This is a genomic window from Paenibacillus sp. HW567 (assembly GCF_000374185.1).
GTDB lineage: Bacteria > Bacillota > Bacilli > Paenibacillales > Paenibacillaceae > Paenibacillus_AQ.
This window is the reverse complement of sequence record NZ_KB910518.1, coordinates 5644976-5760318: the sequence shown is the minus strand read 5'-3', so window position 1 is coordinate 5760318 and position 115343 is coordinate 5644976. Positions and strand designations below refer to the sequence as shown.

Sequence of the window (115343 nt, the reverse complement as noted above, 5' to 3'; positions counted from 1 at the left end):
ATTTTATGACGGAGCACTTCAAGTACCTGGACAAGCTTTCATGGAGGTATCCGCTCAAGGAACGTACGGATCTGGACGACAGCGCGATCTATTCCTCACTAATTCGTTATTCGACTGCTTGGGACTATAACCATGATGGAGAAATCGAATCAGGTACTTTTTTGAGATTCTGCATTCTCCTGCCGCTGCTGAAAAAGATGGGAATCAATATCCTGTACATGCTTCCGGTTAACCAGTACAGCAAATTGAACCTGAAGGGGGATATCGGATCACCTTACGCCGTGCAATCGTTATTCCACCTGGACCCGAACCTGCACGACAGCCTATTGGACGGCATGAAGCAGTTCACAATTCACGATGAGCTAGGCGCTCTGGTCGAAGCCTGCCATTTGCTTGATATTAAGACCGTCCTGGATTTCATTCCCCGGGTAACAGCAAAAAACAGTGCGTTCATTACCGAACACCCGGATTGGGTGTATTGGATCACAACTGAGGCAGTGGAGGGATTCACGCCGCCCCTGATTCCTGAGCTTGGATTTTTTGAGGAGTGTACGCCTGACAAACTGGAGACGGTCTACCGCAGCCAGGAGACTGCAGCGTTCCTTCGGAAGTTCTCACCGCCGCCAAATGAACTTCATCCGGTCCTTTGGCAGCAATTAAAGAGAAAGGCTGCTAAAACCGGAGAAGAGCTATTAACCTTGGTGGAGCAAGAAATGGGGATTACGACGGCCCCGGCGCATTCGGATTGGATTAATGATGTGCAGCCGATTTGGACAGATATTACGTTCTTGCGCCTCTATAAGGATGTTTCTCCTCAAGTGAGACAGCTTATAAGTCCGGATCAGGCACCTTATGTCCTGTTTGATACGATCAAATGCAACTATTATCCGGGAGATGAGCCCAATCTTGAGCTGTGGGACGTTCTGGAGCAGGCAGTGCGGTTCAATCTCGAAAGGTACGGAATTGACGGCTTCCGCATCGACATCGGACATGTGCTTCCTACGCCGCTCTTGACCCGAATTTTTGACACGATCAAAGAGATCAATCCGAATGCGATCCTGATCAGCGAAGACTTGTTCAACCGCAACCATAAGAAGGCGGCGGGCACCGGCTATAACATTATGCTTGGCAGCGGATGGAACGTCATGACGCAAATTACCAAGGAGAATCTCGTTGCATTCCTAGACGAGCTGCCTGAGCTGTGTATTCATGTGTTTGCCTGTGCAGAAACGGCCGATACTCCCCGGATTACGAGCCGTGGCGGTGTCGGGGTTGCCCGAATGATGGCGGTATTTAATCAATTTCTTCCGAACGCGATTCCATACGTCACGACCGGCTATGAAATGAATGAGGAGCAGCCTCTCAACTGCGGTCTTGGAGACAATACGAACGGAGAGGATATCGCGCGCGCTTTTTTTAATGTCATGCAGATTAATTGGACCAATCCTGCGCCAATGCTGCCGCTGCTGGCTGAGTTATATGAATTCAAGAAGGGCTGGCCTCAACTGGTCAAGCCGGAGAACTTTTTTGTCGCTCAATCTCCGGAAGGTACTGTCCTATACGGGTATCTGCAGGGAGATCAGACGCTGCTGTGCTGCTTTAACTTGAGTTCGGATGCTTCCTGCCACGTCGATCTGAAGGCTGCCGTACCTGGCCGATGCCCAATGACCGTGACACTGGATAGCTCCTTAACAGGCAGCAGTGTGGGGCAGACGCTCGACAGCCTGCTGCTTGCGCCGAATCAAGCTCTAGTTCTCGTTAACAATATTAGACACGCCAGTTAAGTTGAACTTGAAAAAGAATAAAAAGGGCGGAGTGCGGAGGGGAAGTTTGGAACTGGAGGAGCGTTAGCGTCCGCCTTTGTCTGCGGATTTCTACCGCGAAGAGCGGTAATAATCAAGAAATCTGCAGACAACAGCGGCCGGAAGTCCAAACATTCCCCGTAGTTACGACCAGACCCTAATATAAAAATCTAAAGTTCAACTTATACAGTTAAGGGAGAGAAGCTGCGATGGCAAAAAACAAAAAAGAAATCGTGTTATGGCATGAGTTTGACGGTCCGGGAGATACCTCGATAGAGGTGCTGGAGGGAATTTGCAAGCTGTATACGGAACGCTGTGGCGTACAAATTACGCCACAGGTGATGAATATTTCGGAGCTGACTGCGGGATTGAACCGGATTAAGGATACCGGTAAGGGTCCGCATCTGGCGATGGTTCCAGCGGATATGTCCTCCTACGTCCAGAATGGCCTTTACTCCGAAGTGCCGGTAGGGTTGTTAGACGATGTGCTGAGTGAAGGCGCCCTTTCAACGATGCAAATGGATGGCGTTCAGTATGGTACCCCGGTGCTTCGGGGCAACCATCTGGTCGTGTATTACAATCAGGAGATTTATGCCAGTGCGCCGACGGCCTGGGATATGTTCGAGGAGGCAGCGGAGAAGCTGTCCGCTCAAGGCATTGTGCCGCTCGGGGCAGATTTGCAGCAGGGCTATTGGTTTATTCCGTTCCTCACGGCTTTTGGCGGTTGGCCTGTACAGAACGGAAAGCCGAATATCATCACCCCTGAAATGAAGCAGGCGCTTCAGTTCATCCGCGGCAAGATGGATCAAGGCGTGCTCGTCAGTCTCGACGGCTCCACCGAACTGCTGGAGCAGTTCATTGACGGTAAGATCGGCTCCATTATTTGCGGGGAGTGGATATATAACCACCTCGACAAGCATATGGGGAACAAGCTTGCCGTTTGCCAGCTTCCGGTCATAGAAGGCCGGCAATCGCTATCCATGTCTTCTTCCATCGGCCTGATTTACCCGAACCATTCGTTAACTTCCGCGGAGCGGGAGGATATCCTGGCGTTCACGCGTTTTATGCTGAGTGATGAATGCCAAACCATGTGGACGCTCGATGTGCAGCGGATTCCGGCTCAGGAAGAGGTGCTGAACCGCTTGGCTGCCTCTGCTGCGCCTAACAAAAAAACGATTTTGTCCCTATTGGATCATGCACGCCCAATGCCCACCAACCCCTTCATGATCCATGTATGGGAAGCGATGAATGCGGGTCTGACCGAGCTGTCTTTGAGTAATCCCGACCAAGCGTTGACAACAATGGAACAGACCATCCATGAGGCTTGGGGCACATTTCAAAGCTAATAAGAGACGGGGGAAGAGAAATGAAAACAACGATATTCAGCCAAATTTCGATTGACGGAAAGCTAACTATGGGAGCCGGTAATTCGAGTAAAGAGCTTTTTTCTTTGTTTTCCAGTGAAGATATCGAGTTCATCCATCTGTTCCGGGGAAATGTGCAGGGGATTATGGTGGGTAAAAATACGATTCTGACGGACAACCCGTTTCTTACGAACCGGTATGAAGAGAACAAGAATCCAATCCGCATCATTCCGACGACGACCCTCAACATTCCGCTGGATAGCAATGTGCTCTCGGATGAAGGGCAGACGATCATCGTCACCACCGAGAAAGGGCGGGATGAGGGCAAAATTAAGCAGATCCGGGAAAGAGGGAAGGAGTGCCTTATCTGCGGCGAGGATAAAGTAGATTTCGTGGAGCTTGAGCGGCAATTAGAGGACAACTATGGGATTACCAGCCTGATGGTAGAAGGCGGCGGTTTTTTGAACTGGCATATTTTTAATCAGGATATCGTTGATGAAATTATTCTGATGCAGCTCCCCATCATCATCGGAGGCGCTTCGAATATTACTTTGGTGGATGGAGACGGGTATCAGCAATTGTGCTTTACCAAAAAGTTCAAGCTCGTAGAGATCCAGCCCAAGGATAATTACACGCTCATGCGCTACAACAAAGTGATATGACAGTTGCTCAGGGCATAGACTGCGAATGGTTATGGAAGCTGTAAAATCAAGAATATGGGGGTTGTCAAAAATTCATGTCAGAGAAGGATAATTTCTATAAAAGTGTATATAAAATTGCGGTGCCGGTTACGCTTCAAAGCCTGCTGATGGCACTCCTCAATTTGACGGATCAAATGATGGTCGGACAGCTTGGAGACGTGGCGATTGCCTCGGTCGGGATGTCTACAAAAATCTACGGGATCATCGCAGTGGTACTGGCCGGTCTATCAACGGGTGTATCCATATATGCTGCCCAGTTTTGGGGGAACAAGGATGCCAAAAGTGTATCCCATGTGCTGGGTCTCGGTCTGATCACCGGCTTTGTGTTTTCGTTCCTGTTCTCCGCGGCTGTCTTCATGGACTCACCGCTTTTTCTGAGCATGTTCACCACCGATGCGAATGTAATAGACGATGGGCACATTTTCTTGAGATTCATGTCGCTTGGCTTCGTGCCTGTTATGTTTACGATGATGTATTCCGCGATTTTACGCAGTACCGGACATGCCAAATGGCCGATGTATGTAAGCTTAATTACGGTTGGTTTGAATGTCATCCTGAATTACGTGCTTATTTTCGGCCACTTCGGCTCTCCTGAGCTTGGTCTGAAGGGCTCGGCCATAGCTACGCTTATTTCCAGGGTGGTCGAATGTTTGCTGATCATCGGTGCCGTGTACCGGTATCGTCTCCCGGGGGCTGCCCAGTTGAAGAACTTGTTCATTATTCCTAAACCGCTCATCCGCAAGTTTTTTGGAACGACCTATCCGCTGCTGTTGACTGAATTGATCTGGGTACTCGGCGAAACGGCATATGCGATCATCTACAGCCGCATGGGAACAATGGAGATGACCGCGATGACCATTACATTCCCGCTGCAGGGGCTGTGCATCGGTTTGCTGTCAGGTCTGGCCAGTGCCGCCGGAGTGCTGGTTGGCAACCGTTTAGGCGCGAATGAAACCGACATCGCACTCGATCATGCGAAAAAATTCATCCGTCTGGGCATCGTAATCTCTCTGATCGTCGGGGGCATTATTGCGGCCGGCTCGAAGCTGTATGTCTCTGCATTCAATATCTCTGAGGATGCAAAACAAATGGGTGTATATATTGTAATTGTGTTCGCTGGATTTCTGTGGGTCAAAGTATCCAATATGATTATGGCCGGCGGCATTCTGAACAGCGGGGGAGACAGCAAGTTCGTGTTCGTTATGGAATCTACCGCAACATGGCTGATCGGCGTCCCATCCGGGCTGTTGCTGTCGTACGTCTGGAAGCAGCCTGTGTACCTTGTGTATCTCGTCATTTCGCTTGAGGAGGTTGTCCGCTTTGGCTTCGGCTACGCCCGGATTTACTCCCGCAAGTGGATACGAAATTTAGTCAGCGACTTGACTGAAAAAGCGATGTGAGAGGTGAGGGAGGCTGGCGGGAAATTGATCTGCAATGAATAAGTGAAAGTGATAAATTACTGAAAAACAATAAATAATAATATTGATTATCATATTTACGGATAAAACCATTGATTTTATTGTTTTTTTTACTGAAAATCTGTATTTCCTTTCTTTTTGGCATATAATAATTATAAGGAGGGTGATGACCTATGATGACACGTGATCAAGACATTTTGAATCGGATCAATTATTACTTGGACAATGAGGGACTTCGTAAGGAACGCTTGGCCAAGAGGATGGGAAAGTCAACTTCAGCACTTTATGCCAACCTGAGTGGAAAGAATCAAAAAACGGTTCAATTTGCTGCTGAATTGGCTGATGTTTTGGGGCTTTCCCCCACATTTTTCATTAGTGATGATTTTTTATATAAGCGAGTTTCAGCATTGCAGACCGGTCTGGAAAATAAAGTAGCTTTCTCAGCAGGAAAACTGTCGGAAGAAGGACGAGATGGTCTGGAACAAATTCGCAAAATTTGTGATTTAGTCAATATTTATGAGTAAGGGGCCTTATCATGCCTGAACTAACATCAGAACATCTACCTGTGCTGTTAAAACAAAATAAAGAGGTCTACTACGAAGTAGATCATTACATTAAGACGTACTTAAAAAATGAGCACCCAAGCGGATGGACTATTGTGGACGGGGCCATGCGATGGATTGAAGAGAACCATCACTTTATTCAAGCCCCTATAAAGGATGATTCTCTTGGCGGGTTTATATTATTTAAATCACCAAAAGTAATATGTTACTTAAACAGTTGGCAGCCTCGCATTTATCAAAATTTCATACTATTGCATGAGCTATTTCATACCTTGTCTAGGACAAAACACGTAAATGATGAGCTTCATTTAGTTGAGTCTGATCTTGACAGAGACTTAGATGAACGAAAGGCAGATTATTTTGCTTCTCTCCTGCTTTTGGATGCGGCGGAGGTGGTTACATTCTATCAAAATCTTGGAGAAGATGATTTACTTGATAAGATCATACTTACTATGTTTCGTTTTTCTGCGCCGTATAAGGCTGTTCTAATTCGATTATTTGAGCTCGAGTTAATCAATGGAGAAGAGTTAAAGAACAGGTTTGATGTAAAGTATAACTTAGAGGCAGAATTTACGCGGCTAGGGAAGGACCCTTCTCCCGTGCAAAGAAGCCTAATCATTAATTTTCAGGATGTTGTTAAAGTGATGGAATCAGGTAAGGGAAGGTTACCTGATGTAGCCAATGACAACAACTGGAGTACCTTGAAGAATGTAATGCAATATTTTGAAGCCAGAAGAAGGACCCAGTAAGTATGATTATTACGGATTTCGAAGAAATAACGGATATCCTGGATTCATCACCGAGAGCCTTCCTATACGATACCGTAGCTATATCTCGGCATGAACTGGCGTATTTCCGCCATGGTGTTAGTATGTCTCAATCATTTATCAATAATGATGTGGTAATTCTAACACAGACGATCCTTGACGAGCTAAAGTTCAGTGAAGATACGGGACGGTATACTAATTTTCTACAGCAATTTCCTAAAATCATATTAATAGATGAAACATCCCTTATTGATTATTTTCATGAAATGTATGTACCGAAGCAACGTGCACTCAGTCAATATAAAAATTGTGCAATTCGTTCCTTCCAGTCTATTCAATCGTTGGTTGACTCTATTAAACATATAGAGACGGATGAGATAGAAAGGAGGGTAATGGATTTATTTCTCACTTATTTTTCCAGCGGAAAAAATAAAGGAGAGTACTCCTTGCTATGGCTGTCAAATATGTTATGTGAGATTTTCCCGAAAATTTCTATTTTCTTCATAGGGCTTGATAGGGATTTATATAACATTGTTAACCATTGTTATCATCGCTTTAAAGATATCGGATCAGAAATTAGGAGTCCGTATGACGTGCGGGTATTGAGTGACGAATTGATGCTTCAGGCTTTGCTACGTAGAGGTGAATCAATTGATTCATTAGTTGGTTGTTATAGAGATGAAGTGAGGAAGGTGCTTTATAAAGAAATCAGTGGGGGGATTACGGCACCAAAAACTATAGAAGGCGCAATGGACAACCCTCTTTTTTTGGAACGATTAAAGCAAGGAACGATTGAGGTTATCTACTAGAGCGAGACTTGAAAATCGCCAGCTCATCAAGGGGGGCGATTTTCTTTTGTACAAGCAGAACGGTATCACATTATAAATACATACTTGACAGGTAGGAATAAAAGGGTATATGATTACGGCAATCCTTCACTGCTAATTAAATGAACAGTGAAATAATTACCGTGAAACTAATAACTGAGCTGATTGGACCGCCAAAGGCTCCCGTGTTTATCCCGCATAAGGGGATGTTCCGGGGGTCTTTTTGCGGTTCCAGGATATTATGTCTTGTTGTATGGAGTATCTGATTACTGGAAAGCAGGGGAACTGAATGCACGATAAGCAGTGGGAGCAACTGGAGGAAGCGGATGATCTGTTCCGCAGAATGGTGCGGAGATTTGTGAAGGAGCGCGACCGGGTAAGCGTGGAGGGGATTGCTCTACCGGGCATGCTGATTCTGCAAAAAATTATCCGTGACGGAGAACAGCGTCTCGGCGATCTTGCGGAGCAACTGGATTTCACCTCAGGCGCCATAACGGCGCTGAGCGATAAGCTGGAGTCGGGCGGATACACGGTACGCAGACGCAAGGAGAATGACCGGCGCACCGTGCTGCTCGACATTACGGATAAAGGGCGGGAGATGGTTGCGCGCAACGGCAACATCGGGGCCCGATGTATTACGCTTCTGTTCGATGGCTTTACGGCGGAGGAACTGGAGCAGCAGGCCCGCTTCTATGAGCGGATCATCGCCAATCTGGAGGGCTTCTCGGAGACACTGCTCAAGCTGGCGGAGCAAAATGTCGAGCCACCCCGTTCGCAGACCCTTGAACAGAAGCCGCGCGTAGGCGTGAAGAAGAACTATCTCAGCTACTGAGATGAGAATGGAAGCTTATGCTTACAAAACTTATGCGTAGCTTCCGAAGCGAGTTTTGTACGAAGTGAAATCAAGGAAGCGTATGCTTACAAAACTTTAAGGAGGATGAATCATGGGACATTCAACCGTATATCCAACAGGAGCAACAGTCTATAATCCCGGCAAAGCGTGGAGCGGCTACACCGTATTCCAGGCGGGTGATGAGGGGGTTGTGCTGATTGATATGAGCGGGAAGGAGGTGCATTTATGGCAGGGGCTAATCGGGTTTCCGGCCAAAATCCTTCCCGGCGGCTATGTGCTTGGCAGCACGGGACGAAGAGATCCGAAGTTCGGAATTCAGGATAATGTTGATCTGGTGCAGGTTGATTGGGACGGCAACGTGGTCTGGAAATATAACAGCTACGAGCATATCGAGGACCCCGGCTATGAGCCGCTATGGTATGCCCGCCAGCATCATGATTATCAGCGGGAGGGTAATCCTGTCGGCTACTATGCTCCCGGCCTTGAACCTTCAGCTAACAGCGGTAAAACATTGATTCTGGCTCATAAGAATTTGCATAATCACCAGATCTCCGACAAGCAACTGCTGGATGACACGATCATTGAAGTGGACTGGGAGGGCAATATTGTCTGGGAGTGGGCGGCCAGTGACCATTTTGATGAGCTGGGTTTTGACGAGGCGGCGCGCAATGTCCTGTTCCGTGATCCGAACACCCGCTCCTTCGGTGATCTGGGCGGCGGCGTAGGCGACTGGCTGCATATCAATTCGGCTTCGTATGTGGGACCGAACAAATTCTATGATCAGGGCGATGAGCGTTTCCACCCCGACAACATTATCTGGGATGCCCGGGAGGCGAATATTATCGCCATTACCGACAAGGTGACCGGGGCTATTGTCTGGCGGCTGGGACCGGACTACTCGCTGCCTGAAGTGAAGCATATCGACTGGATTATCGGCCAGCATCACGCGCACATTATTCCGAAGGGGCTGCCGGGCGAAGGCAATCTGCTGGTGTTCGACAACGGCGGCTGGGGCGGATATGGCCTGCCGAATCCTTCTTCACCTTTTGGGCAAAAGAATGCGCTGCGCGACCACTCCCGGGTGCTGGAGATCAATCCGGTAACGCTGGATATTGAATGGCAGTATACCTCGGCAGAGGCGGGTTTCTCTGTTCCTACCGATTCCTATAAATTCTACAGCCCGTATATCAGCTCGGCCCAGCGGCTCCCGAACGGCAATACGCTGATTACCGAAGGCTCGAATGGCCGCTTGTTCGAAGTGACGGCAGAGCATGAGCTGGTGTGGGAGTATATCTCTCCTTACACCGACCGCAGAAATACGAATATGGTCTACCGATCCTACCGTGTGCCTTATGCCTGGGTTCCGCAACTGGAGAAGCCGCAGGAAAATGCCATTGAGCCGATAGAGGTATCCACCTTCAGAGTGCCTGGCGCTGCGCCGAAAGGCTCGGATTCTGTGGTTAGTGTAGCAACAACGCTGCCGTTCATGGAGGGGGCCGCTTGTGTGGCTACTGCGGATGAGGGCGGCAGCCGGAGAAACAGCTAGCGAAATTCATAAACGAAGAGGTGCATCATTTTGAAAAAATCATGGTATGGCTCAGTAGTTCTGCTCTTATCCTTGTCTATAGTGCTGGTGCTGTCCGGCTGCAGCTCCAAAGGGGATGCGGCGGCATCCGGCTTGAAGATTAAAATTGCCGACATCAATACGAACCCGACCTTCCGGGTGGCTGTGGATAAAGGGATCTTTGCCAAACACGGCATTGAGGCGGAAATCGTCAACTTCGGGACTCCGGCGGAGGGCGTAAATGCGCTCTTCATCAAGCAGGTGGACGTAGCCTTCGGCGCCGACTTCCCGGTGCTTAATGCCGTTGCCAAAGGGGAGTACTCCATTATTGCTTCCGCCGGTCAGGCCACAGATCAGGCTGCGGCGGTCTGGAAGCTGTACGTGAAGGATGATATCAAGTCCGCGGCTGATTTGAAGGGGAAGAAACTAAGCTTCATGCGCGGCACTTTTCTGCCGTATCTGTGGGATGAATACTTGAAGGAGCAGGGCCTTGCGTTAAGCGATGTAACGTTGACGGGACAGGGTGCTTTTGACGAAGCCTTCATTGCACTGAAGCAAGGCGATGTGGATGCCGCCTGGTTCAGCGGCTCAGCGCTAACTGACAAGCTTGCCGCGCTTGAAGGCGTGCATGAGCTGACGGACATGTCGAAGACCCCAGTTCGGCTGGGAATGGGACTGGTAGCGGGGAATGCGTTCGTGCAGGCTAACCCTGATGGAATCGGGGAATTCCTGGCAGCGGTGGATGAAGCATCGGCTTATGCCCAGGAGCATCCTGAGGAAGTGGCTGACCTGATGTTCAAGGATGTGAAGCAGCCAAAGGAAGCTACGCTGAAGGATCTGCCGACCAACCCTTGGAAGGTTGGATTTACACAGGCTGCGTATGACAGTCTCGCGGGACAGAAGAAATACATGGTCGATACGGGGATCATTAAGCAGGACTTTGACCTGAACAGCAAGCTGAATCTGGAGCCGCTTAAAAAGGCGCTGCCAGATAAGGTGACTTATTCGAAATAACCAAATTTACAGGAGGTGACTCATGTCCTTGACTGCCAAGCACCATGCCATTTATATCGAGCAGCTCCGCAAAAGCTACAGCGAGCCTGCCGGGGGAGACGTGCATTACATTATCAAAGATGTGAATCTGGTGATTAAAGGCGGTGAATTCTTCGTGCTGCTTGGGCCGAGCGGCTGCGGGAAATCGACACTCCTGAACATGATTGCCGGGTTTGTCTCCAAGTCAGGCGGCAATCTGAGAGTAGACAATGTAGAGGTGAATAAGCCGGGCAGAGACCGGGCGGTTGTGTTCCAGCAGGCGGACTCGTCCCTGTTCCCTTGGCTGACTGTCCGGGAGAATGTGGAATTCGGACTGCGGATGAAGAAGATGCCCAAATTGGAGCGCCGGGCCATCTCGGACCGCTATATCGGGCTGGTTGGACTGAACGGCCATGAGGAGAAGTTTCCGAAGGAACTGTCAGGCGGCATGAAGCAGCGGGTGCAGCTCGCCCGGGTGCTGGCCAATGATCCGGCCATTCTGCTGATGGATGAACCCTTTGGCGCGCTGGACGCGATGACCCGGCGGACGATGCAGAAGGAACTGGTCCACATCTGGCGCGAGACGCATAAAACCGTTATTTTTGTGACACATGATATTCAGGAGGCCCTGCTGCTGGGCGAGCGGATCAGTATTATGTCTGTTGGCCCCTCCTCCAATATCACGGACATTTACGATAATTCGCTGCCCTTCCCGCGGGATGTGGCTTCGCCGGAATTCTACTCGCTGTACCATCAAATTCAGAGCCATTTCGAAGAATAGGATAGGGTGTGACACATGATGAAATGGGTGGAGAAAAAATGGGTGTCCGTCTCCCTGCTGTGGATTGCGGCACTGTGCATCTGGCAGTTGGGCGCTTGGGTATATGGCCCTGATGTGATCCCCGGCCCCTGGAGCACCCTTAAAGGAGGGCGGGAGCTGATTGCGGACGGTACCTTGCTGCAGTATATCGGCATCAGCTTTTACCGGGTGCTGGTCGGCTGGGTGCTCGGAAGCCTGTTGGCTATTCCTGTGGGGCTGATAATTGGAAAAGTAAATGTCATCCGCATTTTTGCCGAGCCGTTCCTGAATTTCATCCGCTTTATTCCGCCGATTGCCTTCATCACGCTGTTCCTGGTCTGGTTCGGCATCGGGGAGCAGTCGAAGATTGCGCTGATTATGTATGCGACCTTTTTCATTGTGGTGCTGAATACCTTAACGGGTGTAATGGCGGTGGAGGAGGACAAAATCCGTTCCGCCCGCAGCATGGGGGCAAGCGAGTGGCAGATTCTGCTGCATGTCATTGTACCGGCTACGATTCCGTATATCTTCACGGGAGTGCGGCTGGCGATGGGAACCTCCTACATGGCCATCATCGGTGCGGAAATGATTGCCTCAAACGAAGGGGTTGGCTATCTCATCTGGAATTCGCGGCTGTTCTTCCGCACGGACTGGATTTTTGTCGGGCTATTCTGCCTGGGGTTCATGGGTTTTGCCACGGACCGGCTGTTTGGCTGGTTCGGCCGCAAAGTGCTTTTCCGCTACGGCGTGGTCAGTGTGGCGGCGCGGAGAAGGTAGGGAGAGGCTACGAGCATGCTGATTGCAGGTGTGCCTGCAAAAGTCCTTGACAATATAAGTTGTTGCAACTACTATAGCTGTAACAACTTGTTGAGGATGGGTGAGGCGTTGAATACGGAATACGACTATAAAGAGCTAATCGGATTTCAGATTATCAAGGGCGAGGTGTTAATCAAGCGGAAGATGCTGGGTGTTTTTATGGAGAAGGGCTACGATCTTACCTTTGAGCAATGGACCGTGCTGAATGTGCTCTATGCGGAGCCCGGAATCAATCAGAGCGAGATTGCCGCCAGAACCTTCAAGGACAAGACGAATGTTACGCGTATTCTGGATGTGCTTGCGAAGAAGGGCTACTTGGCCCGTGAAGCGCATGATCAGGACCGCCGCAGCTACCGCATTTATCTGACTCAGGCGGGTCACGAAATGTTCGCTGATCTTATTCCACATGTGAAACGGTTAAATGAACAATTTAAGACAGAGATCCCGGCGGAGGAATTGGAGCAGTTCATTCATACTTTAGAGAGAATTTGCCGGAACGCACAATAAATTTTTTTGCTTATATAGTTGCTATAGCTATTATATATATAACTACTAATAGTGAAGGAGATGGCAATCATGATAGAGTTAACGGTGAAGGAACGGTTTGCATTCCGGTTTGTTTTTAATGAAGAGAGAGTGTATCAGCGCTGGTATGGCCGGTTCTTAATGTTTGGGCTGGATTATGGAAGACTCCGCAGAGTGGTGGCGAGAGTTGGCGATTGGCGTCAGTGGTGTCAGATCTGGACCACGGAGGGCGATGAGGTGTACCGCAAAGCGGAGCGGGCACTGGCCGAAGGCAGCCTGGGTACAGCCAAGGCTTTATTCCATGAGGCGGTGGCCTGCTACCATGCGGGACAGCATATCTTTTTTATCGACAGCGGGCAGAAGGAGGCCACACAGGACAAGGCAAGAGCAAGCTATGTCCGGGCGCTCTCCTTATATAGCGAAGCAGAGAAGCCTGTAAGAGTGGATGTCCCATATCGTGGGGGCAACATCCCGGGTTATTTGAGGAAAGCGGACACTGAGGGCAGACCTTTGATTATTTTTGTGAACGGCATGGACAATATTAAGGAGGCGGAGGGGCATCATTTCGGTGATGTGTTTAGCCGGCAGGGCTTTAACTTCTTCACGTTTGACGGACCGGGCCAGGGTGAGATGTGGCGTACAATGAAATTTGATGCCCGTGATTACCATTCAGCCGTTTCAGCGGTGATAGACTGGTTTGAACAACAGCCCCCCTCCGGGATTGATCTGGAGAGAATCGGCCTCGTCGGCTTCAGCCTGGGCGGTTATCTGGCACCTGAGGCCGCAGCCCGCGATCCCCGGGTGAAATGTACGGCCGGCAATAGCGGACTGGTCTATATCGGCGGAATCCAGGGGCTCAATAAATTGAATCCGATCTGGCAGCGCGGGGTTACGTATATGACGGGAGTTAAGACGCTGGAGGAGGCACTGCCCCGGTTCAATTATGATATTAATGAGGCGCCCGCTCTGCGTTCACCGCTGCTTTTCTTCCACGCGGGACGTGACGAGGTGATGCCTGCACCCAAGACCCATGCAGATAAAATGGTGAACTGGGCCAAGGGGGAAACCACTCTGAGATACATGGAAGATGCCGAGCATTGCACGATGAATTATTTGGATGAAGTTTTCCCGGAAATTCTGGACTGGTTCAAGAAGCAACTGCGCATGTAGCCCGGCCTCGAACATACCATATAGACAAGGTAAAGAGCTGGCTGGATAATCGGGCAGTTCTTTATTCTTATATAGGGAAAGGATATTATATATATTTTTCAATACAGGTATCCTAGAATAAGCTCAAATCCCAAGAGGAGGCAGAGCGATGGAGCAGCAGCTCATTAACAATATTAGTGAATTGGTCAAGGCAGAATTTCATGGAGCTATAGGTTCAATCAAGGACATCGGAGGCGGATTTTACGGTAAGGTGTTCTTGGTAGAGATAGATGCGCCGCCGTGCCGGCTGGTTATAAAAGTATACAACCGGACTGGACTTAACACCCGTGAGCAAGCCCAATTAACTATACTTGGGAAGTATTCGAGTCTTCCAATGCCCCGGGTGTATTTTGTGCATCACAAGAGTGATACAATCCCTCTCGACGTCCTGTGCATGGAATACTTAGAAGGTATTAATGCGGGTGAGATTTACGATATGCCTGATGACAATAGAAAAAGAATCGCTGATCAAATTATTGATAACCTCATTGCCTATCACAGTGTGATCCATCCGGAGGGATTCGGCGAATTGAATTCGGACAACTACACGAAAGATTGGAACGAGTATTACAAGCCAAAGGTTGATCTCATTTTTGAAAAAGCAACGACAATGCATAAGAACAGGCAGTTGGATGATGAGGTCTATAAGACTGTAAAATCCGCCTATGAGAATTACGGGTTAATCTTTGGGGAGAAGGTGGAGCATGCGCGGTTGATCCACGGTGATTATAATATGTGGAATGTCATGCTCGAACAAGACCAGTCAGCCGCCGCAGCGGTCATTGACCCCTTTAACTGCTGCTGGGCGGATGCGGAATTGGACTTGTTCCAGCTCAGTAATGCCAACGGCAAATATTTCGGGCTGCTGGACAATTACCGGTCGAAGATTCCGCTGAGCAGAAATTTTGAAATCAAAACTAGCTTTTATGAGCTGTTTACAGAAATCATGCACTTTTACGATGCCAATGTAGATGTCTCCCACTCCAATATTAATGAGGAAGCAAAACAATTAAGCATGCAGATGAAGAAGCTCCGGGAATAGCTTTGAAGCAAGGCTCCGCTGTGCGGGGCTCTTTTTGTTTACAAATGCTGTCATTTCAATTAATGCCAGGCGAATAATGGCCCCCTATACTTCAGTTGGGCAGCGTACAGCTTGGATCAGAGAGAACGCCCGCAAATCAGAAATAGGAGTGATAGGGAAATCATGAAAAAAAGATTTACGCAAATCATGTCCACGGGTCTGCTGTTGTCCTTGCTCGTCCTGTTGCTTGCCGGTTGTGCCAACTCGGAAGCCAAAGCTGATGAAGGAAATGGAAATGCGGGAGTGAAAGAGCTGAGCCTGTCCGAAATTGAAGCAGAGGCTACCAAAGAAGGCTCTGTGGTTAGTGTGGGTATGCCGGATTCATGGGCGAACTGGAAGGATACCTGGAATGATATTACCAGCAAGTATGAAATTAAGCATACTGATACCGATATGTCGAGCGCGGAGGAAATTGCCAAGTTCGAAGCGGAGAAGGATAAGCCGACGGCAGATATTGGCGATGTGGGCATCGCTTTCGGTCCGGTTGCGGTGGATAAGGGTGTAACCCAGCCCTATAAAACCTCCTATTGGGATGAGATCCCGGATTGGGCCAAGGATAAGGACGGCAACTGGATTGTAGGCTATCAGGGCAGCATCGCCTTCCTGACCAATACAAAGCTTGTGGCTAACCCGCCAAAAAGCTGGGAGGATCTGAAGAACGGCAGCTATAAAATCATCGTTGGCGATGTCACTAAGGCGGCGCAGGCGCAGATGGCTGTGCTGGCTGCAGCGATTGCTTTTGGCGGAGATGAGTCGAATATTGAGCCGGGGATCGCGTTCTTTGAGGATCTCGCGAAGAAGGGCCGTCTCTCCAATGCCGAGGCTTCACTCGCGAACATTGAGAAGGGCGAAGTGGAAGTCACGCTGCTGTGGGATTTCAATGCGCTGAACTATAAGGATCAGATTGACAAGAGCGGATTCGACGTGGCAATTCCGAAGGAAGGCAGTGTGGTGAGCGGCTATGCGACGGTCATTAATAAATGGGCTCCGCACCCGAATGCTGCCAAGCTGACGCGTGAGTACATTCTCAGCGATGAAGGCCAGATTAATCTGGCTAAGGGGTACGCCCGTCCGATCCGCGACAGCGTGAAGCTGCCGGAGGATGTGGCTGCCAAGCTGCTGCCGAAAGAGGAATATGTCAACGCGAAGCCGGTCGGCGACTATAAAGTATGGGAAGAGACTGCAAAGAGCCTTCCGCAGCTCTGGCAGGAACGTGTGCTTGTGCATTTGAACTAGCCGTGCCCCTGCGGGTTAGCTTCATATAAGAGAGTAAGGGCGCCTTTGCTGTATGCCTGAGGCGCCCGCTTTGTATTCTACGCGAGAGGAGCAACCGGGATGAAACAGAGGAAGCGCGGTGTGATTCTGGCTTTGGCTCCGTTTGTGCTGATGGTGCTGGCGTTCCAGGTGGTGCCCGTTGTGTCGATGCTGTCGGGCAGCTTCCGGGACGCGGACGGCAAAGGCTTCACCCTGGGCAACTATCAGCATGCGCTGACCAGCGCTTATTATATGCAGGCGATCAAGAACAGCCTGCTGATCTCCGTCTTCTCCAGCCTGCTTGGGATGGCTGTGGGGCTTATATGCGCGTATTGTATTACGCGTTTTGCACCAGCCGTACGCGACCGGCTGCTGATGTTGTCCAATATGACCTCCAATTTTGCCGGAGTCCCGCTGGCCTTTGCCTACATTATTCTGCTGGGGAACAACGGGGTGTTCACACTGCTGTTCAAGCAATGGGGCTGGAGCGTGTTTGACGGCTTCAACCTGTACAGTTGGTCCGGACTGATTCTGGTCTATGTGTATTTCCAGATTCCGCTGGCCTTGTTGCTGCTGTATCCCGCGTTCTACGGCATCAGGGAGCAGTGGAGAGAAGCGGCAGCCCTGCTGGGAGCCGGGCCCTGGCAGTTCTGGAAAACCGTCGGTCTGCCGGTGTTGTCCCCGGCGATCTTCGGCACACTTGGCATTCTGTTCGCCAATGCGATGGGGGCGTATGCCACCGCTTATGCGCTGGTTGGCGGGAACTACAATCTGCTCGCTGTCCGCATCGGCTCGCTGGTCGCCGGCGATGTGGTGACCCAGCCGCAAATGGGCAGCACCTTAGCGGTTCTGCTCGCGCTTAGCACACTGCTTGCGGTATTTCTCAATCAGCGGATGGTGCGCCGCATGGAGAGCTTTGGCGGCAAGAAATCAGCCGCAAGGGAGCAGAGCAGCGGCCTGTTCAGACGCCGCTGGGCAGCAGTGCGGGAGGAGGCGGGCCAGTGAACACACGCAAGGCGGGTTTTGCCCCGCGCACCTTCATGCTTCTGCTCATGGTGTATCTGCTGCTGCCGCTGCTGGCAACGGGACTGTATGCTTTTGCCCAGGATTGGCAGAATACGCTGCTGCCCCGCACCTGGACATTGAGCTGGTTCAGTGACATGTTCAGGGATTTACGCTTTTTGGATGCGCTGTGGACTTCACTGTATCTGTGTGTAATCAGCGTTCTGCTCAGTCTTGCCGTGATGCTGCCGGCTGTGTTTGTCATAACGGTCTATTTTCCGCGCTGGGAGAGCTTTATGAAAGGGATCGTTGTTCTGCCCTACGCGGTGCCGGGTGTGGTGGCCGCCGTCGGCTTGATCCGCGCCTATTCCTCTGGTCCGTTCGACATTTCCGGGACCGCTTATTTGCTGGTCGGGGCTTACTTTGTGGTTATTCTGCCTTATATGTATCAGGGTATCCGCAATAGTCTGCTCAGCGTATCCGCCGTGGAGCTGCTGAATGCCGCCGAGCTGCTTGGGGCGCGAAGGCGGACTGCTTTTGTAAATGTCATTCTGCCGAATATTTGGCCCGGGGTGATTGTCTCCGCGCTGCTGTCGTTCTCCGTGCTGTTCGGGGAATTCGTGCTGACGAACATGCTGGTTGGCGGGCATATCCAGACGATTCAGGTCTATTTGTATCAGCGGGTCGGCGAGAGCGGGCATTTGGCCAGTGCGATTGCGATCTCCTATTTTGTGTTTATCCTGCTGCTGTCGGCGGTGCTGATGAAGCTGGGCCAGAGGATTGGCGGCCAAGCGAAGTAAGGTCTGGGAGGGATACGGAATGAAGAAGGATTATTTAAGGCTGCAGGGAGTCCGCAAAGTTTTTGATGCTGCCCCTGTATTGGCGGGAGTAGACCTGAACATCGCTGAAGGGGAGCTTGTCACTCTGCTGGGGCCGTCGGGATGCGGCAAAAGCACGCTCCTGCGCTGCATCGCAGGGCTCACCGAGCTGGACAGCGGCAGCATCCTGCTTGCGGACAAGGAGCTGACGAAGCTGCCGCCGCGCAGCAGGGATGTGGGCATGGTGTTCCAATCCTATGCGCTGTTCCCCAATCTGACCGTAAGCCAGAATGTGGAATACGGCATGCGCATGCGCGGGGTTGCCCCGGCAGCGCGGCGCAGCCGCTGCGGGGAGCTGCTCGCGATGGTCGATCTCGAGGACAAGCGCGATGTCTATCCGCAGTCGCTGTCCGGCGGACAGCAGCAGCGGGTGGCGCTGGCCCGCTCGCTGGCTGTTCAGCCCAAGCTGCTGCTGCTGGACGAACCGCTCAGCGCGCTGGATGCCAAAATCCGCAAAAATCTGCGCGCGGAAATCCGCGACATTCAGCGGCGGCTGGGCATGACGACGCTGTTCGTTACCCACGACCAGGAGGAAGCGCTGATTCTGTCGGACCGGATCTGCATCATGAACAAGGGGCGGATTGTTCAGGAAGGCTCCCCGGAGCAGCTCTACACGGCGCCGCGTACAGAATTCGCTGCCCGGTTTATGGGCAGCTACAATGTTTTGAGCCGCAGCGAGGCGCTGGCGCTGTTCAACAGAATTGACAGCAGGTCGGACAGCTTCGCCATCCGCCCCGAAGCGGTGACGCTGCTGGCCGAAGGTGAAGTCATCCAGGATGATGCGGACGGCATGATGGATGTGAGAGGCAGGGTCCAGTCCGTGTCTGTGCTGGGCAATATTATCCGCACGGTTGTTCTGGCGGAAGGGATAGAGCTGACGGTAGATCTGCTTAATGACGGCCGCTGGCTGCGGGTACGTGAGGGAGATAACGTCACTCTTCTGCTTGATCCGGCCCAGTTGCTGCATCTGGAGCAGGAAGGGGCATAAGGAGCGCGGCTTGTGCGGCAGGAGTGGGCAGGAGGGGAGAATAATCTGATTTGCAGACTCAAATCTGCCTGATCTTGTGCAGAAGCACTTTGTTAGGGCTGGTTGTTCATGGGAGGCGGGGGACTTATGACGGAAACAGCTAACAAGCTTATCGTCGTTGTGCTAGATGGACTGCGGTATGATGCAGCCCGCAAGTATATGGGTTATATGGAGCATCTGGTGGAGCAAGGACAACTGTCGTGCTATAAGGTACAATCGGAGCTGCCCAGTCTGTCGCGTCCGCTGTATGAGGTGCTGCTGACAGGCACACCGGTATCGAGAAACGGAATTACCGCCAACCATATCGTCAGGCTGAGCCGCGAGAGGAGTGTGTTCCATCTGGCTGTCGCCGCTAACCTGCGTACAGCCGCAGCCGCGTACCACTGGGTCAGCGAGCTGTACAGCTCAGCCCCCTTTGACCCTGTATCAGACCGGCACCAGCATAATGTCCTGAAGCCGATTCAGCACGGGAGCTTCTACTTCGAGGATCATTACCCGGATAGCCATGTATTCGCGGACGCCGAATATTTGCGGGTGGCCTATGACCCCCATTTTCTGTATATTCATACGATGAATATTGATGATGCCGGACACCGCTTCGGCGGCGAAAGCAAGGAATACGAGCTTGCGGTCCGCAGCGTGGACGGGTTGCTCGCCACCCTGCTGCCGCAGTGGATGGAGTTGGGCTACAGGGTGCTGGTTACAGCCGACCACGGAATGAATGCAAACGGCTGTCACGGCGGGGTCACTGCGGCGGAGCGGCATGTGCCGCTCTATACCTTTGGGGAAGAGGTGCTTTCTCCGGAAAAAGAGGTTCAGGCGCTCCCTCAGCTACGGCTCGCCCCGCTAATGTGCCACTGCCTTGGAGTTCGGCCATCGGCAGCAATGACCACGGAAGGGCTGCCGCCTTTTGTGCCGGCGCAGCCGCAGCAAGAAGAAGGGGGAGATGCGGAAATTATTAAACTAAATAGTTTGGAATAACTGCTATTTTTAATGGGATAATACAAAAAAATGCATATCTATTTACAGGATGATTTTGTATAATTTTTAGTACATTAACGTATTGGAGGGCTTATTTGTGAGTAGTTCGAGAGCTTTAAAATGGATTACGGGTTCGTTTGAAATTATTTTGGCAATTCCGCTTCTAGGTGCAGCGATTGTAATCGGGAGCGGGTACACTGTACTGGGGTTAACCTTCATTCTTCACCTCATTACGCTGGTGTTATCATCGAAGAATAAGGAGCCGTTCTACGGCTCAGTGCTCGGAATCATAACCTCGGTGCTGGCATGGATTCCATTTTTGGGCTGGGTCCTGCATCTGATCACCGGTATTCTGCTTATGGTAACTGCAGCACAGAAGCCACGCCAGACAGATCATTATAATACATACCAAGCTTAAGGAGCGGTGACAGCCCGGACCTGCTCAACCTATAACCCGATTCGGTTATTTCCCGAATCGGGTTATATTCATGTTATAATGGGAAAGCATTTTAGAAGATTTTGCTGGAAGGAGCAGTACCCGGATGGAAGCGACTGCACAAGAGGTGGCGGAATGGATGGTCAAGGAAATCCGCTTTACGGGAACCCTGTACCAGACCGCTGCGATTGAATACGTAAAGGCCAATTTCGGCGAGCAGTTTGTATTTGTAAATGAGAACGGGAATGCCTCATTGTCCAAGGATGTGAAAAAGGCTTTCCGCAAGCTGCACGCGGGAAGAATCGCCTGGGACCGCGACGGCTTTCTGTGGGCCTGGACCTGAGACTCCCCTGCACAGCTTTGGCTCAGGGGTCAGCTCAGATGTTATTCTGAGACCCCGAATGCATAAATGTGCTTATTAAAAGTGACCGCTGCTGTAATAGCTGGCGGTCACTTTTTTTGTTGCTAAGGCATGCCGTAGCTAGAGCCGCTGCGGGCTGCTGGGCGCTGAACAACGGCAGAAATGCCGTTGCCGGAGCCGCCGCGAGCTGCTGGGCGTGAAACAACGGCAGAAATGCCGTTGCCGGAGCCGCCGCGGGCTGCTGGGCGTTGAACAACGGCAGAAATGCCGTTGTTGGAGCTGCCGCGGGCTGCTGGGTCTGAAACAACGGCAGAAATGCCGTTGCCGGAGCCGCTGCGGGCTGCTGGGCGCTGAACAACGGCAGAAATGCCGTTGTTGGAGCCGCCGCGAGCTGTTGGGCGTGAACAACGGCAGAAATGCCGTTGTTGGAGCTGCCGCGGGCTGCTGGGTCTGAAACAACGGCAGAAATGCCGTTGCCGGAGCCGCTGCGGGCTGCTGGGCGCTGAACAACGGCAGAAATGCCGTTGCCGGAGCCGCTGCGGGCTGCTGGGCGCTGAACAACGGCAGAAATGCCGTTGCTGGAGCTGCCGCGAGCGGTCGATCCCTCTATTTCAGCAGCGATGAAAGGAGAGATCGACCACAAAATCATCGGAAGCTCAAGAAAGTAGGACGCCCCTTTCTTAGTACTCCAACTAACAGCCGTGCAGCTCCTGTTACAACGGAACTACACGGCTGCTTTTTTCCATAGGGGAGCTGCAGAGCGGGCAGGGCTTGGAGGATAAATGATCCTCCAAACCGCCAGCCTTCATCCGCGTCCAGCCCGGACAGCCGCTGCCGGTGCAATTCCAGACGGGAACGGTGTGTGTCCTTCCTCCCGCCGCTGCGCGGGAGGATTGGAAGCTTGCCGCCGGTGTTCTGCTTATGGCGGCCGGGGCTGTGGCCGGAGAAGCGGAGACGGCAGAGCGGAAGGCGGACAGCATGAAGCGGGAGACCTCCGCTTTCTTGCCCCGGTGTTTGGCGGGCGAGCTGATGAACAGCTCCTCCCGCGCTCTGGTCACGGCCACATAGGCCAGTCTCCGCTCCTCTTCGAGTGCGGCATGACCGGCTGCATTGCCTACGATTACCGTGCTGCTTCCGCTGCTAGGTGTCGTGGCTGTCCTCCTGTCCTTCAGCCGGTCGCCCTCCAGGGCAGAGCTGTGGGGAAGAATGCCCTCTGATGCGCCGATCAGGAAGACCACCGGGAATTCCAGCCCCTTCGACTTGTGGATGGTCATCAGCGCAATCCGGTTGCCCTGCTCCTTCAGGCCGGGCTGGCGGCTCTGCTCATTGCGCTCGGCAATATTATCAATGAACTCAAGAAACACCGGAACACTGTCGAACCGTTCCGCCGAGGCTTCTAGCTCATCGAGCATTTCTTTCAGCATCTCCCGGTGCAGAGTGGCCTGATGCCGTTCGTTGGCTTCAATGAAATAGTCATAGAAGACCGTACGGATCTGACGGATAGCCTGGACGGGGGTCAACTGAAGGAGGCCGCGGATCAGCTCCAGCCGTTCCCGCAGCTTAACGGCCTTGAAATCCTCCATGCCCGGCAGCGACAACAGATGGATCAGCGGTCCCTGCTTTGGCTGAATGGCTTCCAGCCCGCGGATGTGGTTCATCCCCTTTTCCCGGTTCAGATAGAGGGTTGGCAGGATATTCTCCATTGCGGCGAAATTGCGCCGGTTGACCGACAGCCGCAGATGGTCCAGCACCGGAGAGATCAGCCAATGCTCATAGAGCAGTTGGCCTTCGCCGTAATCAACGTAAGGGATATCCCGCAGGAGCAGCAGCTCCAGCAAAGCCCGGTTGCTGCTTGAAGCGCGGTACAGCAAGGCGAAATCGCTGTATTCCCTGGCTCCGTTCCCGACCTCGCTCATAATATGGTCCACGATTTGCCCGGCCTCCTCATCCGCCGTCTGCGGGCGCAGATAACGGGGCTGGCTGCCGCTGTCTTTGGCGGCTTGCAGCGTTTTGGATCTCCGGCGCGAATTGTGCCGGATAATTCCGTTGCCGAGCCCGACAATCGCGGGGCCGGAGCGGTAATTGATATCGAGTGTAATCACCTTGGCATTCGGATACAGCTTCTCGAACTCAAGAATGAACTCGCTGCGTGCTCCATTGAAGGAATAGATTGTCTGGTCATCATCGCCGACGACCATCAGATTATGCTGCGGATGGGCAATCATTTGGACAAGCTCATATTGCAGCGCATTGGTGTCCTGGAACTCATCGACCATCACGTACAGAAATCTCATTTGCAGCTCCTGCAGCAGCGCCGGCTTCTCCCGCAGCATCCGGTAGGCGAGCAGCAGCACGTCGTCGAAGTCGATTTTGAAATTGTCGGTCTTCCACTGCTCATAGAGCAGCAGTACTGCCTTCATCTCCTTCTCGGCTGTTGACGTTTCCGGGAGAGCATCCGGCTCGCTCAGGTTCATCTTGCAGGAGGAGAGCAGAGCGAGCAGTGTCTCCGGCGGATAAGCATCCTTAGGCAGCCCCAGCTCACGCATAATCTGCTTCAGCAGAATATGCTGGCGGCGCGTTTCATTGAAGATCTCCTGCTGGACCCCCTGGCGGCGCAGGAAATAGAGGCAAAAGGAGTGGAACGTGCGGGTCTGAAGGCGGGCAGCATCGCTCTCGCTGACTCCCGGCAGCAGGGCGATCCGTTCGCGCATTTCCGCAGCCGCTTTATTGGAGAAGGTCAGCAGCAGCAGTTGGCTAGGGGAAATCCCCCGCACTGACATCAAGTACCCGGCACGGCAGATCAGCACTGAGGTTTTGCCTGAGCCTGCTCCGGCCAGCGTCAGCAGCGGCCCCTGATAATGCCGCACGGCAGCGAGCTGCGGGAGGTTGAGCAGAATTCCGCCCTCCTCCAGCCTGCGGAAGTAGGCAGCGTCGCTATCCCCCGGCTTCACCATCTCCCGGCTTGTCCGGGCGGAGGCGATTTTTGCCTGCGGAATACGCTCGCCGGTAGCGCCCAGCGGTATGTTATGAAATAAAAGCTTGTTCATTGTAATCACCTTCGTTTATGTATGCACCCCGAGTCTTGCGGCAGGTCTGCATTTTTTTCAAATAAGATGTGGTGTCACACTCTGGATTCATTGAATAGTCTAACTATTATTGTTTAGAGGTCCAATATTCAGAAAGGTGTGATCGTGATGGGCATTATCGTCAGAAACAGGAAACCGTCAGCACAAATGAACCGTTCTGTCCCGCTTGCAGGTCCGCAGAAATCTTTCTTGTACAGCGATCCGAAGTATGGGTTCAGCATCAAGCTGCCCCGCAGATGGAAAACCTATACTGTCATTAGAAGAAGAACACGGCTGAACGATGCGGAATACGGCGTTTTTTTCCTCTTTAAGTATAAAGGCAGGGTGTACGAATCGGCGCTCACTTTTCTTGTGTACCACATGACTCTGAAGCAGTGGCGTGATCAGGGGTATGATGAATCTCCCATCACCCGGCTGGCTGCGCGCAGTGGGCGGATTTTTGCCTATACGGTTCCTGAAGAGCTTCCTGAAGAGTTTCTCGATAAAACGGGGGATGACTATGATTATAAAAAATACGGCAGACCCATTCGCATACTCTCAAGTATGGTGAATGACGATGTCCCCAAAATCGTGAAAACATTCAAACTTAAATAAGATAAGCTGCGCGCGATATATTGCATATTCATTTTTTTGACAGTTTGTTCTAAAATATTACACAAAGCATTAATTTGCATACAAATATCTGCTGATTGCGGCAGGTTACCCATCGTAAAGAGATTTGGAGGAATCACGTGTTTATTCCCATACTTGATGCCCTGACAATGGATGAAAAAGTAGCTGTCCTTGTTTGCCTGGCAGTAAATTTAGGCGGAATCTACTACATCGGACGCCGCCGTACCGGACGCCGCTGAACTGCTGAATCACTTCATCTCCAAAAGATGTCTGATCCCCACAGCCACACCATGCTCCGCATTGCTCCGCGTAACAAAGTCGGCCGTTTCCTTGAGAATCGGCGCGGCATTCTCCATGGCAATTCTGTAGCCGGCCATCCCGAACATCGGCAGATCATTGTAGCTGTCGCCCATGACCGCCACTTGCTCCGCAGGAATGCCGTAATACGCCGCCAGCATACCGACACCAGCGCCTTTATTGGCATCCTTATGGTTAATTTCAATATTATTCTCATGTGAAGCGGTAATGATCAGCCCGGGAATCGCTGCAAATCTCGTAGAGGCTTCCTTTAGCAGATCCAGGTTCAGAGAAAAAGCCAACGTTTTGTAGATCACATTCTCCTCCTTGCTCCAGACCTCCTCCATCTTCTCCACATAGGTTACCGCAGCCTGCCGGAACTGTTTGCCCACTATTGCCTTCAGCAGCCAGCGCAGGTCTTCCGGGACCTCCTCATCCTTAAGCGTTGCGAGCTTCTCCAGATACACCCGCTTGTCAAGCTCAACATAGACGGTATCCTGTGTGTATACTTCATAATACAATTCAGGAATTTCATTCATCCAGCGCATGGCGGGAATAATGTCCTCCTTGTCCAGCGGCGTGCTTCCCGCCAGGGTACGGTCCGGCAGAATAACAGCCGCGCCGTTCAGACTGACCACCGGGCATTCCAGATCCGCCAGCCGTAGCTGCCGTTCGGCGTCCATATACGAGCGTCCGGTAGCGATCATAACAATGTGGCCCAGGCTTTGGGCGTGCACGATGGCCTCGCGGTTCTCCGGGCTAATGATGCCCTCCTCATTCAGCAGCGTTCCGTCCATATCCAGTGCGATCAGCATGTTGTCGTTCTCCTTTTCCAGTACTAGAGTTGTCTGTATTTTATCATTTTATCTCTGAAAGATAAAAATCCATTTTCATGAAAGGGGTTTTTCCCGGCGGGACAAAGGCTGCGGGCGATTTTCAGAAAGGAGTTCAGTCGTGGTACAATGAGAGATAGGCTTGAAGTACTGATTATATTGGATTATGGTTTCACGCTATTAAGCAAGGGGGAACAAAAAAATGAAATCCAGGAATTTAGCCACAATCTCGCTGGCTGTGATGGCCTGCGGTTTTCTGATTACACTGTTTTTGCCGGAAAATCTGGCGGTTGAGCTGCTTAGGGGCGGCTTTGAAGCCGGGCTTGTAGGGGGGATTGCCGACTGGTTCGCAGTCACTGCGCTGTTCCGTCACCCGCTCGGCCTGCCGATTCCACATACCTCTCTGCTGCTGAAGAATCGGGATAAAATTATTCAGTCGCTGATCTCCGCAATGGAGAATGAACTGCTGAACAAGGCGAGCATCGAGAACAAGCTGCGTAAAGTCCGCATTGTATCACTGGGCGGCAAGATGCTGACCCGGCTGCTCGCCAGAAAAAAAGCACGGGCCGAAATGCTGGACCAGCTTAGCAGCTTCGTACGGAAGCTTCCGGTAGAGCAGGCTGTTCCGTATCTTCAGTCGGCTGTGGCCGACTATATCCGCGAAGCTGAGCTAGGGGTTACCGCAGATAAAATTACCACCAGGCTCATGAACGACGGCAAGGATGTCGCCGCTCTGGATTATGCGCTCGAAGGGATCTCCGGCTGGACCGCCCGTCCCGCAACACGGGCTATGCTCGGCAAGATCGCCAGTGAGAAGCTGGCCGAAGTGAAGCTCGGTGGACTTAAGGGTATGGCTTTTCAAGCCTTTGTCGGATTTGTGGATGCCGACATGCTGGGGGAAATGCTGCAGGGCATGCTCCAGTCCGGCATCCGTGACTTCCGTGAGGAGGACAGCCCGTACCGCGATGAGATAATCCGGGAGATCCGTGTTGCCATCTTCCAACTGGTAAATGACGAGGCGCGGATTGCCAGAATTAAGGACTGGGCACTGAATGAGCTTCAGGGCGAGGCCGTCACGGCATTTCTTCAGGAGCAGCTCGAGCATTTTCGCGGCAAGGCCATTGAACTGCTGGAAGAGGAGCGGGCTGCCGGCGGACGCAAGCTGTTTGGGCTGTATGCCAAGCTGGCCCGCCGTATCGCCAAAGAGGAGCAATGGATTCAAGGCTGGGAAGAGCGGATTCGCGGGTCCTTAATCGCCTTCGTAGAGGCTAACCACTATCGGCTGGGACTTCTGGTTAAGGAGAATCTCGATCAGATGGATGATGCCAGTCTCGTGAATATGCTGGAGGAGAAGGTGGGCAAGGACCTGCAGTGGATTCGGGTCAACGGCGCAGTATGCGGCTTTGTCGTGGGGCTTGTGCTTACCGTTATTCAGATGTTTTGAAGATAGATTAGAAGATGAAGAGGCAGCAAGCTGCACCGCTGGACAGGAACCCTGTATCCGGCAGGCACTTGCTGCCTTTTGCTGTGGGAGCTGATAATGATGCCCCCGTTCTACAGCGGATGGGCTGTGTAGGGGATTGCCAAGGTCCTTGCGGCATAACAGTAATACATTTACTTTATGGGAACGCTCGCATTTTGAGCATAAGCTTAACTGTCGCTGTATCCGGCGATAAGATCACAAATTCCTTGCTACAGAGTGTTACATAGCAGGGAGACGGCTGAAGGAGGATCAACAACCTCTATTGCGACTACGGTAAAAGAGAACGGTACAGCTCCTCCAGCGCCGCCGCCGTATGCTCCCACCCGAAGGTCTGCAGCGCATCGCTGCGCCCCTGCAGCCCGATCCCGGCTGCGCGCTGCGGTTCGCGCCCGAGCTGCAGCAGCCGTCTGGCGAAGGGTGCCGCCTCACGGTAACGATCCACCAAATATCCGTTGTGGCCGGATATAATGATCTCCCGGATGCCGCCAATATTAGAGGCGATGACCGGCAGACCGGAGGCCATCGCCTCCACGTTCACCAGTCCGAAGGACTCGTGTCTTTGGGACGGGCAGACGAAGCAGTCAGCGGCCTGATACAGGCGGTGAATCTCTTCGTGGGCAATGTTTCCCGTAAAAAACACGGAAACTCCCAGCCGGCGTGCCAATTGCTTAAGCCGCCGGATATACGGCGGTTTGCCTCCACCTGCAATTACCAGTTGAGCCGGTAATTTTGTGTTCAACAGGCGCACGGCTCTAATCAGCACGGGAACCCCCTTGCGGGGAATTACCCGGCCGACGAAAAGTACGGTGAACACAGGCGGAAGCTGGCACAAGCTGCGGATATGCAGCTTCTCCGAAGTCTCCAGGGGGGAGAAGCGGGTCAGGTCGGCGCCCAGCGGCACAACACGAATGACCTTGCTCAGGCCGGGGAAGCGCCGGGAGAGCCGCTGCTGCAGAGAGTGACTGTTGGCGGCGATAAGATCTGCTCTGTTCAAGCTGCGGGCGATTCTGGAGTCCGCCGGGACGAAGGTCAGGGAGTGGAGGAACAGGAGCACCGGCGTGTGCGGCTGCCGCCGCTTTACGGCGGCCATCAGCAGCGGGCGGTTATCCACCTGAATCACATCGAAGCGTTGCTCCTCCAAAAAGGCCAGAACGGAGGCAAGATACCGTTCAGGACTGCCTGAAGACAGACGGATGATGCGTACCTGCTCTACTTCTGCGGATTCAGGCAGTCCGGGTGACTTCCTGCTCAATACAGTGACCTTGTGCTGGCGGGCCAGCTTTCTGGCAATTGCCCATATGCAGATTTCCACGGAGCCGTCTCCCGGCATAGGGAACTTCTCCGGCGCAATAATACAAATATGCATGGTACAAGCCTCCTCCGTCCGCTTGATCAGCTCTTTACCTAACATATGCCGGCCGGCAGGAGGAAGACACAGCCGCCGGTGGAATCAGGCGGCGATTTGCTTAGCGGCGGCAGCGATGATCCCGGCAACCTTTTGCTCAAGCTCAATGAGCTTGAGCTTGCTGGCCGCAATTTGCCGGTGGCAGGAGACAAGTGCAGACAAGGACGGTCCCGCCAGGACAGGATTCTGCCTGCGGATGGCGGTCTTGAAGCCGCTCCAATCCGCAGACAATCGCTTGTTCAGGGCCGAGGCCACACTTTTCTGGGATTTGATTGCCGCCTGCGGACTTTCAATCCCGGCCAATGTCTTGCGTACCGCAGCCATCTTCTTAGACCGGGCCTCCTTGGCGGCCTTAAGCTGTGCCTCTTTATCGCGGATATCCTGGCGTGCGAGCTGGACGAGAAGCCTCATTGCTTCTGACTGGGTCCGCAGTACGGAATTCAGTGTCTTGTCCTTCATGCCTTTAAGCAGGGAAATACGGTTATTAAGCGCACTGTATTGATCAAAAAGCGGCTGATAGCGGCTCTTGGTGCTGGCAACCACAGCAGTAAGCTTGGTCACGGTGGCCTGATCAATAGTCTTAATTTGTTCCTTCACTACAAGGAGTGACTGTGTGTTGCCGTCATGAAGCTTGCGGAGCTGGTCTTCTCGGCTGTCATATTGCGCTGACAAGACCGTTAGAGCACTGTATTGGCTCTTCAGATTTGCTCTTGCGGAAGAATCCGCGACTGCGGCGGTCAGCTCAAAAGCGGCCTGAATAGAAGTGGTCAGCTCCGTCCCGGAAGCTCCTGCAGGAACGGCCGACAGCGGCAGCATGAACAGCAGCGACAGCAGTGTCAGCACAGCGGTCTTAAGTATATTCATTGTTCTCCTCCTGTTATCCGCAGCACTGAAGACAACAAAAAGCACCCGCAGCAAAGGCAAATAAGCCTTTATTACGGGTGCTTCCATCGTAACAGGTCACGAATAAAATATTTATTTAAACTATAGATGATCCTTCCTATATAAGTCAATATTTTCATTTTAATTTTTTTGTTGGAAAAGTCCTGTTCATTTTCTTTCCCTCCTTCACTTGTCGTATACTGTGATCACAGGACACCGGAGAGTCTGGAACAGTACCTGGGCACGCTGGAGGAGGCTTGGTTAGAACCCTCATGAGAACGATACAGTCTAAGCATCAGTTGAAGGTGGAGCCGTATACGCAGTGGGAGCCGGGAGTGTCCTCTCCAGGCTCCGCCTGCGGGCCGGCTACTATGGCTGCATTAATGGAATATTGGCATACGCATAACGGCCGTAGGTTCATCCCGGGGACAGGTCATTTTGTCTCTAAGGCAGCGCATATTAATTATATATACAGCCATCATGGCGGAGCTCCTTGGGGCATGAGTGTACGCGGCTTTACCCGGGGAGTGGAGGCTTACCTCAAGGCAGCTCTCCCGTATAAAGAACGCAGGCATAAGCCGGTTCGCGTATCCGCTTTTAACGGGATGGAGAGGTATAAAGCCGAAATTGATGCGGCACGTCCCGTAGCAGTCAAATTCGACAAATGGTTCAGCTTCCGGTGGCGGGAAAGCTATGCCTATGATTATCATTGGGTGCTGGGTATCGGTTATGATGAGACGGATATAGAGACCGGGCCGGTGCTTATTGTCCAGGACAATGGAATACGCCATAAAAGCGGGGGCTTCACTCCTGGGAAAGAACGCCGTATCCCTTATCAGCCCAATCAGGAGATTATCACGATGGTAGCATTGAATATCGCTGGAGTACCTGGAATACCACAAGTCTAGTGCAATTCAAACGTTTGCACTAATCTAGAAATAAGGTTATAATATCCAATTATTAAAGGGTAAAGGAGACCGATTGCGTTGTCCGTACAAAGGGAAATGGAAGAGACCATTTACTATGGCGATCCTGCGGCTACAAATGGCATCTCTGTATTCGAGCAGGATTTTGATGAGCTGTTCAGCTATGACGGCGATGATCTTGGCATTATTTATACACCTGTCTCATCTGCATTTTGTCTATGGGCGCCGACCGCTCTGGAGGCGGAGGTTGTGCTCTATGATTCGTGGCAGCAGGCTGAAGGACGCCGCTTGCCGATGGTCCGTGACGTCCGGGGGACCTGGAGACTGAAGATTCCCGGTGATTTGGAAGGTAAACTCTACACGTACCGCGTGCGAATTGAGGATCAGTGGAATGAGGCGGCTGATCCTTATGCGCGGGCTGTTGGAGTGAATGGGGACAGAGCGGCAATTATTGATCTGCGGAAGACCGATCCCAAGCGGTGGACCGGGGATAAGCCGCCTTTCGGCAATCCTGTGGATGCGGTTATCTACGAGCTTCATCTGCGTGATTTGTCCATGCATCCCGCCAGTGGAATTGCCCGCAAAGGCCAGTTTCTCGGCCTGGCCGAAGAAGGAACGCGTGGTCCGGGAGGAATTCTGACCGGGCTTGATCATATTGCCGATCTTGGCGTGACGCATGTCCAACTGCTGCCAATTTACGACTATGCGACAGAGAGTGTGGATGAGACCAGGCTGGACCAGCCCCAGTATAACTGGGGTTATGATCCGAAGAATTACAATGCGCCGGAAGGCTCTTATGCTACTGATCCATTCATCCCGGGAGTGCGCATTACAGAGCTGAAGACAATGATTCAGGCGCTGCATGACCACGGTCTGCGCGTGATTATGGATGTTGTCTACAATCATGTGTATGACGGTTACCGCGTAAATTTCACCAAGCTGGTTCCCGGCTATTATCTCCGCTACAAGCGGGACGGCAGCCTGTCCAACGGCTCCGGCTGCGGCAATGATGCTGCCACTGAGCGTCTGATGATGTCCCGCTTCATTGTGGATTCGGTGCTTTACTGGGCCAAGGAGTATCATATCGACGGCTTCCGCTTTGACTTAATGGGGCTTATGGATGTGGATACGATGGCGGAAGTCCGCCGCCGTCTGGATGAGCTTGACCCCTCGATTATAACCATTGGCGAGGGCTGGATTATGGAGACGGAGCTTGCACCGGAAAGGCTTGCCAATCAGAGTAACGCAGATGTGCTGCCGGGGATCGGACAGTTCAACGACGGCTTCCGCGATGCGGTGAAGGGCAACATTTTCCGCTTTGAGGAGCCGGGGTTTGTTGGCGGAGGAACAGGCCTGGAGCCGTGGGTGAAGACAGGCATTACCGGGGGAGTGGTGTACGGACAGAACAGCGGCCAATTCGCCGATGAGCCGCAGCAGTGCGTGAACTATGTAGAATGCCATGATAACCATACCTTATGGGATAAAATCGTCCTGTCCTCCCCGGGACAAACCGACGAACAACGCAGAGCGATGCACCGCTTGGCTTCGGCGATGGTGCTGACAAGCCAGGGGATTCCTTTTCTTCATGCCGGACAAGAGTTTATGCGTACTAAGAACGGTGTGGAGAACAGCTTCAAATCAAACATTGAAATCAACTGGCTCGATTGGGAGCGCTGCGCCGGGCATGCGGATGATGTAGCTTATATGAAAAGACTGATCGCCCTTCGCAAGGCGCATCCGGCCTTCCGCATGCACAGCGCGGAGGAGATCCGTGCGAACCTGATCTTCGAGAAGGCTCCGGCCGGTGTCCTCGCATATACGCTGCGCGGCCATGCCGGAGGCGATTCAGCCGAGCATCTGTACGTGGTATACAACTCTAACCCGTCTGGATCAACGCTTAAGCTGCCTCCGCTGGGAGCATGGAAGCCGCTGCTGGGTGAAGAGCTGGCGGTAATGGAAGCAGATGGACGGCTGACGGTTCAGGGCACCGGTATGGTGGTGCTGGCGGTTGAAGCTTAGCCGGATTAACGCAGAATAATGAGGGAAGTCAATAATTGGACTGTCTTGCGGGTAGAGCCTTCTGCCGGCAGGACGGTCTTTTTTTACATGAAAAAAATACTACACCTATCGTAGTAATCATGCTACAATACAAATTACTACGACAGAAGTAGTACGACAGATGAAGTAAGGAGGAATATTATTGATCAGCAGTGATGTGATTCGCGGATACAACGATACTTTTATTCTATATATGCTTCTGAACGGCGAGTCCTACGGCTACGAAATCTCGAAGAATATCAGAAGGCTGTCGGATGAGAAATATATTATGAAAGAGACCACCCTCTACTCCGCGTTCGCCCGGCTGGAGAAGAATGGGTATATCTGCTCTTTTTATAAAGATGAGACTCAGGGGAAACGCCGTACATACTACCGTATTACTCTGGAGGGGCTGGCCTACTACCATGAGAAATGTGCGGAGTGGCTTATTACACAAGAAGTTGTAAACAAATTTATTAAGGAGCTGGGGTAAGATGGATACAATCATTGGTTATCTAAACAATATGTTTGCTGCTCTCCCTAAGACTGCACAAATGCAGGGACTTAAGCAGGATCTGCTGGCGAACATGGAAGAGAAATATTATGAGCTGAAGCAGGAAGGCAAGACCGAAAATGAAGCCGTAGGCATTGTGATCTCCGAGTTCGGCAATATTGATGAATTGATTGCTGAGCTGGATATTCAGGTGGAGAACGCAGAAAGCCCGCTTCCTCCGTATCCTCCACTTCCCCTGCTTGCTCCCGAGGATACCTGGGGCTATATGGCCGCCAAAAAGAAATCAGGCTTCCTGGTGGGGCTTGGCGTAACGCTGTGCATCGGCGGCGCCGCATTGCTGATCTTGCTCAACTCTCTGGCGGAGTCCGGTTTTCTCAGAGGGGGAATTGTTGCTGATGCTGCTTCGATCCTTAGTGTGGTCATATTGCTTATACTGGTGGCTTTGGCAGTTGGAATGTTCATTTTCAGCGGCACGATGCTGGAGAAATATAAATATTTGCGCAACGGCTTCGACCTGCCGTATGAGCTGCGGACCGAAATCCAGCATCGCAGCAGCGCCTATGCCTCTACGTATACCCTGTCTCTCGTGATGGGGGTATGCTTGTGTGTGCTTAGCCCGGTTCCAGTTATTGTATGGTCTGTGTTCAATGACAGCGATACGGCTTATGGCGTGGTTCTCTTGCTTGCGTTAATTGCTTTGGCAGTCTTCCTGTTCATCTACTACGGGAGTATCAAAGAAAGCTTCAAATTCCTGCTAGGGGAAGGCGAGTTCTCTAAGGAAAAGAAGGAAGAGAACCGTGTTATGGGCTCTGTCGCAGCCATTATCTGGCCGGTGGCCGTCTGCATCTTCCTGATCAGCGGCTTTGTCTATGATCGCTGGGATATGAACTGGGTGGTGTTTCCGGTTACCGGAATTCTGCTGGGGGTATCCAATTCTGTATATAATGCCGGTAAGGCAAAATAATGCTTCAGACCGGCTCTGCCCATCCCCGAAATTTTATTTAAAAAATGTGACATTGCTCATTTAGGCTATAGAGTATAGATGATAATATAAAGGCATTTCAGGCGGAAATCCGCCTTTTTATAGCCTTTTGCTTTGCTGCTTTACAGTGACAAATAATCAGTCGGTGACAGAGAGTAACTGTCTTTTTGGAGCCGAATGGGGCAAGAATGCCGCCCTTGACGTTACGGCGGCCAATCAGAGAGACTCGGAGGATGACAGGTATGGGTAAAGCAACAGGATTTCTGGAATATCAGCGGCAGACCCCTGCAGAATGTGAGCCGCTAGAACGGATCAAGAACTGGAATGAATTTTCACAGCCAATGGATGAGGAGAAGCTGCGGGAGCAAGGGGCGCGCTGCATGGATTGCGGAACGCCGTTCTGCCACGTAGGCCGTCTGCTCTCCGGGATGGCCTCGGGCTGTCCGCTGCACAATCTGATTCCCGAATGGAACGATATGGTATACCGCGGCAACTGGGAGGTTGCTCTGAAGCGGCTCCACAAAACTAATAATTTTCCGGAGTTTACCGGACGGGTCTGCCCTGCGCCTTGCGAAGGCTCTTGTACGGTGGGAATGAACGGTAAGCCGGTAACGATTAAATCTATTGAGAAGGCTATTGTGGACAGAGGCTTTGCCGAAGGCTGGATTGTTCCCGAGCCGCCGCTTAGCCGGACAGGCAAGAAGGTTGCCGTAGTCGGCTCCGGTCCTGCGGGACTCGCCTGTGCCGCCCAGCTTAACAAAGCCGGACACAGTGTAACTGTCTATGAACGGGCCGACCGGATCGGCGGTCTGCTGACATACGGAATTCCGAACATGAAGCTGGACAAAAAGACCGTGCAGCGCCGCGTGGATCTGCTGGCGGCGGAAGGGGTCAGCTTTGTTACCCGGACCGAGATCGGCAAAGATATTACCGCGCCGCAACTGAAGGATGACCATGATGCGGTAGTGCTCTGCGGCGGCTCAACGCAGGCGCGCGATCTTACAATAGAAGGCCGCGAGCTTCGCGGCATTCATCAGGCGATGGAATTCCTGACGCTGAATACGAAGAGCCTGCTGGATTCCGGCCTTGACGACGGGGAATACCTCACTGCGGCCGGCAAGGATGTCGTTGTAATCGGCGGCGGGGATACAGGAACCGACTGTGTAGCTACCTCGATCCGCCACGGCTGCCGCAGCGTGGTCCAATTAGAGATAATGCCGCAGTCACCGCTTACCCGCCAGACGGGCAACCCTTGGCCGGAATGGCCGAAGGTGCTGAAGGTCGATTACGGCCAGCAGGAAGCGGCGGCGTTATACAAGGAAGATCCGCGCCGTTACCTTGTGAATACAAAGCGCTTTGTCGGGGATGATGGCGGGCATGTGCAGGAGCTGCACACTGTACGCATTGAATGGACCCGGAATGAGCAGGGCCACATGGTTCCGGTTGAAGTTCCGGGCAGTGAAGAAGTGATTAAGGCGCAGCTTGTACTGCTGGCTCTGGGCTTCACCGGACCGGAAGAAACCGTGCTGAACCAGCTTGGAGTAGAGCGTGACGAGCGCTCCAATGCCAAGGCGGAATTCGGAGCACAGGTGACCAATGTCGAAGGTGTTTTCGCCGCCGGAGATATGCGGCGCGGACAGAGCCTTGTAGTATGGGCGATCAACGAAGGCCGGCAGGCAGCCCGCGAGGTGGACCGGTTCCTGATGGGTTCATCGAATCTGCCATAAGTCATATTGTCTCCGGGAAGCAACCGGTGTGGACGTCCAAAGGGACGTCCATTTTTCTATCCTTACAGAAGGGTTTATTGCTTTTCTGATTTACATTAATTAGGGAGTTTGTTGTTAGTGAAGCAGAATCATATTATTATTGACGTAGAATAAGCATTTGTTTGAAAGAAGGTTTAGCTATGGATACAAACAATATGATTCTTAATCGTTTTTTTTCTCAAAATACAATCAGTGATTTGACGAACGATGAGTACAATCACGCGTATATCACAACAATAAATAGATATTTAGGCGATGTTGGAACACAATATAACAAGGAATTAATAAGTGATGTATATCAAATTATAACCAAGAGTTATAGAAACGAGTATTTTTATAAAAATACACTCTTAAATAAGCTATTGCTTGGCAGACACAGCCTGAAAACAACAACCGCATTAACAGAAATTTTGATTAACAAATCAAAAGCTGACTTAGTTCTAATTAATGGTAAAGCAGTAGTGTATGAAATTAAAACGGAGTTGGATAATCTTGACCGGCTTGAGAATCAAGTCTCCGACTACTATAAAGGTTTTAATAATGTTTGTGTGGTAACTTATGAATCCAATTATGAATCTGTGTTAAGACTTTTGGGGCATACACCTGTCGGAATTTATATTCTGACAAATAAAAACACTCTTAGCCTTCGTAAGCCACCACTTGCTGATAATACTAAATTGGACTATCGTACGATGTTTAACATGTTAAGAAAACAAGAATTCGAGAGTATTCTATTGAAACATTTTAATAAGCTGCCGGTTACAGAGCAAGTGCGCTATTACAAGGCATGCTTTGAACATTTTCAATCAATACCAATTGAACAAGCATATCGATACATGCTTATTGAGTTGAAGAAAAGAATTACGGTGGACGATGAGGTTTTTCAACGTTTTGTGCCTTATGAACTAAAATTTTTGATATATTTTTCAAAATTCAGAAGGGAGGATTACTACAAACTTAATTATTTTCTGGAAAAAAAATTCGGGGGTTGATAAAAAATGTACTTTCCATATCTAAGAGGAAGACAGAATGAATTGCTGGCTATCAGGGAATTGTTGGATCGTGAGTGTATTCGTAACGGAATTATTCCAGTAATTGAACCGGTTAAATTATCATCAACATTAATTAAGACAATGGAGTATTTTATTGACAGAGGCCAACCGCTAACAATTATTCACAACCCTAAAGTAGGTACATTTACTGACGACTTAAAACAACTAGTGGAATCTCCTCTTAAAGATAGTTACACGAAGCTTATGACGAATGATAAAATAATCAAAGGCCATATTCTGAATCGAAATTCATCTGGTGAATTAACCAATCTGCAGGCTGAAGGAATCAAAAGGGCAGATGTATTAATGATCTGCGAGGATAGGGATATGTTGGATAGTTATGGGCAAGAGATAAATGACAATCCTGCAAAATATCATTTTATACCAGATGAGAGTGCTTTTAAACGCAAGCTTAGAACGAACAGAGTACTCTTAGATGACAAGTTTACAAAGCAGATTCGCAATGTGGATTACATCAAATCTGATGATGAATTTTTTTCTGAGGATCATCTCTACTATAGAGAAGAAGGATATGTAGGATTCTCGGATTACTCCATCGTTGGAAAGCCCTACTCTGAATCTGGCTTTGCTCCATTTGCTATTGCGATACATATCGTTTATTTTGACTCGTCTTATAATCTACGAATAAAACATTTCGTTTCGGACTCAAACGAAGATTTGAATGACCCGGCGGGAAAGTTTTATGAAGCAATTACCAAACTGTATAAATGGTATGAAATGTCGAATATAAAAACCTATGGGTTGGATCGGTTGGTGAGGCATTTCGAAGCAGGGACCTACCCGGGACTGGGAATTGTGAAAAAACTATCCATTATGCATCATCTCGAACTGGTATCCCAATATTTGGATGGGGTGCGATAAATATGATTTGTTGTACAGAGTGCTTTCAAGATGTTGAAGTGAAATCCCATATCAAGGATCTTAAGAATAAAGGCAATTGTTATACTTGTGGCTGTAAGAATGTATTTATTTATGACACAGAGACCAATCACCTTTTAACTACCTGGTTTGAAGAATTTATAAGCATATTTACTCCGGTAGATGCATTACCTCTGAATTTCCCACGGGCGGACCTGAGCCTGCTCAAAGATGAGCTTCACGATAACTGGAACATCTTTAATCTTGAAAAAGAAATAATATACAAATTGATTACAGTGATCTGCGAAGAAAGGTATCGTTCTAATCCTGAATTGTTTGATGCACCAATTGGCATTCCAAAATCGCAACAGGCTAGCTATCTCCAGAGCAATTCTCTTCTGAAAACATATAATTGGGAAGATTTTGTCGAAGCGATTAAAACCCAAAACAGGTTTCACACGGATCATTTAAATGAAGAGGTATTGCAATTGTTCTGTTCCTACGTAAAGAAAACATATAAAGCCGGGAGCATTTTTTATAGGGCGAGAGTATCGGATAAAGAGGGCTGGAGCGTCGATAAAATGTCTGCTCCTCCTCCTGCCTTGGCAAGTGCAGGTAGAGCAAATCCTGAAGGAATAAGCCATTTGTATCTCTCTAATGATGTGACGACCACACTGAAAGAAGTGAGAGCAGGCGCACACGACTATGTAACTGTTGGAAAGTTTGAATTAATTCAGGATATGGATATTGTTGATTTGACGGCTATAGATCGAATTAGCGCTTTTTCCGATCTTGACAATACCCAACATGCTACAAACAAAAGGCATTTGCAAAAAATAAATAGAGAAATTGCAAAGCCCCTAAGAAGACAAGATAGCGCTCTCGACTATTTGCCAACCCAATATATTGTCGATTTTATTAAGAGTATTAAGACTACGGAAGGTACCAGAGAATACGATGGAATTGAATACGACAGTACGATGAATAAGAGTGAGGGCGGTTTTAACATTACAGTCTTTGATGAGAAATTGTTTAAATGTACTGAATTATCTGTTATTCAAATTATAGAATTGACATATAGGCCAAGCAGAATAGTATGGGATTCTGTTCAATGAATAAAAAGAAAGGTGGAGTTTATCTATGAAACTGATGTTCATTTCTGATATTCACGGGTCACTGCATTGGCTGGAGCAGGTTTTGACTAGAGCGGAGGAAGAGCAGCCGCATACGCTTGTTGTGCTGGGAGACTTTTTGTACCACGGCCCCAGAAATCCGCTGCCTGACGGTTACAACCCGCAGGGAGTTGCCGACAGGCTGAATGCCTATGGCAAATCGCTGGCGGCTGTACGCGGGAATTGCGATGCCGAGGTAGACCAGATGCTGCTGCAATTCCCAATGATGGGCGATTATGTGCTGATTCTTCATGAAGGCCGGAAGATTTATGCTACTCATGGACATGGCTTCAGCATCGACAACCTGCCACCGCTCGCGCCGGGCGATGTCTTTATCCAGGGCCATACGCACCTTCCGGTGGCTGAGGTCAAAGACGGCATTACCGTGCTGAATCCGGGCTCGATCTCGCTGCCGAAAGAGAATAATCCCAATTCCTATGGAATCCTCGACAACGGAGAGTTTATTATTAAGGATTTTGCCGGAAACGTAGTGAAACAGATCAAGCTGTAGACTATAGCTGTATCCATGATCCCCCTGGATTTTGCCAGGGGGATTTTCAGCGTGCGGCAATTGAGCGCATCCCTATATTATTGTATGATGGGTAAGGAGCTTGGAGGGTTGTGACAAGCTCCAAATTTAAGAGCAGAGGTAGCTAACGAATGTATCCTACAGATTTGAACTATACAATGCCGGCGGAGTGGGACGCGCATGAGCGTACTTTTATTTCCTGGCCGGTCCAGGCTTCTATGGTTTTCCCGGAGAATTATGAAGCTGTAAGCGCAGGTTATGCTGAGATTATCCGGGCTATTGCCGAGTTTGAGCCGGTAAGCGTGGTGGTGAATCCCGAAGAGCTGGAGCAAGTGCAGGCACTCGCTCTCGGGGATAATGTTACGCTGCTGTCCATCCGGCATAATGATGCCTGGCTGCGCGATAACGGTCCGACCTTTGTTAAGGGTAAGGATGGAGCACTTGCGGGTGTGAACTGGAAGTTCAATGCCTGGGGCGGCAAATACTCGCCGTGGGATCTCGACGATGAGGTAGCACCGCAGATTCTGGAGCAGGTGCAGATTCAGCGCTTCGATGCCCCCCTTGTCATGGAAGGCGGTTCGATTCATACGGATGGGGAAGGCACGCTCCTGACCACGGAGGAATGCCTGCTGAACAAGAACCGCAATCCGGAGCTGGGCCGGGAAGCAATTGAAGAATACGTGCGTAAATATACTGGTACAGAAGCTATCATTTGGCTGAAGCGCGGCCTCAGCGGAGATGAAACCGATGGCCATGTGGACAATATCGCCTGCTTCGCCGCACCGGGCAAGGTGATCATTCAGGTCTGCGACGACCCGCAGGATGAGAACTACGGAATTACCCAGGAGAATCTGCGGATTCTGGAGAACGCCGTGGATGCCAAAGGACGGAAGCTGGAAATTGTCCAAATTCAGCAGCCCCCGCACAGGGATGGGGAGGACGGCCGTCTGACGCTCAGCTATTTGAACTTTTATTTCGTGAACGGCGGCATTATTCTGCCGGTGTTCGGCGGTACGGCCACAGAGACAGACCTGCTTGCCGGGCAGAAGCTTGCCGAGCTGTTCCCGGACCGCAGAATCCGTACGGTGAACGGGATGGCCGTCATTGGCGAAGGCGGCAACGTGCATTGCACCACGCAGCAGATGCCTGCGGGGGAAATCAGCTAGTTCTTGAAGGAGGACAGAATTTTGAGAAAAGTAAAAGTAGCCGCGACGCAAATGAGCTGCTCCGGCGACATTGATGAGAATATCCGCAAGGCCGATACTCTGGTGAGAGAGGCTGCAGCCCAGGGCGCGCAGATTATTCTGCTGCAGGAGCTGTTCGAGACTCCTTATTTCTGCCAGAAGGAGAAATCCGATTATTACGTCTATGCCACCGAGCTTGAGCATAACAAGGCGGTGAATCATTTCAAGGCGGTAGCCAAAGAGCTGCAGGTGGTGCTGCCGATCAGCTTTTATGAGAAAAAAAACTACGCCCGTTACAACTCGCTGGCTGTAATTGATGCCGATGGAACGGTGCTGGGCAAATACCGCAAAAGCCACATTCCCGACGGCCCGGGCTACGAGGAGAAGTTCTACTTCAATCCGGGAGATACCGGCTTCAAGGTATGGAACACCCGCTATGCCAAAATCGGCGTCGGCATCTGCTGGGATCAATGGTATCCCGAGGCTGCCCGTGTAATGAGCCTGATGGGTGCGGAGATTTTGTTCTACCCGACCGCCATCGGCTCGGAACCGCAGGACGGCTCGATTGACTCCAAGGACCACTGGCAGACCTGCATGCTTGGACATGCGGCGGCGAATCTTATTCCTGTCGTGGCCTCCAACCGGATCGGCGAAGAAATCGACGAGGACTCCAGCATTAACTTCTACGGCTCCTCCTTTATTGCCGGCCCGCAGGGCAACAAGCTTGTCGAAGCCGGACGCGGTGAACAGACGGTGCTGGTCAGCGAATTTGATCTGGATGCACTAGAAGTGGGACGGATCGAGTGGGGGATTTTCCGCGACCGGCGGCCGGAGCTGTACCGGATGATTGCATCCTATGACGGCGATCTGACGTTTTAAGGCGCAATAACCTGAACCGGAATTGATATAGGAATACAGCCAAAAGGCACTGTCAGGGAAGAGTTTTTCCCGGCAGTGTTTTTTTGTGCGATTACCGAGCAGGAAATGTTACAATCTCTCGATATAATGTTATATAACATTACATTAATAAGAAAAGTTAATTGTCACCACTACTTTATTCTGATAAAATCTCTTTAAGTTATTTTACAAATAAGTAGGGGGATGGGAAAATGGGGATCGGAAAGAAGTTGTCTATGTTAGCTTTGGTTTCATTTACAGTCTTGGCAATGGCAGGCTGCGGTTCTAGCAAAAACGCCGGCGGTGAGACCATCAAGTTCGCCAGTGACGCGAGCTATGCGCCAATGGAGTACATGGATACGGACACCATCAAAGGTTTTGATATTGATTTCATCAAGGCGGTTATGGAAGAAGCCGGGATTGATTACAGTGTGACCAACACGGGCTGGGATACGATGCTGACAAGTGTCAAGCAAGGCACGGAATACCAAGCCGGGTTATCCTCGGTATCCATTACGGACGAACGCAAGGAAACCTATGATTTCTCCATCCCTTATTTTGAATCCACCAATATGATTATGGTTAAAGAAGGCAGCGACATTAAGAGCGCGCTTGATCTGAAGGGCAAGAAGGTTGCAGTGCAGGCGGCGACTACGGCGGATGAACTTATGAGCGGGATTATGGGTGTCGATAACGCCAACCTGAAACGGTTTGACAGCAACGCGGTAGCTCTGATGGAGCTGAACAGCGGCGGGGCGGATGCGGTAGTGGCGGATATCGCTATCATCAACGAATACATCAAGAACAATCCGAAAGAGAAGCTGACCGGCATTGTCGACAAAGAGAACTTCGGTTCCGAATATTACGGCATTCTGTATCCTAAGGGCAGTAAATGGAAAGCCAAGCTGGACCCGGCGATCAAGAAGATTATTGAGAACGGCAAATATGCTGAAATATATAAAAATTGGTTCGGTGAAGAGCCGGATACCGGGACCCTGCTGAACGCGAAGTAAGCCGACGAACAACTAAGCATGCGTAATGATTGCTATTGCGCGTGCTTCTTTTTTTAGACAGAAGAGAAGGGAAGAATTCTATGGATTTCAGATTTGACATCATCGCTCATTATATACCGGTGCTGTTAAAGGGAACGGCATTTACAATTGGTGTATCTATGGTCTCGATTATCTTCGGCTCCATACTGGGGCTGGGCATCGGCTTTGGCAAAATGGCTCCGAAGGCGTATTTCCGCTGGCCTTTTCATTCGTATATCAATTTTTTCCGGGGGACGCCGCTTTATGTGCAAATCCTCATCGTACACTTCGGGGTGATTCCGGCCTTTTACGGCACTACCAATGTGTTATTGACGTCCTTTGTGGCACTGTCGCTGAACTCCGCCGCTTACTCCGCCGAGATTTTCCGCGCCGGGATTCAGTCGATTGATCCGGGTCAGCGGGAAGCCGCAGTATCGCTTGGAATGACGAAATTTCAGGCGATGCGTTTTATTATTCTGCCGCAGGCGATCAAGCGGATGATCCCTGCATTTGGGAATGAATTTATCGTCCTGGTAAAAGACTCTTCACTGCTCGCGCTGATTGCCGCACCGGAGATCATGTACTGGAGCAACACGATGAAAGGGCAGTATTTGCGGATTTGGGAGCCGTATCTGACCGCTGCATTTATCTATTTGATTCTTACCTATTCCCTCAGCAAGCTGCTTAATTATATCGAACGGAAGGTGTAGCCTGATATGGAGCCAATTATCTCAGTTAGACATCTGCATAAATCATTCGGAGCCCATAAGGTGCTGACCGACATTAACGCCGATATCCGCAGCCAGGAGGTTGTGGTGGTAATCGGACCTTCGGGTTCAGGCAAATCGACCTTTCTGCGCTGCCTGAATTTGCTGGAGCAACCGCAAGAGGGCGACATAATCATTGACGGCACTTCCTTGATGGCCAAAAGCACAAGGATTAATGATATCCGTACCGAGCTTGGCATGGTATTTCAGCAGTTCAACCTGTTTCCGCACAAAAAAGTGATCGAGAACATCATGCTGGCTCCGGTCCAGGTACGGAAGTGGCCGGAGGACAGGGCGCGGGAGAAGGCGCGGGAACTGCTCCAGAAGGTTGGCTTGCTGGACAAGGCGGAGATGTATCCCGCCTCGCTGTCGGGAGGGCAGGCCCAGCGGGTAGCGATTGCCCGGGCGCTGGCTATGGAGCCGAAGATTATGCTGTTTGATGAGCCTACCTCCGCGCTTGATCCCGAAATGGTTGGCGAGGTGCTGGCAGTCATGAAGGAGCTGGCCCGCGAAGGCATGACTATGGTGGTGGTTACGCACGAGATGGGCTTTGCCCGCGAGGTGGGAGACCGTGTTCTGTTCATGGAGCAGGGCGTAGTGGTTGAGGAGGGCAGCCCGGAGCAGTTGTTCGGGAATCCGTCGCATGAACGCACGCAGGCTTTTTTATCCAAAGTGTTGTGAAATGCTGGAAAAGTAGAATCTTGTGGTTCAATCGGTTATATTAGAAGGGTAAGTGTTTGAATATGGAACATTAAGTAAATATCTGTCGAATTGACGGAGAGGAGGCTCGGGGATATCTTTTGTTTATCATAATTTATAGTGATAGAAGGAGAATACGATGAGCACATTTAAAAATTGGTTGAACACAACAAAAAACGGACTGACAGACCAGGTGAAGAAATTTAAAAATAAAGATTTCATGCACGCTGTAGTAGCGGGCTGCGCCCTGGTTGCTGCTGCCGATGGAAAAATTGAGGAAGCCGAAAAGAATAAGATGGCCGGATATATGAACCTCAGCAATGAGCTGAAGGTATTTGACATGAGAGATGTTATTGCCCAGTTCAATTTCTATGTCAGCAATTTCGAGTTCTCCCCGGAGATCGGCAAGCAGGAAGCGCTGAAGGCTATCGCCAAATTCAGCAGCAAGCCGGAAATTGGACGCGTAATTGTAGGCGTATGCTCCGCAATCGGAGCGGCTGACGGGGATTTCGACGAGCACGAAAAAGCAGTTGTGCGGAATATTTGCAGTGTGCTGGGGCTGAACCCAAGCGAGTTCAGTCTTTAATTGCAAAAAAGGAATTTCTCCCTGAAACGGATGAAAGATGAAACGTATCTGTTTTTGTGTCGTATGACTAAGAGACTGTGATTCTTTTCGGAAACGGAGGTACAAGAATTTGGCTGGTATTAATCTGGTAAAAGGTCAAAAGATTGATTTAACCAAAGGAAATGCCGGACTGTCCAGCGTCATTGTAGGACTCGGCTGGGACCCTGCTGAGCCGGCGCGCGGATTCTTCGGAATTAAGAAGCAGGCCAATGTGGACTGTGATGCTTCGGCATTGCTGCTCAATGAGCATGGCAAGCTGACCAATAAGCTGAACCTGGTGTGCTTCCACAACAAGCAGAATGCGAACAGCTCCGTTGTTCACTCCGGGGACAACCTGACGGGCGAGGGCGAAGGCGACGATGAGCAGATTCAAGTGAATCTGAAGGCGATTCCCGGGGATGTGCATAAGGTTCTGATTGTAGTCAATATTTATGATGCCGTGAACCGGAAGCAGGATTTCGGGATGATTAAATCGGCGTACATCCGGGTGATTAATGCATCCGGCAACAGCGAGCTGGTTAAGTTCAATTTGACGGATAACTACACAGGCTTCACGGCGCTAATCTGCGGAGAACTGTACCGGCATGGCGAGGAATGGAAATTCGCCGCCATCGGTGAAGCTGCACACGCAGCGCATATCAACCAATTGGCTGAACGCTACATCTAATTCCAATATAAGAAGAGAGGTTTCAATTCATGGCGATTAATTTATCCAAAGGTCAGAAGATTGATTTGACAAAAACAAATCCGGGCCTGTCCAAAATTACGGTAGGTCTTGGCTGGGATACCAACAAATATGATGGCGGTAAAGATTTTGACTTGGACGTTTCCGTGTTTTTGACCAATGCGGGCGGCAAAGTGGATAAAGAGAGCAACTTCATCTTCTTCAACAACAAGCAGAACGAGAACGGCTCCGTTGTACACACCGGTGACAACCGTACAGGTGAAGGCGAGGGAGACGATGAGCAGATTCAGGTGGACCTGCTCAGCATTCCGGCAGACGTTGAAAAAGTGGCATTCACCATCACCATCTATGAAGCGGAAGCCAGAAGCCAGAATTTCGGACAAGTCTCCCGCTCGTATGTGCGTATCGTCAATGATGCCAACAGCGAGGAATTGATCCGTTTCGACCTGGGCGAAGACTTCTCCATTGAAACCGGCGTAGTTGTCGGCGAATTGTACCGCAACGGTGCTGAGTGGAAATTCAATGCGATTGGCAGCGGCTACAAGGATGGTCTTGCCGGCTTGACCCGTGATTACGGCCTGCAATAAGCATTGCTTAAGATATACAAGAAACTATTCATGAAAGAAGGTTATTGCCAGTGACGATCAGTCTTTCCAAAGGACAGCGTATTGATCTTACCAAGACCAATCCGGGTCTGACGAAGGTAGTTGTGGGACTCGGCTGGGATACGAACAAATATAGCGGCGGCAAGGATTTTGACCTTGATGCCTCGGCATTCCTGCTCCATGAGGACGGCAAAGCCAAAGGCGAGGATGATTTTGTATTCTACAATAATCCGAATGGCGGAGCCGGCTCTGTCACCCATACGGGGGATAACCGTACCGGTGAAGGAGAAGGCGACGATGAGCAGATCCTGGTTGATTTCAGCAAGGTGCCCGCTCATATCCAGCGTATTGGTATTACGGTAACTATTTATGATTATGAAGCCCGGGTCCAGAACTTTGGACAAGTCTCCAACGCATTTGTACGTGTCGTAGATGCATCCAGTGACCGTGAGATTCTCCGCTTTGATCTGGGAGAGGATTTCTCAACAGAAACTGCTGTTGTCTTCTGTGAATTCTACCGCAACGGTGCGGATTGGAAATTCCAGGCGATAGGAAGCGGCTTTGCCGGCGGACTTAGTGCCTTATGCAGGAACTACGGACTGGACGCGCAATAGAAGCTTCAAAGGCGGGATCATTACCGATCCTGCCCTTTTTATACCCTTATCCCTTGAAAAAGGTGGCATGAACATGAGTACAGAAGTAGTAAAAGGGCAGAAGGCCGACCTGACGAAAGGCAACTCCGGACTTAAATCTCTGCTTGTGGAGATCGCCTGGCAAGCGCCTTCCTCAATGGAAATTGATGCCTCGGCTTTTCTGTTAGGAGCTCAAGGCAAAGTAAGCAAGGATGACGATCTGATCTTTTACAATAATCCTTCTACACCCTATATCCGGTATAAGGATGTTCCGGGGCATGGCTCCGGGGGACTCAAGCACTTCGAAGTGCAGCTCGATAAAATCCCCTCTGACGTTATGAAAATCGCATTTACGCTTACACTCTATGACGGCGAGAACCGCAAGCAAATGTTCGGGCAAATGAGTGAAGCGCATTGCCGGATTCTGGACCAGGCGACAGGCTCGGAAATCCTGCGGTGTAAACTTGGAAATCATTTCTCTGCGGAAACGGCTGTTGTAGTAGGAGAATTATATAGATACGGCGAAGATTGGAAGTATAGTGCCGTTATGGCCGGCTTTGACGGCGGATTGAAGGCGCTCTGCGGCAACTTTGGAATTGAAGTGGCTGACGAGCCGGCTGCGGCGCAGAAGCAGGAGAAGGCAGGAGCACCGATACCGCCAGCACCGGCGGCCCCTGTTGTCCGTCCGCCTTCTATACCTGCTCCGCCGCCTCCGCAGGTGCAGGAGGCGCCTCCTGCTCCAGCGCTGAACCTTAATCTGAAGAAGATTGAATTGAAGAAAAAAGGCGATTCCATCAACCTGAAGAAATCAGCCTCCGGCCTTGGCGAAGTGAAGATTAACCTTAACTGGAATCAGAAGCAAGGCGGGCTGTTTAGCCGCAAGAGCGGTGTGGATCTGGATCTTGCTTGCCTGTATGAGCTGAAGGATGGCCGCAAGGGCGTTGTTCAGGCGCTGGGCAATGCTTTTGGACATTTGGAATATCCGCCTTATGTAATGCTGGATGGCGATGACCGGACCGGTTCCGTAACCTCCGGGGAGAATTTGCGTATAAACGGAAGTAAGGTTGCCGACATTGAACGGGTTCTTATTTTTGCTTTTATCTATAAAGGCGTTACCCATTGGTCGGAAGCGGATGGCGTGGTTACCATCACTCAGGAAGGCGGGCCGGATATTGTCGTGAATTTGGACGAGCATAACAACCGCAAGGGCATGTGCGCGATTGCCATGATCCGGAATGTGGGGAATGAAACGTTCAGCATTGAACGGCTTGTGCAATATTTCAGCGGTCACCGGGAGATGGATCAGGCTTTTGGTTGGGGACTGCAGTGGGTAGCAGGCAGCAAATAAACTATTTTACCGGAGGCATATTGGAATGGACTGGTTCAGCGATTTTTTTAGGAGTATCAGTGAGAATTACGGGCATTTCTTCTCATGGAGCGATATTGTCGGCACACTCTCCGACCCGGTAAGCTGGGGAATCATCGGAAGTCTGGTTCTGCTGGAAGGCTTGCTCTCGGCGGATAATGCGCTCGTACTTGCGGTCATGGTTAAGCATCTGCCGAAGGAGCAGCAGAAAAAGGCTTTATTCTACGGGATTCTCGGTGCGTATTTATTCAGATTCCTGGCGATTGGCCTCGGAACGTTCCTGATTAAATTTACGCTCGTTAAGGTTCTCGGTGCGCTCTACCTCTTCTATATCGCCTATAAAGGATTGTTTAAGGGCGGCGAGGAAGATCACACGGAGAACAAAGGCACCTCTTTTTGGCGAACGGTGCTGATGGTGGAGTTAATGGATATTGCGTTCAGTATTGACAGTGTTGTAGCGGCCTTCGGACTTAGCGATAAGGTCTGGGTACTCTTCATGGGCGGTATCCTTGGCGTGCTGATGATGCGCGGTGTAGCACAGCTATTCCTTAAGCTTATTGGCAGATTTCCCGAATTGGAGCAAACCGCGTTTCTGCTGATCGCCATTATTGCGGGCAAGATGCTGGCAGGAGCCTTCGGCTACGAAATGCCGCATGTGGTGTTCTTCACTATTCTGATTGCAGTATTCGTAGGAACGATTCTGTACAGCAACGGCAAGAAGAAAAAAGAGGCCAACCGCAAGGTATAACTGAAGCGGAAGCACAAGATGTAAACCTATAGCTCTATAGCATGGCCCTTGCTTGTATTTGAGAAAGCCGGATGCCGTCCCCGAGAGGACGGCGTAGCTGGTTCTACTGCTCTCTATAAGGAGGGGCTATTCTTTTTGTGTGTTATGCAAATCGACAAGGGGGGAAGGCTTTGAGATACTTTAATTACCTGACTGAAGAACAAGAACTGTCCTTATTCTACTCTCCGCCTGTTTCGTTTGACCCTTCTACGCCCAAGGAACTGCTGGCTTACGCTGTCGGAGCCGCCCTGTATATGCCGGCTACCCGCAGCAGTGTGGCTGAAGATATTATTAAGCTTAGAGGATCGGGACTTGTAACGGTAATTATGGATCTGGAGGATGCGATTGGCGACGGTGAGGTCGACTATGCTGAAGAGTCGATTGTAAGACATCTTGCTTTCCTGTCCGCTTATTCCGAGAATGAGCCTGATAAGGGAAGCGGTCTTCCGCTGCTGTTCATTCGTGTGCGCCATCCGGAGCAACTGCAGCAGCTTATTTTCCGGCTGGGGACCTTGATTACAATGCTGACCGGCTTTGTTTTTCCCAAGTTTTCTATGGAGAACGGCGCGGACTATTTCGAGGCTATTGCCGAATACAACAGCTCCCGCAGCTATTCCGCCCCTGTTCTGTACGGCATGCCTATTCTGGAGAGCGCCCCGGTCATTTACCGGGAGAGCCGGCTGGACACGCTGCTTGCTATCCGCGATCTGCTTGCCGAGTACCGTGATTATGTGCTGAATGTGCGGATCGGAGCGACGGATTTCTCCAGTCTGTTCGGGCTGCGCCGCAGTCCGGATATCAGCATTTATGATCTGACGCCAATCCGCGATTGCATCTCCGATATCATCAACGTGTTCGGGCGGGTGGAGGAAGGATATGTGATTTCGGGGCCGGTATGGGAATATTTCGCGAACAAAGGACACCGGGTATTACGCCCGCAACTGCGGCAGACCCCCTTTGAGGATACTTACGGCAAGCATGGCATTGAAATACGCAACCATTATATTACCCGCTCTATGGACGGATTATTCCGTGAAGTGCTTTTGGATAAAGAAAATGGAATTGTAGGCAAAACGATTATCCATCCCTCCCACCTTAGACCCGTGCAGGCCATGTATACGGTAATGCATGAGGAATATGTGGATGCGCTGGGAATTGTGGAGAGCAACGATGGCAGCCGCGGTGTGTTCAAAAGTGATTATTACAACAAGATGAATGAAATAAAGCCGCATTTGAACTGGGCGAAACGTATTTTACTACGATCTCAAATATACGGGGTGCTACATGAACAACAGCATTTTGTCGGATTACTTCCCGAGAACGAATATTCACACGTTTAATATCACACGGGACCTGCAGGTGACGGTAACCGAAACTGCGAACCCTTTTCATATGCCTGTAGAGGCGTTATTTGCTATGGCGGCCCGGATTAATAAAAAACGTTCATTTCTCTTCGTCAGCAAGGTGCTCGGCAAGCACATCCCCGTCAATCCGTATACCCCGCTGCTCAGTGGAGCCGCTCTGGGGCTGCTGCTCTACCAGGAGCTGGGTGGAGCTGGAGCGGATGGTGAGCTGCTGGACAAGCTTTTGGACCAAGCGGTTCACGGTCTGATTCACCCGGAGCATGCGGAGGAGGCGTATCATGATTTGCTCGGTGCACAGCTTGTGCTTCCGCAGCCGGTTCGGTTTATTGGCTTTGCTGAGACCGCGACTGCTCTGGGCCACAGTATGTACAACATGTTTGCTGCCGGTGCATCCTATATTCACACTACCCGTGAGGATATTCCCGAGCTTGTGTCGGTGATCAGCTTTGAGGAAGAGCATTCCCATGCGGTTGACCATTTATGCTATGCGCTGAAGCCTGAGCTGTTGTCCGGGGATGAACCAATTGTGCTGGTGGATGATGAGATTACAACCGGCAATACAGCAATTAATACGATCCGCGATATCCAGTCGAAGTTCCCGCGCAAGGAATATGTTGTGGCCTCTCTTCTTGATTGGCGGAGCAGCGCCAACATTCAGGCCTACCGTGATTTGGAGCAGGAGCTGGGGATTCGGATCAGATCGTTATCCTTGCTGCAGGGCAATATCGAAGTGAAGGGCACCCCTCATCTGAGCCCGGTTGAAGCTAAAGGCTATGAGGAGTCGGCTGCTGTGGTTCCAGTTGCCACAACTTATGTGCAGGATGGTCTGGAGCGGCTAATGGTGAGTTCTTCGGATTCCTACGGAGTAATCAATCCATCGCCGTATTTGAAATTGAGCGGCCGCTTCGGTCTGGAGTCTAAGGATAACGAGAAGATAGATGAAGCAGTTGCATTGGCGGCGGCGAAGCTGCGCGAACTGCGTGAAGGACCCCGTACCCTCGTTCTGGGGGTGGGTGAATTCATGTATCTGCCGATGCGGATTGCGGCGGAAATGGGTGAAGGGGTGTTCTATCAGTCTTCCACCCGCAGCCCGATTCATCCGGAGCGCCGTGCGGATTATGGTGTGCACAGCGCCGCAGCCCATCCTTCAGCGGGCGATCCCGGAATTACGAATTATATCTACAATGTAGACCCGCGGCAGTATGATGATATTTTCGTGCTGCTTGAGCGTGATGTGCCCCGCGGGCGGGTTGAGCCGATGACGGATATTTTGAAAAGGCTGGCAGGGAACAAGGTACATCTTATTGTACTGGCTGCTGAATCTGGAAATGGAGGCTTGAGCGGATGAAGGGAACAGGATATGAAGAGTTGATGAGCAGAACCATTACGCCCCCGGCTCCGCTGGGCAGCTACCCCCCTTCCGATGTCACATTCCTGCTTAAGGATCTCAGTGATGTGCAGTTGGAGCGGGCGACCGCTGAGCGGGAGGAGGCGATTCAGTCCGGTGTGCATTATTCGGAAATGCTTCCGGTTGAGTATCAGCCTACAGAGCAATATATTGAGCTGTTTCATGAGACCCTTCGGCAATCTGCCGGAAAGGTGGCGCTGGCGGTTGCGGTTGTGTCCGAGATGATCGTAGCCAAGCGGGGCCTGGAGCATACAGTACTGGTATCTCTGGCCAGAGCGGGTACACCGGTTGGCGTGTTGATCAAACGCTATATCGCTGCGCGGTATGGAGTGGAACTGCCGCACTACAGCATTTCCATTATACGTGGCAAAGGCATTGATGAGAATGCGGTTCTCTATATGCTGCAGAAGCATGGCGCGGCTGCGGAGCTGCAATTTATCGACGGCTGGACAGGCAAGGGAGCCATCCGCCGGGTGTTGATTGAAGCTTGCAGCAGCTTTTATCGAAAATACGGCGTTTCCCTGAATGATGATCTGGCGGTTCTCGCTGATCCGGGCAACTGCTCGGGCACCTTCGGGACCCGGGAAGATTATTTGATTCCGAGCGCCTGCCTGAACTCTACCGTATCGGGCCTGATGAGCCGCACTGTATTGCGGGATGATCTTATTGGGCCAGAGGAGTTCCACGGGGCCAAATTCTATAAGGAGTGGCTGGATAGCGACCTCTCCAATGTGTTTATTGATGCGGTAACTCCATACTATTCTTCAGTGACCGAAGAGGCGAAGGTTATCGCGGCCGGAATGCTGGAAGCTCCTCCCGAGACGACCTGGCAAGGGCTGCGCGATATCGAGAGCATCCAGCAAAGGTATGGCATTGAAGATATTAATCTGGTCAAGCCCGGAGTCGGTGAAACCACCCGTGTGCTGCTGCGCAGAGTGCCTTGGAAAATTCTCGTTGATACTATAGATAATCCAAATCTGCGCCATATTCTGCTGCTGGCGGAGGACCGGGGCGTTCCGGTGGAGGTGTATCCCGGACTGACCTATTCCTGCTGCGGGATCATTAAGCCGCTGAAGGGAGAAAGTGAATGATCTATGCCAGCGATCTGGATCGCACTTTGATCTATTCTCCAGGTGCGATTGGTGTTCCCGAGGATTCTCCGGGCCTCATCCCTGCCGAGATCGTGGATGGCAGAACGGTCTCTTATATTTCGCAGCATGCGCTGGACCTGCTTAGGGAGCTTGCCGCCAAGATTGTTTTTATGCCGGTAACTACGCGCACTATTGCGCAGTATAGACGGATTAATCTTTTTCAGGAGACGATTATTCCTGATTATGCGATCACCAGCAATGGGGGGAATATACTTGTGAATGGGATCGTAGACAAGGAATGGCGGGCAGCCATCGGCAGACGGGTAGAGCGGGACTCAGCAACAGCGGAAGAAGCGGGCAATCTGGTGCGGTCGGTCGTGCGGGAGGAATGGATCATCAGCGAACGTTATTGCGACGATCTGTTTTATACCTTTGTGGTATATCGTGATTTATTGCCTGCGGATGAGCTTACGCGTCTGGCTGAGCAGTTGCATGAGCTGGGCTGGCGCGTCTCCTTGCAGGGCCGCAAGCTATATGTGGTGCCGGAGGCTGTGAACAAAAACGCTGCGATTATTCATGTGCGCCGTACGGTTCATTCCGGGCCAATGGTTGCGTCAGGAGATTCCCTGCTGGACAAGAGTCTGCTGGCGGGCGCTGATTATGCCATTGCCCCTTGCCACGGAGAAATATTTGCCGAGCAGCAGGCAGGTCTAGTAAAATTAGAATATCCCTTTACGCAGCGGTCGGGTGTTTTTGCCGGGGATGAGATTCTGCAATATGTACAGAAGATTTATAACAATTTAACGGCAGTGGGAGTTGGCCGCAATGAATAAGATAAACATTTATTTTAACCGCTGGTTTTCCGTGGCTTTTCATTATATGAATCTCATCCGTAATAATGAGGACGGCATCCCGGTGCAAATTTTCGCGACCCACCCCGATATCCGGCATATGTCGCTGCAAGGCGCAGATGTTGCGGGAACGGAGCCGGAGCTCGAAGGGATCGAGTACGTGCAGTTCTGCGTTGATTTTTGCCGCCGCAACGAGATTGATATCTTCATTCCAAGACTCCATATGCTGGATATTGCCCTGCATGTCTCTATGTTCGATGCCATCGGCACGAAGGTGCTCGTCTGCCGCGATCTGGACCTGCTGGAGACGATCATGGACAAGGGCAAATTTTATGAAAATGTGCGACAGACAGGGATTATGACGATTCCTGACTATCATGTGGTCAGTACAGCGGAGCAATTCCGGGCAGCCTATGAGGAGCTTGTTGCCGAAGGCCATCAGGTCTGCTTCAAGCCAACCGAAACCGAAGGCGGGCTGGGCTTCCGCATTATTAATAACAGCCGCAGTCCCTTGCAGGAGCTGTTCGGGCATGTCACGTCGCAGATTTCCTTCGAAGAGGCCTACCGGACGCTTGCCAGCGTGGATTCCTTTCCGAACCTGATGGTGATGGAGCTGCTGGACGGCTATGAGTACAGTATTGATTGTCTGGCGGATGCGAAGGGGGCGCTGCTTGCGGCTGTCCCACGCCGTAAAGCCGGCGGCCGCCTGCGGCTGATGGAGCACATCCCGGAGCTTGAGGAGATTGCTTCCCGGGTGGCTGAGACTTACCGCATCCCCTTCAATTTCAATATCCAAATGAAATACAGCGGCGGGGTTCCGAAGCTGCTGGAGATCAATCCCCGGATGTCCGGCGGGCTGCATATCTCCTGTCTCTCCGGGATCAACTTCCCTTATCTGGCGGTCAAAAGCGCGCTCGGCGGCGAGGTTCAGCCTGCCGGATTCGCAGGCAATGTACTGGCCAGCCATGTGGAGCAGCCGCTGATTATGAGAATAAACGGCGAATCCGTGATCACGGACTCGCCGTGAACCTGAGCGGCAGTCCTTAAGTCCGCTCACAAGAGGTGAGAACAATGCAAGCGAAATGGAAAGTATTGCTGTACGCCGGTGCCGGCTATGTTGTTGCCCTGGTGACGAGTGCTTTTGTGCCCGAAGTGATTTCTCTGCTGCTGCCGGTTGCCGGAGCTGGTGCTGCAATTGTGGGCGGCAACCGCACCAAAAGTAACCTTCCGGCGGAAATTCTTCCCGCCGGTCAGGAGCCTGCGGCGATTGCTCCGGCAGCGGGCAGTTCTGTACAGGAGCGTGCCGCTAATGCAGGCACCGCCGCAGGCGGACATGATCTGGCCGGCAGAGGCGGCTCCGAGATTAAGCTTGGAGCGGAATTCGCTCCGGTGGTAGAGTATCTGAGCATTCTGGAGGATATGATTATCTCTGAGGGGCGGAAGGATACACTGGACAATGAGATTGTCGAGAAGTCCCTGGCGCTCTTCGCCAGGCTCCAGCGTGTGCTTCCGCTGCTGCAGGAGCTGGGCAATGCCGAGATTAATCACACGGTCCGAAGACTGGTGCTGAAGGATCTGAATGGTGTGATCAACCCGTTCCTGCGTCTGGGAGGAGAAGCCAAAACAAGAAACCGGAGAATGCTGCTGAACGGTCTGCGCGATGTTGACTCCAAAATATCGGAGATCGCCTCAACGATCGAGCATAAAGACCTGATGGAACTTCAGACCAAGGCGGAACTGATTCATCAGCGGTACAGCAGTTCCGAATTATAGGAGGAGGGAAACCCATGTCCACGCAGTTGATTGAGCTTAAAAAAGAAGATGAGCAGAAGGTAGTCCAGGAAGCCTCACAGCTAATTGAGAAGGTCGCCAAGACGGATACTGTTGCTCTGGATTCCCTGATGGATGATATTGGCAAGCTTGGGGTGAAGACGCAGGAAAAGGCGGGACAGACGCTGAAGCTGCTCGACCGCCCGGTAAATGATCTGATGTCCGGCAAGCGTGTGGAGGTGCCGAATATGATTATGAAGCTACGCAATGAGTGCGAGACGTTGCAGCAGAGCAAGAATGTCAGCTTTTTCGGGAAAATGCTGCGCAAGAGTCCGCTCAAAAATTACGTCTACAAATATCAGTCGGTCCGCACCAACATCGACTCTATTGTAACCGGGCTGCGGGATGGCCGCGACACGCTTGAAGAGAGCATTGTCAATATGCGGCAGCTCAAACGCACTTCGATGGAGGAGATTTATAATCTTCAGACCAAAATTGCCTTCGGCAACAAGCTGAAGGAGCTGTTCGAGGTTGAAATTGCGAAGCCGGAGAATGAGTTCCGCAAGGCGTATCTGGAGCGCGGACTGCGCAAGGTTATGGTGCGTATCCAGTCTATGACGGAGATGATTCTGCTCTACAATCAGGCGATTGCCGCTACAGATATTATCAACGACAACAACGACAAGCTGATTGATTCCGTTAACAACGCTATTGATAAGACCTCCAACCTGATCACCGTATCTGCGATGATTGCCATGTCTCTAGCCGATCAGGAGAATGTTATTTCTGCCGTGGAAGCGACGAATAAGACCATTGAGGATCAGTTCAAGGAAAATGCACGCCTGCTGCGTACGACTACCGAGAAAACGACGGAGCTGCTCTCCAAGCCGTCCATGTCGCTCGAAGCGGTCAATCAGGCCATTGGCGATCTGCTGAGTGCGCTGGATACCTCCGAGCAGTCCAACCGCCGTATTATCGAGAGCTGCCAGGATTATACGTCCAAAATGACGACCATCAACACGCAGCTTAACAACCGCCTGGGCTTAAATGAAGCCTCGCAGCCGCAGGCCTTGAAGCAGGCTGAAGCCGACAGCGGACTAAGCAGCTTCTTGAACTGAGGACTTTGGATTAGCCGATCACCCATAAACCGGACAAGCCTGCTTAGCTTTTGGCAGGCTTTTTTGGCGTTTCTTCGTGTGCCTCTATTTCTATTGATTGAGAATTTTGCAGTGTGCTGATATATTTGTATAGGATAATATGGTAATGTTTCCATTTGCGCAGGCTGAAGGTTACATAATGAACGCATATAACTGGGAGGGACAGGAAATGGGCAGGATATTTCGCGGATTGTTGACGGGTGCACTGGGAATAAGCATGCTGTTGGGTTCGATGGGTGCGGGCGCAGCGGCGGCTGAAACGGTGAAGGATTATGAAGGCCACTGGGCCCAGAATACGATTGAGAAATGGCTGGACAAGGGCTTGCTGAAAGGGTTTGAAAATGGATCGGTAAAACCTGATCAATCCATAACCAGAGCGGAGTTTATGGCGATTGTAAACCGCTCTTTTGAGATTGCTAGTTTATTTGATAAGAAAGAAGTCCCTAAAATAACGTTCTCTGATGTCAGTTCCACCAGTTGGGCCTACAAAGAGGTGGCTATGGCCGTTGGGGCAGGCTATATTCAGGGCTATAACAACGAAGCGCGTCCCAATGCACAGATTACCCGCCAGGAGGCGGCAGTTATCGTGGGCAAGCTGTTGAAATTGGAATTACCAGAAAATACAACAGAGACGCTGGCTGGCTTCAGCGATCGCGGGGAGGTTGCGGCATGGAGTGCAGGCAGTGTTGCTGCTGCTATAAATGCCAGTTATATGAAGGGCTACCCGGACGGAACCTTTAAACCCAAACGGTCATTGACCCGGGCCGAAGCGGTAACTCTGATTGAGCCGATGCTGCAAGTGAGCGGCGATGGAGAGATTTATGATCATTCAGGCGTTTATGGAGGAACTGACGAACAGCATCGTGAGACCACCGAGACTGTAGTTATCTCCGCCGCCGGAGTTACCCTCCAGAACGTGACGATTGTGGGTAATCTCCTGCTGGATGCCGGAATCGGCAATGGAGACGTGACTTTGAAGAACGTTACCGTGCGTGGCACTACTACTGTCAAGGGAGGGGGAGGCGACTCTCTTCACTTCATTAACTCCGAACTGGGAGATGTGGTTGTGAACAAAGCCGGCGGAGCAGTCCGGTTGGTGGCTGAAGGCACGACCACTGTGAAGCAGGTGAAGGCACAGACTCCGGTAAAGCTGGAGGAAAGCGGGGCTACAGGTGCAGGCTTCACTAATGTTTCGGTTGAACAGGACTTTACTTCCAGCGGTCCTGTTGTCCTGTCCGGGGTATTTGATACTGTAAATATTAACGCCAAAGCCGTCATGCAGTTGGCTAAAGGTTCAGTGGCAGCCCTTAGTATCGGTACAGGTGCGGCCAATTCCTCCGTAGATATGGCGAGTGGAACTAAGGTAACCAAAGCGGTGCTGGATGCGTTCACCAAAGTGACTGGAGCCGGTCAAGTGGAGACAGCGGTGCTTAATGACGGAGCGAAAGGCTCTTCGTTTAACACCAAACCCCTCTCCGTAGAAGGTCCGCAAAAGGATTCTTTGGTTATTGCGACGGCTTCTGCCACGCCAACACCGGCAGTGATCATTGGCGGAGGCGGCGGAGGAGGGGGAAGCGTAGCTACACCCGCTCCCACACCAACCGTAGCTCCGACACCAGTTCCAACCGCAACTCCGGCATCAACGGCCACACCAGTGCCGACATCGCCGGTTAAAGAAATCCCGCTGCTTCAAACCTATATTATTGCTTCTCCAGATGCAACGGTAAGGAATGCCGTGTACTTACAGTTTGATGTTAGTTCTATTCCTGAGTCTATTCTTAAAAGCGCAAGCACCGTTTCCTACTATATTACTTCCACACCTGTTAATGAAAGAGATCTAAGGTGGGAACTTAACAATAGAAGAGCTTACTCAACTAAGAGTACCCTTGTGTACCGGTCCAATCCAATCTATACAATGACAGTGTATAACGATTATTTCGGAACAGGCGGAGACCAATATGTGACGCTTGTGTTCAGGGGGAAGGAAGGGGCAGTCGGCTACAGCACCCAAAAGGTGAATTTCCCCCCTTCACTTACCGGTTACGCAGCTAATTTTACAAAGCTGGCAAGTGGCGTAACGATTGAGCGGGATAAGCAAATGATTGACGGGAGTGCAAAATATTCCGACATTATAGATGTTTCGAATGTTTTTGCTCAGAATGCAGAGGCGGCTTATTACACGATTACTCCAAAGTACTTGGACACGGTTGCCTCCAATTATGAATTGAGTAAGCTTCTCTCTTATTCGCTCAGACTGTATAACCAAAAGCGTATCCGGGTAGTAGAGACTTATTATTATCCCCAGCCGGTAGATGATATCCCGTTAGCTGTTGAGGTGTGGAAGGATCTGAAAACTAATATTGAGCAGGAGTACACAATTATCTTCTACGACAAGACCTTGCAGGCAATCAGCTATTATAATGGAAAAGTCCATCTCAGTGACCAACTGGCCGTCGAAGCCGCCGAGGAAAGAATTAATGAAATCCAGGGTTATTCGGACGCGCTGCGGGCAGAGAACTCTATCCTGAGGGCTTCAAGCGCGTATTCCGCACTGAGTGATTCATTGAAGGCCCAGGTTAGCCAAACTAATAAAGACAAGCTGGAGAAGGCGCTTAATGAGTTGGAGACGATGAAGCATGCAGGTCCGCTGGGCAGCAGCCTTTCGTTGGTGTCCACCGGTATCCAGATAAGCGGTCTGGAACTCAATGGAACAACTATAGGTGTGTATAACCAGGATTATCCTTATACCTTGAGAAGTGAAACTTCATTCATGTCTTTCTATCTCACGGAAAATCCAATTACCCTGGCGGATATCCAAGGCTCAAATGGAATCGGCATCCAACCTTTTTCGGATTTGGCCTACCTTCGGCAACTGGATAAAAAAGGAGAATACTACGTAACCGTAGTATTCCGCGATAAGAATCTTCAGCCTGCAAGTTATGCTACTCAACGGATCACCACGTCTCCCAATACGCCTGTATGGGATGGCACAGCCGTTCAGGTCAAGGAAGGCGTATCCTTGCTGCGGGAATATGACGACAGTCTGCGAATGGATTATGTCACGTTTAAGGATTACCTGAAAACACACCCTGAAGCAGCCTATTTTTCATTCACGACTAGATCTGATCTCGCAACCGCCGGAAAAGACTTCACTGCGGATCAAGCTGTACAACAGATTAATCCCTATCAATCGACTGCCATCAGCTATACGCATACGTACTACCCGATTCGATTAGAAGACAATCAAGCTTTGAATGGACAGCCTGAGGATTACATTATTATTTTCTATGATAAAAATTTCAAAGCCATTCATTACTACATCGGCACGCTTACCGATTAAGCGGGAACACAATCCAACAAAGCGCGATAAGTCAGTTTTTGGCGATGATATTCAATTGATTGCGCTATTAGAACGGCCTATACTTTTCATGATCAACATATCCTATTCAATTAAAAAGGTGACAATAAATCATGAGAATTACAGGAATTGCGGAAATCGCTATTAGCATTACAGCCGGGGAGCCATTGGAGCTCCCCCGATCGGCCCAGGTTGAGCTTGCGGGAGGGAGGGCCGGGCGTTTTCCGGTCAGATGGGAGCCTGTCCCTCCGTCGCGCATGGAACAGCCGGGAACCTTCCTGGTGGAGGGGACCGTGATCGGGGATGATTATCCGAACCCGTTGGTTCCCAATCGCGCCGACCCTTATGTGGTGAAGCATAGTGACGGATATTATTATTTCACAGGGTCCGTACCGGAGTATGACCGGCTGGTGCTCCGGCGCTCCCGTACGATAGCGGGTCTGTCAACGGCTGAAGAGACGGTTATCTGGATCATGCACGAAGAGGGAGAGATGGGCAACCATATCTGGGCGCCCGAGCTTCATAACATTGAAGGAAAATGGTACGTATACTTCGCTGCCGGTTCTGTGGAAGACAAATGGGCCATTCGTCCGTATGTGCTGGAGTGTGCAGATGACAACCCCCTTACCGGAACGTGGGTAGAGAAGGGGAGAATCGGGCTCCCGGTCGAGAGCTTCTCGCTGGATGCAACAACCTTTGAGCATAATGGACACAGGTATTTGGTATGGGCGCAGATCATTGAGGATTCCTGTCTCTACATCGCCCGGATAGATACGCCGTGGTCGATATCAAGCGAGCCAGTGAAGCTTACGGCTCCAGAATACGACTGGGAGATTCAGCGGCATCGCGTAAATGAAGGGGCGGCCGTGCTGAAACGGAAGGGGCGTGTGTTTATCGCCTACTCTGCCAGCGGCACAGACGACCGTTATTGTATGGGGCTGTTATCGGCGCCGGACGCAAGCGATCTGCTTGATCCCGCTTCATGGACCAAATCGAAGGAGCCGGTGTTCGTCAGCAACGAGGAGGCTTCCGAGTACGGACCAGGGCATAACAGCTTCACAGTATCGGAGGATGGCTCCTCTGATCTTCTGATCTATCATGCCCGTCCTTATAAGGAAATCACCGGAGATCCGCTGTATGATCCTAACCGTCACGCCCGGGTACAGCGATTCCTTTGGAACCCGGACGGCACTCCATACTTCGGCAAGCCCGGCTGGACGCTCGATCCGTCCGGTCACACGGCAAGAGCCAGAGTAACCATACGTTAAGAGCAAGCAAGAGGCCCACGCGATTTGCGTGGGCCTTTTATGCCGGAAGTATTCTTTTTACAACTCCACCTGCTTCATCAGCCCATCCTCGCCGAAGGTGAGCGGATCAATGCAGACTTCGCGATGATAGCCTTTTCCTTCCGTGAAACGGGATAACGGCGTAACAAACCGGTGATAGGCAATAAAGTATTGACCGGTGTCCGGGTCATGCAGAATCGAATGATGGGCGGTGCCGAGCATGTCCTTCTCCGTATTCTTGGCAAGAACCGGATAGCGGTAAGTTACCGGGCCATACAGATGCTCCGACGTACCGTAGTTTACATGGTAATCCTCACTGCCTGTGTCGTCGCAGGACCAGGTGAAATGATACAGCCCGTCCCGCTTGAGAACGGTAACTGCCTCCCGGAAGTCGTATAGGCCTTCAAGATTTCTCATTGTGTCCTCGATAACGGATACCCTATCTTCGCCGAGCTTCACGATGGCGGGTTGTCCATTTCCAAACAGCAGGTAAGCTGTACCGTCATCCTCCGTATAAATGGAGGGGTCAATGGCCTGCCCCATGGCAATCCCAAGCTGCTTCGTCAGATCCAGAGTAATCAGCGGCTCCGGCTGCGCGCGGAACGGGCCGGCAGGAGCATCGGCAACAGCAACGCCTATGGCGCTCTCGCCGTTTTTCATTTTGCCGCAGAAATAATAGAAATATTTACCGTCTTTGCAGGCGATGGCCGGAGCCCAAGCGTTGCCGACAGCCCAAGGGACATCATCACTTGCAAGATCGAGAATCATCCCTTCGTTTCGCCATATACGCAAATCAGCCGATGAGAACACATGAAACTGCGTACCCGACCAGCCCGTGAAGCCGTCCGTTGTCGGATACAGGTAATAGCGGCCGCCGAACTTCGCCAGATCAGGGTCGGCAAATTGCCCGGGCAGCACTTGATGTCCATCCCCAAACGCCGCCAGAAGGCGGCAACATTCCGCTTCGGTAATGGGGAGGACTCCGCCGTGGCGTTTTTTGTTTTTGCCCAAATCGAACGCTCCATCCGGCAGAACCCGGAAGTCACCGCTCTCAAGGTCGGAGATCAGCAGCGGGAGATATCCCTTTCCTTCCGCAAAGCGGTCCACAATCAGGCACCATTCCTCACGGCCGCCCAGCTTGAAGATCTGCGGGCCTTCAACACCCGACAAGTCCTCCAGAACAGGGGCACTCAGAGGGGCGAAGGCGTCTTTATCCAGCGAGGCGCCCTTTTCCACCCGGATATTCTTGGTCGTTTCGTCCTTGGAGAACCGGTAGTAAGCACCGCCCTGGGCAATAATCGTCGTATCAATGATGTGATTTTCCCGTTCGATATACTTTTCAGGGGTTGTAAAATTACGGAAATCCTTGGTACGCGCGCTATAGATCTTATGTTTCCGCTCTTGCTCCTGCGGCTCCTGGGTGGCAGAGGCCCAGAACACCAGGAACTCCTCTGCAGCTTCGTCATAAATCGCTTCTGGAGCCCAGACGCAGCCCGCACCCGGTATGCCAAGCGTAACGGACCAGGGGGAAGACCAGTTCACCAGGTCGGGGGACTCCCAGATAATCACGTCACGGCTGCCGGCGTTCACCGCGGTATCCCAGCCCTTTCCGTTTGCAATGCGGAGATCCGTGGCAATCAAATAGAACTTATTGTCCTTGGGCGAGCGTACGATGAAAGGGTCTCTCACGCCCTTTTCCCCGAGCTCCGAACGCAGAACCGGCAAACCCGCGTTCAGGTCTTTCCAATGCAGGCCGTCTTCGCTATAAGAGAAATAGACCTGTTCGCCGTCAGGCTGCTCTCCGATGAAATGCACCAAAAGATAACCTGAGCTTTGAGTATCATATCGTGTCAAGATAAAGGCCTCCTTCACAAATCATGCCCTTCCGGCTTCCCTGTAAGAAGCGAGAAGGGCTGGAGCTTAAATTAGCTATTCAATCCAAAGTATAGGTGTCCGGCCAGGGCCGATCAATAGATTATTGCAGCGGAATACTGACCTATCATGTTTTATTTGCGCCGGACCGTGGTCCTGCTTTGTACTCGCTGGGCGTAAGGCCGATGAATTTCTTAAACTGTCTCATGAAGTGGGTGCTGTTTTCATATCCGCACATTTTGGCGATCATCGTTACCGAAAAGGTGCTGTTGTTCAGCAGATATTTGGCGTAATCCAATCTCGCGTTAATGAGATCTGTTATGACGGAGCATCCGAATAATTCCTTATAGATATGGTGGAAATAGGATTTGCTCATGTTCACGCTTGAAGCAAGCATTTCTACCGTATAGGCAGTGTTGGGCGAGCTGTACAGCTCATTGCGCAGCTTAGAAAAAGGAAGCAAATACCGGCTCGATTGATCAAGGGCAGCCGTCCGGTTCCGCAAATCGTTCAGTTTCATAAAAAGGGATTGCAGATCACAGTCCGCTATACGGTCCTTATAGGGGCTGTTTTGTCTGGTGAGGTTGTTCAGGTCCATTATACATTTGGTGATCATGAAGGGGTCCTCTGCATGAATAGGCCTGTCCAGGGGAAAGCCGATCTCAGTCAGGAAGGACTCTACCCCGCTGCCGGAGCAGTGAAACCAATCATTAATAAAGGGCCTGTCCAGGTGCCGGTACAGGTGTGGGGTATGTGGGCTCATCAGGACATAGGAGTTCTTCTCCACGATGCACGGATTGCCGTCCAGCACAAGCTCAGATGTGCTCTTAAAAAACACAAATGCGTAATTCCCGGCTCCATTTGGCCGGTTAATGACGATTCCATCTTCATGAACATAGTTATATCCGCAAGATATCAGCCGTATCATATTTTATCACCGGAAGAGAATAAGTCAGTTTTTCTTGATTGTAAATCAATCCTGAAATATAGACAATCACAACCGGGAATTTTAGCATAGTGGCATTGATATTAAGCACAATAGGTTAGTTTTACGCTTCAATAGCTTATTGAAGATCAGGTCCGGGATATCTATACTCTAACCATATCATTAGATATCCATGTGAAAGGTGACCTGCGATCATGTCAAATGCAAAGGGAACACTACGGGTGCATACTCAAAAGAGAGGCCCGCTTACCGGAGACCTGTTCGGCATCTTCTTCGAAGATCTCAATCATGCCGCCGACGGAGGGCTGTATGCCGAGCTTGTCCGCAACCGCTCCTTCGAGTTCGATCCTATTGATAACCGGGACTACCATGCGCTGACCGCTTGGGAGAAGGTGGAACGCGGTGGCGGCAAGGGCGAAATAACGGTGGAGGACAGCAAGCCGGTCAATCTCCGCAACGAGCATTACGCCGTTATTGATGTCTTGGCGGAAGGCTTAGGCGTGGGCATTATGAACCTGGGCTTCAACAGCGGCATTTCCGTCCGGGAGGGCGAAAGCTATTTATTCTCCATGTATGCAAGACGGGAAGCTGGAGAAGAGGGGCCTGTGGTCATTTCTATTGAAAGTACGGAAGGCGTCGTCCATGCGGAGACGGCCATTGCCGTGAATTGTTCCGAGTGGAAGAAATATGAGGTGAAGCTTACTGCGCGGGCGACAGATCACAGCAGCCGGCTGGTTATGCTCACGCAAGGCAAGGGCAAGCTTTATGTGGATATGGTGTCCCTGTTTCCGGAGAAAACCTTTCTGAACCGGCCGAATGGGCTGCGCCCGGATATCGCGGAGCTGCTTGCAGACATGAAGCCGAAATTCATGCGGTTTCCGGGAGGCTGCCTGGTGCATGACGGGTCCTTGAATCCTGAAGACCGGGATTCCATGTACCGTTGGAAGAATACGCTGGGCGATCCTGCAGGGAGACCCCCGAGACGGAATAACTGGGGGTACCACCAGACCTTGGGGCTGGGGTATTATGAATATTTTCAATTCTGCGAGGACATCGGGGCCAAGCCTATACCGGTGCTGCCGGGAGGCTACGACCCCCATCATCAGCGGATTGTTCCCTTGGAGGAATTGGGACCCTGGATTGACGATGCCTTGGATTTGATAGAATTCGCCATTGGAGATATCTCTACGGAATGGGGAGCGGTGCGGGCAGAGCTTGGGCACCCGGAGCCTTTTGGACTGGAGTATATCGGCATCGGCAATGAGGAAGTGGGAGAACCCTTCTTTGAACGGTACCCTTATTTCCACCGGGCCATAAAAGCCAAATACCCGGATATGAAGGTCATCAACTCCAGCGGCCCGTTCGCCGCAGGCGGTGTGTATGACCGGGGCTGGGAATCGGCCAAAGAGCATGGTTCCGATCTGGTAGATGAACATTATTACCAGTCACCGGAATGGTTTCTGGCCAACTATCACCGGTATGATCATTTTAAGGCTGACGAGCCTAAAGTGTTCCTGGGGGAATATGCTTCTTGGGGCAACACCTACTATAATGCGCTGGTTGAGGCGGCGTTTATGACCGGCCTGGAGAAGAACGCCCATGCGGTCGGCTTGGCCTGCTACGCCCCGATGCTGTGCAATGTGGATTATATGAACTGGAAGCCTGATATGATCTGGTTCAATAACCATAAGGTGTTCGGAACACCGAATTACTACGTGCAGAAGCTGTTTATGAATCATCAAGGCGATCAATTGCTTCATGTAGAGGCAAGCGGATTTGGAGAAGCGCAAGCAGCGCCGGAGAAGCCAATTGAAGGCGGTATCATCCTTTACGCAGACGGCTGCTCGGCCCGTTTCTCGGAGATTAGGCTAGTCAACAATGTGACTGGTGAAGTTAGAGAGTATGAAAGCCTGGCGGGAGAGGCTACGGCTCCTGGCTTCAAGGAAGGGCAGCCCGATGCGCCGGACTTTTTGGATTTGGGGGTTACGGCCTGGAACAGCTACACCTTAAGCTGTAAAGCTGTCCGTACCAGAGGCGACAAAGGTTTTGTGATTCATTTTGGCAAAATGGATGATGCGAATCATCTTTTCTGGGAGATCAGCGGGTGGCAAAATCAGGATTCCATTATCAGTTCCAAAGTGGCGGGCAGAGGCTCCTGTCTGACTCATAGTATGTTTTCGGTAGAGACGGACAAAGAGTATCAATTGGAGCTGCAGGTATCCGGAAGAACGGTGCGCACTTATATTGATGGTGTGCTGTTTAACGAAACCGAAGACAAGCTGCCGGTGATCGAACCGGTCTACTATTCCTCTACCGTAGAGCATGCTACCGGGGATACTATTTTGAAAATCGTGAACGTTCAGGGTGAGTGCGTAGCTGCCGAGATTCATCTGAAGGATTTCTGCAAGGACGGTGTGACGGGAGAAGTATTTGAGATGTCGGGGTACTTGCCTGCTGAAGAGAACAGCTTCGAAGCGCCGGAGCAAGTCTCACCGAAGACGAAGTCCTTCCAGGCAGAGAGCTGCAATTTCGCCTATGAATTTCCGAAGCAGTCCATTACGATATTCCGGCTCAGACCGCTCACCCATTAAGCAAGGCACATTAATCCGCACTCATAACCCCCCGCTCCTCCACATAAGTTGTCACTGAGGCGACATTTGAGGAAGAGAGGATCAGCGGATGATTCTGGGGTGCATAATACTGGTGCTTATCGTCGTAGCCAGCAGTGAGAAGGCGGAGTCAATCGCCAGGCTGAATGATCGGAGCAAAGACAGCTAGTCCGGCGGCGGTGGATTTCTTCATGAATCTCCACAAATTTTAAACATCCGTGGTTCAAGCAATTTCCAGCGGTTTATTGGGTATAATAGGCTGTACATCAGGCTCAATCGCTGAAAATAAGAAGCTTATGCGGAGGTCATATGGAGAACGAGGCACTGCTGCAGGTTGAGAAATTGGCACTCAAAAAACAGAAGATCTATCAGCAAAGTATTATCCGCTATATCGCCAGGGCCATGCTGGCCAGTATGTTCATCGGATTTGGCGTAATCGTAGCGTTCAAGACCGGTAACTTCTTCTACATGGAGCACTCGCCGATGACGTATCCGATGGCTGCAATTACGTTCGGCGCAGCCATCATTCTGATCTCCTATGGGGGCGGGGATTTGTTTACCGGGGACACCTTTTATTACACGTATGCGGCCTTAAGACGCAAGCTGCAATGGACCCAGGTTGTGCGGATGTGGGTGGTCAGCTACATTGGCAACATCCTGGGGGCTACGGCATTTGCGCTGCTGATTTTTTTGACGGGATTGTTTTATGACTCCAGCGTGAACGGGTTTCTGCTGAGTGTGGTCGCCCATAAGATGGAGGCTCCGACACTTCAGTTGTTCTTCCGGGCAATTCTATGTAACTGGCTGGTGTGCCTGGCCTTTTTCGTTCCCATGTCGATGAAAAGCGACGGAGCCAAAATGTTCGCCATGATGCTGTTCGTCTTCTGCTTCTTTATTTCCGGGTATGAGCACAGCATCGCTAATATGTGTACATTCGCCATTGCGCTTGTGCTGGATCATCCCGGCACGATCTCTTGGGCTGGTGTCCTGCATAATCTGGTACCGGTTACCATCGGTAATCTGATCGGCGGCGGGGTGCTGATGGGCGTGATGTATTACTATGTGAATAAGCCATTTCTGGATGAAGAGCATGGAAATCAGCATTGAAAAAGATGGGGCTGCCGCATGCGGTGGCTCTGGAAAAAGACTTCGCTTCTCTTGGGGGCGAAGTCTTTTTTGCGCTGAAAGGGGAGCCGTCCTTGGTTAAGGAGGCCCCTCTTTCAGCTTGAAATAGCCTCTTTCAGAGGACAGCGAAGCCGTTTCTTCTTAACATCCGAGATGTACCTGTCATCCCGGATGTGGCGGCTGCCAGCTAACGCGGGAACTTACATGGGCGGCATCTTCCAGTACAGCCGTGCTTCCTCGCGGAGCGTGCCTTCCAGCGGACCGCCTTCCTTGCGCCAGTATTCGATGCCCCCCAGCATCTCCTTCACCTGATAGCCCTGTGCTGCCAGCCGGGCTGCCGCCTTGCCGGCTCCATTGCAGGCGGGGCCCCAGCAGTAGAGCACCAGCACCTCAGAGGCAGAGAACTGCGGGGAGGTGCTGCTTATCCGGCCGGAGGGCAGGGAGAGGGCTCCCGGCAGATGCGCCTCCTCGTAGGAGGTGGTGTCGCGGACATCGACCAGCCTAAAGCCGGTTATTCCCTCACGCAGATCAAAGGCCACATCGGCAACATCGGTTTCGTAGGCTCCTTTGGCTGAGAAATAAGTCAGGGCGGCTGCTGGAGACGCTGCGGGAGCAGCCAGCACCTGGGATTTTGGCTTAGAGTTCATCTCTCGTTCTCCTCTCGGTTATCGGGCTGGTTATATTGTATAATGAATTTTAAATTGTAGTTATCTATAGTAATCAATAGTAAATATCAAAAATTTCGATAATTATAGGAGAAGCTGAGATGGAATTAACCTATTTGCGGACCTTTTGTGAGGTGGTGTCCAGCGGGAGCTATACAAGAGCGGCGGAGCAACTGGGCTATGCCCAGTCCAGCGTAACCGCACAGATTGCCAAGCTTGAGGAGATGTATGGGGCTATTCTGCTGGAACGCTCCGGCAGAGGAATGATCCCGACCTTTGCCGGCAATAATCTGCTGCCTTACGCCCGGCAGATGCTGGCCCTCAGCGAAGAGGCGAAGGCGATCATCGCCGGAGGGGACAGAGGCGTAGTGAGCATCGGCGCAATAGAGACCCTTGCGGCCTACTATCTGCCTCACCGGCTGCACAGCTACAGAGCGCAGTATCCGGAGGTGCAGCTTCGGGTCCAGCCCGGCTCCGAGGAAGGGATTATTGCGGCCGTCAAAGACAAGTCGGCTGATTTCGGGCTGATCTTTGATGTGCCGTATGCCTCCGGGGAGCTGGTCTCGCTGCCGCTGCGGCAGGAGCCATTATATGTGGTTACTCACCCGCAGCATCCGTTGGCCGCAGTGGAAAAGGTAGCACCTGCCCTACTGGGGGGCGAGCCGCTTGTGCTGACGGAGGAGTCCTGCACCTACCGGAAGCAACTGCTGCATGTGCTGAGAGAGTCAGGAATTACTCCATGCATAGACATGGAGTTCGGAAATCTTGAGGGGATCAAGCAGGCGGTACGGCACCAGTGGGGAACGGCCTTTCTACCGCGTTATGCGATCGAGGAAGAACTGCGGACAGGTATTTTGACCGCCGTCCCACTGACTGGGGAACAGGAGAAATTCTATATACAACTGGTCTACCGTAAGGAACTCCGGCTATCCCCCGCATTTGGGCATTTCATTGAGGCGATGCAGCAATAATGGGATGAAGCTAACATTGTCTAACCTTAGCTGAACGGTTATGCAAGTCATTCGAAGGGAGTCCGAGATGCAAAACAACAACGGCAGAACTGCCGCTGCTGGGGGCGTCGAAGCGGGAACTGGCTTCAACAACGGCAGAACTGCCGTTACTGGGAGCGTCGAGGCCGGAACTGGCTTCAACAGCGGCAGAACTGCCGTTGCTGGGAGCGTCGAGGCCGGAGCTGGCCGCAACAACGGCAGTTCTGCCGTTAATGGGAGCGTCGAGGCCGGAACTGGCCGCAACAACGGCAGAACTGCCGTTAATGGGAGCGTCGAGGCCGGAACTGGCTTCAGCAACGGCAGAACTGCCGTTATTGAGCGCGCCGAGTCTGGAACTGGCCGCAACAGCGGCAGAACTGCCGTTATTGAGCGCGCCGAGTCTGGAACTGGCTCCAACAGCGGCAGAAATGCCGTTAATGGGAGCGTCGAGGCCGGAACTGGCCGCAACAACGGCAGAACTGCCGTTACTGGGAGCGTCGAGGCCGGAACTGCCGTTGTAAGGGCGCAAACAGTCGACGTGGTCTAGTCTGTCTGCCTTGCAACTACCATTTGGAGCCGCCGGAGGAATTTCCGCCTGAGTTGCCTCCGCCGCCCCAGGAAGAGCCCCCGGATGATTGTCCGCCGCTGTTCCAGGAGGACCCGCTGGAGGAATTCCCGCCGCCGAATGCGTTGGAGGAGTTCATGCGATTGCGCTCCTGCTCCCTGCGCTGCTGTTCGCGCATCATCTCGAGCTGTGCCTGACGCTCCTCTTCCTCTTTCTGGCGTACAAGCCGGTTCGCTTCCTCTACAAAGGAAGAAATCCCTGCATCATAAGCGCGGCCAACCGCCTCCAGCTCATCCAGGTTGTAAGGACGGTCGGACAGCCGCTGCTGCAGTTCAATATATTCGGGCAGCAAAGAGTACTGGAAGCGGCTCCTTGAGGCGATTCCCTTGCTCTGCAGCCGCCGCGCTGCCGCGTCCGCCCGTTCCTGTCCTTCGGACAGAAGCTGCGTGATGTCCGACAGCCGCTTGCTCAGCGTGCCAAGACTCTCGCGGACATTACTGAATTTCTGTGCGGTCTCCTCCTGCAGCTTGAGCAGCCGGTCGAGGCCGCTGCGGGCGTTGTCGTATTCCCCGCGCGCATCACTGGTCCACGTTTCAATCTGCGGCACTTCACCGGCACCCTGCCGCAGCTCCGTTCCTGCTTCCTCCAGCACGTCCTCAAGACTGCTTAGATGAAACTCCGAGAACCGGCTGCGGGCTTCGGCGATCCGGCTCTGCAGCTCATTGCGCTGCTGGGTCAGCTCGCTCCAGCGGCTGCGGACCGTCTCCAGATCCCTGCGGTTGTTCTGGCGGATGAGCGCTTGTCGCTCGGTTATGGCGACAGCTTCGTCCAGATAAACGTCCATTTGGGCGCCGATTTTGCGCACCTCATCCATATCGCCGCTGCGCAGCGGGGCTTCAAGTGTCTGCGCGGCGGTGGAAGCCTGCTCCAGACTGTCATAAGGCTTCACTTTCATATTGTGCAGGGAGTTCTGTTCAATCAGTGCGGCGATTTTGCTGCGCGCCGCTGCCAGCACCCCGGGGAATTCATTTAGTTTGTCGTCGTAGGCATCGACATCGCGCAAATCCTGCTCAATCTGATCCTGCCGCTCCTGAGCCTCATCCGTCATCTCCTGCGCGGCAATCGGGTCAAAGAGCTCCAATTCATCCGCTTTGGCCGTTTCTTCTGCGAGTTCCTTCAGATCCTCGGCAATTTCCTTTAGCTCGTACCCGGTTTCCTTTACTGCGCTTTGCAACTGGACATCCAGCTCGGGTGCATCCTTTTTGAGCTCTGTAATCCGTTGCTTGACGTTGCGGTCAGCATCGCTGATCCTGGCGATGTCCTGCTCCTCTGTCTCCAGACCCGAGCGGAAGGCGGCTTCGGTCTGCTGTAGCTGCGTGAGGGCTGCTTTAAGTGCTCCCAGCCGGTAGAATGGCGGCGGGGAGTCCTGACCGGAGCTCTGCAATGCGGAGATGTCCACAAGCATTGCCGACAGCCGTTTCGAGATGCCTTCAACCATTTCTCCGGTTTTGCCTTGAACGATGCCCTGAAATGGCTGCAGTGCTTCCAAGGCATGGTTGGCCCGCACAAGCAGGTCAGCCAATTGCTCCTGCTGTCTGCTTAGCTGCCCCCGGCGGCGCAGACCGGTGATCAGCACGATCAAGATCAGGAAGAGCAGCACGATTCCCGCCCCAATAGCGGCAATTGTCAGCATCGCCGGTCCTGAACGGGGAGCCTCATGGCTACCGCCAATGCCGTCCCCCGGATTTCCTGAGCCCCCCGATCTACCTGAGGCACCGCCGTCTTGACTCCCGTTAACACTGCTGCCCGGATTTCCTGAACTGCCAGATCTCCCCGTGGTACCGCCGTCTTGACTCCCGGTAACACCGCTGCCCGGATTTCCTGAGCCCCCCGAGGCTCCACTGTCTTGGCTCCCAGCACCAACGCTGCCGGGAGCTGTTCCGCTTCCCGCACCGCTCCCGGTGCTGCCAAGGGAGTGCACCTCCTTAATCATGGAGGTGATGCCCCCGGCGAAATCGCCGGCCTTGGCATAGGGGATATAATAAGCATCCAGCAATCCTGTGATTGCCGGACTCCCTGCGGTCCCGCCTTGGCTCTGCGACCAGGAATCAATGTAACCCTGCAGCTCCGGGTTATTGAAATTCAGCTCAATCTGCTGATCTCCGGCAGAAATTAGCAGGAGAATATCCCGCGTGGACAGCCTCCAGGAATGGTACACACTGGTTGCATAGGCCGAAGCCTTGGCTCCGTTCAGCGAATCCACGGTCAGCACATGGAGTGTATAACGGTCCCCTGTGGCGATCCCCGTAATGTCCGCCGCCTGCTGCTGCGTAAGCAGTCCGGCTTCGTCGGTGACCATTCCTTGCTGTGCGGGAATGTCCGCAGCATACACATTCGGGAGCCAAAGAAGGCTGAGCATCAGGAACACAACAATACATTTTTTCAAGCTGGCACGCTCCGATCTATAGGTGAACTTTGGTTCGGCATTTTATGCTAATCATTATACTATATCCGTGAGCATCTTACGGCTCCTTGGCGCTTGCAATATACCCGGATAACAAAAAAAAGCCGCCTTCCCATAATCCGGGAGTGCGGCACAGCTTCGGGTCTGTTATCTCGTTTGCAGACAGAGTATATATTGCAATCTGGATTTGATCTCCTTTTGCCATTTCAAATCTCCAACTTTAACAGCAAGGTTGAGCAGATCCAGGTAATCGTCAACCGTCAGTGCTGTCCGGGTAGTGGCTGCGCTCATAGGTGTTCAGTCTCCTTTAACAATATAGTGAAATGAGTGGGTCAAGCTACTCAAGAATGATAATCATTATCAACTGTTATTGCTATTATCCACATTTTGCATCTGAAATGCAATATAAAATTAGAAAAAAATTTAGAGGATTTGCACACATTTTATCTCGGATTCAGCGGGATTAGCAGGAAACCTACCATTTTTTGTCGAATGGATATTTTGGTATAAATGCTGTTAGCCGATTTTTGGGAAAAAGGAGAATTGCGATGAAGCGGTGTAAACTCTTGCTTCTGATTAGCATTATGCTCATGCTTGCATCCCCTGCTGCCGCTCATGCCGAAAGACAGGATATAAGGTACCGGGCAGAATTGGATTATCCGCCTTATAAATATACTCAGAACGGGTATCTCACCGGTTTTGATATTGACCTGACAAGTATGATTTTTGAGAAGCAGGACTATCTGATTCATTACAGCACCGGCGAATGGGAAGATACATACAAGCGGCTGACCGCAGGCGACATTGATACAACGGGACTTATGGCTGTAACCGAGGAGCGGAAAAAGGAAGCCCTGTTCTCCCTCCCTGTACTCAAGAGCTATATCTCCGTGTATGCGCGGCAGGCGCTTCAGGAAGAAGTACAGCTAAGCACCCTGAAACATTACAAAATCGGCGTAGGCAAGGGGCAATACTCTGAAGCTGTGCTGCGCGGCAAAGCGGGAGTCTCACAATACATAGAATATGCAACAGTACCGGATGCACTGGAGGCTCTGCAAAAAGGCGAAGTTGAATTGTTGTTTGAAAATCAGGGAGTTGTCGACTATTTAATCGTTGAGCAGGGCTTAACAGGCAATATTATTCGCAAAATGAGTGATTTATACCCCCAGGATGTGGCTTATGGCATCAGCAAGTCGAGGCCTGAGCTGGTTTCCTATATTAATGCCCGGATTGAGCAATTGCAGCGCTCGGGAGCTTTTGAAGAGCTGTATCAGCAATATTTTTTCGCTCATTCCGATTCGTACAGATCCATGATCCAGAACAGAATTATTTGGGGAATCGCTATCGGTGCATGTCTGCTGGTATTTGGCATAGCTGCGGTTAGGATCTATATCAGACATCTCCGGCGAACCATTCATTCTGAACAGGAATTCTTCGAGGATGTGATAGAGCATACCGGCATGATCGTCTGGGCGGTCCAGGCGGATAAACGGGTTGTGCGCTTCAACCGTTATGCCGCAGCGATTACCGGGCTTGCAGAGAAGCAGGTGCTGGGGATGAGCCTGGATGACATCCCAGACCTTGAAGGCGATGCCTCGATGCTTAAAGAGCTGCTCATCAGAGCGGTTTACAAGGATTACGTCAGCAATGTGGAATTGAAGCTTCCGGGCTATTCGCCCGAGGCGCGGTATTTCTCGATCCGGACCACTCTCATTCGGGGAATGGACCAGCAGGCAGAGGATATTTTTGTGCTCGTGGGACTTGATATCGACGAATGTAAGCAGAACGAAGTCAAGCTGCAGCTCAGCTATGAGGAGCTGGAATCCGCTTATGAAGAGCTGGCGGCGACAGAGGTGGAGCTGCAGAATCAGTTCGACAAGCTTGGGGTCAGTGAACGCCGCTTCCGCCTGGCCTCCGAAGGCTCCGGTGCTTATATGTGGGAGCTGGATTGGGAGAGCGGCGCCTACAAGCTGTCAGAACGCTGGTATGAGGTTATGGGCTACACGGAGGAGGAAATCAACTCGCTTGAGGGCGGCGTTCTGAGCATCATCCATCCGGAGGATGAGGAGGCTGCGCGCAAGGCCCGGCAAGAGCATCTAAGCGGCTTGTCCTCTATTTTTGAAATCGAGTACCGCATGCGCACCAAGGACAACAACTATATCTGGTTCGAAGCGCGCGGCAAGGCAATAGTTGATTCCAAAGACAAGATTGTGCTGTTCCTGGGCTCCCTGATTGATATCAGCAAACGCAAGCAGGCGGAGTTCAAGCTGAACAACAGCTACCAGGAGCTTGAAGCCACCTATGAGCAGCTTACAGCCACCCAGGAGGAGCTTGTAGGCCAATACGATCTGCTGCTGGAGAATCAGAAGAATATGCACCGCCTGGCTTATATGGATTCGCTCAGCAATCTGCCTAACCGCATCTGGCTGCTGGAGACGATGGAGAGCTATTTCCGCCGTCCGGGAGGCAAGGCAGCGCTGCTGTTCGTGGATACAGATAATTTTAAATACATCAATGATACGCTAGGCCATAAATCGGGAGATACTCTGATCCGTCAGGCCAGCGAGCGGCTGGAGTCGGTTGTGCGTGAGGGGGACATGCTGTCCCGGCTTGGCGGGGATGAATTTGTAGTATTTATCAAGGACGTGGAGGACCGTGCTGCTGTACTTGGCCTGGCGGAGGATATTCTGCGCGCCTTCCGCAAATCCTTCCTGATCGGAGAGAGCAATCTGTACGTTTCCGTAAGTATCGGGATCTCCTTCTATCCGCAAGACGGAGGGACTACGGAAGAGATTCTGAAGAATGCCGATGTCGCAATGTACAGAGCCAAAGAGGAAGGCAAAAGCACTTATGTGGTCTATGACAAATCCATGCATACCGTGTTCAATGAACGGATGAACATTGAGAAGCATCTGCGCAGTGCGATGAATAACAATGAGTTCGAGCTGCATTACCAGCCTCAGGTCGATATTCAGACCGAGCTGATCTCCGGCTTTGAAGCGCTGATCCGCTGGAATAGTCCGGTGCTGGGCTTTGTGTCGCCGCTCTCCTTTATTAAGATTGCCGAAGATTCCCGGCTGATTATCTATATCGGGGAATGGGTGCTCAGAGAGGCGTGCAGCTTCATGAAGAGTATAAATGACCGCACCGGAATTCCGTACAAAATCTCGGTCAATATTTCAATCATTCAACTGCTGCAGGAGGATTTTGTGGATATGGTGCTGGATAGTCTGGAGGAGAGCGGCCTCGCGCCGGACTGCCTTGAGCTGGAGATCACGGAGTCGATCTTTATGGAATCCTTTGAAAGCACGGTCAGCAAGCTTGAGTTTCTGAAGGCGCGGGGAATCGGCGTGGCTCTGGATGATTTCGGGACTGGTTATTCCTCCCTGAGCTATTTGCAGCAACTTCCGATCTCTACAATCAAAATGGATAAGATCTTCATCGACTCCCTGGCGGATAAGGCCTACAGCCAATCCTTCGTCCAGACCATCATTATTCTGGGCCAAAAAATGGGGCTGGATGTTGTAGCTGAAGGGGTGGAGGATGCCAGCCAGTGGGCTTTCCTCAAGGAATCGGGCTGTGACAAGGTGCAGGGCTATCTAATCAGCCGTCCGGTGCCGCAGCAAGGAGTACTAGAGCTGCTGGAACCTCAGAGACGGCATGGACCCGACTGCCTGCAGTAAAGGTTTTATATCAAAAAAAGCGGGTCCGGAGCTTCAGTGCTCTGGACCCGCTTTTTTCTGGAAATAGTTCACATAACGATGATCTTGTTCTTTCCGGTTTTTTTCGCTTCGTACAAAGCATCATCTGCCTGCTGAAAGGTGGAGCTTTTGGTGTCCTCATTCTTATAAATATGTATGCCGATGCTTACCGTCACCGGCTGATTCTCCATTTCACTGATCCGCATGGCGGCAATGCCCGTTAGAATCCGTGTCATAATCTCGCGTGAATCCTCGGGCCTTTTGGCAGTCAGAATAACCACGAACTCTTCTCCCCCGTAACGGGCAGCGAAGTCATCCGAGCCGATGTGCTTCAGCACCATTGCCGCTACCCGCTTGAGTACAATGTCGCCTACCCAGTGTCCGTGTTGATCATTTACCTTTTTGAAATTATCAATGTCCATCACCGCGAGCTGCATGGGAAAAGGGGTGCTCTGTTGCTGCTCAATCAGCCAGCCCAGGTATTCGTGAAAGGTCTTATGGTTGTATAAATCCGTCAAAGGGTCGATCTTGGACAGGCGGTCCATGATGATATTCTGGATGCGCAGATCCTGTTCCGATTTCAGTGAGTTCTCCAGCGATTGTACAAGCTCGCGGCCCCGGGCAATGATTCCAAACCCGGCCAGCGAGGTCCCCGTAAAGACAAGTGCGATAATAATATTCTGAATGCGGAGGGTATAATCATAAGCCGATGTATTCAGAAATAACAGGATGATATACAGCAGGCAGATGATGGATGAGGCGTTTAGGAAGCCTTTTCTCAGATATAGTATGGATACCAATAAGGGAAGAAGCATAATAAGCGGTTTCACATGGAATTCGGAGCTGAGATTCATGATGATCACAATTGCGAACAAATGGCTTACAACAACAATAGACAACTCGGACAGCAGAGGCCGCCACTTGCCAATAGCCTCCAGAACAAGCATTAAGGCCAATATAATACAATCTGGAATCAGCACACTGGAAATATAATAATGTCCGCCGGACAGCTCGGGGCGATGCCCCCACATGGAGAAGGAAACAAATAACTGGCTGGCCAGGTACACAAGCAGCAGCACCCAGAGCGCATTGAGGATCACACGGTTCCAATACATTTGTCGAGGAGTCGGCGGTGGGATGTGCATAAGATGTTCCTCTTTTCCAGTGGCAATATCTCTATATATTCGACAAAAAATACATTTTTCCTCCCATGATGCTCTCATTGAATAATGTTCGTGTTTCGGGCGTTAATATGTGATGCTAGTGGATTCGATCTATAAATTTTACACAAAACACGAATTATTATCGTTGAAATTCCTTGACACATTCGCATATATTCTGTAGAATTTCAAGTGGCTCATAATCCATTGATAAGCTGTTCGTATATCCCCGAAGATAAGGTTTGGGGGTTTCTACAGGGAACCGTAAATTCCTGGCTACGAATAGGGTGCACTTTGCATACCTATACGAAGCCGGGATTTTTTGTGCCTGCGTGTAAGAAGCTCTACATTTATCGCAGAAACGGGTAAGGTCCTTGCTATATAAGTTGAACTAAAGAAAACATAAAAAGGGCCGAAGTGACGGAGGGGAAGTTTGGAACTGGAGGAGCGATAGCGTCCGCCTTTGTCTACGGATTTCATCCGCTAAGAGCGGTATAAATCAAGAAATCTGTAGACAACAGCGGCCGGAAGTCCAAACATTCCCCGCAGTTACGACTAGGCCCAAATATGAAAAACTAAAGTTCAACTTAAATAGTTCGCTTTTAGATGCCGTTTCTTCCTGGGAGGAACAGAGAACAGATGAGTAAATATGATGTGATTGTCGTGGGTGCAGGTCCGGCCGGAATATTCGCCTGCTATGAATTGACGCTTAAGGCGCCTGAACTGAAGGTGCTGCTTGTGGACAAGGGTCATGATATTTACCGGCGGAATTGTCCGATTCTGGAGGAGAAAATCAAGCTCTGCCCGCCGGCCTCAGGCCGCAAGGAATTCGCCGGGTGTCTGCCTGCCTGCTCTATTACTGCCGGGTTCGGGGGAGCGGGAGCCTACAGTGACGGCAAGTTCAACATCACCACCGAGTTCGGCGGCTGGATGACGGATTATCTGGCGCCATCGAAGGTGCTGGAGCTGATCCAGTATGTGGATGACATCAATCTGGAGCACGGGGCCACGCCGGTAATTACCGATCCTACAACCGAGAGCATACGGAGCATTGAGCAGCGGGGATACGCTGCCGGGCTTAAACTGCTGCGGGCGCAGGTGCGCCACCTCGGAACGGAACAAAATTTAGAAATTCTGAAATCCATATATGAATATTTGCGGACACGCATTGATATGCTTTTCAAGACTGAGGTACAGGATATCGTTACAGTCAAGGAGGATGGCTCACACCGCATTACGGGAATTACGCTGAAGAACGGTGAAAGCTATGAGGCGGATAAAGTAATGATCGCTCCGGGACGTGACGGCTCGGCCTGGCTGACCGAGGTGCTGAAGAAGCGCCGGCTCAAAATGTACAACAACCAGGTCGATGTGGGTGTCCGGGTGGAAACTTCGGATGTGGTTATGCGCGAGATTAACGAGCATCTGTACGAGGGCAAGTTCGTCTTCAATACATCCGTAGGCACGCGCGTCCGCACCTTTTGCAGCAATCCATCCGGGCATGTGGTCGTGGAGAATCACAGCGGTGTAATGGCGGCCAACGGGCACTCCTACAAGGACCCCGCGCTTGGCTCAAAGAATACCAACTTTGCGCTGCTGGTCTCGCATACCTTTACGGAGCCTTTTGACAAGCCGAATGAATATGCCCGGGAAATCTGCAAGCGGGCCAATGATTTGTCCAGCGGCGGGGTCATTGTACAGAAGTATGGCGATATTCTGCGCGGACGGCGTTCTACGGAAACGCGGATTAAGGAAGGCTTTCTGGAGCCGACACTGAAGGAAGCCGTACCTGGCGATCTCGGGCTGGTGCTGCCGTATAACACTATGAAGAGTCTGATCGAAATGGTGGAGGCGCTGGAGAAAGTGACTCCAGGTATTGCCTCCGAGCATACCCTTTTCTATGGAGTGGAAGCGAAGTTCTACTCCGCCCGGCCGAAGCTTACGGAGAACCTGGAGACGGAAATATCCGGCCTCTACTGCGGCGGCGACGGAGCGGGCATCACCCGCGGCCTGGCCCAAGCGGGAGCTGCCGGGGTATGGATTGCGCGCAGCATACTGGAACGGGCGGGAGCCTGAGTTTCAAGCTATCTTAAGATGAGCTGTCTCAAACGCGGATTTATCTGCGTTGAGACGGCTTTTTCTATATCAGACTAACGCTGGATTAATTGCTTATCCAGAGCGGCAAGTCTTATAATGGACCGATAGATTGACCTATGGAGGCGTGAGTGTGCTGCATAACCTGACGATACTGCTGCAATTGTTCGAAAGAGCGGCGCTGCTGCTGATGTGCCTGTTCGTGCTGACCCGGGTGCCGCGGTTTAAGGAGATTTTTGTGAAGGAGGCTTATGCCCCTCAGGAGCTGGCGATGGTGACGGTTGTTTTCAGCCTGTTCGCCATCTTGGGGACTTATACGGGGATTAATGTTGAGGGCTCCCTAATGAATGTGCGGATCATCGCGATCATGTCCGGGGGGATTCTGTTCGGTCCGTGGGTGGGGCTGATTACCGGCCTGATCTCCGGGGTACACCGGTTTCTGATTGATATCGGCGGCGTTACTTCGGTGCCCTGCCTGATTACGAGCATAACTGCGGGGATTGTCTCGGGCGTCATTTACCGCCGCACTTCGGCGGAGCGCCGCTGGATCGCGGGCATCCTGGCCGGGATGGTCTGCGAAGCCTTGACGATGGTGCTGATTCTGGTGATGGCCAATCCGGCGTCACTTGGTGCGGACATCGTTTCGAAGATTGCTTTTCCGATGATTGTCGGCCAGATCAGTGTGGGGCTTATTGTCATGCTCATTCAGAGCGTAGAGGGAGAGAAGGAGCGGATTGCCGCGAAGCAGTCCAAGCTGGCGCTGGATATTGCCAACAAGACGCTGCCGTATTTCCGCAATATTAATCCCGAGTCGCTGCGGATCATTTGCGGGATCATTAAGGAGGACATCGGGGCTGATGCGGTAGCGATTACCGATACCCGCTATATCCGTGCCTATGTTGGCGTGGGGGAAGAGTATTATACCGAAACGAATGAGATTATCAGCGAGGAAACGAAGCAGACGATCCGAAGCGGCGAGATTACAATCCGCGATGACGATACAGAGTATATGAACCGGGCTATCCGGTCTCTGATTATTATCCCCCTCAAGGAGAAGGGAGAGGTCACAGGCGCGCTCAAGATTTATTACACCAAAGCCCACAAAATCACCTATTCCCTGCAGGCAATGGCGGTCGGATTGTCGCAGATCATCTCTACGCTGATGGAGGTGTCGCGGGTAGAGGGCATCAAGGAGATGGCGAATAAGGCGGAGCTGAAGGCACTGCAGACGAGCATCAATCCCCATTTTCTGTTCAATGCGCTGAACGCGATTATTTCCTCCATCCGCATCGACCCGGACAAGGCGCGGGAGCTGATCGTCAACCTGTCGGGTTATATGAGGTACAATCTGGAGCTGACCGACGAATTCATTGATATAAGGCGCGAGCTGCAGCAGGTGCAGCAGTATGTGGAGATTGAAAAAGCGCGCTTCGGCAGCCGCCTGGCCGTGGAGTATGATATCGACGAGGTGGAGGTGCGCATTCCCAGCCTGATCATTCAGCCGCTGGTGGAGAATGCGATTGTGCATGGTATCCTGAAGGTGAAGGGCCAAGGCACGGTGACCATTTCGGTAAAAGATTTGGGAAGCGCCGTGCGGATCGGCATTACGGATACCGGTATCGGGATCAGCGGGGAGACGATTGAGAAGGTCTACAGCGGCGATATGCCGGATAACAAAATCGGGCTGTATAACGTGCATCAGCGGGTGAAGCTGATTTACGGCACGGGTCTGACGATCCACCGGCTGGAGAAGGGGACGGAAATCTATTTTGACGTCATAAAGGAGCAGCGATGAGAGCGATAATTGTTGAGGATGAAGTGCTGGCAAGGCAGGAGCTTGCTTTTCTGATCGGGGCGCACAGCGCCATAAGGATTGCCGCCGAGTTCGAGGACGGGCTGGATGCGCTGAAGTATCTTCAGACGGAGGAGGTCGATGTTATTTTTCTGGATATCAACATCCCTTCCATTGACGGTGTGCTGCTGGCCCAGAATATCAGCCGGTTCTCGGTTAAGCCCTATATTGTGTTCATCACCGCCTACAAGGAGCATGCCGCCGAGGCCTTCGAGATCGAAGCCTTCGACTATATTCTGAAGCCCTACAGCGAGACTCGGATCAAAGCGATGCTGGGCAAGCTTGAGGGGGCGTTTGCGGCGCGCGGCCGTCAGGGGGAAGAGGGGCATATAAAGGTCAGCGACAAGGTCAATCTATGGAAAAATGAGAAAATCATCGTCGTCGATGCCGATGAAATCTATTATGCTTCTGCGCAGGAGAAGACGACAAGCGTGATTACCAAAGATGAGGAATACAGCATGGCCCTGAGCATCAGCGAATTCCACAGCCGGCTTCCGCAGGACCGATTCTTCCGCTGTCACCGTTCGTATATCGTGAACCTGTCCAGGATCAAGGAGATTATCCCTTGGTTCAACAATACCTACCTGCTCCGGCTGAGTGATCTGGACTTTGAAGTGCCGGTCAGCCGCAGCAAGGTGAAGGAGTTCAGGCAGATCATGCGCATTTAGCGGCAGCTCATTCCCTGTATTCGTCATCTCATTCCGGATTTCTCTCAAAAAAGCGCATTTTCGCTACAATGAAGAGGCAAAGAAGGCCTTGGAGCGACAATTGAGAGAAAGAAGGAATAACCCATGACTACAACTACAGCCGGCAGCAAACGATGGCTCATTGTGCTCGGAACAGTGATTATGCAGATGGGACTGGGCACAATTTATACCTGGAGCCTGTTCAATGCACAGCTTGTCAGTAAATTCGGGTGGGAGCTTAGCTCTGTTTCGATAACCTTTTCCATCACCAGCTTTGCCCTGGCCTTCGCGACACTGTTCGCGGGGAAACTGCAGGACCGGTTCGGCCTCCGCAGACTGACCGCTGCCGCAGGGATAATGCTAGGGCTGGGTCTGATCTTAAGCTCGCAGGCCAGCTCCCTTCCGATGTTCTATCTGCTGGCTGGAGTAGTGGTCGGGTACGCGGATGGAACGGCATATATTACTTCGCTGTCCAATCTGATTAAATGGTTCCCTAAGAACAAAGGCTTGATCTCCGGCGTGTCCGTCGGCGCTTACGGCACAGGCAGCCTGATCTTCAAATATATCAACGGCAGTCTGATTGACTCGGCAGGCGTGTCGGATGCCTTTCTGTACTGGGGCCTTATCGTCATGATTATGATCGTGGCCGGCTCCTTGCTGGTCCGTGAGGCTCCTGTGGCAGCAGCCGCCAAGACAGAGGCTGCTAATGTAAAAAGTACACAAGGTGCGCCGAAGGACTACACGGTCAAAGAGATGCTCCGCACGAAGGAAGCGTACCTGCTGTTCATTATTTTCTTCACCGCCTGCATGAGCGGCCTTTATCTGATCGGCATCGTCAAGGATATCGGCGTGAAGCTGGCTGGACTGGATGTGACGACAGCAGCTAATGCCGTGGCTATGATTGCGATCTTCAATACGGCAGGCCGGCTTATTCTTGGCGCTTTGTCCGACCGGATGAGCCGGCTCAAGCTGGTCAGCGTTACGCTGGCGGTTACCGCTGCCGCAATGCTGACCCTCAGCTTCGCAGACTTGAGCTACGGCCTGTTCTTTGCTTGTGTGGCAGCGATCGCCTTCTGCTTCGGAGGTAACATTACGGTGTTCCCGGCCATTGTCAGCGACTTCTTCGGCCTTGCGAACCATAGCAAGAATTATGGTATTGTCTATCAGGGCTTCGGCATTGGCGCGTTGTCCGGCTCGTTCATTGCCGCTTACCTCGGCGGGTTCAAGCCTACCTTCATTGTTATCGGACTTCTGTGCATCCTGGCCTGCATTGTTGCGGTATCCCTGAAGCCGCCGGTGCAGAAGCAGGCCAGAGAAAAGGGAATAAGCCTGAAGCCTTCACGGCATACGGCTTGACCATATATAGATTTTGTGTCGGCTTGAGAGCGTAACAGACAAAGAGAATAGTACCGAAGAGAGAGATCCGGAAGTCCGCGTGAGCGGATGGGGATGTCTCTTTTTTGGTTTACGGAGAGGAGGGAATTCCAAGTCTGGCGAATTCCTATTCATATCAGAGATCGGCGGGACTAAAATAAAAATTTGGGCCGGGCAGGCACTTTTTGCAGGAGCCGGGTGTTATAGAGGTATACAAGCAAGGAGGTGAGGGCAACGTCACAACAGGATTTACCGGATAAGCAGCGGGTGGAGGAAATCATTGTCAGAGTGCAAGCGGGGGAGAGAGAATGCTTCTCTTATATTGTGGAAGTGTATCAGCAGCCCGTCTACCGCTATTGCTGCCGGATGCTGGGGAACCGGCAGGATGCGGAGGATGCGGTGCAGGATGTGCTGGTCAAAGCCTATCAGTCCATCCGGGGGTACAAGCTGGTGGTGAGCTTCTCGGCATGGCTGTACCGGATCGCAGGCAATCATTGTCTTAATCTGCTGCGCCGGCGGCGGATACAGGGGCAATTCATACGATTGTTCCGGCAGGAGGCGGTAGCGCTCAGCCCGGAGCAGAAGCTGGATGAGCGGCTCTACAGTCCGGCGCTTGAGGAGGCACTTGGGCGGCTGTCGTTCGAGGAACGAAATTTACTTGTGCTGCGGGTATTTGAAGAACAGAGCTTTCTTGAGATCAGCAGCATCCTGAAGCTCAGCCCCAATGCATTGCATAAGCGGATGGAGCGGATTAAACGGAAAATACGGGAAACTATGCAAACGGAGGAGGGGATGTCATGGGACGGACAGGAATCAGTAATGAGTACCAAGATATAAAGGCGGCGGCAGTTCCTGAGCGGCAGTTGTACGACATTGAAGTTACAGACAAGGTGATGGCCCGCATTCGGACACTGGATCTGAAGTTACACCATAGGCAAAGTACGCGCAGAATCCGGTTCGCTGGTAAAACAACGGCCTTCACAGGAATGATGGCTATGCTCCTGCTGATCACCGTCACAGGTTATGCGGCTTCGGAGTACATTCAGATCCGCAACAAGGCAGGCGAGGTTAAAGTGCAGGAAATACCGGTTCCGAATAAGGATTTGAATCCGGCAGTTCCTGCACCGTATTACAAATATGCATATAAGATAATGGATTTTGCTAAACCCGGGGAATTAATTGCCTATTACTACCGGGGAGAGAAGCTCTACGAAGGAGCGAAATCTGCATTGCAGTTTGCAAGAAAAGAGCTGCGTCTGACGGATTACGGGCAGTTTCTTGCAGAAATGAAAAAATTGAAGACCCCTATACTGCCCAAGGAAGCTAAGGGCTATGTGTTTGATAATGGTGATATTACTCCCGGTAGCCCTTCTGACGAGCAGTACGACGACAATCCGCTTTACCGTCAGACCCTTGACGAGCTGATCGCTGAGGCACGTCAGAACACCGGGCGAAATCTATTCATGAAGGCAGTTCCCTGGACTGAAGCGAGCTCTGTTAGCGGAAGGTATACCAAGCAGGGGGCGGTCATCGGGATAACCGCGTATCTGATGAAGGGCGGCTCTATGCAGGTGTACCAGGATTCTAACATGAGCACGGAGAAGCTTACGGTAGAAGGCAGAGAGATCCTTTATACTGATGTAAGCAGGCCGGATATTAAGCCGGGGTTCGGCTATCATTATCTGAATTGGTACAACGAGAAACAGGATGTATATTACACGATTAGTACCTACGGTAACGGGGTTTTAACTAAGGAGAAGCTGCTGGAGCTGGCTGCAGAGCTAATCCACGGCGTATTATAGGCAGACTAGTTATGGCTGGTGGATTAGAGGAATCTGCGGCGGGCAGCGTTATGGAAGTGCTAAGTGCGGAAGTGTGGAAGTGACAGAGTGCTGGAGTGCAAAGTGCTGAAGTCTTGTTGGTATAGTTTTTAGTAAAGTTGTAGATAATGCAACTCCGGTTCACAGATACCTGGTTGTTTGGAGAGATTGTTGTAGAAAATACAAGAATTATCCTGCTAAATCGCTTATAGGAGCGGAAATCCTGCATTTCGTACAACAATTATGAATTTTGGTCATTATTATAAGGGGAATGTTGTATTCTGTGCAGGAATTCTTTTAAAAGTTAGCAGCCGGAGCGTAAATATCAATCCAGGCAAAGCTGCTTCTGAGAAGCATCAGTCATAACCAAAAACAGGCATCCGGGCAGAGCGTTCGCTCTCCGGATGCCTGTTTGTCTATGGGCGCAGGATTAAAGGATACTAATGGAAGGTTACCCTTCCAGCAGCAAGGCTTCAGGGTCTTCGAGCAGCTCCTTGACTTTGACCAGGAAGCTAACCGCCTCTGAACCGTCTACGATCCGGTGATCGTAGGAGAGGGCGATGTACATCATCGGGCGGTTGGCGCTTCTTTCTTCGTCCAGGGCGATTGGACGGAGCTGGATCTTGTGCATGCCGAGAATGCCGACCTGCGGCGTGTTGAGGATCGGTGTAGACAAGAGTGAGCCGAATACCCCGCCGTTGGTAATGGTGAAGGTGCCGCCTTGCAGCTCTGTCAGGCTGAGCGTGTTGGCGCGGGCCTTGGAGGCCAGCCCGCCGATCTGCCGCTCAATTTCCGGGAAGCTCAGCCGGTCGGCGTCGCGGACAACCGGGACCACGAGTCCTTCCTTGGCGGCCACGGCAATGCCAATGTCGTAGTATTTCTTGATCAGCAGATCTTCGCCGTCAATCTCTGCGTTCAGCAGCGGATAGGCCTTGAGCGCGCCGATCACGGCCTTGGTGAAGAAGGACATGAAGCCGAGTCCGACATCATGCTTCTCTTTGAAGGCATCCTTGCGGCGCTTGCGGATGTCGAGGATGGCGGTCATATCCACCTCGTTGAAGGTGGTCAGCATGGCCGCCGTCTGCTGCGCTTCGACCAGGCGGCTGGCTATCGTCAGCCGTCTGCGCGACATGCGCTTGCGCTCGACGGCTTTGCCGTCCTCCAGCGGCGCTTTGCCCAGCGCCGCTGGAGGCTTCACCGGCTCCGGCCGGGCCGCTGCCGCCGGAGCGCTTGGCGCAGCGGCCCCCGGCCCGGCTGCGCCGTGTCCCAGCACATCGGCCTGGGCAATCCGGCCGATGGGGTCGCGGGCGGTGACCTCGTCGAGGTCGATGCCCCGCTCCCGCGCAAGCTTGCGCGCCCCCGGCGAAGCCAGGGCCGCAGTGCCCGCCGCCCCTTCGGGCGCGGCGGCAGCCTCGGCAGCGGGCGCAGGCGCCGCTGCCCGAACCGCGGCAGGAGCTTCGCTGCCTGCCGCCACGGCCGGCTTGCCGCCCTCAGCGGCCCCCGGCCCAGCGGCGCTTGCCGTGCCTGCGCCGCTGCCGATGATGCCAATCGCTTCGCCGACGGCCACGTTCTCGCCGGCCTGGCGCAGGATGGAGGAGATGACGCCGTCCTCCTCCGCACTGATCTCCAGATTGACCTTGTCGGTCTCCAACTCTGCCAGCACATCCCCCTGGCCGACGGTGTCGCCCTCTTTCACCAGCCATTTGTAAATGGTTCCTTCGGAAATGGATTCGCCCAAATCGGGTACTTTAATTTCGGACACAGGCCGTTACCTCCCCAAACATATTAATTAACGTTACCGCAACACCATCCTCGATTTAAGAGGACGGTACAGCCGCTTGTACTTGTGAATTTAATTTCAGGGCTTCTCTTACTATACGCCGCTGCTCAAAAGCATGCACGTCAGCGTATCCGCTGGCCGGACTGGAACGCTCCGGACGCCCGATATATTGCACGCCGGCCTTCTGCGGGGCGATGGCGCGCAGCCGGGGCTCCGCATAGCTCCAGCCGCCCATATTCTTCGGCTCCTCCTGTACCCAGACGATCTCCTCAAGGGAGCGGAAGGTGCTGAGGTGAGCCGCCAGCTCGCGTTCCGGGAACGGGTAGAGCTGCTCCAGACGGAGGATGTGCAGCCAGGACCAATCCTGATCCTTGGCGGCCTCAAGCTCCGTCTGCAGGTCAAGTGTCAACTTGCCGCTGCAGACAACCAGCCGCTTCACTTCCGCGGGATGGGCTCCGAGCAGCGGCTCCGGCAGTACAGGCTGGAATTCGCCTGAGGCCAGCGCGGCACCCGGGGAGGTGCTGCGCTGGTTGCGGATCAGGCTCTTCGGTGCCATGATCACGAGCGGGCGGGCATCCACGCTGCCGCAGAGGGCCGCCTGGCGGCGCAGCAGATGGAAATACTGTGCGGCAGAGCTTAAGTTCGCCACCGTCCAGTTCTCCTCGGCGGAGAGCTGCAGGAACCGCTCCAGTCTGCCGCTGGAGTGCTCCGGCCCTTGTCCTTCGTAGCCGTGCGGCAGCAGGATGGTCAGGTTGCTGCGCTGTGTCCACTTGGCGCGTCCGGCGGCGATGAACTGGTCGATAATCACCTGCGCGGCGTTGGCGAAATCACCGTACTGTGCTTCCCAGAGCACGAAGGTTTCCGGGGCGAACACATTGTAGCCGTACTCGTAGCCCAGCACCGATGCTTCTGACAGCGGGCTGTTGTATACACCGAAGGAGGCCTTGGCGTCGCTGAGCTGATGCAGCGGAGAGAACAGGGCGCCTGTGTCACTGTCATGCAGAACCAGATGGCGGTGGGCGAAGGTGCCGCGCTGGGAATCCTGGCCGCTCAGACGAATCGGTGTGCCGTCTTTCAGGATACTGGCGAAGGCCAAGGCTTCCGCCAGCGCCCATTCTACCCGCTCTCCGTCATTCAGCGCATCCTTGCGGCGCTGCAGAATCCGTTCGAGCTTCGGATAGACCTTGAAGCCGTCCGGCACGGTCAACAGCTCGCGGTTAATCTGCTGCAGATTGCTAAGAGGAACCGCGGTAGTCTGGGGCTGAGGGGTATCCGTCAGCAACTGCACGGAGGTTTTGGCCTCTCCGCTCTTGCGCTTGCCTTCCTTCATCTGATCGAAGGCTTGCTGCAGCACGTTCTCTGCTGCGCTGTTCATTTGCTTCACTTCGTCTGCTGTAACGATCTTCTCACGCTGCAGGCGTTCTGCATATATACGATACACCGTAGGGTGGCTGCGCACTTTGCCGTATACGAGCGGCTGTGTCGTTTCGGGATCATCCATCTCATTATGGCCATGACGGCGGTAGCCGATTAAGTCAATCAGGAAATCCTTCTTGAACTGATTGCGGTAAGCGCAGGCCAGCCGGACAGCGGCAATGCAGGCTTCGGGGTCATCCGCATTGACATGGACCACCGGAATTTCGTAGCCTTTGGCAAGATCGCTGGCATAATGGGTGGACCGGGAATCCTCGCTTTCGGTCGTAAAGCCGATCCGGTTATTGACGATAATATGCACCGTGCCGCCGTTGGTGTATCCACTCAGCTTACCGATATTCAGCGTTTCTGCAACAATGCCTTCACCCGGGAAAGCGGCATCCCCGTGCATCAGCACGGCCATAGCCTTGTTGGTATCAAGATTTGGCAATCCCGGCGTATTTCGGTCCTCCTGGGCTGCGCGCGTAAAGCCTTCAACGACAGGGTTGACGAACTCCAGATGGCTCGGGTTGTTGGCCAGCGTGATCCGCGTGCGTACCGTCTCCCCTTCATGAACGGCGCGGTCCGCGCCCAGATGATATTTGACATCTCCGGTCCAGCCATAGTTAATCCCCATGGAGCCCTCGGACGGGAACAGCTCCTTGTTCGGAGAATGGTGGAATTCGGAGAAAATAATTTCATAAGGTTTGCCCAGAATATGCGCCAGCACATTCAGCCGCCCACGGTGGGCCATGCCCATCAGGATATGCTCTGCGCCATCATGTGCGGCAGCGCGGACAATCTCATCGAGCATCGGCACAAGGGTGTCAGTGCCTTCCAGGCTGAAGCGCTTCTGGCCGACAAAGGTTTTATGCAGGAAGGTTTCGAACTGCTCCACCTGAATCAGGCGGTTCAGCAGCTCCTTGCGCTCGCCGCCCGTCAAGGGGGCGGGTGAGCTGGTGGACTCTGCCTGGCTGTTCAGCCAGCGCAGCTCCTGCTCTTCGTGCACATGCCCGAATTCGTAGGCTATGGTCCGGGTATAGGCCTGGCGCATCCGGTGAACGGCATCCCAGGCGGTCTTGACCTCATCCGGTGCGTTCTCCCAGATCAGCGATGCGGGCAGCGCAGTCAGGTCTTCGCGGGTGAGGTCATAGGTTTCGTATTCCAGCCATTTCGCCATCGGGTTGTTCCCCCGGACAAGCGGGTCGATATTAGCGGCCATATGGCCATATATACGGATATTGGCAATCAGCTTGGAGGCTCTTACGGCTTTTCTAAGCCACTCCGTATCTCCCGAAAGTGCAGGCTTCGGAGCCGGCGCAACATCCGGGGTGAGCGGAGGGGGTCCGTAAACTGTGAAAAGCTCGCGGTAATGATGCTCCACTGAAGCGGGGTCCTTAACAAACTGTTCATATTTTTCCTGAATGTAGCCCAGATTGGGTCCGTGATATTTACTCCAAATGGTTTCATTATAGGGCTCTTTGACTGCCATGAATGCATCCTCCCAACGGATGAACCCCACGTGCGGCACTAGGCGTCAGCGCCCGGTGGAGCTGCAATGTTTGCGGTTTCATTTCTCATCCTATTGTGCTACTTTCGAGCCGTGTAATCAATTCATACTTTCGTGTAATCCGTTCGCAAAACGGCATGATTCAGCCCATAAATGATGAATAACGGATATCGTTTGCTATGATGCAATTCATGGTCAGTCCCCCAAAGTTATATTACCCGGACAAGGTCTTGCAAAAAAAGCTAATCTTTTGCACGACTTAGCAAAAAAAAATCCGAAAATCGACACACTTCTCATGTGAGATTCTGTATAATGTTATTGCGGGTAACGGTTACATTAGTTTCTAGCCAGATCCTTTCATGTAAAGGGTCCAGTAAAGGGTAAACCTGCTGAAAGGCAGGGGCACAAAGTCTCGGGTCTAATGTAGAAATACTACGACGGCCGGACTGCCTGGGGACGCAAATATTCTAGGAGGAGATATCTTGGAAAAGTCCAACCAGGGGAATAACGGAGAACTGCTGACGGGTGATCTGGATTTAGAATGGGTGCATTTGCTGATGTCGGCCAGGAAGGCGGGCATCGGGGCGGAGGAAATCCGCCGGTTTTTCAGTGAGAAGGCATTGGGCGAGAAGGCATTGCAGGTCATGTAGGGCGTTTTCGATGCAGGGATATATACGGAAAAGGGCACAGCGGAATGCGCTGTGTCCTTTTCTGCAAATATGAGAAAATATAAGTTCCACACTATATTGTAACCTTATATTTCCCGAACTATTGATCCTTCTGCTCCAGCCGCCATTTTTGATAATCCAGAAACTCTTTGAATTCCCGTTTGCTTATGCCTGAGGCCATAGCCTCCTGAACGAGCCGGAACCATTCGCCGTCCAGGGGCGGCTCTTCCGTATCTGCGGGCTCGCCATAGAGGAGAATATGGATAGAAACCTGAAGCGCATCGGCGATTTTTTCAATGAATTGAATTGAGGGGTTGGATTGAATATTTCTTTCAACATTGCTTAAGTATGATTTCGCCACATCAGCCTTGTCAGCCAGCTCGGATAAGGACAAGCCTTTTTCCAGACGGAGTTGATGGATGCGGCTACCCATATTATCCGGCACGATTAAACGCCCCTCCGCATTTTTTTGTTAACAGTATAACAAATTTTCGCATAACGGACAAAAATCAATGCTTCAGCAAAGCGGTGAGCAGGAAGAAAAACGGCATACCCCGCCCCGATGAGGGAGGATACGCCGTTTTTTGCGCGAGATGGGGCTTATTTCAATTCACCGGGGCCTTGTTTGGCGTTGAATGTCCAGGTGAGGGACAATTTATCCCCCTGGAACACGTTCTGATCCTGCCCGTTGTCGACAAATACGAAGGCTACCTTGAAGACCTTGGATTGTCCGGCACTGATGCCGCCAGGAATTGCGCCTGTGCTGATCAAATCATAGTTGGATGTATTCTTCAAATCCTTAAGCGAAATTTCCCCGAGGACATAATTGGTAATATCGCCGCTGACATAGGTGTCTTTGAGCAGCTTCACTTTAAAATGATCCCCGAGATCCTGCGCACCGTTATTTACTCCTGCATCGGTTACTGTATATGCACTGGCAAGCTTCAGCTCTTTGATATCCAGTGTTCCGCTGTTCTGCAGTGTGAAGTTGCGCACCGCAATATCGCCGGGCTTGAGGTTGCTGAGATTAACGATCTCCGTTGGAATGGTGTTCAGGTCCAGCGTGCCGGCAGCAAAGGTTGCTGTGCTCTGCGCAGTGTCGCTGAAATAAGCGAAGGTGCCTCCCCCGATCAAAGACAATCCCAAAGCCGCCGACGCAATACCGAACCCCAATGTTTTTTTAATCCCCATAATGTGAATCCTCCTCGATTATTTAATGTGTGTGTGCTTATTTAAACTCGCCGGCCCCTTGGCTGGCTTCGAAGTTCCAGGTGAGCTTCAGCTTGTCGCCCTGGTAATAGTTCTGCGGCTGGAAGGTTTCCTTGAAGGCGAATTGCACAGTCAGCTTATCCTCGGTGCCCGCTTTAATTCCTGATTTCTCACCGCCCAGGATCGTGCCGAGTATCTTTCTGGCGACCAGATCGGGGGTTTCGCTCTCCAGATCGGCCAGGGAGATGACCAGGATTTCCGGCTGTTTTTTGTCGTTGTTATTCAGGAAGGTAACGATAATATCATCCTTGAGATTGTGGTTTCCGTTGTTGTTGTTCGTATCCGTCACTACGGAGGCGGTCTTCAGCAATACCTTGGGAATATCCAGCGAGCCGTCATTTTTCAGCTTGAAATCTCTGGTGATCAAATCTCCCGGCTTCAGATTGCTGAGATCGACGATGACAGCGGGATCAGAAGTCAAGCTCAAAGTTCCGTTGTTAAAAGAAGCAGAACTTGATGCAGTGTCGCTGAAGTAAGCGAAGGTTCCCCCGCCGACCAGGGTCAGGCCAAGCGCTGCCGAGACAACGCCGAGTCCCAGTGTTTTTTTGATGTTCATTTGTTCATCCCTCTCTCAATGTTCTTTTTGTAATAGGCAAAATCGTTATCTATTGTGCTCCGCGTTTCGTAAACGGGAGAGGACAACCTGTCATTGCAGCGCTTTGGGCAAAGTTTCCGGGGCTCCGGCGCTTGCGTTCTCGGCGTTTTTCTTTTCCAGTGCGGCAACGGCCTTCCAGGAGGTGAAAAGCGCGTAGAGCAGCAGCAGCAATCCCGGTATGATCATCAGCATCACGCTGCCCGCCTTGGACACCGCGAAGTTCATCGCATATCCCACGTAAGGAACGGTCACTCCGGTGTATTGCCCGACGACATTGGTCGAACTGACGGTTCCTGAATCCGCTGCGTCGTTATTATCGCCCTTGGTTGTATAGGCAGCCTCGCCAGTGGCGCTGTTGGTCGTGGCATCCACAATGCGGTGGGTGATCAGGAGGTTCTCCTGATTAATGAACGTAATGACGTCCCCCTTCTGAAAACGGGTCATATCGCCGCCCGGCTTGATGGCTACGATGGAACCGGTGTGAATGCCCGGCTCCATAGAGCCGGAGAGGACGGTTTTGATCTGATAGCCGAAGAAGGCCGGCTCGCCGCCCGAGGCTTTAGAGATCACTACGGCAACCACCAGGAGCAGAAAAATCAGGAACATCAGCGTGGATAGGGTGGTGCTGATTATTTTTTTGATCGACATGTTTATTCGCCGCCTTTACTGGATTCGGGATCTGGGGTAGGAACAGGAGCAACACTAGGAGTAATAGCTTGATCTGGAGCGGACGCTGATGTCGGTGTCGGTGACGGTGTCGGTGTCGGGGGTGCTGCTGCTGGTGCGCTATTCCCTGGAGTTGCCGCAGGTCCCGCTTCTGGAACACTGTCCCCGGGAGTTGCTGTCGGGATGACTTCATGGCCCGGAGTTTCAGCGGCAGGCTTGCCGTCTCTCTGGTCCGGTGAAGTGGCCTCCTCTGTGGGGATCGGCTTCTCCTTATCTCTGTCCTTCACTGGTTGCTTGTCTTCAGGAGGCTCTACTGTTTTGTCGCCGCCATCCTTGTCGCTGTCTTCCTTCTGCTTGAGCGCTTCGGCGGCTTCTTCCTGCTTTTTCTTTTCCAGCTCGAGACGTTTCTTTTCTTCGGCCAGGGCTTTTTCCTGCAGCTTGGCTTTGGCGTCCGCGATTTGAGTTAGCTGATTCTGTAAGCTGCCCACTGCGGAGGACAGGCTGCTCTTGGTGGCGGTCAGATCCGTATACAGTTGCTCATAAGTGGCCTGCAATACGGGAGATACCTGGGAGTCCGCATCATATGCCTTGGCTACGAAGGAAATAATCGGCTCTTCAGCGGGAAAACCGAAGCTCTCCTGGCGCAGCAGCATCCGGTCGGGGTTGCCCTCCGGCAGTGTGCTGCCGATTTGGCGAATGGAGCTGAGATATTTCACGATTCCGTTGAGAGCACCCGTCAGTGATTCGGACAAAATCCCGCTGTAGCCGGCGCTTAGCTGAAGCTGCTCAAAAGCCTGCGAGTCACGGATTTCCAGGCAGTTCGGTTCGAGATTAACCATGTACCCGCCAAGCTGGTTCAGAATCGCCGCCGCGCTGCTTACTTCCTGCAAAAGCTGCTGCCAGACTCCGCTATTCAAGCTGAGTTGATTGTCTAATAGGGACATTTCGGAATTCGCGGCGGAAATCTGTCCGTTAATGCGGGCCGCAGCCTGATCAAGCTCATCCGCTGAAATTTCAGGGGTACCCGAAGGAGCGCTGTAATCTCCTGTAGTGCTGTAGCTGCGAAGAGAAGCTTTGAGTTCGATGATTTTCTGGATATGCCCGGCGAATGCCGACAGCAACTGCTCAATCTGGCCCGGGAATACGGAGCACAGCTCAATGGTGCTATCCTGCTGCCGGGATGTGGTGAACTCTCCGTAGGTGCTGCCGACCTGGCCGGAGGTATAGAGCAGAAGAACGGATGCAGCCATACCGGATTGCAGCATGCGCAGACCGATTTTACTATGTTTTCTTTTACGCCGTTTGGCGGATCTGGGGTACAAAGGCGGGCCCCCTCTCATGGCTTCCAATTAATAATTCGTTATATTCGTTCTTTATTAAGAACGATATCGTAAGCAAATCATACACTGCCTGCCGGGCAAAAAGAAAATGTTGATTTCGTCTAAATGTTCGCAATAATGTACGGAAATGATTGGTTATCGGCCATTATCTGGCGATATCGCTAAATTACACAAAATGTTCTTTATAAAGAACATCGGTGTGATGTTGAAGAGGTGGCTGTAGTGCTAGCTGTAGTGCTAGCTGTAGTGCTGGCTGTGGTACCAGGTGGAATAGCAGGAGTAAGGAGGAGACGCGGCTGGGGGCGGGTGAAATAACGGCAGAAATGCCGTTAAATTGGGCGTGAGAGGACGGAAACGGAAGAATAACGGTAGAAATGCCGTTAAATCGGTCGTGATCGGCCATGTGTGCTGGAATAACGGAAGATATGCCGTTAAATCGGGCGTGAGGAGCCGAGAGTGGGTAGCGTCAAGAAGTTTGTGTAAAAGAGTAGAAGTACTTCCCCTGGGTTACGGATTGGGGCATAGGTGTTTCTGGGGGGAGGGGGAACCCCGCCCCCCAGAAACAGGATTTATCAGCTATTCCTCTCCGGGTGTGGGTAAAGAAGGGTAGCGCGCTTCAAATAGCTCATTTAACTTCTTTTTAACAGTATCCATACCAAAGCCAGGGACAACCCGGTCTGTTTGACGCTCATTGTAGTCTAGCATTTCTAGATACACGATTTTCTCGGCCGCATCCATATTCGTCAAACTGTTCATGGGTTTGAGGCGCTTACGGATTTCCTTGTTCATTCGCTCAATGGGGTTCGACGTGTAGATCGCTTTGCGAATGGATTCCGGATATTTGTAGAACGTTAGGAGTGTTGACAACTGTTCCTCCCAAGACTTCATTTCCTTTGGATACAGCTTGTTCCACTTGGCCTTGACCGTATCAAAAGTAGCCCGGGCCACTTCCTCATCCGGTGCGGTATACACTGTCTTCAGCGCTTCAATCACATCGGTTTTGTGCTCGATTCGGATTTTTGGGAATGTGGCTCGCACTTTGTGCACGACACAATGCTGCACATCCGCCTGCGGGTACGTTTCTTTAAAGGCCGCATCCAGTCCGGGAAGCCCGTCAAACACACCCAACAGTACTTCCTGAGCTCCACGGTTGTACAGGTCTTTAAGGACCTCCCGCCAGCCGTTCGAACTCTCTTGACCGCCGACGTAGAACCCGAGGATTTGACGTTGTCCCTCTTCGTCGATGCCCATCGCAAAATAGACCACTTCGCCACAAACGGTGCCGCGTTTGAGCTTCACGTACAGTCCGTCCAGATAGATCACAGAGTAGCGCTTGCTTAGCGTCCGTTTCTGCCACTGGTGGATATCGTCAAGGACGGTAGCGGTAATGTTGCTGACAGTCGTAGGAGAGTAATGGCTGCCGAACATGCTTTCAATGAACCGGGCGACGTCCCGCGTACCCATACCGCTTTTGTACATCTGGATTACCGCCTCCTCGAGCCACCCGTCCCGACGTTGGTACGGCTCAAACATCTGAGTTTGGAAGAGACCCTGGCGGTCGCGGGGGACCTCCAGATCCTCCAGGTTTCCGTATTTCGTGTGCAGGTTTCGCGTGTAGTATCCGTTGCGGCTATTGCGCGTACCCGCTTCATCGCTGGACATAAACGCCTGGATTTCGGCGCGCATAATGGATTCCATGTTGTTTTTCACAAATTGAGTGACAAGATTTTCAAATAGATTATTCAGCTGGTTTTCGGGTAAAATAGTCATCGAGTAGGGTTCCTCCTTGGTGGTTTCGCAATCCCGAGGATACCCTACTTTTTTGTTGCCTGACTAGGCTCCAAATCTTGGTACACAACTTACTTTACGCCATCCGAGAGTGGGAGAATAACGGCAAAAATGCCGTAAAATTGGGCGTGATAGGACGAAAATGGTAGAATAACGGTAGAAATGCCGTTAAATCGGCCGTGAGCGTCCGTGGGTGCTGGAATAGCGGCAGAAATGCCGTTAAATCGGTCGTGAGCGTCCGTGGGTGCTGGAATAACGGCAGGAATGCAGTTATTCACGCCCTACGCGGCCGCAGGCCAGCCAGCAACGGCAGAAATGCCGTTGCCGAAACAAAGGAGGCCGCCCCATACCAAGGGGGCAGCCTCCACAAAGCTCAAGGCAGCTTCCCGCCGCGCGAGCTGACGTACAGGTCGTACCATTCCTTGCGGGACAGCTCCAGCTTGTCCGCATCCTTGCAGGCGGCGATCCGCTGCGGGTTGACTGTACCGATAACCGGCTGGATTGCAGCCGGGTGAGTCATGAGCCAGGCGAGCACAATCGCTTCAGGGGTGGTGCTCTTCTCCTCGGCCAGCGTCTTGACCATGGCCGCTGTGTTCACGATATTGTCCGGCTGCCCTTCCAGGGAGCGTCCGCTGAATATTCCTTGGGCCAGCGGGCCCCAGGCCTGAAGCTGGATATTCTCTGTGCGGCAGTGCTCAATGGTGCCCTCCGGGAAGGTGATTTCCTTCCAGGGCTCGCGGTTGACGCTGATTACAGCATCGAGCCAACTGATCTTGGCCAGGCTCATGTGCAACTGATTGACGATGAACGGCTCATCGCAGTAAGCCTGCAGCAGCTTGATCTGGGCCGCGCTCATATTGGAGACCCCGAAATGGCGCACCTTGCCTGCGGCCTTGAGCTGGTGCAGCGCCCCGGCTACTTCCTCGGGGTCCATGAGCGGATCGGGACGGTGGAGCAGGAGAATATCAATGTACTCTGTGCCGAGCCGCGAGAGGGTTCCATCGACGCTGCTCAGGATATGCTCCTTGGAGAAATCAAATACATTGGAGAGGTCGCCCGGCTCCATCAGCCGGATTCCGCATTTGGATTGAAGAATGATCTCTTCACGCAGGCCCGGACGGTCTTTGAAAATGTGTCCGAACACCTTCTCGGCCTTCCCGCGGGTATAAATATCGGCGTGGTCAAAAAAGTTAATCCCGATTTCAAGCGCGGCTTCCACCGCCTCGTGTCCCTGCTTCACATTTTCGGCAGTAATCGGTTCGTGGTCCCAGCCTCCGCCAAGGCCCATGCATCCCAGGGCAATCCGGCTGGCGGGGATTCCTCTTTTGTTCAGCGGCAGCGTTTTCAACACTAATATCCCTCCATGACAGAGTAATGACAGCTCAGTAAATATTGTACATCTTCTGAAGCCTGCATGGTATTTTTTATCGCCACAGGAACACGGATTTACTCTCACATAAATATGATGGACTGTCCAAAAAGTCATTTTTTTGGAGCGTTAATCCCTACTTTGAAAAAGGAATTTAGCAATAAAAAAAAGACCTCATCCTCCACTTTAAGTGGATTTTGAGGTCTTTTTAGGGCCGCTCTAATTCGAACACTTCAGGGTCAGCCCAGCCTGATATAAAGTTGTATATTGCCCGCTGACACGTACGCCCCATTCAAGGAAAGCCCAGCCGCTTCTAAGCGTGTGCTATAAATCAAGCGGAGTGCCGACATCATTCAGCTTTCGTGCGGATACATCCTCGTAGAGCCGTTTCAGCCACTTCAGCTCCGTAAGGGTATGCTCGTATCTGCCGTACATCAGGTGCAACGCAGAGCGGGGGACAATGGAAATGTGCTCCTCGTACACCTGATAAGCGTAATTCACCTGATGCTCGGTTTCACGGATGCGCTCCTCCAGCAGCCTCTCGACCTTGCCCTGATCAATATGGCGGGCGAGCGAAAGCGCTGTGTAGAGCGGCTGGTAGACAAGATCGGTGTTTTTGATCTGCTGCATAATTAGCTGCTCGAATAGCGCCTTGCCTTTATCCGTAATGCGGTAGATGGTTTTATCGGGGCGGTCGCTGCTGCGGATAACCTCGACAGCCTCAATATGACCGTCCAGAGCAAGCTTATCCACCGCATAATAGAGTGAACCCGTCTGCAGCTTCATGATCTGGTCCATCATCCGTTCCTTCATGACAAGGTTGATCTCATAGGGGTGCATGTTCCGCTCCAGCAGCAGGCCGAGAATTAACAGCTTCATCGACATGGCCGGATTACTCCTGCCGGCCGGCCTGCTGAGGTGCTTTGCGGTGAATCGTCAAGCGGTCACCCGGCATCAGCAGGACAAAAACAAAGGCCAGCACGGCCGGAACCAGCGCCCACAAAAAGGTATGGGCAACGGAGCCGGACAAGGCGTTTGTGATCTTTTCCAGCACCGGAGCGGGAATCTGCGCTCTGGCTTCCGGGGTCAGGGCTGCGCGCGGATTTCCGAACGCCGAGGTGTCCGCATTGCTTCCGAAGGCATCGCTGAGCTGATTCGTGAAGCTGTTGCGCTGAATAATCCCGAAGATGGTAATGCCCAGCGTCATGCCGAGTGAGCGCATGAAGGTGCTGGTCGAAGTGGCCGAACCGCGCTGGCGCATCTCGAAATTATGAATGGAAGACATGCTGAGCACCGAGAAAGAGAAGCCTACGCCGAACCCGGTCAGCGCCATAAAGACATTAAGCATCAGCCGGGAGGTATCTGGAGATAATGTGCTTAATGAGAACACACCTGCCACAAAAAAGACAGCGGACAAGAGCATGATATTGCGGAAGCTGGTTTTGGTGGTCAGCAGTCCTCCGGCCTGGCTGCCGATAACCGAGCCGATCATCATCGGCATCAGGATCAGCCCCGAGTTGGTCGCCGAGCCGCCGAATACCCCCTGTACATAGATCGGGATGTATACCGTTGCTACGATAAAGGCCGAGCCGTAGAAGAAAGCGAGCAGACTGCTTGTGGCGAACAATCTTTTGCGGAACATACTGAAGGAGATGACCGCCTCCGGCGCAACCCGCTCAATTAAGAGAAAGGCCACCAGCAATACGGCAAAACCGCCGAACAGACCGAGAATCACCGCCGAATCCCACGCATATTGGTTGCCGCCCAGCTCCAGTGCGAACATCAGGCAGATAATTGCTCCCACGAGGGTGAAAGCTCCGCCCCAGTCAATGCGCTGTTTGGAATGGGTAACGGATTCCTTGTAGAACATCATGATGAGGATAAAAGCGACCACGCCAATCGGCAGGTTGATATAGAACACCCATTGCCAGCCGGCATAATCCGTAATATAAGCGCCGAGCAGAGGGCCGAGCACGCTGGAAATGCCGAAGACCGCGCCGAACAGTCCGGTCAGCTTGCCTCTTTTTTCCGGCGGATAAATATCGAACACAATGGTGAAGGCGATTGGCATCAGCGCACCGCCGCCTATCCCTTGAATCGCCCGGTAAATGGCGAGCTGGGTAATGGTGGTCGAAGTTCCGCAGAGGGCGGAGCCGGCCAGGAACACAATCAGGCCAAAGATGAAAAACCGCTTCCGCCCGTACATATCGGACAGCTTGCCGAAGATTGGCGTTCCCGCCATAACCATGACCATGTAGGCCGAGGTCACCCAGACGATTTTATCGAGTCCGCCAAGGTCGGAAACGATGGTACCCATAGCCGCGGCTACAATGGTATTGTCCATAGCGGACATGAGTATACCAAGCAGCAGGCCGACAACTACGAGCTTTAGATTGCTTTCTTTACTATGCATGCTTCGCAGACTCCTTTGAAAAAAGTTTCGTGAGCCTCATTATATTCAAATTTGAATAGGGTATCAAGGTCTTCTTTGTAAAATTTCTGAAAAAATTTTCACGGTCTTGCTCCAGCATCCGGAGGAACACAAAAAACATCTGCCGCTCTTGTTACAAGAACGGCAGATGTTCAGGAGGATACATTGGTTTGTGCGGCGGCGCCGCTTTTGCAGACCTCTCTGGCCTCAATATACTGGATGAACAGCTCAGTCAGCCCGGGGTCGAACTGGCTTCCGGCGCAGGAGCGGAGCTCAATAATGGCCTCTTCGAAGGATTTGGTCCGCTGGTACGGCCTCTCAGTCGTCATGGCGTCGAAGGAGTCGATAATGGTCAGCATCCGGCACAGCCTGGGAATCTCTTCTCCCTTGAAGCCGTAGGGATACCCTTTGCCGTCATATCGCTCATGATGCAGCTCAATGTAAGGGGCCAGATCCTTGAACCTGTCGTTGGTCAGCGCCATTTCCTTGCCCCAGGTGACATGCCATTTGACCATTTCCCATTCCTCCGGGGCAAGCTTGTCTTTTTTGTTCAGAATGCCCCAGGGAATCTCCAGCTTGCCGATATCATGAATCAGCGCGCCCAGTGTGAACTGCCGTTTGGAGAGCGTGTCCAGCTTCAGCAGCTCGCTGATATCCAGGGCGTAGCGGAAGACGCGTTTGGAATGCTTGAAGGTCTCCAAGTCCTTGTACATGAACAGGTTGAGCTGCTGTTCAATATCGCGTACATCCTGGCTGAAATCAATGTCCTGCTCCAGAAGCGATTGGTTGCCGTAGATATGGACCAGGTTTTTGCCCTGTTTCTTAGCATAGTACAGCGCCTGGTCGGCATGCTCGACAAGCTCTGACTTGAAATGGACATCCGGCTGATACCCGGCAATGCCCGCAGAGAACGCCAGACAGCCCTGTGGAAAAATTTCGGTGCCTTCAAATGGGGAGTTGTTCAGTGTTTTGCGCAAGCGCTCGACAAATTGCTTGGAGGCAGCGGGATCATAGCCCGGCATCAGCAGCGTGAATTCCTCCCCGCCATAACGGGAAACAATGATGTCTGTGCCCTCCGTGGCCTTCTTCAGCAGCTCCGCCAAAAAAACAATCAATCCGTCGCCCCTCAGATGGCCGAAATGATCATTGTATTTTTTGAAATCATCAATATCAATCATAGCCAGAGAGAGCGCGGTGCCGCTGGCCTTCGAGCAACGCATCGCCTCCTCCAGCCGATCCTCGAAATAGCTGTGATTGAACAATCCCGTCCGCTGGTCCCGGTTCGCCCGTTCCTCGATATCGCGGTACATGCTGAACAATCTTTTGAAGGAATAGGAGATCATTACGCTGAGGCACAGAAACATTCCGAGTCCGAGCAGCCGGTTGTGGTAGAGCAGAACCGTAAGTACCAGGGATAACACGAGGGTGCACAAATAGGCCAGAATAGTGTCGGTCAGCATGCCCTTTAGCGTGTCGTACAGATTTTGATGGTAAATAAGATAATAATAGTAGCCGATGAGAAGCGTATTTAGGATAAAATAAACCACCATCGCGCCCAGATAAGCCGTTACATGGCTGCTTAGAAGCGGTCCCTGCACTCCACCAAACGCTGTAAAGATATCCGAGGCGCAAACAATCATAATACAGTACATGGAAAAATTAGTAATCTGCTTCCACCAAACTGTCGCTCTCCATTCCACAAACAGAAGGATGAGGGAGCACAGCAGCAGAACTGTAAGCGTAAACGGCAGGCCAAAGATAAAAATACAGGCCAAGTACACAGCGGAGTCCAGTGAGAGTCCGTTGCCCTGCGGAGGAAGCTGGAAGGTGAAGATCGTCAGAATCACTGCCGCTCCCGACATAGCAGTTATCCAGCCCCAAGTGGAGGGTGAAAAGTGTAAAGGCGGCTTTGCATCATAAAAAACAAACAAGCCTAGTCCAATCAGGCATATGATAAAGGAGTACAAATGGCTCCTGTTTCGTTGCAAGCTGCGGGCCATCCCATTGGGCATCGTTGCCCCTCCTTTCAGGAAATTATTATGGGCTAAAGGCTATAAATTCGCTTTATGGAGGAGAATTCCTGCTAATTCATGACAAAATTAAGAGCTTCTCAGCGGAGGGAACCGAATTGGAAAAAGGCTTGACATACCCGTGGGGGGTATATTATATTGAGGGTAAGGAGGCTGATTCCTGTGTCTATTAATGAGAAGGAGCATGCAGAGCATTCCTGCGGTGAAGATTGTCATTCTTCTGCTCCAGGCGTACGCAAAAGCCATCATTCAGCGGAGTTCAAGAGTGGACTGACTACCCGGCTTAACCGGATCGAAGGGCAGATTCGCGGGATCAAGGGCATGATCGAACGCGATACCTACTGCGATGATGTGCTTAACCAGCTCGCGGCGGTCCAGGCGGCGCTGAACGGTGTCGGCAAGCTGCTGCTTGAAGGACACATGAAGAGCTGTATTATCGAGCGGATCGAAGCCGGAGAGCATGAGGTTATCGACGAGCTGCTGGTTACGGTCAACAAGCTGATGAAATAAGGTTGGGAAATCTATATCAACAAAACCAGGTGGATGCTTCCGAAGCGAATTTTGTACGAAGTACAGACTGGAAGTATCGCCCACAATACTTTGGGGAGGTTATTCAAATGTCTAACGTAACATTGAATGTTGAAGGAATGTCTTGCGGCCACTGTGTAAGTGCTGTAGAGAAAGCAGTGAGCGGTGTAGGTGCTGCTGCGAAGGTGGATTTGTCGGCGAAGACTGTGGCGGTTGAGTATGACGAGAACAAAGTGAGCCTGAATGTGATTAAAGAAGCAATTGAGGATCAGGGCTACGACGTAGTCTAAGCAGCGGCAGCGGCATATTAAGGCTTGGAGCGGGGAATCCTTGGGATTCCAGGGGCGCCAATGCCTTTTCTTTTACAAATAACTATACCCCTTGGGGGTATGGAGGTGCAAATAACGTGGAAAAGACAGCAGAACCAGCCTTGCAGCAGGCCACGCTGCAGATTACGGGCATGACCTGCTCTGCATGTGCAGCGCGGATCGAGAAGGGGCTGTCCCGGATGGATGGGGTATCACGGGCGAACGTTAACCTGGCGTTGGAGCAAGCGACGGTCGGCTTTGATCCCGCAGTGGCGGGGGTAGCACAAATTGAAGAAAAGATCCGCTCGCTTGGCTATGATACGCTCAAGGAATCGGCTGATTTTGATATTTCCGGCATGACCTGTGCGGCCTGCTCGGCGCGGATCGAGAAGGCGCTGGGGCGCATGCAAGGCATTGCGGCAGTGAATGTCAACCTGGCGCTGGAGACAGCGCATGTGGAATACGCCCCGGGCAACGTTAGCGTAACCGAGATCATGGATAAGGTAAGCAGCATTGGCTACAAGGCAACGCTGAAGCAGGACCGCAAGGAACAGGCGGACCAGCGCGGGCAGGAGATTGTGCGCAAGCAGAATAAATGGATTGCGTCTGCGATTCTCTCGTTCCCGCTGCTCTGGGCAATGGCGGGACATTTCTCCTTCACTGACTGGATCTGGACACCGGAGCTGTTCATGAATCCCTGGTTCCAGCTTGTGCTGGCAACTCCGGTGCAGTTCATTATCGGCTGGCAATTCTATGTCAGCGCCTATAAAGCGCTGAAGAACGGCAGCGCGAATATGGATGTGCTGGTGGTGCTGGGCACCTCAGCGGCTTATTTCTACAGTCTATACCTGACGATTGATTCCTTGCGGATGGGGATGAGCCATACCGTGGATATGTATTACGAGACCAGTGCAATTCTGATTACCTTGATTCTGGTAGGTAAATGGTTCGAGGCGCTGGCTAAAGGCCGCTCCTCTGATGCCATCCGCAGCCTGATGGGTCTTCAGGCCAAGACTGCGCTGGTCGTACGTGACGGTGCTGAACTCAGCATTCCGGTAGAGGAAGTGATTCCGGGAGATATCGTGCTGGTGAAGCCGGGAACAAAAGTGCCTGTAGACGGCGAGGTTATTGAGGGGCTGTCCTCGGTGGATGAATCCATGCTGACCGGCGAGAGCATTCCGGTGGAGAAGAAGCCGGGAGACTCCGTTATCGGGGCAACGCTGAACAAGAACGGTATGCTGCGGATCAAGGCCCGCAAGGTAGGCCGCGATACTGCGCTTGCCCAGATTATAAGAGTCGTTGAAGAAGCGCAGGGCTCGAAAGCGCCGATTCAGCGGATCGCCGATGTGATTTCCGGCATCTTTGTACCGATTGTTGTCGGGATTGCAGCGTTAACCTTTGTTATATGGTATTTCTGGGCAGCACCCGGCCAGTTCTCCGATGCACTGGAGAAGGCCATTGCCGTACTGGTCATTGCCTGCCCTTGTGCGCTGGGCTTGGCTACACCGACATCCATTATGGCCGGATCAGGCCGTGCCGCCGAGTTCGGCATTCTGTTCAAGGGCGGCGAGCATCTGGAGGCCGCTCAGGGCATCAAGGTGGTGGTGGTGGATAAGACCGGTACCGTTACAAGCGGCAAGCCGGTGTTGACGGATATTGTTACCACCACCGGAATCGCCGCGCATGGCAGAGAAATCGCGGAGAACCGTTTGCTGGCGATCACCGCCGCCGCAGAGAAGCTTTCGGAGCATCCGCTTGCTGATGCCATTGTGGCCGGGGCCGAGGCCAGAGGCCTTGCGCTGCCCGCCGCCGGGCAGTTCCAGGCTGTGCCGGGACGCGGGATCTCCGCCGTTGTTGACGGCGTGGACGTAAGTGTGGGGACCCGGCGGATGATGGAAGAAAACGGCATGGAGCCGGGGCCTTGGGCTCCGCTCATGATGAAGCTGGAGCAGGAGGGTAAGACGGCGATGCTGGTGTCCGTAGACGGCATTATCGCCGGGATTGTGGCAGTGGCCGATACGATTAAGGAAACCTCCCGCGCAGCGGTGGCAAGATTGCACGCTATGGGCATTGACGTCGTTATGATTACCGGGGACAACAAGATCACGGCCCAGGCAATCGCCGAGCAGGCCGGCATCCGCACGGTGCTGGCCGAGGTACTGCCGGAAGGCAAGGCTGCCGAAATCCGCAGACTGCAGAGCGGCGGAGTCAAGGTGGCAATGGTTGGGGACGGCATCAACGACGCGCCCGCTCTGGCAACGGCCGACACCGGAATGGCCATCGGCACCGGGACTGATGTGGCGATGGAAGCGGCGGATATTACGCTTATGCGCGGCGACTTGATGAGCATCCCGGATGCGATCAAGATGAGCCGCAGAACAATGGTCAATATCAAGCAGAACATGTTCTGGGCGCTTGCGTACAACACCATCGGCATCCCGATTGCGGCGCTGGGCTTCCTCGCCCCTTGGCTCGCTGGTGCAGCGATGGCGTTCAGCTCCGTATCGGTTGTCCTGAACGCGCTGCGATTGCAGCGGGTGAAGCTGTAAATATAGTTCCCCACAGGAGGAAGGCGCCAGACGTAGCGCCCCATCCTGTGGCAGATAATAAGGCCGCCGAGCGTTAAGCATCGGCGGCCTTATTTTTGTTAAGGTAACTTTTGTTATGGATGTGTGGGATGTATGAAGATTCAGATTTTCATCCAACGTCGACGCAGGGGCAATCTACTGCACTTCATACAGCAGATCTCAGCAATTTCTGTCCGAGAATTCAATCTGCTGTATTGCGTACAACAGATTTCCGATAAGATGCAGCGAATGGGTCATTTTGTTCTTTTTGAGTGTAGAAAGTGCAACAGATCTGAGAATCCCAGTGATTGCAAGCAATTCTACTGCAGAAAATACAGCAGAAGAGTGGGCGAGGGATTAGGATATCCCTCCACTGTAAAAGCCACTGCCGCCCGTCTCTTCGTACATCTGACTCCTGCTCCGTGGAAACACCGGATCAAGAGTTACCTGCTTCCGGCACCGGCAGCTTGGCATTGGGCAGGGCTGCGGATTTTTTGCGCCCCAGGCGGTTCGTGCCAATCACCCCGGCTATAATGAGGGCTGACCCGATCCAGTGGTACACGGTAATCTTTTCCCCGAGAAAAACCGCCCCGGCTGCAATGGAGACGATAGTGGCGAGGTTGGAGAACACACTCATGAGGGACGCTTCGATTTTGGACAAAATATAAATTGACGTTAAGGTGGTGATCAGCGAAGCTGCTATACCCAAGTATAGGGTAGACAGGATAAAGGTGCCGCTGCCGAGCGGTTTGAAGAATTCACCGAGTGTTCCGCTACCCGCATGTCCGGTTAGCGAAATCAACAGGAAGGTGGCGAAGCCGATCGCCATCATCAGGTAGCTGATTTCAGCGGGGCTGAACTGCTTGGAGAGCGAACGGGCCAGCACACTGTATCCGCCAAAAGCGACGCAGGTCAGGAACAGCAGGATGATCCCGGTCATATTGGACAGGTTAATGCTGCTGCCTTTCATGATGAAGATGAACACAACGCCGAATACAGACAGGAAGATACACAGCTTCTGCATGAGAGTCGTGGTCTCCTTCAAGAAGATAGAGGCGATAATCATTGTTACTACCGGGGTAAAAGCATAAAGAATCCCTCCCTCGGCAGAGGTGGCGTGCTGGAGTCCGAAGACCTGGAGCGTGAAGAATCCGAGCGGGTACATGGTTGCCAGCAGCAGCGCTTTGCCGATCGGCTTGCCGCGGTAGGATATTTTGACCCAGCCGAAAGCAACGGGAACCGACATCGCTGCAAACGAGGCGGCGAAGCGGTAGGTTAACGTATCGAGCGGCCCGGCATGGCTGAGCGCTACTTTGGTGAATAAGAATGAGAATCCGATAATGACTGCGTTAAGCACGGCAAATGTATAGGCCAGCTTGAGTCCTTTTTGCTGCATAGTGCATCTCCCTTTCGTGAACATGACAGATCGTGTAAACGTCTTGCCTGTTATTTAAAATTAAAGGGAAATACAAACATGAACAATACTGTTTTCCTGTTACTGTACCGATACAGTTAGCCCGTTCCTATATAATAAACGAAGAACAATAGTGATAATATAAGCTTACAGCTCGTGTATGAAGGCCATTCAGGAGGCGCGTCATGAAAAAATATCATTCGGTCTTGGCCAGTATGGAGAACCAGATCAGGGAGGGACGGTACAGCCCGGGGCAAAAGCTCCCTTCCGTACGCAGTGCCGCAGAATTCTACGGGTGCAGCATTAGCACTGTTTTGCGGGCGTACGGGGAGCTGGAGCGGCAGCATGTGATCTACTCCATTCCGCAGAGCGGGTATTACATGGTTGAAAGGTCTGAGGATGCCGTGCCTGCCGGGGGCGGGGAGACGATTGATTTTGCCTCGGCCTCGCCCGATCTGAATGTGTTCCCGTATTTGGATTTCCAGCATTGTCTCAACAAAGCAATTGACTGGCACAAGTACCACCTGTTCACTTATGGCGATGCGCTGGGACTGGGCTCACTGCGCCACACGCTGGTGTCTCATCTGGCGGAATATCAGGTGTTTGCCAAGATGGAGCAGGTCATCATCACTTCGGGTATCTCAAAAGCGCTGGAGGTTCTGGCCAAGATGCCGTTTCCCAACGGCGGGACAGAGATTCTTGTCGAACAGCCCGGATATGATCTGTATCTGCGGTATCTGGAGGCGGAGGGGGTACCGGTGAGCGGCATTACCCGTTCCACGTCCGGTATGGATCTGCGGGAGCTGGAGATGAGGTTCAGGGACGGCGGGATCAAATACTTTTATACCATGCCCAGGTATCATAATCCGCTCGGAACCACCTTGAGTGCCGATGAGCGAAAAGCCATTGCCCGGCTGGCCGGCAAATACGATGTGTACGTTGTTGAGGATGATTATATGGCGGACCTTGGTTCCGAGCGGCGTTATGATCCTATTTATGCGTATGACCAGACCGCACACGTCATTTATTTGAAAAGCTTTTCCAAAATCATTTTTCCCGGTCTCAGGCTGGGCGCGGTTGTGGTGCCGGAGCATCTGTTTGACACCTTCCGCACGCATAACGGGAACTCGGACAATTCGTTATTGTCCCAAGCCGCCCTTGAGGTGTACATCAAGAATGGCATGTATGAGCATCACAAGCACAAGATACAAGCGCTGTACATCGAAAGAATCCGCGCCATGTATGACGCACTCCAGCGGCACAATACGGAGGGTGTAATAGAGGCATCTTCCGACAGCTCCGGGATCTACATGCAGTTGAAGCTGCCGGAGACCGTAAATCTGGAGCGTGTGGTCAAGCGGCTTGCGGAGAGAAAGATCAACGTCGTATCAGGCAAAGGATTCTATATGTCCGGGTCGCTGAACCGGGAGAAATTTCTGCGGGTCAGCATTTCACGCGCCCGGCTGGATCAGATTGACGCAGGCGTTCAGGCCATTATCCAGGAGGTGAAGCGCGGGAGCGGATGGTAAAATGGAGAGAGTAACGAACATAAACGAAAAAAAAAGAGGCGAAAAATCATGAAACCAACTAACGAAACACTTGAATTACTGAACCGGCATGTCTCCGTGCGTCAGTATCTGGACAAGCCGGTGAGTGACGGGCAGCTTGCCGCGATTATCGAAGCAGGACAGATGGCCTCCACCTCAAGCAGTGTCCAGGCCTATACGGTCATTGCGGTTACTGATCCGGCGCTCAAGGCGAAGCTGTCTGCACTGTCCGGCAATCAGGCCTATATTGTACAGTGCCCGGTATTCCTGGTCTGGTGTGCCGATCTGTACCGTCTGCGCGAGAGCAGCGCTCCGCACCTGCAAGGCGCGGAATCATACGAGGACACCACCGAGAACCTGATCGTGGCTACCGTCGATGTGGCGCTTGCCGCACAGAATGCGGCGGTTGCAGCGGAATCGCTTGGTCTTGGCATCGTCTATATCGGCGGCATCCGCAATCATATTGCCGAAGTGTCCGGGCTGCTGGGACTGCCGGAGCTGGTCTATCCGGTATTTGGCATGTGCCTTGGCTATCCCGCCGGGGCGTCCGGCTTGCGTCCGCGCTTGCCGCTAGAGGCTGTACTTCATCATAACAGCTATCAGGCAGAGACCACTGTGGAGCAAGTAAAAGTCTATGATGAGATCACGCGGGACTACATGCGCGAGCGGACCGGCGGGCAGAAGGATACACCTTGGTCGGAGATGATGGCGGGACGCCTTGCCAAGCCGGACCGGCTGCATATGAAGGAATTTCTGCTGCAAAAAGGGTTCATGCAGCAATGAAATGAACGGGTGACAGTTGTCACCCGAAAAAAATGACAGTCCATACTGATGTCATTCCCCCTTCTCCTATACCATAAAGGTATAGCAAGACATACGGAGCCAGGGGGAATCAGGCATGGATCATGTGGTAGAAATGAATGGGGTCAGCAAAAGCTTTCATCACAAAAAGGCGGTCAGCGGCATCAGCTTTACTCTCGGTGAAGGTTCAATAACAGCAATTCTGGGACCGAACGGGGCGGGTAAAACAACCATGCTGTCCATGCTGCTGGGGCTGCTTGAGCCCTCCGAAGGAACAGTGAAGGTATTCGGGCTTCCGCCCCAGGACAGTAAGGTCCGGGAGCGTATCGGGGCCATGCTGCAGGAGGTAAGCGTAATGGACCGGCTGAAGGTCCGGGAGATCATCGCGCTGATCCGCAGCTATTATCCGCAGCGGGCGGATATGGATGATCTGATGCATATAACGGGGCTGGCTCCGGCGGATCTGAACCGGTATGCGGAGAAGCTCTCTGGCGGCCAGAAGCGCAGTCTTGCGTTCGCACTGGCACTGGCGGGAAATCCGCAGTTACTGTTCCTGGATGAGCCGACGGTGGGTCTGGATACGATTGCCCGGAGACGCTTCTGGGATACGGTGCGGGGGCTGGCGAAGCAGGGCAAAACCATCCTGTTCACAACCCATTACCTGCAGGAGGCCGAGGATATTGCCGACCGGATTCTGCTGTTCAGCCAAGGGAAGCTGGTGGCGGACGGCAGTCCGGGTGAAATCAAGGCGAGGATGGTTAAGCAGTCGTTGTCCTTTTTGCCAGCAGGAGATGAGGCGGTGCTGATCAGACAACTGCTGAAGCTGCCTCCCGTTGAGGGCTGCTATACCAAGGACGGCCGCATCCATGTGACGACAGACAGCACGGACGAGGTGCTTCGAGCTATTTTTACAGGTGAGCTTGGACTTGCTGTGAAGGATGTCCGTATTGATCATGGAAGCCTGGATGAGGCCTTCGAGCAGTTAACCTTGAACCCAGAGGAGGCGCTGATCCGATGAGACTGATTGCCATGCAGTGCAAAGCGGAGATGCTGAGAGTTATTCGCAACCCTTATTATGTATTATGGTCTTTGCTGATGCCGATCATGTTCTATTTCATCTTCACCAAAGTCGTGAACACAGGTTCGGATAACCCTTCGAATTGGCAGGCGCATTATCTGATGTCCATGGCCACCTTCAGCGTGATGGGCTCCGCCATTATGACCCTCGGCATCCGGCTGGTGCAGGAAAGAACCCAAGGCTGGAACACGTTCATCCGTATCACTCCGCTGCCTTCGTCTGTCTATTTTGCGGGTAAAATGTTCGGCCAGAGCATCATGCACCTATTTTCGGTAATCTGCATTTTTGTTGCGGGTTACCTGATGAACGGGGTGTCGCTGAGTTTCGGACAATGGACGCTTAGCGGGCTGTGGATTCTGGCGGGTTCTCTGCCGTTCCTGGCCCTTGGTACACTGATCGGCTTCATGAAGCGGGTTGATACGGCGAGCGGTGTCAGCAATATCCTCTATATGGGGCTGGCCGTTGCCGGAGGCATGTGGATGCCGCTGGAGATTCTGCCGAAATTGATGCAGGAGATCGGCCGCTGGCTGCCTTCCTACAACTATGGGGACGGAGCCTGGGAGATTGTGAGCGGAGGTCACCCGCAGTGGAGCAGCGTCTTGATTTTGCTCGGATATTTGGCAGTGTTTGTGATACTATCGGTCTATATCCGAAAAAAACAGAGAGCGGTGTAATGAGGTATGGCACGCAGGCAGTTCCGGTTATTTCCGCAAAGATTAGGCTTCTTTCCTTATGTGTGGCTGATCTACTTAGTGTTCCCGATTCTCAATCTGCAAGGGGAAAAAGGCATCAAGCTGCTGCTCGGTGCAGCCCTGCTGGCCCTGTTCGCCGTGACATACCGCCAGTTGTACTGGGTGAGCGGCAAAGCTTTCTTTCTGTGGCTGGCTGTGCAGATGCTGATTATTATTGTTCTGAGTTTATTTTACACTCCCTTTAATGTCTATCTCGGCTTCTACACCTCCAATTTCGTCAGCTATACCGGGAAGAAGCATTTTAAATTGGTTTACGCCGCTTTTGTAGTTATGGTGTTCATCCCGCTTCTCCCGGGGATTGCGCGCATGGGGGTTAACGATCTGGGGTTCTTGGTCCCTTTCCTGTTATTTATGCTGGTCTTTCCGTTTGGCATGCGCTCTTTGAACCGCAGTAAAATGCTGGAAAAGGAGCTGGATCAGGCGAATGAGGTCATTAAGGAGCTGGTCAAACGCGATGAGCGGATGCGGATTGCCCGGGACCTGCACGATACGCTGGGGCATACGCTGTCATTGATTACGCTCAAGAGCCAACTGGTCGAAAGGCTTGCAGCCAAGGATGTCCAGCGCGCACAGGCCGAAGCCAGGGAGATTCAGCGGACGTCGCGTGCGGCGCTGCGCCAGATGCGGGAGCTGGTGTCGGAAATGCGCGCTGTCACTGTGGCAGAGGAGCTGGCCGAGGCCAGAGAGATGCTGCGAACCGCAGAGATTGCCCTGGAGCTTGAAGGTGCTGCTGATCTGGAGGGAGTATCCGACCTGACGCAGAATATTCTGAGCCTCTGCATCAAAGAGGCGGTGACGAATATTGTGAAGCACAGCGAAGCTGACAGATGCTCCATTGCCATTGCCCTGACGGAGGGAGAAGTGCGGCTGTCGATCAGGGATAACGGAGTCGGTCTGCAGCAGCGCGACAAGGAAAACCACGGACGAAGTGAAGGCAACGGGATGAAGGGTATGGCTGAGCGGCTGTCGCTGATCGACGGCTCTCTAACGCTGGACTCAGGGGAAACGCGGGGAACGGTTCTGAACGTTGTGATTCCCCGGGTAGTGAAGGAAAGAAAGGAGGGAGAGGCCCTATGATACGCATCGTGATCGCCGAAGATCAGCGTCTGCTGCGTGGAGCTATGGCTTCGCTGCTGGATCTGGAGGAGGATATAGAGGTAGCCGGGGAAGCCGGGGACGGGGCGGAAGCGCTTGCTGTTATTGAACGGCTAAAGCCGGATGTATGCCTGATGGACATAGAGATGCCGTATAAAAGCGGGCTGGAGGTGGCTGAGATCCTGAAGACCAAAGGCTACGCCACCAAAATCATTATCCTGACCACCTTTGCCCGCCCGGGTTATTTCGAGCGTGGAGTCCAGGCGGGGATTCAGGGGTATCTGCTGAAGGACGAGCCGGTGGACAAGCTGGCGGATGCCATCCGCCGGGTTATGGACGGCCACCGCGAGGTGTCGCCCGAGCTGGTTTTTGGCAGCTTGCGCGAGGAGAATCCGCTGTCTGCCCGGGAGCAGGAGATTCTGAAGCTGGCCGGCGCAGGCCAGAGCGCGGGGGAGATCGCCGGCACCTTGCATCTCTCCTATGGCACCGTCCGCAATTACATCTCGGAAATCCTGAACAAGCTGGAAGTGAAGAGCCGCATCGAAGCCGTGCGGCTGGCGGAGGAGAAGGGCTGGATTTAGGGGGAGTGGCAGGGACAGGTGAACTACTTCCCACTAATAATCGTCCCGGCTCCAGCAACGGCAATTCTGCCGTTGTTCGAGCGAGACTCGGCCCTCGCGGGCTCAGCAACGGCAATTCTGCCGTTGTTCGAGCGAGACTCGGCCGTCCCGGGCTCAGCAACGGCAATTCTGCCGTTGTTCGAGCGAGACTCGGCCCTCGCGGGCTCAGCAACGGCAATTCTGCCGTTGTTCGAGCGAGACTCGGCCGTCCCGGGCTCAGCAACGGCAATTCTGCCGTTGTTCGAGCGAGGCTCGGCCCTCGCGGGCTCAGCAATGGCAATTCTGCCGTTGTTCGAGCGAGGCTCGGCCCTCGCGGGCTCAGCAACGGCAATTCTGCCGTTGTTCGAGCGAGGCTCGGCCCTCGCGGGCTCAGCAACGGCAATTCTGCCGTTGTTCGAGCGAGGCTCGGCCCTCGCAGCCCTGCTTCCGCGCAGAATGAAGCTAGAGTTGTTTCCTGCTAAACTCCTTCTCCCTCGCGGAACGCACCAAATAAGCCCGTCACCCTAAATCATTGGGTGGACGGGCCTATTTATCGTAGCTGGCTGCGCTTCAAACAGCGTCAGCCGCAGGCTGACCCCGTAGAATTACTTCGCCGCCTTCGCCTGCTCCTCGCGCATCCACTGCGACAGCTTGCGCTTAAGCTGCAGGAATTCGGGCGAGTCGGTGATTTCCTCGCGGCGCGGACGCGGGAAAGGGACATCGACGGTGTGCAGGACGGAGCCTGGACGTCCGGAGAAGACGCAGATGCGGCTGGAGAGGAGCAGGGCCTCCTCGATGCTGTGGGTGATGAACAGCACGGAACGGCGGTTCTCCTCCCACAGCTCCAGCAGCCAGCGCTGCATTTCGCTGCGCGTCAGCGCATCCAGCGCGCTGAACGGCTCATCCAGCAGCATCAGCTCCTGCGGCGCGAGCAGCGCCCGCAGGAAGGCGACCCGCTGCTGCATGCCGCCTGACAGCATGTGCGGGTAAGCCCGCTCGAACCCGCTTAGGCCGACCTTGGCCAGCCAGTGGCGGGCGCCCTCCCGCGCCTCGGCACGCGGCGCGCCTTTCAGCTCGCCTGCAAGCAGGACGTTGTCCTCAATCGTCCGCCAAGGGAAAAGCGCGGGCTGCTGCGGCATATAGCTGATCTCGCCGCGCTGGCCGGTTACCGGTCTGCCGTTCATGCTAACTGTTCCGGCATCGGGCAGCTCCAGGCCGCCGATAATATGGAACAGTGTGCTTTTGCCGCAGCCGGAAGGTCCGACAATCGAGACAAATTCCTGCGGCGCAACCGTCAAGGATACATGATCCAGCACGCGCGTTTCGCGGCGGCGGTGGGAGAAGCTTTTGGCGACCCCGCTAACCTCGAGTGCAGGCGGCGCACTTTGGTTTTCCCCGGCGGGCCTCCCGGAAGTTCGAGCACCCGCAGCCAGGTCTTCCACTGCGTAACTGCCAGCAGTCTGAGCACCCGCAGCCATCTCTCCCTCAATGCGGGCGCTTAAAGTCTGCTCCCCGGCTCCAGCCGCCTGATCCCAGGAAGTCGGGGCTCCAAGCCCTGTGCCTTTTCCCGCCCCCGTTGGGTCAGAATTCGTGATATGAGGCATCCCCATCAACCTTCTTTCTCTTACGCCCCTTCAGCTCTTAAGCTGATATCACAACATACGGCGTTTTTTCAGTCATTCGGTAACTCAATTTAGCACTCACTCAATAATTAGTTAAATTATAAAGTCTTCCGCGGCTTCCAGCGTACCAGCCATTTCTCCAGCAGCGCGATCATGGCGAACAGCACCAGACTCAGCAGCACAATAATAACGATGGCAACGAACATCCGGTCTGTCCGGTAGGAGGCCTTTTGCAGCAGCATGTAATAGCCGATTCCTTTGTCAGCGCCGATCCATTCGGCGACCACTGCGCCCATTACCGCGTAAGTGGCGGAGATTTTCAGGCCGGAGAACAGGGAAGGCAAGGAACCGGGAAACTCAAGCTTGGTGAAAATCTGCCACTTGCTTGCCCCGGCCATTTTCATATAGTTCATCATAATCCGGTCACTCTGCGCCAGCCCGCCCATTGCGGCGACGGCTACCGGGAAGAAGCAGACGAGGGTAATCAGGACAATTTTGGGCAGCAATCCGAAGCCGAACCAGATAATCAGCAGCGGTCCAAGCGCAATGGAAGGGACGTTCTGGCTAAGAATCAGCAAAGGATACAGCGCCCGCTTCAGCCAAGGCACCAGATGCAGCAGCAGAGCTATAATCAGGCCTACGCCTGTACCCATCGGAAATCCGATCAAGGTCAGCCGGAGTGTAGCGGCCGTATGTGCCCAGATCCCGGAGGCGTTGCCCCTTGATTCGCGGGCGATATCGCCGGGGCTTGGCAGCATCCAGGAAGGAACGTGCAGCACCGAAACCGCTAATTGCCAAACACCCAGAAACAAGATGACCGCCACAAGGGGCGGCCAGATTTGCTTCCAATAGGACCTCACGGCCGGTATTTTTCCGTCAGCTTGTCCATGCTGATTCCGCTGGGATTATGGGCGATCTTGATCTGTGAGATGACGCTGGGGCTGCCGGATTCAATGAGTGCATGGTGCATTTG

At 52.3% G+C, this 115343-nt stretch carries 101 protein-coding genes and 2 riboswitches (2 of these 103 running past the window's edge); of the genes, 74 read left to right on the top strand and 27 right to left on the bottom strand.

Features of this window, described 5'->3' with window-relative positions; all coding sequences use genetic code 11:
* From B212_RS0125670 to B212_RS0125565, 22 genes are all read left to right on the top strand, one after another.
* Positions 1-1784, top strand: the 3' portion of a protein-coding gene (locus tag B212_RS0125670; protein WP_019914107.1) for a hypothetical protein. 157 nt of this gene lie to the left of the window's left edge; the window shows 1784 of its 1941 coding nt (coding positions 158-1941); its start codon lies off the left edge, out of view; it ends in the stop codon at positions 1782-1784.
* A gap of 227 nt (positions 1785-2011) precedes the next feature.
* On the top strand, positions 2012-3148 hold the full coding sequence (locus B212_RS0125665) for a sugar ABC transporter substrate-binding protein (RefSeq protein WP_019914106.1): 1137 nt from the start codon (positions 2012-2014) through the stop codon (positions 3146-3148).
* Positions 3149-3168: 20 nt separating this feature from the next.
* The gene (locus tag B212_RS0125660; protein WP_019914105.1) at positions 3169-3828 is read left to right on the top strand and encodes a dihydrofolate reductase family protein; all 660 of its coding nucleotides are present in this window, start codon (positions 3169-3171) and stop codon (positions 3826-3828) included.
* 74 nt (positions 3829-3902) lie between these two features.
* The gene (locus tag B212_RS0125655) at positions 3903-5267 is read left to right on the top strand and encodes an MATE family efflux transporter (protein WP_019914104.1); all 1365 of its coding nucleotides are present in this window, start codon (positions 3903-3905) and stop codon (positions 5265-5267) included.
* Positions 5268-5458: 191 nt separating this feature from the next.
* On the top strand, positions 5459-5809 hold the full coding sequence (locus B212_RS0125650) for a helix-turn-helix domain-containing protein (protein ID WP_019914103.1): 351 nt from the start codon (positions 5459-5461) through the stop codon (positions 5807-5809).
* Between the two features lie 11 nt (positions 5810-5820).
* A complete protein-coding gene (locus tag B212_RS0125645) occupies positions 5821-6597 on the top strand; it encodes an ImmA/IrrE family metallo-endopeptidase (RefSeq protein WP_019914102.1) in 777 nt (258 codons plus the stop codon).
* A gap of 2 nt (positions 6598-6599) precedes the next feature.
* Positions 6600-7424 carry a hypothetical protein gene (locus tag B212_RS0125640; RefSeq protein WP_019914101.1) on the top strand — a complete coding sequence of 275 codons (825 nt, stop codon included), beginning with the start codon at positions 6600-6602 and terminating at the stop codon, positions 7422-7424.
* 307 nt (positions 7425-7731) lie between these two features.
* Positions 7732-8274 (top strand): MarR family winged helix-turn-helix transcriptional regulator, encoded by a 543-nt coding sequence (locus B212_RS0125635; RefSeq protein WP_019914100.1) that lies wholly within the window; start codon positions 7732-7734, stop codon positions 8272-8274.
* Between the two features lie 112 nt (positions 8275-8386).
* On the top strand, positions 8387-9841 hold the full coding sequence (locus B212_RS0125630; protein WP_019914099.1) for an aryl-sulfate sulfotransferase: 1455 nt from the start codon (positions 8387-8389) through the stop codon (positions 9839-9841).
* A gap of 30 nt (positions 9842-9871) precedes the next feature.
* Positions 9872-10873, top strand: coding sequence for an ABC transporter substrate-binding protein (locus B212_RS0125625; protein ID WP_019914098.1), 1002 nt, complete (start codon positions 9872-9874; stop codon positions 10871-10873).
* Between the two features lie 22 nt (positions 10874-10895).
* Positions 10896-11672, top strand: a complete 777-nt coding sequence (locus B212_RS0125620) for an ABC transporter ATP-binding protein (RefSeq protein WP_019914096.1) — start codon at positions 10896-10898, stop codon at positions 11670-11672.
* A gap of 18 nt (positions 11673-11690) precedes the next feature.
* Positions 11691-12467, top strand: coding sequence for an ABC transporter permease (locus tag B212_RS0125615; RefSeq protein ID WP_028531043.1), 777 nt, complete (start codon positions 11691-11693; stop codon positions 12465-12467).
* A 108-nt stretch (positions 12468-12575) separates the two neighbouring features.
* The gene (locus B212_RS0125610; RefSeq protein WP_019914094.1) at positions 12576-13013 is read left to right on the top strand and encodes a MarR family winged helix-turn-helix transcriptional regulator; all 438 of its coding nucleotides are present in this window, start codon (positions 12576-12578) and stop codon (positions 13011-13013) included.
* A 69-nt stretch (positions 13014-13082) separates the two neighbouring features.
* Positions 13083-14201: an alpha/beta hydrolase family protein gene (locus B212_RS0125605; protein WP_019914093.1), complete on the top strand. Its 1119-nt coding sequence runs from the start codon at positions 13083-13085 to the stop codon at positions 14199-14201.
* Positions 14202-14349: 148 nt separating this feature from the next.
* Entirely contained in the window at positions 14350-15282 is a 933-nt protein-coding gene (locus B212_RS0125600; RefSeq protein WP_019914091.1) for a phosphotransferase, read from the top strand.
* Between the two features lie 162 nt (positions 15283-15444).
* Complete coding sequence (locus B212_RS0125595) at positions 15445-16557, top strand: ABC transporter substrate-binding protein (RefSeq protein ID WP_019914090.1); 1113 nt, start codon at positions 15445-15447, stop codon at positions 16555-16557.
* Positions 16558-16656: 99 nt separating this feature from the next.
* Positions 16657-17580, top strand: coding sequence for an ABC transporter permease (locus tag B212_RS0125590; protein ID WP_019914089.1), 924 nt, complete (start codon positions 16657-16659; stop codon positions 17578-17580).
* A 35-nt stretch (positions 17581-17615) separates the two neighbouring features.
* On the top strand, positions 17616-18377 hold the full coding sequence (locus B212_RS0125585; RefSeq protein WP_036670113.1) for an ABC transporter permease: 762 nt from the start codon (positions 17616-17618) through the stop codon (positions 18375-18377).
* A 19-nt stretch (positions 18378-18396) separates the two neighbouring features.
* Positions 18397-19443 carry an ABC transporter ATP-binding protein gene (locus B212_RS0125580; protein WP_019914087.1) on the top strand — a complete coding sequence of 349 codons (1047 nt, stop codon included), beginning with the start codon at positions 18397-18399 and terminating at the stop codon, positions 19441-19443.
* A 126-nt stretch (positions 19444-19569) separates the two neighbouring features.
* Positions 19570-20463 carry an alkaline phosphatase family protein gene (locus B212_RS0125575; RefSeq protein WP_019914086.1) on the top strand — a complete coding sequence of 298 codons (894 nt, stop codon included), beginning with the start codon at positions 19570-19572 and terminating at the stop codon, positions 20461-20463.
* A 97-nt stretch (positions 20464-20560) separates the two neighbouring features.
* A complete protein-coding gene (locus B212_RS0125570) occupies positions 20561-20881 on the top strand; it encodes a hypothetical protein (RefSeq protein WP_019914085.1) in 321 nt (106 codons plus the stop codon).
* A 124-nt stretch (positions 20882-21005) separates the two neighbouring features.
* Positions 21006-21242 (top strand): DUF6953 family protein, encoded by a 237-nt coding sequence (locus B212_RS0125565; RefSeq protein ID WP_019914084.1) that lies wholly within the window; start codon positions 21006-21008, stop codon positions 21240-21242.
* Positions 21243-21276: 34 nt separating this feature from the next.
* On the opposite strand, the gene B212_RS0125560 is transcribed toward B212_RS0125565, so the two are convergent.
* The gene (locus B212_RS0125560; RefSeq protein ID WP_028531042.1) at positions 21277-21909 is read right to left on the bottom strand and encodes a hypothetical protein; all 633 of its coding nucleotides are present in this window, start codon (positions 21907-21909) and stop codon (positions 21277-21279) included.
* Positions 21910-21973: 64 nt separating this feature from the next.
* Complete coding sequence (locus B212_RS0125555; RefSeq protein ID WP_019914083.1) at positions 21974-24307, bottom strand: UvrD-helicase domain-containing protein; 2334 nt, start codon at positions 24305-24307, stop codon at positions 21974-21976.
* A gap of 147 nt (positions 24308-24454) precedes the next feature.
* Between B212_RS0125555 and B212_RS32435 the strand changes: the two genes are divergently transcribed.
* A complete protein-coding gene (locus tag B212_RS32435; protein WP_019914082.1) occupies positions 24455-24940 on the top strand; it encodes a hypothetical protein in 486 nt (161 codons plus the stop codon).
* Positions 24941-25206: 266 nt separating this feature from the next.
* Here the strand turns inward: B212_RS32435 and B212_RS0125540 are convergent, their stop codons facing one another.
* The gene (locus tag B212_RS0125540; RefSeq protein ID WP_019914079.1) at positions 25207-26070 is read right to left on the bottom strand and encodes a Cof-type HAD-IIB family hydrolase; all 864 of its coding nucleotides are present in this window, start codon (positions 26068-26070) and stop codon (positions 25207-25209) included.
* 220 nt (positions 26071-26290) lie between these two features.
* On the opposite strand from B212_RS0125540, the gene B212_RS0125535 reads away from it, so the two are divergent.
* The gene (locus B212_RS0125535) at positions 26291-27532 is read left to right on the top strand and encodes a DUF445 domain-containing protein (protein ID WP_019914077.1); all 1242 of its coding nucleotides are present in this window, start codon (positions 26291-26293) and stop codon (positions 27530-27532) included.
* Between the two features lie 307 nt (positions 27533-27839).
* On the opposite strand, the gene B212_RS0125530 is transcribed toward B212_RS0125535, so the two are convergent.
* Both B212_RS0125530 and B212_RS0125525 read right to left on the bottom strand, forming a co-directional pair.
* Positions 27840-28937: a glycosyltransferase family 4 protein gene (locus B212_RS0125530; protein ID WP_019914076.1), complete on the bottom strand. Its 1098-nt coding sequence runs from the start codon at positions 28935-28937 to the stop codon at positions 27840-27842.
* 84 nt (positions 28938-29021) lie between these two features.
* Complete coding sequence (locus tag B212_RS0125525; protein WP_019914075.1) at positions 29022-29840, bottom strand: hypothetical protein; 819 nt, start codon at positions 29838-29840, stop codon at positions 29022-29024.
* A gap of 275 nt (positions 29841-30115) precedes the next feature.
* On the opposite strand from B212_RS0125525, the gene B212_RS33460 reads away from it, so the two are divergent.
* The 29 genes from B212_RS33460 to B212_RS0125380 all read left to right on the top strand — a co-directional run bounded on the left by B212_RS33460 (position 30116) and on the right by B212_RS0125380 (position 61260).
* Positions 30116-30766, top strand: a complete 651-nt coding sequence (locus tag B212_RS33460) for a C39 family peptidase (protein ID WP_198015890.1) — start codon at positions 30116-30118, stop codon at positions 30764-30766.
* Positions 30767-30844: 78 nt separating this feature from the next.
* Positions 30845-32803: a type I pullulanase gene (gene pulA / locus B212_RS0125515; RefSeq protein WP_019914072.1), complete on the top strand. Its 1959-nt coding sequence runs from the start codon at positions 30845-30847 to the stop codon at positions 32801-32803.
* Between the two features lie 181 nt (positions 32804-32984).
* Positions 32985-33314 carry a PadR family transcriptional regulator gene (locus tag B212_RS0125510; RefSeq protein ID WP_019914071.1) on the top strand — a complete coding sequence of 110 codons (330 nt, stop codon included), beginning with the start codon at positions 32985-32987 and terminating at the stop codon, positions 33312-33314.
* A 1-nt stretch (position 33315) separates the two neighbouring features.
* Positions 33316-34299 (top strand): permease prefix domain 1-containing protein, encoded by a 984-nt coding sequence (locus B212_RS0125505; RefSeq protein WP_019914070.1) that lies wholly within the window; start codon positions 33316-33318, stop codon positions 34297-34299.
* A 260-nt stretch (positions 34300-34559) separates the two neighbouring features.
* Positions 34560-36044, top strand: a complete 1485-nt coding sequence (locus B212_RS0125500) for a glutamate synthase subunit beta (protein WP_019914069.1) — start codon at positions 34560-34562, stop codon at positions 36042-36044.
* 179 nt (positions 36045-36223) lie between these two features.
* Entirely contained in the window at positions 36224-37075 is an 852-nt protein-coding gene (locus B212_RS0125495; protein WP_019914068.1) for a sce7726 family protein, read from the top strand.
* 6 nt (positions 37076-37081) lie between these two features.
* Positions 37082-38017, top strand: coding sequence for a sce7725 family protein (locus B212_RS0125490; protein WP_019914066.1), 936 nt, complete (start codon positions 37082-37084; stop codon positions 38015-38017).
* A gap of 2 nt (positions 38018-38019) precedes the next feature.
* Positions 38020-39129: an RES family NAD+ phosphorylase gene (locus B212_RS0125485; protein WP_019914065.1), complete on the top strand. Its 1110-nt coding sequence runs from the start codon at positions 38020-38022 to the stop codon at positions 39127-39129.
* 25 nt (positions 39130-39154) lie between these two features.
* The gene (yfcE, locus tag B212_RS0125480) at positions 39155-39697 is read left to right on the top strand and encodes a phosphodiesterase (protein ID WP_019914064.1); all 543 of its coding nucleotides are present in this window, start codon (positions 39155-39157) and stop codon (positions 39695-39697) included.
* 149 nt (positions 39698-39846) lie between these two features.
* Entirely contained in the window at positions 39847-40881 is a 1035-nt protein-coding gene (locus tag B212_RS0125475) for an agmatine deiminase family protein (RefSeq protein ID WP_019914062.1), read from the top strand.
* 21 nt (positions 40882-40902) lie between these two features.
* Positions 40903-41778: an N-carbamoylputrescine amidase gene (gene aguB, locus B212_RS0125470; RefSeq protein WP_019914061.1), complete on the top strand. Its 876-nt coding sequence runs from the start codon at positions 40903-40905 to the stop codon at positions 41776-41778.
* A gap of 230 nt (positions 41779-42008) precedes the next feature.
* A complete protein-coding gene (locus B212_RS0125465) occupies positions 42009-42809 on the top strand; it encodes a basic amino acid ABC transporter substrate-binding protein (RefSeq protein ID WP_019914060.1) in 801 nt (266 codons plus the stop codon).
* A gap of 80 nt (positions 42810-42889) precedes the next feature.
* Positions 42890-43537, top strand: a complete 648-nt coding sequence (locus tag B212_RS0125460; protein ID WP_019914059.1) for an amino acid ABC transporter permease — start codon at positions 42890-42892, stop codon at positions 43535-43537.
* A gap of 15 nt (positions 43538-43552) precedes the next feature.
* Positions 43553-44275 carry an amino acid ABC transporter ATP-binding protein gene (locus B212_RS0125455; RefSeq protein ID WP_028531041.1) on the top strand — a complete coding sequence of 241 codons (723 nt, stop codon included), beginning with the start codon at positions 43553-43555 and terminating at the stop codon, positions 44273-44275.
* Positions 44276-44432: 157 nt separating this feature from the next.
* Positions 44433-44879 carry a tellurite resistance TerB family protein gene (locus tag B212_RS0125450; RefSeq protein ID WP_019914057.1) on the top strand — a complete coding sequence of 149 codons (447 nt, stop codon included), beginning with the start codon at positions 44433-44435 and terminating at the stop codon, positions 44877-44879.
* 109 nt (positions 44880-44988) lie between these two features.
* Entirely contained in the window at positions 44989-45585 is a 597-nt protein-coding gene (locus B212_RS0125445) for a TerD family protein (RefSeq protein WP_019914056.1), read from the top strand.
* Positions 45586-45614: 29 nt separating this feature from the next.
* Positions 45615-46190 carry a TerD family protein gene (locus B212_RS0125440; protein ID WP_019914055.1) on the top strand — a complete coding sequence of 192 codons (576 nt, stop codon included), beginning with the start codon at positions 45615-45617 and terminating at the stop codon, positions 46188-46190.
* A gap of 50 nt (positions 46191-46240) precedes the next feature.
* Positions 46241-46822 carry a TerD family protein gene (locus B212_RS0125435; RefSeq protein ID WP_019914052.1) on the top strand — a complete coding sequence of 194 codons (582 nt, stop codon included), beginning with the start codon at positions 46241-46243 and terminating at the stop codon, positions 46820-46822.
* Between the two features lie 73 nt (positions 46823-46895).
* The gene (locus tag B212_RS0125430) at positions 46896-48188 is read left to right on the top strand and encodes a TerD family protein (RefSeq protein ID WP_019914051.1); all 1293 of its coding nucleotides are present in this window, start codon (positions 46896-46898) and stop codon (positions 48186-48188) included.
* Between the two features lie 25 nt (positions 48189-48213).
* Complete coding sequence (locus tag B212_RS0125425; RefSeq protein WP_019914050.1) at positions 48214-48954, top strand: TerC family protein; 741 nt, start codon at positions 48214-48216, stop codon at positions 48952-48954.
* Positions 48955-49124: 170 nt separating this feature from the next.
* Positions 49125-50333 (top strand): HpcH/HpaI aldolase/citrate lyase family protein, encoded by a 1209-nt coding sequence (locus tag B212_RS0125420; protein ID WP_019914049.1) that lies wholly within the window; start codon positions 49125-49127, stop codon positions 50331-50333.
* A 76-nt stretch (positions 50334-50409) separates the two neighbouring features.
* Positions 50410-51705, top strand: coding sequence for a phosphoribosyltransferase family protein (locus B212_RS0125415; protein ID WP_019914048.1), 1296 nt, complete (start codon positions 50410-50412; stop codon positions 51703-51705).
* Positions 51702-52856: a cysteine protease StiP family protein gene (locus B212_RS0125410; protein ID WP_019914047.1), complete on the top strand. Its 1155-nt coding sequence runs from the start codon at positions 51702-51704 to the stop codon at positions 52854-52856. Before B212_RS0125415 ends, B212_RS0125410 begins: the two co-directional genes overlap by 4 nt.
* Positions 52853-53689: an HAD family hydrolase gene (locus B212_RS0125405; protein ID WP_019914045.1), complete on the top strand. Its 837-nt coding sequence runs from the start codon at positions 52853-52855 to the stop codon at positions 53687-53689. The genes B212_RS0125410 and B212_RS0125405 overlap by 4 nt, the downstream gene beginning before the upstream one ends.
* Entirely contained in the window at positions 53682-54734 is a 1053-nt protein-coding gene (locus B212_RS0125400) for an ATP-grasp domain-containing protein (RefSeq protein WP_019914044.1), read from the top strand. Before B212_RS0125405 ends, B212_RS0125400 begins: the two co-directional genes overlap by 8 nt.
* Positions 54735-54778: 44 nt before the next feature.
* Positions 54779-55480 carry a hypothetical protein gene (locus B212_RS0125395; protein WP_019914043.1) on the top strand — a complete coding sequence of 234 codons (702 nt, stop codon included), beginning with the start codon at positions 54779-54781 and terminating at the stop codon, positions 55478-55480.
* Positions 55481-55494: 14 nt separating this feature from the next.
* Positions 55495-56595: a toxic anion resistance protein gene (locus tag B212_RS0125390; RefSeq protein WP_019914042.1), complete on the top strand. Its 1101-nt coding sequence runs from the start codon at positions 55495-55497 to the stop codon at positions 56593-56595.
* Positions 56596-56803: 208 nt separating this feature from the next.
* A complete protein-coding gene (locus B212_RS33455; RefSeq protein ID WP_198015889.1) occupies positions 56804-59974 on the top strand; it encodes an S-layer homology domain-containing protein in 3171 nt (1056 codons plus the stop codon).
* A gap of 131 nt (positions 59975-60105) precedes the next feature.
* Complete coding sequence (locus tag B212_RS0125380; protein ID WP_019914039.1) at positions 60106-61260, top strand: family 43 glycosylhydrolase; 1155 nt, start codon at positions 60106-60108, stop codon at positions 61258-61260.
* A 57-nt stretch (positions 61261-61317) separates the two neighbouring features.
* Here the strand turns inward: B212_RS0125380 and B212_RS0125375 are convergent, their stop codons facing one another.
* Complete coding sequence (locus B212_RS0125375) at positions 61318-63132, bottom strand: family 43 glycosylhydrolase (protein ID WP_019914038.1); 1815 nt, start codon at positions 63130-63132, stop codon at positions 61318-61320.
* 145 nt (positions 63133-63277) lie between these two features.
* Positions 63278-64078 (bottom strand): helix-turn-helix domain-containing protein, encoded by an 801-nt coding sequence (locus B212_RS0125370; protein ID WP_019914037.1) that lies wholly within the window; start codon positions 64076-64078, stop codon positions 63278-63280.
* A 212-nt stretch (positions 64079-64290) separates the two neighbouring features.
* Between B212_RS0125370 and B212_RS0125365 the strand changes: the two genes are divergently transcribed.
* Together B212_RS0125365 and B212_RS0125355 are read left to right on the top strand one after the other, a co-directional pair.
* On the top strand, positions 64291-66687 hold the full coding sequence (locus tag B212_RS0125365; RefSeq protein WP_019914036.1) for an alpha-L-arabinofuranosidase C-terminal domain-containing protein: 2397 nt from the start codon (positions 64291-64293) through the stop codon (positions 66685-66687).
* A 327-nt stretch (positions 66688-67014) separates the two neighbouring features.
* Positions 67015-67812 (top strand): formate/nitrite transporter family protein, encoded by a 798-nt coding sequence (locus B212_RS0125355; RefSeq protein WP_019914034.1) that lies wholly within the window; start codon positions 67015-67017, stop codon positions 67810-67812.
* 218 nt (positions 67813-68030) lie between these two features.
* Here B212_RS0125355 and B212_RS0125345 read toward each other — a convergent pair whose 3' ends face one another.
* The gene (locus B212_RS0125345; protein ID WP_019914032.1) at positions 68031-68477 is read right to left on the bottom strand and encodes a rhodanese-like domain-containing protein; all 447 of its coding nucleotides are present in this window, start codon (positions 68475-68477) and stop codon (positions 68031-68033) included.
* A gap of 119 nt (positions 68478-68596) precedes the next feature.
* On the opposite strand from B212_RS0125345, the gene B212_RS0125340 reads away from it, so the two are divergent.
* Both B212_RS0125340 and B212_RS0125335 read left to right on the top strand, forming a co-directional pair.
* Complete coding sequence (locus B212_RS0125340; protein ID WP_019914031.1) at positions 68597-69466, top strand: LysR family transcriptional regulator; 870 nt, start codon at positions 68597-68599, stop codon at positions 69464-69466.
* 67 nt (positions 69467-69533) lie between these two features.
* Entirely contained in the window at positions 69534-70031 is a 498-nt protein-coding gene (locus B212_RS0125335) for a hypothetical protein (protein ID WP_019914030.1), read from the top strand.
* 16 nt (positions 70032-70047) lie between these two features.
* Here the strand turns inward: B212_RS0125335 and B212_RS0125330 are convergent, their stop codons facing one another.
* The gene (locus tag B212_RS0125330) at positions 70048-72495 is read right to left on the bottom strand and encodes a septation ring formation regulator EzrA (protein ID WP_028531040.1); all 2448 of its coding nucleotides are present in this window, start codon (positions 72493-72495) and stop codon (positions 70048-70050) included.
* A 165-nt stretch (positions 72496-72660) separates the two neighbouring features.
* Positions 72661-72804 carry a hypothetical protein gene (locus B212_RS35110; protein ID WP_198015888.1) on the bottom strand — a complete coding sequence of 48 codons (144 nt, stop codon included), beginning with the start codon at positions 72802-72804 and terminating at the stop codon, positions 72661-72663.
* Between the two features lie 257 nt (positions 72805-73061).
* Between B212_RS35110 and B212_RS33450 the strand changes: the two genes are divergently transcribed.
* On the top strand, positions 73062-76196 hold the full coding sequence (locus tag B212_RS33450; RefSeq protein ID WP_019914028.1) for an EAL domain-containing protein: 3135 nt from the start codon (positions 73062-73064) through the stop codon (positions 76194-76196).
* Between the two features lie 68 nt (positions 76197-76264).
* Here the strand turns inward: B212_RS33450 and B212_RS0125315 are convergent, their stop codons facing one another.
* The gene (locus B212_RS0125315) at positions 76265-77359 is read right to left on the bottom strand and encodes a GGDEF domain-containing protein (protein ID WP_019914026.1); all 1095 of its coding nucleotides are present in this window, start codon (positions 77357-77359) and stop codon (positions 76265-76267) included.
* Between the two features lie 214 nt (positions 77360-77573).
* A riboswitch (purine riboswitch) is annotated at positions 77574-77673 on the top strand.
* Positions 77674-78013: 340 nt separating this feature from the next.
* Here B212_RS0125315 and B212_RS0125310 point away from each other — a divergent pair.
* The 6 genes from B212_RS0125310 (at position 78014) to B212_RS0125285 (ending at position 85182) form a co-directional block, all read left to right on the top strand.
* Positions 78014-79450: an NAD(P)/FAD-dependent oxidoreductase gene (locus B212_RS0125310; RefSeq protein ID WP_019914025.1), complete on the top strand. Its 1437-nt coding sequence runs from the start codon at positions 78014-78016 to the stop codon at positions 79448-79450.
* Between the two features lie 208 nt (positions 79451-79658).
* Positions 79659-81263: a LytS/YhcK type 5TM receptor domain-containing protein gene (locus B212_RS0125305; protein ID WP_442950123.1), complete on the top strand. Its 1605-nt coding sequence runs from the start codon at positions 79659-79661 to the stop codon at positions 81261-81263.
* A complete protein-coding gene (locus B212_RS0125300; RefSeq protein ID WP_019914023.1) occupies positions 81260-81988 on the top strand; it encodes a LytR/AlgR family response regulator transcription factor in 729 nt (242 codons plus the stop codon). Before B212_RS0125305 ends, B212_RS0125300 begins: the two co-directional genes overlap by 4 nt.
* A gap of 123 nt (positions 81989-82111) precedes the next feature.
* Positions 82112-83362, top strand: a complete 1251-nt coding sequence (locus B212_RS0125295) for an L-lactate MFS transporter (protein WP_019914022.1) — start codon at positions 82112-82114, stop codon at positions 83360-83362.
* A gap of 243 nt (positions 83363-83605) precedes the next feature.
* Positions 83606-84217 carry an RNA polymerase sigma factor gene (locus tag B212_RS0125290; protein ID WP_019914021.1) on the top strand — a complete coding sequence of 204 codons (612 nt, stop codon included), beginning with the start codon at positions 83606-83608 and terminating at the stop codon, positions 84215-84217.
* Positions 84178-85182, top strand: a complete 1005-nt coding sequence (locus tag B212_RS0125285) for a hypothetical protein (RefSeq protein ID WP_019914019.1) — start codon at positions 84178-84180, stop codon at positions 85180-85182. Before B212_RS0125290 ends, B212_RS0125285 begins: the two co-directional genes overlap by 40 nt.
* 469 nt (positions 85183-85651) lie before the next feature.
* On the opposite strand, the gene odhB is transcribed toward B212_RS0125285, so the two are convergent.
* Both odhB and B212_RS0125270 read right to left on the bottom strand, forming a co-directional pair.
* Positions 85652-86962, bottom strand: a complete 1311-nt coding sequence (odhB, locus tag B212_RS0125275; protein ID WP_019914016.1) for a 2-oxoglutarate dehydrogenase complex dihydrolipoyllysine-residue succinyltransferase — start codon at positions 86960-86962, stop codon at positions 85652-85654.
* 55 nt (positions 86963-87017) lie between these two features.
* Positions 87018-89885 (bottom strand): 2-oxoglutarate dehydrogenase E1 component, encoded by a 2868-nt coding sequence (locus B212_RS0125270; protein WP_019914014.1) that lies wholly within the window; start codon positions 89883-89885, stop codon positions 87018-87020.
* Positions 89886-90272: 387 nt separating this feature from the next.
* A riboswitch (cyclic di-GMP riboswitch) is annotated at positions 90273-90357 on the top strand.
* Positions 90358-90385: 28 nt separating this feature from the next.
* On the opposite strand from B212_RS0125270, the gene B212_RS34060 reads away from it, so the two are divergent.
* Complete coding sequence (locus tag B212_RS34060; RefSeq protein ID WP_019914013.1) at positions 90386-90553, top strand: anti-repressor SinI family protein; 168 nt, start codon at positions 90386-90388, stop codon at positions 90551-90553.
* Between the two features lie 118 nt (positions 90554-90671).
* Here B212_RS34060 and B212_RS0125260 read toward each other — a convergent pair whose 3' ends face one another.
* From B212_RS0125260 to B212_RS0125210, 10 genes are all read right to left on the bottom strand, one after another.
* Positions 90672-91004: a helix-turn-helix domain-containing protein gene (locus tag B212_RS0125260; RefSeq protein ID WP_036670086.1), complete on the bottom strand. Its 333-nt coding sequence runs from the start codon at positions 91002-91004 to the stop codon at positions 90672-90674.
* A 167-nt stretch (positions 91005-91171) separates the two neighbouring features.
* The gene (locus B212_RS0125255) at positions 91172-91762 is read right to left on the bottom strand and encodes a TasA family protein (protein WP_019914011.1); all 591 of its coding nucleotides are present in this window, start codon (positions 91760-91762) and stop codon (positions 91172-91174) included.
* Positions 91763-91799: 37 nt separating this feature from the next.
* Entirely contained in the window at positions 91800-92396 is a 597-nt protein-coding gene (locus tag B212_RS0125250; protein ID WP_019914010.1) for a TasA family protein, read from the bottom strand.
* A 90-nt stretch (positions 92397-92486) separates the two neighbouring features.
* The gene (gene sipW, locus B212_RS0125245) at positions 92487-93083 is read right to left on the bottom strand and encodes a signal peptidase I SipW (protein ID WP_019914009.1); all 597 of its coding nucleotides are present in this window, start codon (positions 93081-93083) and stop codon (positions 92487-92489) included.
* Positions 93084-93085: 2 nt separating this feature from the next.
* A complete protein-coding gene (locus tag B212_RS0125240) occupies positions 93086-94423 on the bottom strand; it encodes a hypothetical protein (RefSeq protein WP_019914008.1) in 1338 nt (445 codons plus the stop codon).
* 594 nt (positions 94424-95017) lie between these two features.
* Entirely contained in the window at positions 95018-96211 is a 1194-nt protein-coding gene (locus B212_RS0125235; protein WP_019914007.1) for an IS256 family transposase, read from the bottom strand.
* A gap of 391 nt (positions 96212-96602) precedes the next feature.
* On the bottom strand, positions 96603-97580 hold the full coding sequence (locus B212_RS0125230; protein WP_019914005.1) for an aldo/keto reductase: 978 nt from the start codon (positions 97578-97580) through the stop codon (positions 96603-96605).
* Between the two features lie 342 nt (positions 97581-97922).
* A complete protein-coding gene (locus tag B212_RS0125225; protein ID WP_019914004.1) occupies positions 97923-98483 on the bottom strand; it encodes a PadR family transcriptional regulator in 561 nt (186 codons plus the stop codon).
* Between the two features lie 7 nt (positions 98484-98490).
* Positions 98491-100011: an MDR family MFS transporter gene (locus tag B212_RS0125220; RefSeq protein ID WP_019914003.1), complete on the bottom strand. Its 1521-nt coding sequence runs from the start codon at positions 100009-100011 to the stop codon at positions 98491-98493.
* A gap of 170 nt (positions 100012-100181) precedes the next feature.
* Positions 100182-102041, bottom strand: coding sequence for a bifunctional diguanylate cyclase/phosphohydrolase (locus B212_RS0125210; protein ID WP_019913997.1), 1860 nt, complete (start codon positions 102039-102041; stop codon positions 100182-100184).
* A 180-nt stretch (positions 102042-102221) separates the two neighbouring features.
* Between B212_RS0125210 and B212_RS0125205 the strand changes: the two genes are divergently transcribed.
* The 3 genes from B212_RS0125205 (at position 102222) to B212_RS0125195 (ending at position 105444) form a co-directional block, all read left to right on the top strand.
* Positions 102222-102569 (top strand): metal-sensitive transcriptional regulator, encoded by a 348-nt coding sequence (locus tag B212_RS0125205; RefSeq protein ID WP_019913995.1) that lies wholly within the window; start codon positions 102222-102224, stop codon positions 102567-102569.
* Between the two features lie 107 nt (positions 102570-102676).
* Positions 102677-102877, top strand: a complete 201-nt coding sequence (locus B212_RS0125200; RefSeq protein WP_019913993.1) for a copper ion binding protein — start codon at positions 102677-102679, stop codon at positions 102875-102877.
* A gap of 116 nt (positions 102878-102993) precedes the next feature.
* Complete coding sequence (locus B212_RS0125195) at positions 102994-105444, top strand: heavy metal translocating P-type ATPase (RefSeq protein WP_019913992.1); 2451 nt, start codon at positions 102994-102996, stop codon at positions 105442-105444.
* Positions 105445-105898: 454 nt separating this feature from the next.
* On the opposite strand, the gene B212_RS0125190 is transcribed toward B212_RS0125195, so the two are convergent.
* On the bottom strand, positions 105899-106858 hold the full coding sequence (locus B212_RS0125190) for a DMT family transporter (RefSeq protein WP_019913991.1): 960 nt from the start codon (positions 106856-106858) through the stop codon (positions 105899-105901).
* A gap of 203 nt (positions 106859-107061) precedes the next feature.
* Between B212_RS0125190 and B212_RS0125185 the strand changes: the two genes are divergently transcribed.
* The 6 genes from B212_RS0125185 to B212_RS0125160 all read left to right on the top strand — a co-directional run bounded on the left by B212_RS0125185 (position 107062) and on the right by B212_RS0125160 (position 112730).
* A complete protein-coding gene (locus B212_RS0125185; RefSeq protein WP_019913990.1) occupies positions 107062-108405 on the top strand; it encodes an aminotransferase-like domain-containing protein in 1344 nt (447 codons plus the stop codon).
* 48 nt (positions 108406-108453) lie between these two features.
* On the top strand, positions 108454-109206 hold the full coding sequence (nfsA, locus tag B212_RS0125180) for an oxygen-insensitive NADPH nitroreductase (protein WP_019913989.1): 753 nt from the start codon (positions 108454-108456) through the stop codon (positions 109204-109206).
* Positions 109207-109321: 115 nt separating this feature from the next.
* Entirely contained in the window at positions 109322-110242 is a 921-nt protein-coding gene (locus tag B212_RS0125175; RefSeq protein WP_019913987.1) for an ABC transporter ATP-binding protein, read from the top strand.
* Positions 110239-110976, top strand: a complete 738-nt coding sequence (locus tag B212_RS0125170; protein ID WP_019913986.1) for an ABC transporter permease — start codon at positions 110239-110241, stop codon at positions 110974-110976. The genes B212_RS0125175 and B212_RS0125170 overlap by 4 nt, the downstream gene beginning before the upstream one ends.
* Before the next feature lie 6 nt (positions 110977-110982).
* Positions 110983-112131, top strand: coding sequence for a sensor histidine kinase (locus B212_RS0125165; protein ID WP_019913984.1), 1149 nt, complete (start codon positions 110983-110985; stop codon positions 112129-112131).
* Positions 112128-112730, top strand: a complete 603-nt coding sequence (locus B212_RS0125160; protein WP_019913983.1) for a response regulator transcription factor — start codon at positions 112128-112130, stop codon at positions 112728-112730. The genes B212_RS0125165 and B212_RS0125160 overlap by 4 nt, the downstream gene beginning before the upstream one ends.
* Before the next feature lie 623 nt (positions 112731-113353).
* Here B212_RS0125160 and B212_RS32415 read toward each other — a convergent pair.
* The 3 genes from B212_RS32415 to B212_RS0125140 all read right to left on the bottom strand — a co-directional run.
* On the bottom strand, positions 113354-114352 hold the full coding sequence (locus tag B212_RS32415) for an ABC transporter ATP-binding protein (protein ID WP_019913981.1): 999 nt from the start codon (positions 114350-114352) through the stop codon (positions 113354-113356).
* Positions 114353-114468: 116 nt separating this feature from the next.
* Complete coding sequence (locus B212_RS0125145) at positions 114469-115230, bottom strand: ABC transporter permease (RefSeq protein WP_019913980.1); 762 nt, start codon at positions 115228-115230, stop codon at positions 114469-114471.
* Positions 115227-115343: the final stretch of a thiamine-binding protein gene (locus tag B212_RS0125140; protein ID WP_019913979.1), read on the bottom strand. Its footprint extends 177 nt past the window's final position; the window shows 117 of its 294 coding nt (coding positions 178-294); its start codon lies beyond the right edge, outside the window; it ends in the stop codon at positions 115227-115229. Before B212_RS0125140 ends, B212_RS0125145 begins: the two co-directional genes overlap by 4 nt.

Coding starts and splice junctions, on each gene's coding strand:
- B212_RS0125665 (WP_019914106.1), top strand. CDS start 2,012: ATGGCAAAAAACAAAAAAGAAATCGTGTTATGGCATGAGTTTGACGGT.
- B212_RS0125660 (WP_019914105.1), top strand. CDS start 3,169: ATGAAAACAACGATATTCAGCCAAATTTCGATTGACGGAAAGCTAACT.
- B212_RS0125655 (WP_019914104.1), top strand. CDS start 3,903: ATGTCAGAGAAGGATAATTTCTATAAAAGTGTATATAAAATTGCGGTG.
- B212_RS0125650 (WP_019914103.1), top strand. CDS start 5,459: ATGATGACACGTGATCAAGACATTTTGAATCGGATCAATTATTACTTG.
- B212_RS0125645 (WP_019914102.1), top strand. CDS start 5,821: ATGCCTGAACTAACATCAGAACATCTACCTGTGCTGTTAAAACAAAAT.
- B212_RS0125640 (WP_019914101.1), top strand. CDS start 6,600: ATGATTATTACGGATTTCGAAGAAATAACGGATATCCTGGATTCATCA.
- B212_RS0125635 (WP_019914100.1), top strand. CDS start 7,732: ATGCACGATAAGCAGTGGGAGCAACTGGAGGAAGCGGATGATCTGTTC.
- B212_RS0125630 (WP_019914099.1), top strand. CDS start 8,387: ATGGGACATTCAACCGTATATCCAACAGGAGCAACAGTCTATAATCCC.
- B212_RS0125620 (WP_019914096.1), top strand. CDS start 10,896: ATGTCCTTGACTGCCAAGCACCATGCCATTTATATCGAGCAGCTCCGC.
- B212_RS0125615 (WP_028531043.1), top strand. CDS start 11,691: ATGAAATGGGTGGAGAAAAAATGGGTGTCCGTCTCCCTGCTGTGGATT.
- B212_RS0125605 (WP_019914093.1), top strand. CDS start 13,083: ATGATAGAGTTAACGGTGAAGGAACGGTTTGCATTCCGGTTTGTTTTT.
- B212_RS0125600 (WP_019914091.1), top strand. CDS start 14,350: ATGGAGCAGCAGCTCATTAACAATATTAGTGAATTGGTCAAGGCAGAA.
- B212_RS0125595 (WP_019914090.1), top strand. CDS start 15,445: ATGAAAAAAAGATTTACGCAAATCATGTCCACGGGTCTGCTGTTGTCC.
- B212_RS0125590 (WP_019914089.1), top strand. CDS start 16,657: ATGAAACAGAGGAAGCGCGGTGTGATTCTGGCTTTGGCTCCGTTTGTG.
- B212_RS0125585 (WP_036670113.1), top strand. CDS start 17,616: ATGCTTCTGCTCATGGTGTATCTGCTGCTGCCGCTGCTGGCAACGGGA.
- B212_RS0125580 (WP_019914087.1), top strand. CDS start 18,397: ATGAAGAAGGATTATTTAAGGCTGCAGGGAGTCCGCAAAGTTTTTGAT.
- B212_RS0125575 (WP_019914086.1), top strand. CDS start 19,570: ATGACGGAAACAGCTAACAAGCTTATCGTCGTTGTGCTAGATGGACTG.
- B212_RS0125565 (WP_019914084.1), top strand. CDS start 21,006: ATGGAAGCGACTGCACAAGAGGTGGCGGAATGGATGGTCAAGGAAATC.
- B212_RS0125560 (WP_028531042.1), bottom strand. CDS start 21,909: ATGATTTTGTGGTCGATCTCTCCTTTCATCGCTGCTGAAATAGAGGGA.
- B212_RS0125555 (WP_019914083.1), bottom strand. CDS start 24,307: ATGAACAAGCTTTTATTTCATAACATACCGCTGGGCGCTACCGGCGAG.
- B212_RS32435 (WP_019914082.1), top strand. CDS start 24,455: ATGGGCATTATCGTCAGAAACAGGAAACCGTCAGCACAAATGAACCGT.
- B212_RS0125540 (WP_019914079.1), bottom strand. CDS start 26,070: ATGCTGATCGCACTGGATATGGACGGAACGCTGCTGAATGAGGAGGGC.
- B212_RS0125535 (WP_019914077.1), top strand. CDS start 26,291: ATGAAATCCAGGAATTTAGCCACAATCTCGCTGGCTGTGATGGCCTGC.
- B212_RS0125530 (WP_019914076.1), bottom strand. CDS start 28,937: ATGCATATTTGTATTATTGCGCCGGAGAAGTTCCCTATGCCGGGAGAC.
- B212_RS0125525 (WP_019914075.1), bottom strand. CDS start 29,840: ATGAATATACTTAAGACCGCTGTGCTGACACTGCTGTCGCTGCTGTTC.
- B212_RS0125505 (WP_019914070.1), top strand. CDS start 33,316: ATGGATACAATCATTGGTTATCTAAACAATATGTTTGCTGCTCTCCCT.
- B212_RS0125500 (WP_019914069.1), top strand. CDS start 34,560: ATGGGTAAAGCAACAGGATTTCTGGAATATCAGCGGCAGACCCCTGCA.
- B212_RS0125495 (WP_019914068.1), top strand. CDS start 36,224: ATGGATACAAACAATATGATTCTTAATCGTTTTTTTTCTCAAAATACA.
- B212_RS0125490 (WP_019914066.1), top strand. CDS start 37,082: ATGTACTTTCCATATCTAAGAGGAAGACAGAATGAATTGCTGGCTATC.
- B212_RS0125485 (WP_019914065.1), top strand. CDS start 38,020: ATGATTTGTTGTACAGAGTGCTTTCAAGATGTTGAAGTGAAATCCCAT.
- yfcE (WP_019914064.1), top strand. CDS start 39,155: ATGAAACTGATGTTCATTTCTGATATTCACGGGTCACTGCATTGGCTG.
- B212_RS0125475 (WP_019914062.1), top strand. CDS start 39,847: ATGTATCCTACAGATTTGAACTATACAATGCCGGCGGAGTGGGACGCG.
- B212_RS0125465 (WP_019914060.1), top strand. CDS start 42,009: ATGGGGATCGGAAAGAAGTTGTCTATGTTAGCTTTGGTTTCATTTACA.
- B212_RS0125460 (WP_019914059.1), top strand. CDS start 42,890: ATGGATTTCAGATTTGACATCATCGCTCATTATATACCGGTGCTGTTA.
- B212_RS0125450 (WP_019914057.1), top strand. CDS start 44,433: ATGAGCACATTTAAAAATTGGTTGAACACAACAAAAAACGGACTGACA.
- B212_RS0125440 (WP_019914055.1), top strand. CDS start 45,615: ATGGCGATTAATTTATCCAAAGGTCAGAAGATTGATTTGACAAAAACA.
- B212_RS0125430 (WP_019914051.1), top strand. CDS start 46,896: ATGAGTACAGAAGTAGTAAAAGGGCAGAAGGCCGACCTGACGAAAGGC.
- B212_RS0125425 (WP_019914050.1), top strand. CDS start 48,214: ATGGACTGGTTCAGCGATTTTTTTAGGAGTATCAGTGAGAATTACGGG.
- B212_RS0125415 (WP_019914048.1), top strand. CDS start 50,410: ATGGCGGCCCGGATTAATAAAAAACGTTCATTTCTCTTCGTCAGCAAG.
- B212_RS0125410 (WP_019914047.1), top strand. CDS start 51,702: ATGAAGGGAACAGGATATGAAGAGTTGATGAGCAGAACCATTACGCCC.
- B212_RS0125405 (WP_019914045.1), top strand. CDS start 52,853: ATGATCTATGCCAGCGATCTGGATCGCACTTTGATCTATTCTCCAGGT.
- B212_RS0125400 (WP_019914044.1), top strand. CDS start 53,682: ATGAATAAGATAAACATTTATTTTAACCGCTGGTTTTCCGTGGCTTTT.
- B212_RS0125395 (WP_019914043.1), top strand. CDS start 54,779: ATGCAAGCGAAATGGAAAGTATTGCTGTACGCCGGTGCCGGCTATGTT.
- B212_RS0125390 (WP_019914042.1), top strand. CDS start 55,495: ATGTCCACGCAGTTGATTGAGCTTAAAAAAGAAGATGAGCAGAAGGTA.
- B212_RS33455 (WP_198015889.1), top strand. CDS start 56,804: ATGGGCAGGATATTTCGCGGATTGTTGACGGGTGCACTGGGAATAAGC.
- B212_RS0125380 (WP_019914039.1), top strand. CDS start 60,106: ATGAGAATTACAGGAATTGCGGAAATCGCTATTAGCATTACAGCCGGG.
- B212_RS0125370 (WP_019914037.1), bottom strand. CDS start 64,078: ATGATACGGCTGATATCTTGCGGATATAACTATGTTCATGAAGATGGA.
- B212_RS0125365 (WP_019914036.1), top strand. CDS start 64,291: ATGTCAAATGCAAAGGGAACACTACGGGTGCATACTCAAAAGAGAGGC.
- B212_RS0125355 (WP_019914034.1), top strand. CDS start 67,015: ATGGAGAACGAGGCACTGCTGCAGGTTGAGAAATTGGCACTCAAAAAA.
- B212_RS0125345 (WP_019914032.1), bottom strand. CDS start 68,477: ATGAACTCTAAGCCAAAATCCCAGGTGCTGGCTGCTCCCGCAGCGTCT.
- B212_RS0125340 (WP_019914031.1), top strand. CDS start 68,597: ATGGAATTAACCTATTTGCGGACCTTTTGTGAGGTGGTGTCCAGCGGG.
- B212_RS0125335 (WP_019914030.1), top strand. CDS start 69,534: ATGCAAAACAACAACGGCAGAACTGCCGCTGCTGGGGGCGTCGAAGCG.
- B212_RS35110 (WP_198015888.1), bottom strand. CDS start 72,804: ATGAGCGCAGCCACTACCCGGACAGCACTGACGGTTGACGATTACCTG.
- B212_RS33450 (WP_019914028.1), top strand. CDS start 73,062: ATGAAGCGGTGTAAACTCTTGCTTCTGATTAGCATTATGCTCATGCTT.
- B212_RS0125315 (WP_019914026.1), bottom strand. CDS start 77,359: ATGCACATCCCACCGCCGACTCCTCGACAAATGTATTGGAACCGTGTG.
- B212_RS0125310 (WP_019914025.1), top strand. CDS start 78,014: ATGAGTAAATATGATGTGATTGTCGTGGGTGCAGGTCCGGCCGGAATA.
- B212_RS0125305 (WP_442950123.1), top strand. CDS start 79,659: ATGTGCCTGTTCGTGCTGACCCGGGTGCCGCGGTTTAAGGAGATTTTT.
- B212_RS0125300 (WP_019914023.1), top strand. CDS start 81,260: ATGAGAGCGATAATTGTTGAGGATGAAGTGCTGGCAAGGCAGGAGCTT.
- B212_RS0125295 (WP_019914022.1), top strand. CDS start 82,112: ATGACTACAACTACAGCCGGCAGCAAACGATGGCTCATTGTGCTCGGA.
- B212_RS0125285 (WP_019914019.1), top strand. CDS start 84,178: ATGGGACGGACAGGAATCAGTAATGAGTACCAAGATATAAAGGCGGCG.
- B212_RS0125270 (WP_019914014.1), bottom strand. CDS start 89,885: ATGGCAGTCAAAGAGCCCTATAATGAAACCATTTGGAGTAAATATCAC.
- B212_RS0125260 (WP_036670086.1), bottom strand. CDS start 91,004: ATGGGTAGCCGCATCCATCAACTCCGTCTGGAAAAAGGCTTGTCCTTA.
- B212_RS0125255 (WP_019914011.1), bottom strand. CDS start 91,762: ATGGGGATTAAAAAAACATTGGGGTTCGGTATTGCGTCGGCGGCTTTG.
- B212_RS0125250 (WP_019914010.1), bottom strand. CDS start 92,396: ATGAACATCAAAAAAACACTGGGACTCGGCGTTGTCTCGGCAGCGCTT.
- sipW (WP_019914009.1), bottom strand. CDS start 93,083: ATGTCGATCAAAAAAATAATCAGCACCACCCTATCCACGCTGATGTTC.
- B212_RS0125235 (WP_019914007.1), bottom strand. CDS start 96,211: ATGACTATTTTACCCGAAAACCAGCTGAATAATCTATTTGAAAATCTT.
- B212_RS0125225 (WP_019914004.1), bottom strand. CDS start 98,483: ATGTCGATGAAGCTGTTAATTCTCGGCCTGCTGCTGGAGCGGAACATG.
- B212_RS0125220 (WP_019914003.1), bottom strand. CDS start 100,011: ATGCATAGTAAAGAAAGCAATCTAAAGCTCGTAGTTGTCGGCCTGCTG.
- B212_RS0125210 (WP_019913997.1), bottom strand. CDS start 102,041: ATGCCCAATGGGATGGCCCGCAGCTTGCAACGAAACAGGAGCCATTTG.
- B212_RS0125200 (WP_019913993.1), top strand. CDS start 102,677: ATGTCTAACGTAACATTGAATGTTGAAGGAATGTCTTGCGGCCACTGT.
- B212_RS0125190 (WP_019913991.1), bottom strand. CDS start 106,858: ATGCAGCAAAAAGGACTCAAGCTGGCCTATACATTTGCCGTGCTTAAC.
- B212_RS0125185 (WP_019913990.1), top strand. CDS start 107,062: ATGAAAAAATATCATTCGGTCTTGGCCAGTATGGAGAACCAGATCAGG.
- nfsA (WP_019913989.1), top strand. CDS start 108,454: ATGAAACCAACTAACGAAACACTTGAATTACTGAACCGGCATGTCTCC.
- B212_RS0125175 (WP_019913987.1), top strand. CDS start 109,322: ATGGATCATGTGGTAGAAATGAATGGGGTCAGCAAAAGCTTTCATCAC.
- B212_RS0125170 (WP_019913986.1), top strand. CDS start 110,239: ATGAGACTGATTGCCATGCAGTGCAAAGCGGAGATGCTGAGAGTTATT.
- B212_RS0125165 (WP_019913984.1), top strand. CDS start 110,983: ATGGCACGCAGGCAGTTCCGGTTATTTCCGCAAAGATTAGGCTTCTTT.
- B212_RS0125160 (WP_019913983.1), top strand. CDS start 112,128: ATGATACGCATCGTGATCGCCGAAGATCAGCGTCTGCTGCGTGGAGCT.
- B212_RS32415 (WP_019913981.1), bottom strand. CDS start 114,352: ATGCCTCATATCACGAATTCTGACCCAACGGGGGCGGGAAAAGGCACA.